Source organism: Paenibacillus rhizolycopersici (assembly GCF_014947195.2).
Lineage (GTDB): Bacteria > Bacillota > Bacilli > Paenibacillales > Paenibacillaceae > Fontibacillus > Fontibacillus rhizolycopersici.
In genome coordinates this window covers 1-115,343 of the sequence record NZ_JADCNN020000005.1, presented here as the reverse complement: position 1 = coordinate 115,343, position 115,343 = coordinate 1, and the positions used below count along the sequence as shown (strand labels likewise).

The 115,343-nt window shown below is 53.3% G+C and carries 113 protein-coding genes, 1 pseudogene and 3 riboswitches; of the genes and pseudogenes, 93 read left to right on the top strand and 21 right to left on the bottom strand.

Annotation, left to right across the window (positions count from 1 at the left end; genetic code table 11):
- The first annotated feature begins 10 nt into the window (after positions 1–10).
- From IM700_RS07575 to IM700_RS07505, 15 genes are all read left to right on the top strand, one after another.
- Positions 11–769 (top strand): DUF3939 domain-containing protein, encoded by a 759-nt coding sequence (locus IM700_RS07575; RefSeq protein ID WP_193415980.1) that lies wholly within the window; start codon positions 11–13, stop codon positions 767–769.
- 426 nt (positions 770–1,195) lie between these two features.
- Positions 1,196–2,674: a stage IV sporulation protein A gene (gene spoIVA, locus IM700_RS07570; RefSeq protein ID WP_059044785.1), complete on the top strand. Its 1,479-nt coding sequence runs from the start codon at positions 1,196–1,198 to the stop codon at positions 2,672–2,674.
- 366 nt (positions 2,675–3,040) lie between these two features.
- Complete coding sequence (locus tag IM700_RS07565; protein WP_059043418.1) at positions 3,041–3,313, top strand: HU family DNA-binding protein; 273 nt, start codon at positions 3,041–3,043, stop codon at positions 3,311–3,313.
- Between the two features lie 122 nt (positions 3,314–3,435).
- Positions 3,436–3,690, top strand: coding sequence for a trp RNA-binding attenuation protein MtrB (gene mtrB / locus IM700_RS07560; RefSeq protein ID WP_155605369.1), 255 nt, complete (start codon positions 3,436–3,438; stop codon positions 3,688–3,690).
- 111 nt (positions 3,691–3,801) lie between these two features.
- Complete coding sequence (locus IM700_RS07555; protein WP_239483693.1) at positions 3,802–4,341, top strand: hypothetical protein; 540 nt, start codon at positions 3,802–3,804, stop codon at positions 4,339–4,341.
- A gap of 125 nt (positions 4,342–4,466) precedes the next feature.
- A complete protein-coding gene (locus IM700_RS07550) occupies positions 4,467–5,339 on the top strand; it encodes a heptaprenyl diphosphate synthase component 1 (RefSeq protein WP_155605367.1) in 873 nt (290 codons plus the stop codon).
- Between the two features lie 12 nt (positions 5,340–5,351).
- On the top strand, positions 5,352–6,080 hold the full coding sequence (locus IM700_RS07545; protein ID WP_155605366.1) for a demethylmenaquinone methyltransferase: 729 nt from the start codon (positions 5,352–5,354) through the stop codon (positions 6,078–6,080).
- Entirely contained in the window at positions 6,073–6,945 is an 873-nt protein-coding gene (locus IM700_RS07540) for a UbiA-like polyprenyltransferase (protein ID WP_155605365.1), read from the top strand. Before IM700_RS07545 ends, IM700_RS07540 begins: the two co-directional genes overlap by 8 nt.
- The gene (locus tag IM700_RS07535) at positions 6,945–7,562 is read left to right on the top strand and encodes a UbiX family flavin prenyltransferase (RefSeq protein ID WP_193415981.1); all 618 of its coding nucleotides are present in this window, start codon (positions 6,945–6,947) and stop codon (positions 7,560–7,562) included. The genes IM700_RS07540 and IM700_RS07535 overlap by 1 nt, the downstream gene beginning before the upstream one ends.
- Positions 7,543–8,412, top strand: a complete 870-nt coding sequence (locus IM700_RS07530; protein ID WP_193415982.1) for a menaquinone biosynthesis protein — start codon at positions 7,543–7,545, stop codon at positions 8,410–8,412. The genes IM700_RS07535 and IM700_RS07530 overlap by 20 nt, the downstream gene beginning before the upstream one ends.
- Entirely contained in the window at positions 8,409–9,383 is a 975-nt protein-coding gene (locus IM700_RS07525) for a polyprenyl synthetase family protein (RefSeq protein WP_193415983.1), read from the top strand. Before IM700_RS07530 ends, IM700_RS07525 begins: the two co-directional genes overlap by 4 nt.
- Before the next feature lie 117 nt (positions 9,384–9,500).
- A complete protein-coding gene (gene ndk, locus IM700_RS07520) occupies positions 9,501–9,944 on the top strand; it encodes a nucleoside-diphosphate kinase (protein ID WP_193415984.1) in 444 nt (147 codons plus the stop codon).
- Positions 9,935–10,768: a CheR family methyltransferase gene (locus IM700_RS07515; protein ID WP_155605360.1), complete on the top strand. Its 834-nt coding sequence runs from the start codon at positions 9,935–9,937 to the stop codon at positions 10,766–10,768. The genes ndk and IM700_RS07515 overlap by 10 nt, the downstream gene beginning before the upstream one ends.
- A 413-nt stretch (positions 10,769–11,181) precedes the next feature.
- Entirely contained in the window at positions 11,182–11,355 is a 174-nt protein-coding gene (locus IM700_RS07510; protein WP_167521176.1) for a hypothetical protein, read from the top strand.
- 351 nt (positions 11,356–11,706) lie between these two features.
- Positions 11,707–13,038: a hemolysin family protein gene (locus IM700_RS07505; RefSeq protein ID WP_155605359.1), complete on the top strand. Its 1,332-nt coding sequence runs from the start codon at positions 11,707–11,709 to the stop codon at positions 13,036–13,038.
- Here IM700_RS07505 and IM700_RS07500 read toward each other — a convergent pair.
- The gene (locus IM700_RS07500; protein WP_193415985.1) at positions 13,035–13,757 is read right to left on the bottom strand and encodes a hypothetical protein; all 723 of its coding nucleotides are present in this window, start codon (positions 13,755–13,757) and stop codon (positions 13,035–13,037) included. The two genes, IM700_RS07505 and IM700_RS07500, sit on opposite strands and share 4 nt — an antisense overlap.
- 364 nt (positions 13,758–14,121) lie before the next feature.
- On the opposite strand from IM700_RS07500, the gene aroC reads away from it, so the two are divergent.
- From aroC to IM700_RS07445, 11 genes are all read left to right on the top strand, one after another.
- Positions 14,122–15,291 (top strand): chorismate synthase, encoded by a 1,170-nt coding sequence (aroC, locus tag IM700_RS07495; RefSeq protein ID WP_155605357.1) that lies wholly within the window; start codon positions 14,122–14,124, stop codon positions 15,289–15,291.
- A complete protein-coding gene (gene aroB / locus IM700_RS07490; RefSeq protein ID WP_193415986.1) occupies positions 15,291–16,394 on the top strand; it encodes a 3-dehydroquinate synthase in 1,104 nt (367 codons plus the stop codon). Before aroC ends, aroB begins: the two co-directional genes overlap by 1 nt.
- Positions 16,387–16,761 carry a chorismate mutase gene (aroH, locus tag IM700_RS07485; RefSeq protein ID WP_155605355.1) on the top strand — a complete coding sequence of 125 codons (375 nt, stop codon included), beginning with the start codon at positions 16,387–16,389 and terminating at the stop codon, positions 16,759–16,761. Before aroB ends, aroH begins: the two co-directional genes overlap by 8 nt.
- A 336-nt stretch (positions 16,762–17,097) precedes the next feature.
- Positions 17,098–18,660 carry an anthranilate synthase component I gene (gene trpE / locus IM700_RS07480; RefSeq protein ID WP_155605354.1) on the top strand — a complete coding sequence of 521 codons (1,563 nt, stop codon included), beginning with the start codon at positions 17,098–17,100 and terminating at the stop codon, positions 18,658–18,660.
- Between the two features lie 18 nt (positions 18,661–18,678).
- Positions 18,679–19,722, top strand: coding sequence for an anthranilate phosphoribosyltransferase (gene trpD / locus IM700_RS07475; RefSeq protein ID WP_193415987.1), 1,044 nt, complete (start codon positions 18,679–18,681; stop codon positions 19,720–19,722).
- Positions 19,712–20,542 carry an indole-3-glycerol phosphate synthase TrpC gene (gene trpC, locus IM700_RS07470; protein ID WP_193415988.1) on the top strand — a complete coding sequence of 277 codons (831 nt, stop codon included), beginning with the start codon at positions 19,712–19,714 and terminating at the stop codon, positions 20,540–20,542. The genes trpD and trpC overlap by 11 nt, the downstream gene beginning before the upstream one ends.
- 1 nt (position 20,543) lies before the next feature.
- Positions 20,544–21,209: a phosphoribosylanthranilate isomerase gene (locus IM700_RS07465; protein WP_155605351.1), complete on the top strand. Its 666-nt coding sequence runs from the start codon at positions 20,544–20,546 to the stop codon at positions 21,207–21,209.
- The gene (trpB, locus tag IM700_RS07460) at positions 21,209–22,408 is read left to right on the top strand and encodes a tryptophan synthase subunit beta (RefSeq protein WP_193416296.1); all 1,200 of its coding nucleotides are present in this window, start codon (positions 21,209–21,211) and stop codon (positions 22,406–22,408) included. Before IM700_RS07465 ends, trpB begins: the two co-directional genes overlap by 1 nt.
- The gene (gene trpA, locus IM700_RS07455) at positions 22,405–23,226 is read left to right on the top strand and encodes a tryptophan synthase subunit alpha (protein WP_155605350.1); all 822 of its coding nucleotides are present in this window, start codon (positions 22,405–22,407) and stop codon (positions 23,224–23,226) included. The genes trpB and trpA overlap by 4 nt, the downstream gene beginning before the upstream one ends.
- A gap of 48 nt (positions 23,227–23,274) precedes the next feature.
- Positions 23,275–24,372, top strand: a complete 1,098-nt coding sequence (hisC, locus tag IM700_RS07450; RefSeq protein WP_193415989.1) for a histidinol-phosphate transaminase — start codon at positions 23,275–23,277, stop codon at positions 24,370–24,372.
- Between the two features lie 36 nt (positions 24,373–24,408).
- Positions 24,409–25,503 (top strand): prephenate dehydrogenase, encoded by a 1,095-nt coding sequence (locus IM700_RS07445; protein WP_193415990.1) that lies wholly within the window; start codon positions 24,409–24,411, stop codon positions 25,501–25,503.
- A gap of 1,055 nt (positions 25,504–26,558) precedes the next feature.
- Here IM700_RS07445 and IM700_RS07440 read toward each other — a convergent pair.
- A complete protein-coding gene (locus IM700_RS07440) occupies positions 26,559–27,458 on the bottom strand; it encodes a helix-turn-helix transcriptional regulator (RefSeq protein ID WP_155605347.1) in 900 nt (299 codons plus the stop codon).
- Positions 27,459–27,600: 142 nt separating this feature from the next.
- Here IM700_RS07440 and IM700_RS07435 point away from each other — a divergent pair, with 142 nt between their 5' ends.
- Entirely contained in the window at positions 27,601–30,723 is a 3,123-nt protein-coding gene (locus tag IM700_RS07435; protein WP_193415991.1) for an alpha-mannosidase, read from the top strand.
- A gap of 227 nt (positions 30,724–30,950) precedes the next feature.
- On the opposite strand, the gene IM700_RS07430 is transcribed toward IM700_RS07435, so the two are convergent.
- Positions 30,951–31,253: a hypothetical protein gene (locus IM700_RS07430; protein WP_193415992.1), complete on the bottom strand. Its 303-nt coding sequence runs from the start codon at positions 31,251–31,253 to the stop codon at positions 30,951–30,953.
- A 197-nt stretch (positions 31,254–31,450) separates the two neighbouring features.
- Positions 31,451–31,554: riboswitch (TPP riboswitch) on the top strand.
- A gap of 152 nt (positions 31,555–31,706) precedes the next feature.
- Between IM700_RS07430 and tenA the strand changes: the two genes are divergently transcribed.
- The 10 genes from tenA (at position 31,707) to IM700_RS07380 (ending at position 39,022) form a co-directional block, all read left to right on the top strand.
- Positions 31,707–32,402, top strand: a complete 696-nt coding sequence (tenA, locus tag IM700_RS07425) for a thiaminase II (protein ID WP_193415993.1) — start codon at positions 31,707–31,709, stop codon at positions 32,400–32,402.
- 20 nt (positions 32,403–32,422) lie between these two features.
- Positions 32,423–33,271 (top strand): hydroxyethylthiazole kinase, encoded by an 849-nt coding sequence (gene thiM, locus IM700_RS07420; RefSeq protein WP_155605343.1) that lies wholly within the window; start codon positions 32,423–32,425, stop codon positions 33,269–33,271.
- Complete coding sequence (gene thiD, locus IM700_RS07415) at positions 33,268–34,086, top strand: bifunctional hydroxymethylpyrimidine kinase/phosphomethylpyrimidine kinase (protein ID WP_193415994.1); 819 nt, start codon at positions 33,268–33,270, stop codon at positions 34,084–34,086. The genes thiM and thiD overlap by 4 nt, the downstream gene beginning before the upstream one ends.
- Positions 34,083–34,763 (top strand): thiamine phosphate synthase, encoded by a 681-nt coding sequence (thiE, locus tag IM700_RS07410; RefSeq protein ID WP_193415995.1) that lies wholly within the window; start codon positions 34,083–34,085, stop codon positions 34,761–34,763. The genes thiD and thiE overlap by 4 nt, the downstream gene beginning before the upstream one ends.
- A gap of 321 nt (positions 34,764–35,084) precedes the next feature.
- On the top strand, positions 35,085–35,678 hold the full coding sequence (locus IM700_RS07405) for an RNA polymerase sigma factor (protein WP_155605341.1): 594 nt from the start codon (positions 35,085–35,087) through the stop codon (positions 35,676–35,678).
- A complete protein-coding gene (locus IM700_RS07400) occupies positions 35,675–36,277 on the top strand; it encodes an anti-sigma factor family protein (RefSeq protein WP_193415996.1) in 603 nt (200 codons plus the stop codon). Before IM700_RS07405 ends, IM700_RS07400 begins: the two co-directional genes overlap by 4 nt.
- A gap of 72 nt (positions 36,278–36,349) precedes the next feature.
- Entirely contained in the window at positions 36,350–36,949 is a 600-nt protein-coding gene (locus IM700_RS07395) for a histidine phosphatase family protein (RefSeq protein WP_155605339.1), read from the top strand.
- 115 nt (positions 36,950–37,064) lie between these two features.
- Positions 37,065–38,153 carry a hypothetical protein gene (locus IM700_RS07390; RefSeq protein ID WP_193415997.1) on the top strand — a complete coding sequence of 363 codons (1,089 nt, stop codon included), beginning with the start codon at positions 37,065–37,067 and terminating at the stop codon, positions 38,151–38,153.
- A gap of 154 nt (positions 38,154–38,307) precedes the next feature.
- Positions 38,308–38,814: a gamma carbonic anhydrase family protein gene (locus tag IM700_RS07385; RefSeq protein WP_155605570.1), complete on the top strand. Its 507-nt coding sequence runs from the start codon at positions 38,308–38,310 to the stop codon at positions 38,812–38,814.
- Between the two features lie 22 nt (positions 38,815–38,836).
- On the top strand, positions 38,837–39,022 hold the full coding sequence (locus tag IM700_RS07380; RefSeq protein WP_155605337.1) for an IDEAL domain-containing protein: 186 nt from the start codon (positions 38,837–38,839) through the stop codon (positions 39,020–39,022).
- Between the two features lie 76 nt (positions 39,023–39,098).
- Here IM700_RS07380 and IM700_RS07375 read toward each other — a convergent pair whose 3' ends face one another.
- Together IM700_RS07375 and IM700_RS07370 are read right to left on the bottom strand one after the other, a co-directional pair.
- Positions 39,099–40,403 (bottom strand): MFS transporter, encoded by a 1,305-nt coding sequence (locus IM700_RS07375; RefSeq protein ID WP_193415998.1) that lies wholly within the window; start codon positions 40,401–40,403, stop codon positions 39,099–39,101.
- A 21-nt stretch (positions 40,404–40,424) separates the two neighbouring features.
- The gene (locus IM700_RS07370) at positions 40,425–40,904 is read right to left on the bottom strand and encodes an ArsR/SmtB family transcription factor (RefSeq protein ID WP_193415999.1); all 480 of its coding nucleotides are present in this window, start codon (positions 40,902–40,904) and stop codon (positions 40,425–40,427) included.
- A 169-nt stretch (positions 40,905–41,073) separates the two neighbouring features.
- Here IM700_RS07370 and IM700_RS07365 point away from each other — a divergent pair, with 169 nt between their 5' ends.
- From IM700_RS07365 to IM700_RS07340, 6 genes are all read left to right on the top strand, one after another.
- Entirely contained in the window at positions 41,074–41,511 is a 438-nt protein-coding gene (locus IM700_RS07365) for a DUF2487 family protein (protein ID WP_193416000.1), read from the top strand.
- A gap of 171 nt (positions 41,512–41,682) precedes the next feature.
- Positions 41,683–42,225, top strand: coding sequence for a ubiquinol-cytochrome c reductase iron-sulfur subunit (locus IM700_RS07360; RefSeq protein WP_155605333.1), 543 nt, complete (start codon positions 41,683–41,685; stop codon positions 42,223–42,225).
- 16 nt (positions 42,226–42,241) lie between these two features.
- A complete protein-coding gene (gene qcrB / locus IM700_RS07355; protein WP_155605332.1) occupies positions 42,242–42,913 on the top strand; it encodes a menaquinol-cytochrome c reductase cytochrome b subunit in 672 nt (223 codons plus the stop codon).
- A gap of 66 nt (positions 42,914–42,979) precedes the next feature.
- Positions 42,980–43,855 (top strand): menaquinol-cytochrome c reductase cytochrome b/c subunit, encoded by an 876-nt coding sequence (locus tag IM700_RS07350; RefSeq protein WP_193416001.1) that lies wholly within the window; start codon positions 42,980–42,982, stop codon positions 43,853–43,855.
- Positions 43,856–43,962: 107 nt separating this feature from the next.
- Entirely contained in the window at positions 43,963–44,589 is a 627-nt protein-coding gene (locus IM700_RS07345) for a DUF1405 domain-containing protein (protein WP_155605330.1), read from the top strand.
- Between the two features lie 58 nt (positions 44,590–44,647).
- A complete protein-coding gene (locus tag IM700_RS07340) occupies positions 44,648–45,571 on the top strand; it encodes a sporulation protein YpjB (protein WP_336244885.1) in 924 nt (307 codons plus the stop codon).
- A gap of 234 nt (positions 45,572–45,805) precedes the next feature.
- Here the strand turns inward: IM700_RS07340 and IM700_RS07335 are convergent, their stop codons facing one another.
- Entirely contained in the window at positions 45,806–46,675 is an 870-nt protein-coding gene (locus tag IM700_RS07335) for a YitT family protein (RefSeq protein WP_193416002.1), read from the bottom strand.
- Between the two features lie 209 nt (positions 46,676–46,884).
- Here IM700_RS07335 and IM700_RS07330 point away from each other — a divergent pair, with 209 nt between their 5' ends.
- From IM700_RS07330 to IM700_RS07215, 24 genes are all read left to right on the top strand, one after another.
- The gene (locus IM700_RS07330) at positions 46,885–47,193 is read left to right on the top strand and encodes a nucleotide pyrophosphohydrolase (RefSeq protein WP_155605568.1); all 309 of its coding nucleotides are present in this window, start codon (positions 46,885–46,887) and stop codon (positions 47,191–47,193) included.
- Positions 47,194–47,249: 56 nt separating this feature from the next.
- Positions 47,250–47,780 (top strand): tetratricopeptide repeat protein, encoded by a 531-nt coding sequence (locus IM700_RS07325; RefSeq protein WP_193416003.1) that lies wholly within the window; start codon positions 47,250–47,252, stop codon positions 47,778–47,780.
- 22 nt (positions 47,781–47,802) lie between these two features.
- Entirely contained in the window at positions 47,803–48,609 is an 807-nt protein-coding gene (gene dapB / locus IM700_RS07320) for a 4-hydroxy-tetrahydrodipicolinate reductase (protein ID WP_193416004.1), read from the top strand.
- A 15-nt stretch (positions 48,610–48,624) separates the two neighbouring features.
- Positions 48,625–49,047 (top strand): methylglyoxal synthase, encoded by a 423-nt coding sequence (mgsA, locus tag IM700_RS07315; protein ID WP_155605326.1) that lies wholly within the window; start codon positions 48,625–48,627, stop codon positions 49,045–49,047.
- Positions 49,044–49,757, top strand: a complete 714-nt coding sequence (bshB1, locus tag IM700_RS07310; RefSeq protein WP_155605325.1) for a bacillithiol biosynthesis deacetylase BshB1 — start codon at positions 49,044–49,046, stop codon at positions 49,755–49,757. Before mgsA ends, bshB1 begins: the two co-directional genes overlap by 4 nt.
- Before the next feature lie 39 nt (positions 49,758–49,796).
- Positions 49,797–50,957 carry an N-acetyl-alpha-D-glucosaminyl L-malate synthase BshA gene (bshA, locus tag IM700_RS07305; protein WP_193416005.1) on the top strand — a complete coding sequence of 387 codons (1,161 nt, stop codon included), beginning with the start codon at positions 49,797–49,799 and terminating at the stop codon, positions 50,955–50,957.
- Between the two features lie 159 nt (positions 50,958–51,116).
- Positions 51,117–52,475, top strand: a complete 1,359-nt coding sequence (locus IM700_RS07300; protein WP_193416006.1) for a CCA tRNA nucleotidyltransferase — start codon at positions 51,117–51,119, stop codon at positions 52,473–52,475.
- Positions 52,453–53,433 (top strand): biotin--[acetyl-CoA-carboxylase] ligase, encoded by a 981-nt coding sequence (locus IM700_RS07295; protein WP_193416007.1) that lies wholly within the window; start codon positions 52,453–52,455, stop codon positions 53,431–53,433. The genes IM700_RS07300 and IM700_RS07295 overlap by 23 nt, the downstream gene beginning before the upstream one ends.
- A 302-nt stretch (positions 53,434–53,735) precedes the next feature.
- Positions 53,736–54,614, top strand: coding sequence for a 3-methyl-2-oxobutanoate hydroxymethyltransferase (gene panB, locus IM700_RS07290; protein WP_155605322.1), 879 nt, complete (start codon positions 53,736–53,738; stop codon positions 54,612–54,614).
- The gene (gene panC, locus IM700_RS07285) at positions 54,611–55,513 is read left to right on the top strand and encodes a pantoate--beta-alanine ligase (protein ID WP_193416008.1); all 903 of its coding nucleotides are present in this window, start codon (positions 54,611–54,613) and stop codon (positions 55,511–55,513) included. The genes panB and panC overlap by 4 nt, the downstream gene beginning before the upstream one ends.
- Positions 55,513–55,896: an aspartate 1-decarboxylase gene (gene panD, locus IM700_RS07280; RefSeq protein ID WP_155605320.1), complete on the top strand. Its 384-nt coding sequence runs from the start codon at positions 55,513–55,515 to the stop codon at positions 55,894–55,896. The genes panC and panD overlap by 1 nt, the downstream gene beginning before the upstream one ends.
- Before the next feature lie 705 nt (positions 55,897–56,601).
- Positions 56,602–57,234, top strand: a complete 633-nt coding sequence (locus IM700_RS07275) for a tetratricopeptide repeat protein (RefSeq protein ID WP_306433133.1) — start codon at positions 56,602–56,604, stop codon at positions 57,232–57,234.
- A gap of 187 nt (positions 57,235–57,421) precedes the next feature.
- On the top strand, positions 57,422–60,277 hold the full coding sequence (gene dinG / locus IM700_RS07270) for an ATP-dependent DNA helicase DinG (RefSeq protein WP_193416009.1): 2,856 nt from the start codon (positions 57,422–57,424) through the stop codon (positions 60,275–60,277).
- Positions 60,278–60,295: 18 nt separating this feature from the next.
- Positions 60,296–60,964 (top strand): redox-sensing transcriptional repressor Rex, encoded by a 669-nt coding sequence (locus IM700_RS07265; RefSeq protein ID WP_272491425.1) that lies wholly within the window; start codon positions 60,296–60,298, stop codon positions 60,962–60,964.
- Positions 60,961–62,259 carry an amidohydrolase gene (locus tag IM700_RS07260; protein ID WP_155605318.1) on the top strand — a complete coding sequence of 433 codons (1,299 nt, stop codon included), beginning with the start codon at positions 60,961–60,963 and terminating at the stop codon, positions 62,257–62,259. Before IM700_RS07265 ends, IM700_RS07260 begins: the two co-directional genes overlap by 4 nt.
- A gap of 28 nt (positions 62,260–62,287) precedes the next feature.
- Positions 62,288–62,773: a cell wall elongation regulator TseB-like domain-containing protein gene (locus IM700_RS07255; RefSeq protein WP_155605317.1), complete on the top strand. Its 486-nt coding sequence runs from the start codon at positions 62,288–62,290 to the stop codon at positions 62,771–62,773.
- A 97-nt stretch (positions 62,774–62,870) separates the two neighbouring features.
- Positions 62,871–63,872 (top strand): phosphotransferase, encoded by a 1,002-nt coding sequence (locus tag IM700_RS07250; protein WP_193416010.1) that lies wholly within the window; start codon positions 62,871–62,873, stop codon positions 63,870–63,872.
- A gap of 152 nt (positions 63,873–64,024) precedes the next feature.
- The gene (locus IM700_RS07245; protein ID WP_193416011.1) at positions 64,025–64,558 is read left to right on the top strand and encodes a hypothetical protein; all 534 of its coding nucleotides are present in this window, start codon (positions 64,025–64,027) and stop codon (positions 64,556–64,558) included.
- Complete coding sequence (locus IM700_RS07240; protein ID WP_193416012.1) at positions 64,551–66,056, top strand: AAA family ATPase; 1,506 nt, start codon at positions 64,551–64,553, stop codon at positions 66,054–66,056. Before IM700_RS07245 ends, IM700_RS07240 begins: the two co-directional genes overlap by 8 nt.
- 137 nt (positions 66,057–66,193) lie before the next feature.
- Complete coding sequence (locus IM700_RS07235) at positions 66,194–67,066, top strand: 3-hydroxyacyl-CoA dehydrogenase family protein (RefSeq protein WP_193416013.1); 873 nt, start codon at positions 66,194–66,196, stop codon at positions 67,064–67,066.
- The gene (locus tag IM700_RS07230; protein ID WP_193416014.1) at positions 67,063–68,268 is read left to right on the top strand and encodes an acetate/propionate family kinase; all 1,206 of its coding nucleotides are present in this window, start codon (positions 67,063–67,065) and stop codon (positions 68,266–68,268) included. Before IM700_RS07235 ends, IM700_RS07230 begins: the two co-directional genes overlap by 4 nt.
- A 62-nt stretch (positions 68,269–68,330) precedes the next feature.
- The gene (gene asnS, locus IM700_RS07225) at positions 68,331–69,626 is read left to right on the top strand and encodes an asparagine--tRNA ligase (RefSeq protein WP_193416015.1); all 1,296 of its coding nucleotides are present in this window, start codon (positions 68,331–68,333) and stop codon (positions 69,624–69,626) included.
- Between the two features lie 27 nt (positions 69,627–69,653).
- Positions 69,654–70,343 (top strand): DnaD domain-containing protein, encoded by a 690-nt coding sequence (locus IM700_RS07220; RefSeq protein ID WP_193416016.1) that lies wholly within the window; start codon positions 69,654–69,656, stop codon positions 70,341–70,343.
- Positions 70,344–70,502: 159 nt separating this feature from the next.
- Positions 70,503–71,411, top strand: coding sequence for an ATP-grasp domain-containing protein (locus IM700_RS07215; protein WP_193416017.1), 909 nt, complete (start codon positions 70,503–70,505; stop codon positions 71,409–71,411).
- 368 nt (positions 71,412–71,779) lie between these two features.
- On the opposite strand, the gene IM700_RS07210 is transcribed toward IM700_RS07215, so the two are convergent.
- From IM700_RS07210 to IM700_RS07200, 3 genes are all read right to left on the bottom strand, one after another.
- The gene (locus IM700_RS07210) at positions 71,780–72,322 is read right to left on the bottom strand and encodes an HAD family hydrolase (protein WP_193416018.1); all 543 of its coding nucleotides are present in this window, start codon (positions 72,320–72,322) and stop codon (positions 71,780–71,782) included.
- A gap of 50 nt (positions 72,323–72,372) precedes the next feature.
- Complete coding sequence (locus IM700_RS07205) at positions 72,373–72,744, bottom strand: DUF423 domain-containing protein (RefSeq protein WP_193416019.1); 372 nt, start codon at positions 72,742–72,744, stop codon at positions 72,373–72,375.
- A gap of 117 nt (positions 72,745–72,861) precedes the next feature.
- Positions 72,862–74,022, bottom strand: coding sequence for an asparaginase (locus tag IM700_RS07200; protein ID WP_193416020.1), 1,161 nt, complete (start codon positions 74,020–74,022; stop codon positions 72,862–72,864).
- A gap of 289 nt (positions 74,023–74,311) precedes the next feature.
- Here IM700_RS07200 and IM700_RS07195 point away from each other — a divergent pair, with 289 nt between their 5' ends.
- The 9 genes from IM700_RS07195 (at position 74,312) to IM700_RS07155 (ending at position 82,683) form a co-directional block, all read left to right on the top strand.
- Positions 74,312–74,914, top strand: coding sequence for an RNA polymerase sigma factor (locus IM700_RS07195; protein ID WP_193416021.1), 603 nt, complete (start codon positions 74,312–74,314; stop codon positions 74,912–74,914).
- On the top strand, positions 74,911–75,351 hold the full coding sequence (locus tag IM700_RS07190) for a hypothetical protein (protein WP_193416022.1): 441 nt from the start codon (positions 74,911–74,913) through the stop codon (positions 75,349–75,351). Before IM700_RS07195 ends, IM700_RS07190 begins: the two co-directional genes overlap by 4 nt.
- A gap of 43 nt (positions 75,352–75,394) precedes the next feature.
- Complete coding sequence (locus IM700_RS07185; protein WP_155605561.1) at positions 75,395–76,486, top strand: hypothetical protein; 1,092 nt, start codon at positions 75,395–75,397, stop codon at positions 76,484–76,486.
- Positions 76,487–76,603: 117 nt separating this feature from the next.
- On the top strand, positions 76,604–77,299 hold the full coding sequence (locus IM700_RS07180) for a response regulator transcription factor (protein ID WP_193416023.1): 696 nt from the start codon (positions 76,604–76,606) through the stop codon (positions 77,297–77,299).
- A gap of 4 nt (positions 77,300–77,303) precedes the next feature.
- Positions 77,304–78,287, top strand: coding sequence for a sensor histidine kinase (locus IM700_RS07175; RefSeq protein ID WP_193416024.1), 984 nt, complete (start codon positions 77,304–77,306; stop codon positions 78,285–78,287).
- Positions 78,288–78,419: 132 nt separating this feature from the next.
- Entirely contained in the window at positions 78,420–79,190 is a 771-nt protein-coding gene (locus IM700_RS07170; protein ID WP_193416025.1) for an ABC transporter ATP-binding protein, read from the top strand.
- Positions 79,165–81,138 carry an ABC transporter permease gene (locus tag IM700_RS07165; RefSeq protein ID WP_193416026.1) on the top strand — a complete coding sequence of 658 codons (1,974 nt, stop codon included), beginning with the start codon at positions 79,165–79,167 and terminating at the stop codon, positions 81,136–81,138. Before IM700_RS07170 ends, IM700_RS07165 begins: the two co-directional genes overlap by 26 nt.
- 18 nt (positions 81,139–81,156) lie before the next feature.
- Positions 81,157–81,783 (top strand): DedA family protein, encoded by a 627-nt coding sequence (locus IM700_RS07160; protein WP_193416027.1) that lies wholly within the window; start codon positions 81,157–81,159, stop codon positions 81,781–81,783.
- 42 nt (positions 81,784–81,825) lie between these two features.
- The gene (locus tag IM700_RS07155) at positions 81,826–82,683 is read left to right on the top strand and encodes an undecaprenyl-diphosphate phosphatase (RefSeq protein ID WP_193416028.1); all 858 of its coding nucleotides are present in this window, start codon (positions 81,826–81,828) and stop codon (positions 82,681–82,683) included.
- 88 nt (positions 82,684–82,771) lie between these two features.
- Here the strand turns inward: IM700_RS07155 and IM700_RS07150 are convergent.
- The 4 genes and pseudogenes from IM700_RS07150 to gcvT all read right to left on the bottom strand — a co-directional run bounded on the left by IM700_RS07150 (position 82,772) and on the right by gcvT (position 87,398).
- A pseudogene (locus IM700_RS07150) lies at positions 82,772–83,189 on the bottom strand (VOC family protein).
- A 178-nt stretch (positions 83,190–83,367) separates the two neighbouring features.
- Entirely contained in the window at positions 83,368–84,897 is a 1,530-nt protein-coding gene (gene gcvPB, locus IM700_RS07145) for an aminomethyl-transferring glycine dehydrogenase subunit GcvPB (protein ID WP_193416029.1), read from the bottom strand.
- The gene (gene gcvPA / locus IM700_RS07140) at positions 84,885–86,249 is read right to left on the bottom strand and encodes an aminomethyl-transferring glycine dehydrogenase subunit GcvPA (protein WP_193416030.1); all 1,365 of its coding nucleotides are present in this window, start codon (positions 86,247–86,249) and stop codon (positions 84,885–84,887) included. The genes gcvPB and gcvPA overlap by 13 nt, the downstream gene beginning before the upstream one ends.
- Positions 86,250–86,267: 18 nt before the next feature.
- Positions 86,268–87,398 carry a glycine cleavage system aminomethyltransferase GcvT gene (gene gcvT, locus IM700_RS07135; RefSeq protein ID WP_193416031.1) on the bottom strand — a complete coding sequence of 377 codons (1,131 nt, stop codon included), beginning with the start codon at positions 87,396–87,398 and terminating at the stop codon, positions 86,268–86,270.
- A 98-nt stretch (positions 87,399–87,496) separates the two neighbouring features.
- Positions 87,497–87,615: riboswitch (glycine riboswitch) on the bottom strand.
- Between the two features lie 3 nt (positions 87,616–87,618).
- Positions 87,619–87,718, bottom strand: a riboswitch (glycine riboswitch).
- Positions 87,719–87,966: 248 nt separating this feature from the next.
- Here gcvT and gcvH point away from each other — a divergent pair.
- Entirely contained in the window at positions 87,967–88,362 is a 396-nt protein-coding gene (gene gcvH, locus IM700_RS07130) for a glycine cleavage system protein GcvH (protein ID WP_239483690.1), read from the top strand.
- Positions 88,363–88,468: 106 nt separating this feature from the next.
- Here the strand turns inward: gcvH and mtnB are convergent, their stop codons facing one another.
- The 4 genes from mtnB to proB form a co-directional block, all read right to left on the bottom strand.
- Positions 88,469–89,143 (bottom strand): methylthioribulose 1-phosphate dehydratase, encoded by a 675-nt coding sequence (mtnB, locus tag IM700_RS07125; RefSeq protein WP_193416032.1) that lies wholly within the window; start codon positions 89,141–89,143, stop codon positions 88,469–88,471.
- 66 nt (positions 89,144–89,209) lie between these two features.
- Positions 89,210–90,070, bottom strand: coding sequence for a pyrroline-5-carboxylate reductase (proC, locus tag IM700_RS07120; RefSeq protein ID WP_193416033.1), 861 nt, complete (start codon positions 90,068–90,070; stop codon positions 89,210–89,212).
- A 48-nt stretch (positions 90,071–90,118) separates the two neighbouring features.
- The gene (locus IM700_RS07115) at positions 90,119–91,366 is read right to left on the bottom strand and encodes a glutamate-5-semialdehyde dehydrogenase (RefSeq protein WP_193416034.1); all 1,248 of its coding nucleotides are present in this window, start codon (positions 91,364–91,366) and stop codon (positions 90,119–90,121) included.
- 38 nt (positions 91,367–91,404) lie between these two features.
- Positions 91,405–92,511 (bottom strand): glutamate 5-kinase, encoded by a 1,107-nt coding sequence (gene proB, locus IM700_RS07110; protein ID WP_239483689.1) that lies wholly within the window; start codon positions 92,509–92,511, stop codon positions 91,405–91,407.
- A gap of 457 nt (positions 92,512–92,968) precedes the next feature.
- On the opposite strand from proB, the gene IM700_RS07105 reads away from it, so the two are divergent.
- Positions 92,969–93,796 (top strand): carbon-nitrogen family hydrolase, encoded by an 828-nt coding sequence (locus IM700_RS07105; protein WP_193416036.1) that lies wholly within the window; start codon positions 92,969–92,971, stop codon positions 93,794–93,796.
- Here the strand turns inward: IM700_RS07105 and IM700_RS07100 are convergent.
- Entirely contained in the window at positions 93,787–94,710 is a 924-nt protein-coding gene (locus IM700_RS07100; RefSeq protein WP_155605285.1) for a LysR family transcriptional regulator, read from the bottom strand. The genes IM700_RS07105 and IM700_RS07100 overlap by 10 nt on opposite strands.
- Positions 94,711–94,833: 123 nt before the next feature.
- Between IM700_RS07100 and lepB the strand changes: the two genes are divergently transcribed.
- Positions 94,834–95,394: a signal peptidase I gene (lepB, locus tag IM700_RS07095; protein ID WP_193416037.1), complete on the top strand. Its 561-nt coding sequence runs from the start codon at positions 94,834–94,836 to the stop codon at positions 95,392–95,394.
- Between the two features lie 188 nt (positions 95,395–95,582).
- Positions 95,583–96,515, top strand: coding sequence for an AEC family transporter (locus tag IM700_RS07090; protein ID WP_193416038.1), 933 nt, complete (start codon positions 95,583–95,585; stop codon positions 96,513–96,515).
- Here IM700_RS07090 and IM700_RS07085 read toward each other — a convergent pair.
- A complete protein-coding gene (locus tag IM700_RS07085) occupies positions 96,512–97,033 on the bottom strand; it encodes a CcdC protein domain-containing protein (protein ID WP_193416039.1) in 522 nt (173 codons plus the stop codon). The two genes, IM700_RS07090 and IM700_RS07085, sit on opposite strands and share 4 nt — an antisense overlap.
- Before the next feature lie 159 nt (positions 97,034–97,192).
- Here IM700_RS07085 and IM700_RS07080 point away from each other — a divergent pair, with 159 nt between their 5' ends.
- The 11 genes from IM700_RS07080 (at position 97,193) to IM700_RS07030 (ending at position 110,927) form a co-directional block, all read left to right on the top strand.
- Positions 97,193–98,410, top strand: a complete 1,218-nt coding sequence (locus tag IM700_RS07080) for a sensor histidine kinase (protein WP_193416040.1) — start codon at positions 97,193–97,195, stop codon at positions 98,408–98,410.
- Positions 98,411–98,414: 4 nt separating this feature from the next.
- The gene (locus tag IM700_RS07075; RefSeq protein WP_193416298.1) at positions 98,415–99,062 is read left to right on the top strand and encodes a response regulator; all 648 of its coding nucleotides are present in this window, start codon (positions 98,415–98,417) and stop codon (positions 99,060–99,062) included.
- A 183-nt stretch (positions 99,063–99,245) separates the two neighbouring features.
- Positions 99,246–100,670, top strand: coding sequence for a 3-isopropylmalate dehydratase large subunit (gene leuC, locus IM700_RS07070; RefSeq protein ID WP_155605282.1), 1,425 nt, complete (start codon positions 99,246–99,248; stop codon positions 100,668–100,670).
- 24 nt (positions 100,671–100,694) lie between these two features.
- Positions 100,695–101,294 carry a 3-isopropylmalate dehydratase small subunit gene (leuD, locus tag IM700_RS07065; RefSeq protein WP_193416041.1) on the top strand — a complete coding sequence of 200 codons (600 nt, stop codon included), beginning with the start codon at positions 100,695–100,697 and terminating at the stop codon, positions 101,292–101,294.
- Positions 101,295–101,529: 235 nt separating this feature from the next.
- Entirely contained in the window at positions 101,530–103,044 is a 1,515-nt protein-coding gene (locus tag IM700_RS07060; RefSeq protein WP_155605280.1) for an N-acetylmuramoyl-L-alanine amidase family protein, read from the top strand.
- 38 nt (positions 103,045–103,082) lie between these two features.
- A complete protein-coding gene (locus tag IM700_RS07055) occupies positions 103,083–103,691 on the top strand; it encodes a GerMN domain-containing protein (protein ID WP_193416042.1) in 609 nt (202 codons plus the stop codon).
- 1,264 nt (positions 103,692–104,955) lie between these two features.
- Complete coding sequence (locus IM700_RS07050) at positions 104,956–106,413, top strand: N-acetylmuramoyl-L-alanine amidase family protein (RefSeq protein ID WP_193416043.1); 1,458 nt, start codon at positions 104,956–104,958, stop codon at positions 106,411–106,413.
- A gap of 25 nt (positions 106,414–106,438) precedes the next feature.
- Positions 106,439–107,032, top strand: a complete 594-nt coding sequence (locus tag IM700_RS07045; RefSeq protein WP_193416044.1) for a GerMN domain-containing protein — start codon at positions 106,439–106,441, stop codon at positions 107,030–107,032.
- Between the two features lie 73 nt (positions 107,033–107,105).
- Complete coding sequence (locus tag IM700_RS07040; protein ID WP_239483688.1) at positions 107,106–109,832, top strand: S-layer homology domain-containing protein; 2,727 nt, start codon at positions 107,106–107,108, stop codon at positions 109,830–109,832.
- 111 nt (positions 109,833–109,943) lie between these two features.
- Positions 109,944–110,633 (top strand): endonuclease III, encoded by a 690-nt coding sequence (nth, locus tag IM700_RS07035; protein ID WP_155605275.1) that lies wholly within the window; start codon positions 109,944–109,946, stop codon positions 110,631–110,633.
- 18 nt (positions 110,634–110,651) lie between these two features.
- Positions 110,652–110,927 (top strand): NAD/NADP transhydrogenase alpha subunit, encoded by a 276-nt coding sequence (locus IM700_RS07030; RefSeq protein ID WP_155605274.1) that lies wholly within the window; start codon positions 110,652–110,654, stop codon positions 110,925–110,927.
- A gap of 122 nt (positions 110,928–111,049) precedes the next feature.
- On the opposite strand, the gene modB is transcribed toward IM700_RS07030, so the two are convergent.
- Both modB and modA read right to left on the bottom strand, forming a co-directional pair.
- Positions 111,050–111,724: a molybdate ABC transporter permease subunit gene (gene modB, locus IM700_RS07025; protein WP_193416046.1), complete on the bottom strand. Its 675-nt coding sequence runs from the start codon at positions 111,722–111,724 to the stop codon at positions 111,050–111,052.
- A 6-nt stretch (positions 111,725–111,730) separates the two neighbouring features.
- Positions 111,731–112,600 (bottom strand): molybdate ABC transporter substrate-binding protein, encoded by an 870-nt coding sequence (gene modA / locus IM700_RS07020; RefSeq protein ID WP_193416047.1) that lies wholly within the window; start codon positions 112,598–112,600, stop codon positions 111,731–111,733.
- 158 nt (positions 112,601–112,758) lie between these two features.
- Between modA and IM700_RS07015 the strand changes: the two genes are divergently transcribed.
- On the top strand, positions 112,759–113,748 hold the full coding sequence (locus tag IM700_RS07015; protein WP_193416048.1) for a helix-turn-helix transcriptional regulator: 990 nt from the start codon (positions 112,759–112,761) through the stop codon (positions 113,746–113,748).
- 171 nt (positions 113,749–113,919) lie between these two features.
- On the top strand, positions 113,920–115,343 hold a 1,424-nt coding region (locus tag IM700_RS07010; RefSeq protein ID WP_204801131.1), incomplete at its 3' end, for a dynamin family protein.

The window sequence follows — 115,343 nt, the reverse complement described above, 5'->3', positions numbered from 1 at the left end:
GGATAACAACATGTTGAAGTTATCAATTTTGAAACCGACCCGGTTGAGGTCGGCGGCATTGGTTGTCATCTTAACGACGATGATGACCTTCCTGTTGTCGGGATGTTTGTATCGCGGAGACAGGCAGCAGGGGGGCCCGGTTTCCTATACAGAGAGCGTGGACCGCGTACAACGGGCTTTGGAACGCTTTCAAGAGGAGAAAGGGATCTTGCCAATCGTTACAGCCGGGGAGGAGACTCCGCGGTATGAGAAGTATCGGATCGATTTGGAACAATTGAAGCGGGAGGGCTACTTGGAGGAACTCCCGTCAGCGGCTTTTGAGCAGGGCGGGAGCGTTTATTTTCTCGTGATCGATGAGGAAGTTAACCCAACGGTCAAAGTCATGGATTTAAACACGATGCAAAAGGTGAACGATATCCAGCGGAAAGTGTTAAGCTATCAATCAAGTCACGGAGGCGCTCTGCCGAGTAAGGCTGACGGGGAGGCCTATCCGGGCTTGTATACCGTTGATCTACCTTTGCTGCATGCCGAGAGCTTGGCTTTACCAAGCGTCTACTCCGGGGAGACCCTCCCCTTCCTTATGGATGCGGAGGGTAACGTGTATGTGGATTATGCCTTCGATATCATGCAGGCCATCGATCAGTCCGGCAAAACCCCGCAGGGTGATGAGGACCTGCGAGCTTGGCTTACGGACCGTTCGGCGTTCGTTCCAGTGAAGTCGCTCCCTTATCGTTGGACCGGGAGTGAACCGGTGCCGTACGTCGGCTAATGATGAAGTCTTTCGGACTCTTTCCGAAAGGCTTCTTTTTGCTATTGTTCCGAATTTGTCCCTTTTGTTCTTCCTTTCTCCGGGAGCGTCATACTTTTTCCGATAGACTCATACAAATGGGAGTATGGCGGTTAAGTGCCCGCCTTGTTCGGGTTGAATGAGCGGCCTCGCAAAAAAAACGGGCTTGGACGGTTTTATCCGTCATATTCTCGCATCTGGTACATAAGATGTTACTAGTCCAAATGCATGTACGAGTTTACGCCGCTTCGTTCAGGTTCCTTCCACAGGTTTGCGGCGGCGGACACGGGCAAGAGGGGCTGCCGCTCCTGCCGCAGCAGCGAAGCCCAAAATCATGGTGAATCACGAAGCGGATGCTCACGGGGCATTTTTCCTTCGGCGAAATTTGAGGAGGGGATATCATTGGTATTGGAGAAAGTGGACATTTTTAAGGACATTGCCGAACGAACCGGAGGCGACATTTATTTGGGAGTCGTCGGTGCGGTCCGCACCGGGAAATCGACCTTTATTAAGCGTTTTATGGAAACGGTCGTTCTCCCGAACATCGCAAACGAAGCCGATCGGGTCCGCGCGGTAGATGAACTTCCGCAAAGCGCCGCCGGCAAAACCATCATGACGACCGAACCGAAGTTCGTCCCGAACAATGCGGTGCAAATCAAGGTGGCTGAAGGGCTCGAGGTCAACGTAAGACTTGTAGATTGCGTCGGATACGCCGTGGAAGGCGCAAAAGGCTACGAGGACGAAAACGGACCACGGATGATTTCCACGCCATGGTTTGAAGAACCGATTCCGTTCCAAGAAGCGGCGGAAATCGGGACGCGCAAAGTGATCCAGGAGCACTCCACCCTAGGTGTCGTTGTGACAACCGATGGAACGATCGCCGATATTCCGCGTTACTCTTACGTTGAGTCAGAGGAGCGGGTCATCGCCGAATTGAAGGAGGTTGGCAAGCCGTTTGTGCTGGTGATCAACTCGACCCGGCCGAATAGTGAGGAAGCGCAACAGCTTCGCGGCGAGTTGGCCGCAAAGTATGACATTCCGGTCATTACGCTTAGTGCGGCGACGATGACGGAAGAAGACGTGACCGGCGTTCTCCGCGAAGTCCTCTATGAATTCCCGGTACACGAAGTCAACGTCAATCTGCCTAGCTGGGTCATGGTGCTGAATGAGAATCACTGGCTGCGCAGCAATTATGAGAACTCTGTCCGCGACACGGTCAAAGACATTCGCCGTTTGCGCGATGTGGATCGGGTCGTCGGAAATTTCATGGAATACGATTTCATCGATCGGGCCGGACTCAGCGGGCTCAATATGGGTCAAGGCGTGGCTGAGATCGATTTGTACGCGCCGGACGATTTATATGACCGCATCCTGATGGAAGTGGTTGGTGTGGAAATCCGCGGCAAGGACCATTTGCTGCAACTGATGCAGGAGTTTACTCATGCCAAACGGGAATACGACCGTTTCGCTGAAGCGCTTGAAATGGTCAAAACGACCGGTTATGGCATCGCAGCACCTACGCTGGCGGAAATGGCGCTGGATGAACCGGAACTCATTCGCCAGGGTTCTCGCTTCGGCGTAAGGCTGAAGGCGACAGCTCCTTCGATTCATATGATTCGCGTCGACGTCGAGTCGGAGTTCGCGCCGATCATTGGGACCGAAAAGCAAAGCGAAGAACTCGTCCGTTATCTGATGCAGGATTTCGAGAACGATCCGATCAAGATTTGGGAGTCCGACATCTTCGGTCGTTCCCTGCACTCCATCGTGCGCGAAGGCATTCAGGGCAAAATTGCCATGATGCCGGACAACGCCCGCTATAAGCTGCAGGAAACGCTGGGGCGGATTATTAACGAAGGCTCCGGCGGCCTCATCGCCATCATTTTATAGACCTTCTCGGTGCTGAAAAGCCGACTTATTAACCTGATTGAAACTCTTAATTCTTGGCAATTCCTCCTCAATGACCGCGCGCATGCTGATCCTAGCTGCGTGCGGTTGTTTTGTTGTTTGAGGGGCAGATTCTCCACTTTTATAGTGCGAAATGAGGAAAAATCGCCGAGAAGCCTTGAAATAGCTTGAAATTATGCATGGGCTGTATTACTATAAATTTGTTCCGCGCCCCCGGAAAGCGCGATTTCATCGCGTTTTTGGGGAATTTGTACGTATTGAATTGCTTAAATCACGTATATTCTGCGGTAAAACGGAAACACAAATAGCAAGTGGTATTATTTTCCGTAGTGGGGAGGTGAATCACACATGAACAAATCCGATTTGATTTCTCAAGTAGCCGAAAGCACTGAGCTTTCCAAGAAGGACGCAACTAAAGCGGTTGACGCCGTTTTCGAAGCCATTTCCGAAGCGCTGCAAAACGGAGACAAAGTTCAACTGGTCGGCTTCGGCAACTTTGAAGTCCGCGAGCGTTCCGCCCGCAAAGGCCGCAACCCGCAAACCGGAGAGGAAATCGAAATCCCTGCGAGCAAAATCCCTGCTTTCAAACCAGGTAAAGCGCTCAAAGACGGAATTAAATAAAGATTTCTACATATCTTTCCGTGCAAAAGACCGTGGGCTTCTCGTTCACGGCTTTTTCTTTTCGCGGGAGGCGTAGATGGAGAGCAGTCTGTCAAATTGACGAAGGGAGAGGCGCAACCATCATGGATAACCAGCACAGCGGCGGAAACGATCAAGCGACGACCACCAGCGGAGACTATTTCGTGGTTAAAGCCAAGGAACAAGGGGTTACGGTCATCGGGCTGACCCGCGGGAAGGATACGCGGTTTCATCATACTGAGAAATTGGACAAGGGCGAGGTGCTCATCGCCCAATTTACCGACCACACGTCGGCAGTCAAGGTTCGCGGCAAAGCGCTCGTTTATACGAAGCACGGGATGATTGACACGGAAGAATGATTTTCTATTCTGCAGGCATAGCCTGCTTTTTTTCTATGTAGAATGGGGTATATGAAACTCTTGGACAGGAGGGACTCCGTTGTCCGAGTGTACCTGAAGGGGGAGTGCCCCATGAAACGAAAATTAGCCCTACGGGCCATACTGCTTACGTTCGGTTGTGCGCTGGCCATGGCGGGCGTAGCTTGGTTCAGTGAACACCCCACCCAGCCGCGGCAGGCGACCACGGTGTTTGCCGGACCGTCTCCGGCCGAGTTGACCGACGATAACCTCGTTGACGCATTAGTCCCGCTTCAGCTTCCAATGCCTATCGCTAAGGTCGAGCTGAACCGGAACATCTTGTCCATCGATCTGAAGGTCGAAGGCGATCAGGTTGGTGTCGATGACGTTTACCGGGGAATGGCCGAAATGGTTTCGTTTGCGTTCGAGCACACGAGTAATATCGATCAATTGCTGCTGCGCTTGATGGCGGAGGACCGCTGGCTCGGCACCAAATATTTGCTCTTGGCTGCCGATGTCAGACGCAGCGAATTCTCGGCGGAGGAGCTGAACGCGCTTCGGCATGCCGGGAGTGGCGAACTGCCAGAAGCCCTGCGGCTGCGCATGCGGGTGACGGAAACCTGTTTATGGAAGTCGCGTTTTCTGCAGGAGTAGCTGACTCGAATGACGGATGTGTCGAATTCGCGTCTAGCCTCTGTGCGCAGTGAAATAACATATGCTATAATAGACAAGATTGTGACAGCTTTATTACTGAAAGATCAGCGGCACGGAGGCAAAGGATGAAACCTTATCGCATAACAGAATTGGCTAATAAGTATGTCAGTTATGACATGATTACCGCATACACGGCGCTTCCGGAGTTTCCGGTGCCCCGTGTTCGTTTGCTTTATACGTTTTTAAACGAGCGGGAGGGCCGTCCGCCCGAGTCGGCGGAAACATGCGCTTTAGCGGCCTTCCTTGTACAGCTCGGCATGGATACGCATGATCGTATCGACCTGGCATCCGGACTTGGCGAAGCGACGCGGGCAATGCGTTCGCGTCAACTCAAGGTGCTGGCCGGCGACTATTTCAGCGGCGTATTTTATCATCTGCTCGCGGGTGCCGGAGAGACGAATATGGTTCCACGAATGAGCTCGGCGATCTGCGAGGTGAACCGCTTGAAAGTCCAGCTCTACAGCAAATTGAAGCGGGTCGTATTGCCTGCTGAGGAGTACCTAAAGGAATGCGTCCATGTCAAAATGGGGCTTTTTCTTTCTTTTACGGAGCTGTTGGACAAGTCGGTGCAGCAGGTTTGGCGGAAACTTCTTGCTGAATTAAGCCGCTGTGAAGTCATGCTGGATGAAATCCAGGCTTCCTCTGAACTGCCGCACGACCGCAAAGGATATGCGTATTTGCGGATTATGGAAACCGGGTCCTCGGAGGACAAGGATACGTTATCCGCACGTAAAGTTGGCGAACGCGACTGGACGCTGATGCTCGTGAAATACAATATCAAGGAACAGTTGATGTCCATGCTGCACCAATCGGTGGATCATGTTCAATCGCTGCTCCATGAATGCAAGAAGGAAACGGTACGAACTGAGCTCAAATCCATTCTTGAGCCTTTCATCAACGTGCTGTCACCAGCACGCCGATCCGTGCAAGAAGGGTAGGGAGATAAGCAGATGAGTCAATCGTCTTCATCCGAGACAAAAGAACAGTTCGTCCACTCCGTATTCGAAAGCATTGCTCCGAAATACGATATGATGAACGACCTGCTCAGCTTTAGGCGCCACAAAGCGTGGCGGAAATTCACGATGGCCAAAATGAACATGTCCCCTGGGGATAGGGCACTTGATTTGTGTTGCGGTACCTGCGATTGGACGATCAGTATGGCCGAGGCGAGCGGGGGACCGATCGTTGGCTTGGATTTTAGCGAGCAGATGCTGGAATACGGCCGCCGCAAGGTGAAAGAACGCCATCTTGATTCGTCGATCACCCTGATACAAGGGAACGCGATGGAACTGCCTTTTGAAGACAATAAGTTCGACTACGCCACAATTGGCTTCGGTCTGCGAAACGTCCCCGATTTACGTCAGGTACTGAGGGAAATGCAGCGCGTCGTGAAACCCGGAGGCAAGGTCGTTTGCCTGGAGTTGTCCAAGCCGACCTGGCAGCCATTCAAAGGACTTTATTATTTTTACTTTCAGAAAATGCTTCCGATGCTTGGCAAGTTAGTCGCAAAACGGTATGAGCAATACAAATGGCTGCCCGATTCCCTCGTTCAATTTCCCGGCCGCCTGGAACTGGCGGAAATCTTCCGGGAGACGGGACTAGCCCGGGTCGAAGCGTATCCTTTAACCGGCGGGATTGCCGCTTTGCACATCGGAACGAAGGAGACGCACCATGTTTAAGAAAATCGTAATTTTTCTGCAGATGATCAAATTCGAGCATACCGTATTCGCTTTACCTTTCGCCTTTATGGCTGCCTTACTGGGATCCGTAGCGATTCATCAAGAGCTGCCTTCCTGGGCACAAATCGGCTGGGTACTATTAGCGATGATCGGGGCGCGCAGTGCCGCTATGGGGCTCAATCGCCTGATCGACCGTGTCAGCGACGCAAAGAACCCTCGAACCGCAAATCGCGCGATTCCTAAGGGCCTCTTGAAGATCGGGGAGGTTGTAGTGTTCGTCATTGCCTCCTTTGCTCTGCTGTTCTGGGCTGCTGCCGAGTTGGACCCGCTGGCGCTGAAGCTTCTACCCATTGCCGTTATTATGCTCGTATTCTATTCTTATACCAAACGTTTCACCTGGCTCTGCCACGTCGTTCTTGGCTTGACGATCGCTCTAGCTCCGCTTGGCGGATGGGCGGCCGTTACTGGACAAGTTGACTGGACCGCGATGGTATTCTTCGCAACCATTACGTTCTGGATTGCTGGTTTTGATATCATCTACGCGTGTCAGGATGTGGAATTTGATACCAAAGAAGGCCTTCATTCCATTCCCGTACGGTTTGGTGTTGCCAAATCGCTTAAAATCGCTCAAGCGTTTCATATGATCACCGCGCTGGGCTTCATCGCTTTGCTGTTGATGACGGATCTGGGATGGTGGTATGTCGCAGGAATGGTGATCGCCTATATCATTTTATTTTACGAACACCATATCGTTTCCCCGAGCGATCTCAGCCGGCTGCAAACGGCTTTCTTTACCATGAACGGCGTGCTTAGTATCGTGGTATTTTCCTTTACATTGATTGATTTGGTGGTGCGTCATAACTAATGGATAAAGCGAAAACGATCGTCGTCGGCATCACGGGAGCCAGCGGTTCAATCTATGGCGTGAAGCTGGTAGAAACGCTGTTAGGCATGAACTTCCTCGTCCATCTCGTCGTATCGAATGCGGGATGGAGAGTGATCAAGGAGGAGCTCGGCTGGAACACGAGCGACCGAGAGGCTGCGCTGCAAGAGCATTTCGGCACGCTCCCCGGGAAGCTGGTGTATCATCCGATCGCCGACATTGGCGCTTCAATTGCTAGCGGTTCATTTCTAACCCATGGCATGATCGTGATGCCCTGCTCCATGGGGACCCTGTCTTCGATCGCAAACGGAACATCGGACAATCTGATTGCTCGGGCGGCAGACGTCATGCTGAAAGAGGGCCGACCGCTAGTGCTGGTGCCCCGTGAAACGCCACTTCATGCCATCCACCTGGAGAATATGTTGAAACTGGCAAAACTCGGCGTACGTATGATTCCAGCGATGCCGGCGTTTTATTTCGGGCCGCGGACGATCGATGATCTGGTCGCATTTCTAGTCGGCAAAGTGCTCGACAGTCTGGGGATTGAGCACGCGTTATTCAGAAGATGGGGGGATCAAGATGAACAACAGGGAGAATAAAGACATCCTCATCGGTAAAATCAGATATAGCAACGTTTGGCCCGTATTTCACTATTTCGACGTCACGCGCCTGCCACAAGCAAGCCAATTGGTCACCGAGGTGCCTTCGAAGCTGAACCGCCGTATGCTCGGCGGCACGCTCGATATTTCCCCGGTGTCTTCTTTTGCTTACGGGTACGGATCGGATCGCTTTCTGCTGTTGCCGGATCTTTCGGTCAGCTCGGACGGGCCGGTGAATTCGATTCTGCTGTTCTCGCGGAAGCCGCCGGAGCAAATCGCGAACGGGCGGATCGCGCTCACGAATACTTCGGCTACTTCGGTGAACCTGCTTAAGATCATTATGGAGAAGGCGTTTGGCGGCAAGCCGGATTACTGGGATAGCGAACCCGATCTGGAAGCGATGATGGCTGAAAGCGACGGAGCTCTACTGATCGGTGATCATGCAATTCAGGCTTCCTGGCGGGATCATGGTTATATCGTCACCGATTTGGGGGAAGTTTGGAAATCATGGACAGGTTATGGTATGACATTTGCGGTTTGGGCCGTTCAGAGAGAGTTTGCCGAAGCCAATGGTGACTATTTGGCCGAAGTGGCCGAAGCCTTTGTGGATAGCAAACGTAAGAGCTTAAGCGACGTATCCCCGCTTGTAGCCAAAGCCTGCACGGAAATCGGCGGCACGCCGGACTATTGGCAGCATTATTTTAAGCAAAACATTCGTTATGATTTTAACGAATCGCACCGCCAAGGACTTTCCTTGTATTTTGATTATGCCTATGAAATGGGATTGTTAGATCATCGAGTAGAAATGGGTATTTGGAGTCACAATTCGCTGACACGGGTGAAAGAATGAAACTACTGGATATTTTCGGTGCACTAAAAAAAGATATGGATTATATCGAACGGCAGCTGTACCGGAGCATCGACGGCGATGATGAGCTGCTGAGCGAAACGTCCCTGCACCTGCTGAAGGCGGGAGGCAAACGGCTGCGGCCGATCTTCGTGCTGCTTGGCGGGAAGTTCGGAAATTACGATCTGCAAAAGCTGCAATATATTGCCGTGCCGCTGGAGCTCATCCACTCGGCGTCCCTTGTCCACGATGACGTCATTGATGATGCGGATACGCGGCGGGGCAAAGCGACGGTCAAGTCTAAATGGGATAACCGAATTGCCATGTATACCGGCGACTATATTTACGCCAAGGCGCTGATGCAGGTATCCGAGCTGGGAAATCCATACATACACCGCATTCTGGCTAAGGCGATGGTGCAGATGTCGATCGGTGAAATGGAGCAGATCCGCGATTTTTTCAACACCGAGCAAAGTGTGCGTAATTATTTGTTGCGCATTCGCCGTAAAACCGCGTTGCTCATCGCCATCAGCTGCCAGCTTGGGGCGATGGCGGCGGATGCCCCGGATAAGGTGAACTCGCTGTTGTACCGTTACGGTTACAACGTCGGGATGGCCTTTCAGATTCGTGACGACCTGCTCGATTTGTTCGGAACCGAGAAGTCGATTGGAAAACCTCCGGGCAGCGATATGCGTCAGGGCAACATCACGCTTCCCGTCCTTTTTGCCCTGCAGGAGCCGGGGCTAAGAGAGCCGCTGCTGCGGGAAATTCGCGGCATTCAAGCCGGGGATGGAAGCGGAGAGGTATCCAGGGCCATCGAAATGATCCGAACCAGTCCCGGAATTGGTAAAGCAGAGGCGCTGGCGGACCGTTTTATTGCCAAGGCACTCGAGGCGCTGCAGCAACTGCCAGTGACGGCGGCACGCACCCATTTGGAGGACATTGCGGAGTTTGTCAATAAACGCTCCTATTAAATCTTGATACTTTACCGACTTCGCAAGAATCTGGTAAAATGCAGGTGAAACCGCCTTCTTGGGAGGGTCGGAATCATCGTATCTCAAATGATGCTGTTTAATTTCGGGAGGGGAACCATGGAAAGAACGTTTTTAATGGTTAAGCCGGACGGCGTACAGCGTGGGCTGGTCGGCAGAATCATCGGCCGGTTCGAGGATAAAGGGTTTGGGCTCATCGCAGGCAAGCTGGTTCAGGTGACGGAAGCCCAGGCGAAGAGGCACTACGCAGAGCATGAGGGCAAACCTTTCTTTGATGAGCTCGTTGGCTTCATAACTTCTGGACCGGTATTTGCCATGGTTTGGGAAGGGGACGATATCATCACCTTGTCCCGCATGGTCATCGGCAAAACGAAAGTGACAGAGGCGCTCCCTGGCACGATTCGCGGCGACTTTGCCGCCCATACGCCTTTTAATCTGATTCATGGTTCCGACGGAGTGGAAAGTGCGGAGCGGGAAATCGCCAATTTCTTTGCACCGCAGGAACTTGTGCCGTACACAAGAAGCGTGAGCTCATGGATCTGAACCGGATGATCCCCGACTTACCTCGGGCAGACAACGCAGAGACGACACTGGACCCCGATTACCTCGGCTTTATCCAAAGCATCAAGAAAAGCACGGGAATCGATTTGGCGCAATACAAGGAAGCGCAGATGAAACGGCGTCTGACGACGTTGCGCAACAAGAATGGCTATGCAACATTTGCGGATTTTTATACGGCAATGATGAGTAATAAGCCGTTATTTTATGAATTTTTGGACAAGATGACAATCAACGTGTCCGAGTTCTGGCGCAATCCCAACCGTTGGGAAGTGCTGAGGGATTCGGTGCTGCCGGAGCTGGCGGCCGGACGGCCGAAGCTGAGAGTGTGGAGTGCGGCTTGCTCGACGGGAGAAGAGCCGTATACCCTGTCGATGATCCTCGCAGATCTGGGGCTTCTGCCGAACACCTATCTGCTGGCGACGGACATCGATGATGGGGCGCTAGGCAAAGCCCAAGAAGGGTTGTACCTGGAGCGCTCGCTGAAGGATGTGCCCAAAGCGGTAGCCGAGCGTTATTTTTCGCCGGAAGGTCATATGTTCCGGTTTGATCCAAAGCTAAAGAAAGCAGTGACGTTCAAGAAGCAAAACCTGCTGCTGGATACGTTCGAAGAGGGCTTCGACCTGATCGTTTGCCGCAACGTCATGATTTATTTTACGGAAGAAGCAAAACAAGGGCTTTATCATAAATTTTCGCGTGCGCTTCGTCCCGGCGGCGTCTTGTTCGTAGGCAGCACGGAGCAGATCTTCTCCCCCGGCCAATATGACCTGGAGGCGGCGGAGACGTTCTTTTACCGCAAGAAGGGGTAAGGGGCGGATTCGAAGCTGATTTCGCTTCACCCGAGCTACTTCGCGATCAAGAGTTTTGGCTTCTTAGCATCAAGAAGGTTGGATGAAGTTGGGAGCGAGTAGCGGAGCGTAGGGAAGCCTACGTGATTAACGGAACGAGCAACTGAATTCAAGATTCGAAGTCGAATGAGCTTCATCGATCTGCTTCGTGATCAAAAGTTTTGGCTTCTTAGCGTCGAGAAGGTTGGATGAAGTTGGGAGTGAGTAGCGGAGCGTAGGGAGGCCTACGTGAGCAACGGAGCGAGCAACTGAATTCAAGATTCGAAGCCGATTTCGCTTCACCTGAGCTACTTCGCGATAAGAAGCCAAAGAGATGGTATAGAATGGTTTGATGTATCCTATACTGGGACCATACAGTCAATGGAGGTCAGGTCATGGACAAGCGAAAGGTGATCGAAGCGTACCGGCGGGGATTCTTGACGCCGCAGGAATGTGCGCAGGTGCTGGGCATCGAGGGTCCGCATCTGAAAAGAATGCTGGAGGATTTTCCGTTAGATCCTCGGCGCGCTGCTTCCCTGGAAAATCAACCCGCTTCGGGACTTAGATAGGCTGACAGTAGGCCCAAACGAATTGAAGATCGTTAACAGCGTCGAGGTTTCGCCATGCAGGGCGGGATACGGCGCTTTTTTTGCGTTTCACCGTTGGAAGCGTTCTTGACAGCAGCAGGGGGGCTTTCTATAATAATTAATAAATTCAGGTCAGGAGAGGTTTCATCGATGAGCGATTCGGACGACCCGGAGAGTAGCAACACAGCACAAATAAAGCATAACTTATTCGTCATCGACGGAGTTCAGGCATAACCTGCGTCAATTTTTTGGCGGCGGGTTATGCCTTTTTGCGTATATCCGCGGGGCGACAACCTCAAACTAAAACGGGGAAATTTTTGGAGGTGGAATGAATTGTTGGAACTCTTGGTCATTTTGATCTTAATTTTGATTAATGCTTTTTTTGCCGCATCCGAAATCGCCTTGATCTCCCTAAACGATAACAAAATCAAAGCGATGGCGGGACAGGGCCACCGGAAAGCGAAGGTCATCGTCGGTTTGCTCGGCGAGCCCAGTAAGTTCCTGGCTACGATTCAAATCGGGATTACCTTGGCGGGCTTTTTTGCCAGTGCCTTTGCCGGGGAGAGCTTTGCCGGTGACCTGGCTGCTTATCTGATCCGCTTCGGGTTGCCGATTCCCGAAAACGTGCTGAGTACGATCTCACTGATCGTCATTACGCTACTGCTCTCCTACTTCCAGCTGGTACTTGGCGAATTGGTGCCGAAGCGGGTCGCGATGAAAAAAGCCGAAGCTATGGCGATGTTCGCGGCCACGACGTTGTCGGTGTTATCCAAAGCAACCGCGCCGTTCGTGAAGTTGCTGACAACCTCCACCAACCTGCTTGTGCGTCTATTTGGTATCGATCCGAATGCCAATGATGAAGAGGTCTCCGAAGAAGAGATCCGCATGATGCTGGATACCGGGGAGGAAATGGGGACGATTCAACCTAGCGAACGGCTGATGATCAACAATATTTTTGATTTCGATAACCTGACCGTATCGGATATCATGACGCACCGTATCGACGTCGTGGCGATTCCTGTGGATGCCGATCAACAAACCGTGGCCGAAATCGCTGACAAGGAGCAGTATACTCGGTTCCCGGTGTACGAGGAGACGGTTGATAACCTGATCGGAATTCTGCACAGCAAGGATTTAATCCGATTTTTGCGCACCGGGGAGAAGGAAAACTGGAATTTGCAGGAGCTGGTGACGCCGCCGTATTTTATCCCGATATCGAAAAAAACAAATGAGTTGTTCGAGGAAATGCAGCAAAACCGCATCCATATGGCGATTGTCGTGGACGAATATGGCGGCACCGCCGGAATCGTGACGATGGAGGATTTGTTGGAGGAAATCGTCGGGAATATCTATGACGAGCACGATGAGGAAGAGCGGGAATACGAGCAGATTGGTGAGGGCAGTTATCTGTTCAGCGGCACGATTTCCCTCGATGATGCCCAGGACATCCTGGGTATCAAGTTGCCTATCGAACACTACGATACCCTGAGCGGGTTTATGATTGGGCAGCTCAAACGTATTCCGACGATCAATGAAAAGCCGGAATTCGAGTACGGCGGCTATGTGTTCGTCGTGCGCGAAGTCGGGCAGCACCGGATCCGCAAGCTGGCGGCAGTCAAGAGAAACGATGCGCCCGTTTTGGAGGGGGCGTTGCGGGAGGATTAATACGACGGTTCGCTTTCGATTTTCTGAAGAAAAATCCACCACTGAGAATCAAAACCGTCGAGTGTAATTTCACGGCAGCCTTTAAGCTCGCGCAGCCACTCGCGCGTCATCGGGATCATGTGCTCGAATACATCGGGGGGATAACCCCAATCCAGATCGAGCTGGAACAGGTAGTGATTCATCGCAACGTAGCCGCCGGACCGAAGGGTTCCCAGCAATGCGCGCATCAATTCCAGGAAGGGTTCCTTGACTTGAGCGGCCAAAGTATTCCGCGACGACTCCTGCTTGACGAGTTCGATCATGCGCGGCAGAAGTTCCATCCATTCGGCGTGTACGGTATCTATGCCCGCTTTGTCGCAAAGGATGGACTGAATAACATCGTTGACGGCATGCTGGAAAGCGATGACGTCAACGGTGCCTTTGCCGGTGTAATCGGCAATACGCACGGCATCATCCTCGATGATGTTCATCTTCAAGGCTAGCGATTCGGTTTTGCGGGACAAACTGTCGTTCAGCGCTTTGTTCATGTTGGCCGTGATGTAGAGGCCTTTGGGATGCGTGCGGGCCATCGCTTGCGGAATCATGTCTGCGTCGCCCGAAGCGATCTTTAGCAGAACCAGGTCTTCGCCGGGATGGAGGAGACGAAGCAATTCCGCCCAACGCGCCCGAAAATACGCCTCGTTGACGCTAGTAAACTCAGCGAGCGGCTTTTCAAGCAAATTTTTAAGCTGCCGCGCGACTTCCTTGCCGGAGAAGGATTGGAAATTCTTGAGCATCCGGGTTTAAGTATGTGTGCGCGTGATCTTCCAAGAGAGGGAAGCAGGTTTCGAAGTGGTCAAGTGGCTTCATAACAAGGTCCTTTCCAACTCAGAGTGATGGATTACGCCATTAATGTAATACCGGTGTCGGGGGTGCGCTATGATTTTTTTCGGTTCTTCCGCAAAGCGGTTCGGAAATGAAGGAAATTCTCGCAAAAGCGAATCACCACGTGACAGAATGCAGCAATCAATATTATAATGAGCAAAGATATCATCGGGTTTTAGCTCTTTACAGTTTAACAGTTTAAAGGGGGAACGCAACAACATGAGTTTACGATACTTAACAGCGGGGGAGACGCATGGACCCCAGTTGACTGCGATTATTGAAGGTTTGCCAAGCCATCTGGAACTGGATTTTGAAGCCTTGAATTTTGAATTGGCCCGTCGTCAAAAAGGGTATGGCCGGGGACGGCGGATGCAAATCGAGAAGGATACGGCGCAAATCGCCGGCGGCGTCCGTCACGGGTATACGACGGGAGCGCCGGTGGCGTTGGTCGTGGAGAATAACGACTGGAAGCACTGGCAGAAAATCATGAATATTGAACCGATTGAAGGCACGGATGAAGAGAAGCGCAGAGTTCACCGTCCTCGACCGGGGCATGCCGATTTAAACGGTGGCTTGAAGTATAACCATAAGGACCTGCGCAACGTGCTTGAACGTTCGAGCGCACGCGAAACCGCGGTTCGTGTCGCCGTAGGAGCGGTGGCCAAGCAACTCCTGGAGCACTTTGGGATTCGCATCGCCGGTCAGGTCATCCGTATTGGTGAAATCGAAGCGCCGCCTCATAACTTGCCGTTAGACGAGTTGGCACGGGTAACGGAGGCTTCCTCAGTACGGGTTGCCGACGCCGAGACGGAGAAGAAGATGGAGGCTTATATCGATAAAATCAAGGAAGAAGGCGACTCCATCGGCGGGATCGTCGAATGTATCGTCGAAGGCGTGCCGGTCGGGCTGGGCAGTCATGTGCAGTATGACCGCAAGTTGGACGGACGCATCGCGCAAGCGGTGATGTCGATTAACGCGTTCAAAGGTGTGGAAATCGGCATCGGTTTCGAAGCCGGGACACTTCCGGGCTCCAAGGTTCATGACGAAATCCTGTACAGCGAGGAGCGGGGCTACTATCGGGCCACGAACCGGCTCGGAGGCTTCGAGGGCGGGATGACCAACGGCATGCCAATCGTCGTTCGCGGCGTAATGAAGCCGATTCCGACGCTGTACAAACCGCTGCAAAGCGTCGATATCGACACCCGTGAGGCGTTTGCCGCCCAAGTGGAGCGTTCGGACGCCTGTGCCGTTCCGGCGGCTAGCGTCGTGCTGGAGCATGTGGTTGCTTGGGAAGTCGCCAAAGCGTTCCTGGAGAAATTCGGCGGCGATTCGATCGGGGAGATCGAGCGTAATTACCAGGGCTACCTGGCTCAGCTGGAGGAGTATTGATGAGAACGTTGCAGGTTGACTTAGGCGAACGTTCTTATCCGATTTATATCGGCGGCGGTTTGCTGGGGAAAGCCGGGGATTTCTTCGAACAGCATCAGCTGTCGACGAAAAGCCCCATCCTGATCGTCACCGATGACCATGTCGCACCAAAGTATTTGCCGGTTGTCGAAGCCTCACTGCAGGCCAAAGGATACCGGACAGTCAGCAAAGTGGTCAAATCCGGAGAAAAGTCAAAATCGCTGGATGTTTACGAGGATGTCATGACCACGGCCATTGAAGGCGGTTTGGACCGCCGCTCAGCCGTGGTAGCGCTCGGCGGCGGCGTCGTTGGCGACTTGGCCGGCTTTGTGGCGGCGACGTATATGCGCGGCGTAACCTTCGTGCAGATGCCGACAACGATCCTGGCCCACGACAGCAGTGTCGGAGGAAAGGTCGCGGTGAATCATCGGTTGGCTAAGAACATGATCGGCGCTTTTCATCAACCTGAGATGGTGCTTTATGACGTGGACAGCCTGCAAAGCTTGCCGCCGCGCGACGTCCGCGCCGGCCTGTCCGAAATGATCAAGCACGGATTGATTTGGGATACGGCTTTTGCGGACTGGTGCCGCGAGCATACGGCCGATTTGTTAGCTCTTGATCCCGAAGCGCTAGGTTACGGCTTAACGCAAGGCTGCTCTATCAAGACCCAAGTCGTATCTGTTGATGAACGGGAGAACGGACTCCGCGCGATCTTGAACCTCGGGCATACGTTAGGCCATGCGATCGAAGCGATCGGCGGATACGGCGAATTCTTACATGGTGAAGCGATTTCGATCGGAATGGCCGCCGCAGCGAAGCTGGCGGTGAATCGGGGCAGGGATCCGCAAATTTATACGGATACGGTGTCCATCCTGCGAGGCTTTGGTCTGCCGACGGCCATGCCGGCTCATTTAAACGAGCAGGATTTAATCGGAGCGATGATGCACGACAAGAAATTTAAGGAACAGACGATGGTATTTATTTTACCTGTGGCGATCGGGCAAGTGGAAATTGTCTCTGATGTGACTTTGGATGAAGTTCGCCAAGTGATCGCTGAATTGAAAGAGGAGGGACAATATGTATAACCGAGGCATTCGCGGAGCAACAACGGTAGCCCGCAACGAGGAACAGGAGATTCTGGACGCGACGGCGGCCTTGTTGAAAGAAATCGTAGCGCGGAACGAAATCGAACCCGAGGATATTTGCAGTGTCTGGATCACGGTGACACCAGACCTGGATGCCACCTTTCCTGCCCGTGCCATTCGGGTCTTAAGCGGCTGGGATATGGTTCCGCTGATGTGCTCGACGGAGATCCCGGTTCAAGGTGCCCTGCCGAAATGTATACGCCTATTGATTCAGGTGAACACAAGCAAAGGACAACGGGACATGAAGCATGTTTATTTGAACGAAGCTCGCAGTTTGCGGCCGGACTTAAGTGTTTCCGGATCTTGAGCAGGTTTGGGTTGCCAAACGGGTTGTCGATAAGGTATAGTTATTTTAGATTTTAGATGAGTGTAAGTTAGATGAGAGCAAGTTAGTTGAGATTTTTGAGCGTTTTGAATTGAGACATTTTAGAGCTGAGTAGAGATAAGTTGAGATGAGCTGAGTTTAGCTGAGCGAATAGCCTGTTTCCGGGCGCGATTCTTGTCCTTTCCTTTTGTGGGGAATGAGAGGGAATACGCGTGATGCGGAGCAGTGCTTTCCCATAAACCGCAAATCCCAGAACCTCTACTTCGGTAGAGGTTTTTTTATTTGGCTCTGAACCAAACCGAAAAGGAAGTGAGAGACATGGCAACCCCGCAAGTAGAACAGGTCATTGCTTTGGCGAACGAATACAATCTGATCCCGATTGCCCGTACGCTGCTCGCCGACATGGAAACCCCGATTCGAATCTTCCGTCGTATCGCCCAGCGGGAGCGGGCATTTTTGCTGGAGAGCGTAGAAGGTGGCAGTCAGTGGGCACGGTATTCTTTTATCGGCACCGATCCGTTCCTGACCATCTCGGCCAAGAAAGGCGAAATTACGGTCGGTCGTGAAGGCGGCGAAGAGCGGCTGCGCTCGTCCCGGCCCGTTGATGAGCTGAAGGCGATCCTGCGGGGCTACCGCAGTCCGAAGCTTCCGGAAATGCCGCCGTTTACAGGCGGGGCGATCGGGTTTTTCGGTTATGATTTGCTGCAATATTATGAGAAACTCCCTGCGCATCAGGTCGATGACCTGAATCTGCAAGATATGCAGTTTATGTTCTGCGACCAAGTGATTGTGTTCGACCACGTAAAACAACGCATCTTGCTGGTGGCCAACGTGCACGTCAAGCCGGGTGACCGCGATGAGGATATTCGCCGGGCTTATGCGGAGGCGGAGACGAAGCTGGATCTGGCGGCCGATCTGCTGCAGCAGGAAGGGCCGGGCGAGAGCTTTAACCGCAGGCCGCTGCCGGCGGTGACCGACCTCGGTGACGTAAAGTCCAACCTGACGAAGGAGCAATTCATCGCAAATGTAGATAAGGCGAAGGAATATATCCGCGCGGGCGATATTTTTCAAGTGGTGCTCTCGCAGCGATTCCATATCGAAACCGAAGTCGATCCGCTTCACGTTTACCGCGTCTTGCGGACGCTGAATCCGTCGCCGTATATGTATTATCTCAAGCTGGACGAGGAAATTATCGTTGGGACGTCGCCCGAGGCGTTGGTCAAGGTAGAGAATGACCGTGTGGAGACCCGCCCGATTGCCGGAACGAGACCACGGGGGGCCACAGAAGCGGAAGACTTGGCGCTGGAAGCCGAGCTGCTGCAGGATGAAAAGGAACGGGCGGAGCACCTGATGCTGGTCGACCTCGGCCGTAACGATTTGGGCCGCGTCTCCGATTTCGGCAGTGTCACATGCGAATCCTATATGGATATCGAGCGTTACTCTCACGTCATGCACATGGTATCCAAAGTGTCCGGCAGGCTGCGGGATGACAAGGATTTTTTCGATGCCTTTCTGTCCTGCCTGCCGGCTGGGACGGTATCGGGTGCGCCGAAGCTGCGGGCTATGGAGATCATTGCCGAGCTCGAGCGTGAAGCACGAGGTACGTACGCCGGAGCCATCGGCTATCTCGGGTTCTCGGGGAACATGGATTCCTGCATTACGATCCGCACGATCGTGTTCAAGCAAGGGAAGGCTTACGTGCAAGCGGGCGGGGGCATCGTGTGGGATTCGATCCCGGAGAACGAATATCAAGAGTCGGTAAATAAAGCCAAGGCGCTCTTGACGGCAATCCGCACCGCGGAGCAGATGTTTCCGCCTCCGGCACGAAACGACGATATCATTAACCAGGATTACTTATACGAATATACTCCGGGGAACTAAAGAGAGGAGCGAATCGATATGACGACAGGACAGCAAACCGTTCAAGCGGGCATCAGCCGCTTAATCGAAGGACAACATTTGGCACGGGAAGAAGCGCGCCGCATGATGCAGGCCATCATGAACGGCGAATCAACGCCGGCCCAAATCGGCAGCCTGTTGACGGCACTGCGAATCAAAGGGGAAACGGTTGAGGAGATCACCGGTTTCGCGGAAGCGATGCGTGGTGCCTCCAGCCGGATTGATACGGAAACACAGAAGTTACTAGACACGTGTGGCACGGGCGGTTCCGGCATCCATAAAATCAATGTGTCGACGACGGCAGCCATCGTTGCGGCATCGGTATCGGTCCGCGTGGCGAAACACGGCAACCGATCGGCATCCGGCCGTTCAGGCAGCGCCGATGTGCTTGAGGCATTAGGCGTCAATATTCAACTGGACGCCGGACAGGCAAAACGCTGCCTTGACAATATCGGCATTTGTTTCATGTTCTCACAGCTGTATCATCCATCGATGAAACATGCGGCTGGACCTCGCAAGGAGCTGGGCATCCGTACGGTCTTCAACATGCTGGGCCCGTTGACGAATCCGGCAGGGGCGGATCGCCAGGTACTGGGTATCTACGATGGAGGTAAAACATCAACGATCGCCGAAGTGCTGCGTGAGTTGGGGTCCAAACGTGCGCTAGTCGTCAGCAGTCGAGAAGGGTTGGATGAGATTAGCATTTCGTCCCCAACACGGGTATCTGAACTGAAAAACGGCGAGATTAGAACCTATGATCTTCAACCGGAAGATCTAGGGCTTCGCACGTATCCTCTGGAGGCGATGATCGGCGGCGATCCGCTGACGAACGCGGAGATCGTTCGTCGTGTACTGCAAGGGGCACCGGGAGCCCACCGGGACGTAGTCTTGGCCAACGCAGGCGCTTGCGTGTATGTGGCCGGTCTGGCGGACAACATTCGTGAAGGGGTCGCCATCGCTGCGGAAGCGATTGATTCGGGGAAAGCCCTTAACAAGCTAGAGCAGCTTATTCAGACAACGGAGGAATTAAGTTATGTATCTTGATCGGATTGTGGAGACGAAAAAAACGGAGGTTGCGCGTTTGGCAGAAACCTTCTCCATCGCAGAAGCGGAACGCCACATCGCGGCGATGGCGCCGACACGCGGCTTCCACTCCGTCCTTACGGCGGGCCGGAAACGGGACATGGGATTAATCGCCGAAGTGAAAAAGGCGTCTCCTTCCAAAGGATTGATCCGTCCGGACTTCCATCCGGTTCAACTGGCCGCGGCGTATGAAGCGGCAGGAACCGACTGTATCTCCGTACTGACGGATGAAACGTATTTTCAGGGCAGCGGGGCTTACTTGAGTGCGATTCGCGAGGCGGTAAACGTGCCGCTGCTGCGCAAGGATTTCGTGATCGACGAGCGACAGATCTATGAGGCTCGGCTGCTAGGTGCCGACGCGGTGCTGCTGATCGCGGCGATTCTGAGCGATGTCCAGTTGCGTGACTACTTGACTCTCGCCACGGCACTGGGGCTCGACGCATTGATTGAGGTCCACGACCGCGAGGAGCTGGATCGGGTCCTGGCACTGCCTGCAGCGAAGCTGATCGGTATTAACAACCGGAATCTGCGGACCTTTGAGGTGTCCCTGGAGACAACGGCCGCGCTGGCCGCACTGGTGCCGCCGCATGCGACACTGATCAGTGAGAGCGGGATTCAGACGCGGGAAGATGTGGAATTCTTGCAGCGAAACGGCGCAAAAGGCGTGCTGATCGGGGAAACTTTTATGCGGAGGGCTAACGTTGGGGACGCAGTACATGATTTGATGGGACCGATACTTCAAGCTGCAGAACCGAACAACAATGCGAAAGGGACGACGTAACATGGGGGAAGCCGCCGTAAAAATTTGTGGACTTCAAAGCGTTGAAGTGCTAAAATCTATGGTGAACTTACCCGTAGATTATGTCGGATTCGTGTTTGCCAGAAGCAAGCGTCAAATCAGCGGAAGCCGTGCGGCGGAGCTGCTTCCCGTGCTTCGAGAGTGGAGCGTGGAGGCGGTTCCCCAGAGCGTTGGGGTTTTCGTCAATCCGACCTTGGAGGAGCTGGACGAGGTTTTGCGGCAGGCGCCGCTGGACATCCTGCAGCTCCACGGGACGGAAAGCCCGGAGTTTTGCCGGAAGGTCAAAGATGCGTATGGCGTCAAGATTTTCAAAGCTTTTTCGGTGAAAACGGACGGAACGGTCCATGCCGGTGCAACCTTGGCGGAATATGACGGCGTGCTGGACGGGCTGCTGCTCGATACGTACGACCCGAATTACGGCGGAGGCTCCGGCATCACGTTTGATTGGGCTGCTGCTGAACCCTATAGACAATGGGCCAAGGAGCACGGAATTCCGTTCTTGGCGGCCGGCGGACTACATCCCGATAATGTTAGGGTGTTGATCGAGACCTTGCAGCCGGACGGTGTTGACGTCTCAAGCGGGGTTGAAACGGACGGCGTGAAGGATATCGCGAAAATGACAGCATTCGTAGAGAGGGTGAAGGGATGATGAAGCAGGTACCGGATGAGCATGGACGTTTTGGCCCTTTTGGAGGCCGTTACGTGCCGGAAACGCTGATGAACGCATTAATCGAATTGGAAGAATCCTATTTGAAATATAAAGATGATCCCGATTTTCAAGCGGAGATTGCTTATTTGCTGAAGCAGTATTCAGGGCGGGAGACCCCGTTGTATTATGCGGAACGCCTGACGCAGCACTTGGGCGGGGCCAAAATTTACCTGAAACGCGAGGATTTGAACCATACCGGCGCTCACAAGATCAACAATGCGATCGGGCAGGGGATCCTGGCTAAGCGAATGGGGAAGCAGAAAGTCATCGCCGAAACCGGCGCGGGCCAACACGGGGTGGCAACCGCTACTGTAGCCGCTTTGTTAGGTCTTGAATGCAAAGTGTTCATGGGCGAAGAGGATACGAAGCGACAGCAGTTAAACGTGTTTCGGATGAAACTCCTTGGTGCAGAGGTCGTTCCGGTGATGTCGGGTACTCGGACTTTGAAGGATGCCTGCAACGAGGCGCTGCGCTATTGGGTCAGCAACGTGCATGACACGTTTTATATTCTGGGGTCGGCCACCGGGCCGCATCCGTATCCGATGATGGTGCGGAATTTCCAACGCATTATCGGCGATGAAACACGGGAGCAGATTTTGCGGGCGGAAGGTCGGTTGCCGGAGATGCTCGTCGCTGCGGTTGGCGGCGGGAGCAATGCGATCGGGATGTTTTATCCGTTTGTCGAGGATCAGGAGGTTCGTCTCGTAGGTGTGGAAGCCGCCGGCAAAGGTGTCGATACTGAATTCCACGCTGCTACGATGACCAAAGGGACGAAAGGCGTCTTCCAAGGCTCTATGAGTTATTTGCTGCAGGACGCATTTGGTCAGGTGCTGCCGGCTCATTCGATTTCCGCCGGTCTGGATTACCCGGGGATTGGTCCGGAGCATTCCTATCTGAAGGATATCGAACGCGCGAAGTATTACCCGATAACCGACCGCGAAGCGCTGGATGCGCTCCAACTGCTGAGCCGGACCGAGGGGATCATCCCGGCCCTGGAATCGGCGCACGCGGTGGCGCAAGTCGTGAAGATGGCCCCGGCCATGAGTCGTGACGAGATCGTTGTCATCTGCTTGTCCGGCCGCGGAGATAAAGATGTGGAGTCAATTATGGCGTATACGGAAGGCGGGGGAACGATATGAGTCAACCTACGGACCACTTGCTCGACGACACATTTGCGAAGCTGAAGACGGCGGGGAAAACCGCGCTGATTCCGTTTGTGACTGTCGGAGACCCGGACCCGGAAACGACCCTCGATATTTTAGCGGTGTTGGAGGAGGCCGGAGCCGATGTGGTGGAGTTAGGTGTGCCATACTCCGACCCCTTGGCGGACGGTCCGGTCATTCAACGGGCGTCAGAGCGTGCTCTGGTCCATGGGATCACGGTCGCTTCCTGCATCGAGACAGCCGCCAAAGCCCGAGAACGGGGAATCCGTCTTCCATTCGTCTTGTTTACTTATTACAATCCCGTGTTGCAAATGGGATCGGATCGTTTCTTTGCTGCCGTGAAGGAAGCGGGGATCAGCGGTTTAATCATACCAGACCTTCCCTATGAAGAGGCGGAGGAGGTTCTGGGGTTAGCGGATGCAGCGGGCGTTAGGCTGATTCCGCTCGTAGCTCCAACGTCCAGTGGCCGGATCGCGCAGATACTGGAACGTGCCCGCGGATTTGTTTACTGCGTTTCCTCGCTCGGCGTGACCGGTGAGCGGGCTACGTTTAACGCCAGCGTTGACGAATTTATTGCGTCCGTTAAAGCGCAAACGGATTTGCCTGTCGCCGTTGGCTTCGGGATATCCAGCCGGGAACAGGTTGAGCGTTTTGCGGCCATCTGTGACGGCGCGGTGGTCGGCAGCGCGATCGTGCGAAAGATCGAAGAAAGCTTGCCGTTGTTGGCGCAGGCGTCCACCCGGGACCAAGGGTTGTTGCAAATTCGCGACTTTGTGGCAAAATTGAGATTATAGATTTTTTAGAGAATAGCACAACAAGTCATTTGAGGGAGGAACCTATCCATGTTGCCGAAACCCCAGATCGTCAATTTGCCAGTGTATCAACCCGGTAAACCGATTGAAGAAGTAAAGAAGGAGCTCGGGCTTAAGGAAGTCATCAAGCTGGCTTCCAATGAAAATCCATATGGCAGTTCGCCGCGTGTCCGTGCCGCTATCGAGCAGGAACTGGCTAACTTAAGCTTGTACCCCGATGGCAGCGCTGCAGAGTTGACCGAAGCGTTAGCCAGCCAGCTTGGCGTTGGGAAGGAACAAATTATTTTCGGCTGCGGTTCGGATGAAATTATCGCCTTGATTGCTCGCGCGTTTTTCCTGCCTGGCGACGAGACGGTGATGGCGGATCAAACGTTCAGCGTGTATAAGAGCAATGCCGATATCGAAGGGGCCGTCAGCATCGAAGTGCCGCTGAAGGATGGTACCCACGATTTGGAGGGAATGCTCACCCGCATTGGGAATAAAACGAAGGCGGTCTGGATCTGCAATCCAAACAATCCAACCGGGACGATCGTGCCTCATTCCGAACTCGTATCTTTTCTTGACCGGGTTCCGGGACATGTGCTGGTCGTATTGGATGAAGCGTACGCCGAGTATGTTACCGATTCGGCTTACGCGAACGGGATTGCCTTGCTGAACCAATATCCAAATCTGGTTGTGCTTCGTACGTTCTCCAAGATCTACGGTCTCGCCTCGCTGCGCATCGGTTATGGCGTGGGTCAACCGAGTGTTATCAAACTGATTAACCAGGTTCGCGAGCCGTTTAATACATCTCGGATCGGTCAAGCGGCGGCCAAAGCGGCCTTGGCTGATCAAGAATTCGTGGCCGATTGCCGCACCAAGAACCGTGAAGGCATTGCTTATCTGTATGGCGAGTTCGAACGGCTGGGTCTTACGTATTTTCCGGCACACGGCAATTTCATTATGGTTGATGTTCAGCGTCCGGCCGGTGAAATGTTTGGGTCGCTGCTGCAGTTAGGCATTATCGTGCGGGCGGGCTTTTCGAAATATCCGAATTTCGTGCGGGTCACCGTAGGATCAGCGGAACAAAACGCCAAATTCGTGACCGCCTTGGAGCAGGTGCTTGGTAAATCGGCAACCCGGGTTTAATCTCCTAATTTATTCGCAGAAAATGAGTGAGAAACGATGACAACGAAAATTGCCATTTTTGGCGTTGGTTTGATCGGAGGTTCGCTGGCGTTGTGCCTGAAAGGCAAGCCGGGAATCGCGGTCGTCGGCCATGCCCACCGTCCGGAATCCCTGAAACGCATCGAGGAGCGCGGCGTCGTTGACGCCGCGACTCTGTCCATGGAAGAGGCGGCGGCGGATGCCGACTTTATTTTTTTGTGCGTGCCGGTAGGGCTCCTGGAGGATTACCTACAGAAGTTGACTGAACTTCCGCTGAAGCCTGGCTGCATAGTGACGGACGTCGGAAGCACGAAGGCGGCCGTCGCCGCTTGCGCGGCGAGAATTTCTCGCCCGGGCGTGCATTTTATCGGCGGCCATCCGATGGCCGGCTCGGAGCGTTCCGGCGTTGAGGCCGCTTCATCGTTCTTATTCGAGAACGCCTATTACGTGTTGACGCCGTCTCCTGACGTACCGGAAGAGGCTTACCAGCGCTTAGAACAGTTGCTGTCACACACTAAAGCGCAAATCGTCCGCGTCGACCCGGTCATGCATGACGAAATCGTTGGAGCGATCAGTCATCTGCCGCATATCATTGCGGTTGCACTGGTAAACCAGGTACGCGATTACAACGACGGCAACGGGCTGTACCGCATGCTGGCGGCCGGCGGTTTCCGCGACATCACGCGGATCGCTTCGAGCGACCCGGTGGTTTGGCGGGACATTCTGCTCAGCAACCGCGAAGTGTTGCTTGGCTTGTTGAAGGATTGGAACGACGAGATCGAAGGTTTCATCTCCTTGCTCGAGGAACAGAACGGAGAAGGGATCGAAGCCGCGTTCCAAAAAGCAAACCGGTTCCGCAGCGAGTTGCCGGAGCGGCGCAAAGGGGCGATCACCTCTTTGTTCGACATCTACATCGACGTGCCCGACACGCCGGGGATCATCGGGCAAATCGCGACTGAGCTGGGTCTTCGGCACATCAACCTGAGCAACATGCAGATTATCGAAAGTCGCGAGGACGTTCCGGGTGTGCTGCGCTTATCTTTCCGTCAGGAAGGGGAGATGGAGAGGGCGAAGGCGCATCTCCAATCCCTAGGCCACACCGTCTACCTTTAAGAGGTTGTTTTAAATTCGGCTTTTGATCACGAAGGGGAATCGAAGGGGAGGGCTCGGCGTCGAATCTTGAATTCAGCCGGGCCTTCCGCTGCTCACGTAGGATTTACCTACGCTGCGCTGCTCAGTCCCTAGCTTCATTCAACCTTCTCGGTGCTGAAAAGCCGAATTTAAAACCTGAATTGGAAGAGGTTGTTTTAAATTCGGCTTTTGATCACGAAGGGGAATCGAAGGGGAGGCTCGGCGTCGAATCTTGAATTCAGCCGGGCCTGATGTGTGATTTCAGCTAACGGAACTCAGAGACGCTATTTGTCCGCTTTAGGTTCAATTTTGTTGCTAACGGACCCAGAAGACCTTATTTCGGACAAAAGCGTCTCTTTAGGTACCATTCAAGCCCAATAAGGTCACTAGAGTCCGTTAGAACGGGAAATGACTGGGAAATGGGCAAATAAGAGCCTTGGGTTCCGTTACACACTCTTAGCGAACGCGAACTTCGTGCCCCTATGCTTCTATTTCCGCTTTCAAACCGAGGGACACTGGGATGTTTTCGATGTCAAACTAAGAGTTGAATGGGATATGGCAACCCCTTGTGGATTGCGAAATGAAAGCGCTCAAAAAAAGTGTTGACAGAATGAAAACGTATACATATAATAAAAGTACAGTATGGTTTCTCTCCACTCCTATCCAATAACTTCTTGCTCGTGAGTGAGCAAGGACCGCTTCGAAGGAAGCGGTCTTTTTTTTGTCTTTTTACACAGCAGGCGAGAAATCTATACGATAAATTGTATAGATATCGTCCATTTTCCTGAATTCAGCCGATTATATATGAATTATCATGCTTATTTTGGCCGCGGGAGTGCGGTAGACATGTTTCTGTATGAATTTTCGAATAGATCTCGTACATTTGGGTGTTCATGACAAGTTATATATGAAAAATCGAATACAATGGGACAACACTTGAACGGTGATTACAGATACGACACCCACAGGGGGCATCGGCACAAGTGGCACAAGACATCCGTTGGCCCTGATTAACGAACATGCCTTATGAAAAAGCGCTACTTCGCCAAGCACGCCTGTTGCTTGCGGTAAGTGAGCGGGCTGATGCCGTATTTCTTCTTGAACGCCTTGCTGAAGTAGTAGATGTCAGGAAAACCGGCTTGTTCGGCGACTTCCTTAATGAGCAAGGAAGGCTGCAACAGCAACTCGCAGGCTTTGGCCAGACGGATTCGGTTCATTTCCTCGATCAGAGTCCGGCCGGTTTTTTGTTTGTACAAGCGGGATAGATGGCCGTAGCTCATATGCAGCGAGGCTGCCAACGCTTCAACATTCAGCCGGTCCCCGCGAAAATCCTCCAAATAAACCTCCACTTTGCGGAGTAACGCGTCACGGGCTTGCACTGGCTCTGTTGCCACTGACGCATGGCGTACGGTCACTCCGGACAAAACCTCCAGCAATTGCACCAACAGCAGCCGCAGATAAAAAGGGGACCGCCCGCTCTCCGCTTCGGCAAAGAACTGGAGCAACAGCGACCGGATGCCGTCATTATCGCGGTAAGCGCCGGGGGGCCAATCCTTCAGACGACCAAGCCGTCCAAGAAAGCTATCGTCAGCGGTATCTACTTCGCCTGGTGAAGGCCGAAACCGCCATCGCAGGCAGATGCCTTCATGCGGATCTTCGCGGGAATAGTCGTGAGCATGGGTCATCCCCGGCGGGATCAGAAAAAATTCGCCCGCGTGCACCATCACGTCCTGATCAATGAAGCGAGTTTGCATCCGACCTGACAGGACGTAGTTGAATTCGTACCACGTATGCGCGTGGGGAGGGCATTTTCCAGAACCGCCGGTTTGTTCTATCACGATATCGACCCAATCGACCACGGCATCCCCCACCGCGATTTCACCACAGATTCCGTTCAGTACAGAAGCCAGTTCGTTCCGCCATTTTTTCAAATCCATAGGCAGGCGCTCCTTTGTTCAAATTATCTTCATCATATCATAATAGGACAAAAATTGATGAGGATAAGTAATTTACTTCGCAGGGACAGAACCGGAAAATGAGGGGGTAGGCACACTCATATTCAGGGAGGTACCCGATACGATGTTTTGGACGGAAGAGAAATTGAATGCACGGATACGCGAGCTGGAAGCATACCGATACCGCGATGCCCAGCCGATCGAGGCGTTTCAAGCGCAAGTGGACGAGGAAGGGCACATCGGCGCCAGACCGCCTAAGGAGGGGCCATGGTCCACGATGCAGGCGGGAGAACGCTGGGAAGGCCGAGATCTTTACCTATGGCTGGAGACGAACATTGAAATCCCGGCCGCATGGAGAGGACGCCAGATCGTCGGCGTGTTCGATTTCGGCAAAACGGGCGGAGGGAACAACTCCGGGTTCGAATCGCTCCTGTATGTCAACGGCGAACCGTTCCAAGGCGTGGATATGAATCACCAAGAGGTGTTTTTCCCGGAAGAAGCCTCCGGTACCAAGGTCAAGTTGCAGTTTCGTTTATGGTCCGGGCTTGAGGGCGGCGGGAAGCCGCAGGTGCAGGAACACCGGATCAAGCGGGCGGAAATCGCTTGGTTGGACGGGACCGTAGATCGCTTGTATTATACGTCCCGTGCGGTCATGCAGACAGTGGAGGTGCTGCCGGCGAATGCGCCGGAGCGGACCGACCTATTGACGGCACTGGATCGTGCTTTTCTGAGGATCGATTGGTCTTATCCAGGATCGGAAGGATTTTATGCTTCGCTGACGGAAGCCGAGGAGCAATTGACCCAAGCGGTGGCGGGAATGAAGAAGACGTCGCCGGTCACGGTCCAATGCATCGGACACACGCATATCGACGTCGCCTGGTTGTGGCGGCTTAAGCATACGCGGGAAAAAGCAGCCCGCAGCTTCAGCACCGTGCTGCGCTTAATGGAGATGTTCCCGGAGTACGTGTTCCTGCAGACGCAGCCGCAACTGTACGAATATATCAAGCAGGATTATCCGGAGCTTTATGAACAGATCAAGGAACGCGTCAAGGAAGGGCGCTGGGAAGCGGCCGGCGGCATGTGGCTGGAGGCAGACTGCAATTTGACGAGCGGGGAATCGCTGGTGCGGCAGTTGCTGTACGGGACGCGCTTTTTACGTGAGGAGTTTGGCCAGGAATGTACCTACTTATGGCTCCCGGACGTGTTCGGATACAGCTGGGCCCTGCCGCAGATTTTGCGCAAGTCGGGCATCGATACGTTTATGACAACGAAAATCAGCTGGAACCAGTACAACCGCATGCCGCATGATACGTTTCACTGGCGCGGTATCGACGGCAGCGAGGTGCTGACGCACTTCATCACTACGCCGCAGGACGGCAGTTTCTGGTGGTATACCTATAACGGGAATATTGAGGCGTCCAGCGTGCAAGGCATTTGGGAGACGTATCGCGACAAAGAGGTTAACAAAGAGCTTCTGCTTTCTTACGGTTATGGGGATGGAGGCGGCGGTGTCAATCGCGAGCATCTGGAGCTGCGGCGGCGGCTCGACGAAATGCCGGGCCTTCCGAGGGTAACGACCGGCCGGGCGGACGAATTTTTCGCCAAGCTGCAAGAGACCGTTGGGGCGGCGGATCGCTATGTTCATACCTGGGACGGTGAGCTGTACCTGGAATACCATAGAGGAACCTACACCAGCCAAGCGTACAACAAAAAGATGAACCGCAAACTGGAGTTGTTGTCCCGGGACACCGAATGGTTGCTCAGCCTGCAGGCGCTGCTCGCGGAAGGAGACTGGGAGGCTTATCCGAAAGCGAAGTTGGACGAAAGCTGGAAAACGATCCTGCGCAACCAATTCCACGACATCATTCCAGGCTCGTCCATTCCAGAGGTGTACCGCGATTCCAAGCTGGAGTACGCGCTGGCCGAATCGCTGTTGGAATCCTGCCGCGAGCAAGCCATTCAAGCCTTGACGAACGACGCGGGGGATTCGTACACCGTATGGAATCCGTCCTCCTGGCCTTTTACCGGCTTGGTTGCTTTGGAGGGGCAAGCTGAGGGAGCAAAGTGGGTTCAAGCAGGCGGGGTAGAGCTGAAATCCGAATTCGACGGAAAGACGGTGTGGGTGCAAGTAGAGAACGTGCCGCCGCTTGGCTTTGTGACGATTGAACGCAGCAAGGACGAACAGGTTGATCTCACACCAGATGAACCTTTTAAAACACGGCCAAACGGAATCGAAACCCCGATTTATAACATCGAGTGGAATGATGGCGGGCAGCTAATCTCGATCTTTGATCGGGAAGCCGGCCGCGAAGTGCTGGCGCCGGGCGAACGGGGGAACGTACTTCAGGTGTTCGAAGATAAGCCGAAAATGTTTGAGGCTTGGGACATCGATGTGTTCTACCAGGAGAAACAACGCGAGGTCGAACAGCTACAGGACTGTAAAGTCTTGACGGGTTCGCTGCGCGCCGTCGTTAGCTTTACTTGGACTTATATGAACTCGACGATCCGCCAAGAGATGATTCTGTATGGCAACAACCGGCGGATTGACTTCCAGACTCAAGTTGATTGGCAGGAGCGTCAGCAACTGCTGAAGGTCGCTTTTCCAGTTGACGTACGGGCTACGGAAGCTACTTACGATATCCAATTCGGAAACGTCAAGCGACCGACGCATTGGAACACCTCTTGGGACCTTGCTCGTTTTGAAACGGTCGGTCATCAATGGGTCGATTTGTCAGAGCACGGGTACGGGGTCAGCCTGCTGAATGATTGCAAATACGGCCACGACATTAAGGACCATGTGATTCGGCTGTCGCTGCTGAAATCGGCGACTTATCCGGATCCGCAAGCGGATCGCGGCGAGCATGAGTTTACGTACACGCTGTATCCTCACGAGGGGCATTGGTCCGAAGGTGGTACCGTACAGGCAGCAACGCTGCTAAATCAGCCGGTTTACGCCACGATGGGCCAGGCGCGCTCGTCTTCATTCTCACTGCTCCAAACGAGTGGAAGTGCGGACGTCGTCATTGATGCCGTGAAAAAAGCGGAAGACGGCGACGGCTTGATCGTTCGTTTGCATGAATACAAGGGAGGCCGAGGCCGCGTTCGCTTCCATTTCGGGATGCCGGTGATTTCCTGGCAAGAAACCGACATGATGGAACGGCCTTTAGGAGAATCCTCCTCAGCTGCGGAGCTTGAGTTGTCGATGTCACCGTATGAAATCAAAACGATTCGTTTGCAGTTGAAATAACGAGAGAACGCTGTGGGTCGCCTTCGACGTTAATCGGAAGTCGGGGCGCCCGTCAGCGTTTCGATATCGTTGGAACCGTAGAAGAACAGAACGACCAGAATGATGATTACGATGAGTTCCGAGAAGCCTTCGCCGTCAAATTCACTCATTGTAGTAAACCCCCGCATCTAGGTTATGATGTAAAGCGAGCGATCCTCCCACCCGAATCTTTCAAATGAAGAGCGGGTTCAGGAGGAATTGTCCGCTTTTTTCTTCATGGCATTGATGATGTCATTGATGGTCATATCTCCATTCTCGTTGAGAAAGTTCAGCAATTTGTCGGCGTTTACATCGCTGCTGATCGTTTTGTATTCGCCAACAAGGGAGACATACATGGTTGCGTTACGGTATAACTGGACGGAATCCACGCGAAGTTTACCGGAAAGAAGCAGCGCAGCTACGGTATATTCCGGGGTTTTTGGCCGGAAACCGCCCTTTTTGCCATTTTTCTTGTTGGAGGACGAGGATTTGCTTTTTCCGGCTGAATTCATGGCCTAACCTTCCTTAGCTGGATGGGATCCGGTTACTTATCCTGAGGAACCGGTTTACAAGACAGTTCCCTGATAGTTATGCTATGCAGCATTCCGGGGATGGTGTAGACGAGAGAAGCAAGTGATCCAACGATCTTTCGCTGGACGGGATTGACAATCCAGGCAGGGATCGGTAGAGTAATAGGTGAATTGCATAGGAAATCCACTAGGGGCGCCGTAAACGGCTGAGACAAGAGACCATCTTGGACCCTTTGAACCTGATCTAGTTCATACTAGCGTAGGAAAGTGGAGTCGGCCCCCATGTGAATAGTGCTCAGGTTGTCGTATCTCAGCCTAGGACTTGATCGAGCCGCTCCCTCTACGGAGCGGCTTTTTTGCGCGCTCTGTTAACAGGTCGTTTGTCGTCGTCTTCTCAGGGGATTTCCTAGTTCAATATATTGGGAGGTGGAGACGATGGGGTTTACGCAGGAGCTGCGACGTCAGGCGGACGGGATCTATCAAGCCATATTCGATCATCCGTTCGTCAGAGGCATCGCAAGGGGACAACTGGAGAAAGAGCAGCTCATTCATTACGTTAAGCAGGATTACGAATATTTAAACGCCTATATGCGGATTTACGGTATCGCGATTTCCAAAAGCCGGACCCGAGAGGAGATCGCGATGTTCAACGAACAGATCGCGTATATTTTAAACCGTGAAGTTCAACCCCATCAGATTTTTTGCCAGGCCGCCGGAGTGAATTTTGAAGAGTTGCAGGGGTACCCGCTTGCACCCTCGGCGCATCATTATATCCGTCATATGTTGACGGTGGCCCACGAAGGGAGTTTGGGCGAGATCTATGCCGTGTTATTGCCCTGCCCTTGGACCTATCTGGAGATCGGCCAAAAGCTGCTGGCAGAAGTGCAGCCGACATCGGACCATCCGTTTTATGAGTGGATTGATTTTTACGGGCGTCTTTCGGGGGATGTGACGGAGAAGTTTATCCATGCGTTAGACCGATGGGCGGATACAGCCAGGGAGGAAGAGCGGCAAAGGATGGCCGATCATTTTCTGCAAAGCTGCCAGTTGGAATATCTCTTTTGGGATATGGCTTACCGGCAGGAAGACTGGCCGGTTGCGATGCCGATGATTTCGCATTCATCCAAATGATCGAAAGAGAGGTTGAAAACATGAGCTTAATGGAAAAAGATTTGTCCGATGTGCTGGAAAAGGTGCAAAAAACGAAACCCCTCGTGCATAACATGACCAATGTTGTCGTCACGAATTTTACCGCAAACGGCTTGTACGCCCTTGGCGCTTCGCCGGTCATGGCTTATGCACCCGAGGAGGTGGCTGATATGGCCAAGATCGCCGGGGCCCTCGTCTTGAACATCGGCACGTTGTCGACGCAGCAGGTCGAAGCGATGATCCTCGCCGGCCGGTCGGCGAACGCTCATGGCGTGCCGGTGTTGCTTGACCCGGTCGGTGCGGGGGCGACCGCCTTCCGCACCGAATCGGCTCTGCGTATCCTGCGCGAGGTAAAGGTGTCGCTCCTGCGCGGCAATGCGGCGGAGATCGCCCATCTCGTCGGGGAAACCCGCGAGATCAAGGGGGTTGATGCCGGCGACACCGCGGGGGACGAGGCGGCCGAACTCGCGGTACGGGCCGCGCGGGCGTTGAACACGGTCGTGGCGATTACCGGCCGTGAAGACGTCATCACCGACGGGCTGCAGTGCCGGTTTGTCAGCGGCGGAGACGCGCTGCTGACCCAGGTGACCGGCACGGGCTGCTTGCTCACGTCGGTGCTGGGAGCCTTCGCCGCGGTGGAGCGCGATCTGCTGCTGGCCGGTACCGCCGGGCTAGCGTTCTATGGCGCCGCCGCGTCCCGCGCCGCCGAGCGGACGGCTGCCGCCGGACCGGGCAGCTTCCAGATCGCGTTCCTTGACGAGCTGGCGAAGCTTCATCCGCATTCGCTCAAGGGCCACGCGGCAGTGCGTGAAATGCAGGCGACAGGCGCCGGCGGATGGTGGGTCGGATGAGCCGGATCTCCAAGGTGCTGACGGTTGCCGGGTCGGACAGCGGCGGCGGGGCCGGCATCCAGGCCGACCTCAAAACGTTCCAGGAGCTGGACGTTTACGGCATGTCGGCTATCACTGCCGTGACGGTTCAGAACACGCTGGGCGTGACGAACGTCTACCCGCTGCCCCCGGAAGCGGCGGCGGAGCAAATCGAAGCGGTTGGTTCCGACCTCGGGGTGGATGCGCTGAAGACCGGCATGCTGTTCAGCGCGGAAATCATTGAGGCGGTTGCCGCCCAGATTCGTGCCTTTGGCTGGACTCAAGTGGTGGTCGACCCGGTAATGGTTGCCAAGGGTGGCGCTTCTCTGCTCCAGCCGGAAGCGGTGCGAGCGCTGCGCGAGCAATTGCTGCCGCTGGCTTTCATCGTTACGCCTAACCTCCCGGAGGCGGAGGTGTTGTCCGGCCTGTCGATCCGCACCATGGAGGATCGCCGCGAAGCGGCCAAACGTATTTGCGCGTACGGGTCGCGGCAGATCGTAATCAAGGGCGGCCACGACACCGAGAACGGCGATCGGGTTGTTGATTTGTACTATGACGGGTCGACCTTCACGGAGTTGGTCGGACGGCGAATTCCCACGCCACATACACATGGCACGGGATGCACCTTCTCGGCTGCGCTGACAGCGGGGTTAGCCAAAGGCTTACCGGCTCTAGACGCGGTACGGACCGCCCGGGCCTTTATTCAAGCGGCGATCGAGCACGGGCTTGAGCTGGGGCATGGGCATGGGCCGACGAACCATTTTGCTTACCGTCGCTTACAAGGAGTATCCCGATGAACGACGGTGGCGGAAGCGGTCGCATCGAGGCAGCCCGCATGCGCCAACTGCTGCGGACTTATCTGGTCATCGGCAGCACGAACTGCTGTATAGAGCCGCTGCGGGTGCTGGAAGAGGCGCTTGCCGGCGGCGTCACGCTCGTGCAATTCCGCGAGAAAGGGCCGGGCGCGCTCACCGGGGCTCCGCTGCGGGAACTCGCCGTCCAGCTGCAAGGCGCATGCCGCCAGCGTGGTGTGCCGTTCCTCGTCAATGACGACGTGGAACTGGCCCTTGCGATCGGAGCCGACGGCGTTCACGTCGGCCAGGAGGACGAAGCGGCCGTGCGGGTCCGCGCCCGGATCGGCGACCGCATCCTCGGCGTCTCCGCGCACACGCTCGCCGAAGCGGAGGCCGCCGTTCGGCACGGTGCCGATTACCTTGGCATCGGGCCGATCTATCCCACGGCCTCGAAAGCGGACGCCAAAGCACCGCAAGGGCCGGGAATTCTCCGCGAGCTACGCGCTTGCGGGATCGCCTTGCCCCTGGTCGGCATCGGCGGCATTACGATCGAGTCAGCCGGCGAAATCATTCGCGCTGGGGCGGACGGCATTGCTGTGATTTCCGCCATCACGCAGGCAGCCGACGTTCGAGAGGCGGCCACGCGTTTCGTTGCAGGGTCAATTGCTGAATCATCCTGAGGCCACTAGCATATTGTATTGAACAGACCTTTGCTGAAATGGGCAAAGGTCTGCCAATTTATGGGGCTTATGGCAACGAGAAATCGCGTTTCGTCGTCGATTGACATGAATAATGCAGGAATGGATGTTTTTTTAAATCCAACTCCTGTGGTATAATATCCTCAAAGTTTGGCTACGCTGTTAATTTTGCTTTCATGTCGAATAGATTTTTTATCGAAGTTACATAGATAACCGCAACTTTTTCAAACCTGTTCGGTAATAATTGATGTAAGAATCGAACGGGAAGATGGCCCATGGAAGCGCGAGGAGGATCGCACCTAAATGACGGATTCCCAAATGATTCGCGAAATTAAGGAAGGCAATACGGAACTGTACTCGGAGCTCATGCGAAGGTATCAGCGGAAGATATTGGCCTTCGTTTATCACATGTTAAAGAGCGCTCATATGGAGCTGCTTGCCGAAGATCTATGCTCGGAAACGTTCTATAAAGCATTTCGCAGCTTGCATTCCTTCAGAGAGGTAGATGCTTCTTTCTCCACCTGGTTGTATACGATTGCCCGTAACACGGTGCTCAGCGAACTTCGCAAACAAAGAAACGGCAATGTCCCCTTGGATGAAAGCGGGATCGTTCCCGTAGCTTCAAACGATGTCGTCCCCGAGCAAGCGGTATTACGGAGCGAGAAAGTGGGCATGGTGAGAGAAGCCATCAACAATCTGCCGGAGAAGCAAAGATCGGCTTTGATCTTGCGCGAATACGATCAATTGGATTATCAAGAGATCGCGAATATTCTGGGACAAAGTGTTAGCGCCGTGAAGTCGCTGTTGTTCCGGGCGCGCAGCAGTGTAAAAAGTCAGCTTGAACCCTACTTTTATGAACCCATCTACGAGCATTACGAAGGGATGAAAAGCAGATGAATTGTAGAGAGGCCCAAGAATTGTTCGGATTGTTAAGGGACCTGCCCGAACAACACCCTCAGCGGATTTTGCTGGCGCGGCATCTTTTGGGCTGCGAGTCTTGCGCAGACGAATATCAACAATGGGAAGAAAGCCTGGACATGCTGCAGTACATACCGATGGAAGTGACGGAGGAGCAGGCAGAAACGGTAAATCGGCGAGTGATGGATCGGATTTATGCCGAATCCCCTTGGCTGGCCCCTGACGTCAAGCGCGGTGTTACCCGCCGTTTCCGGCGTAGGGTCGTATTTTGGGCCGCCAGTTTCCTGGCTATCTTCCTTTGCAGCTTTGTTTTCCTATTGATGGATCATACCCCGTCGAACCAGAAAGCTGCCGAGCCGATGACCGGGATTCTGCCGACAGCTGTCGCGGCGGCCGGCTCGGAGACAGATGCATACGCGGATTTTTCGTTCGCCATGCCTAGCGCTTCGCGTGGAATTGTAGAGCCTTTTGCCGTGCAAATGGGCCCGGCTTATCCGCAATACTGGATGGTACTGTCTATGGCAGGCATGTTGCTGGCGCTCTTTTCCTGGAAAGGACTCCGCCGTACCAGAAGATAAACTTGGGTTAACAAACGCTTCTTCCGCTATTGGAGCGGGCGGGGCGTTTTTTACATCTAAAGGGGGATGGTTATGCTCGTTGGTTTGATTCGCCATGGACTAACTGATTGGAATGCGATAGGTAGAATTCAAGGGCAGAGCGATATCCCCTTGAACGACGAGGGACGGCGACAAGCCAGACTGCTCGGCCAGAGATTGAAAGAGGAAGGCGAATACCGCTGGGACTTCGTCCTGACGAGTAACTTGTCACGGGCGCGCGAGACCGGTGAAATCTTGGCCGAGACGCTGGGGATTCCGCTGTACGATCCTGATTCGCGGTTGATGGAACGTTCCTTTGGTCAGGTCGAGGGCATGACGTTGGTGGAAAGAGAAACGTTATGGGGCAAGGATTGGGACCAGCATGAGCTGGGGCAGGAGAAAGACGAGGAAATCCGCCAGCGGGCTTTGTCCTTTATGGCTGATTTGGCGGAGCGTTACCCAAGCAACAATGTGTTGGTTGTTTCGCATGGAGGTCTGCTGGCGCAGCTTTATATCGCCTTGTACCAGGAGAAATGCCAGGAGCGGATTGGCAATTTGTCTTTAACGATTCTGGAGAAAATGGAGAATTCTTGGGATTTGCGATTATATAATTGCACACGTCACTTGCAAGAAGGTGTCAAGGAACCGAAGTAAACCGGCTTAGGCCGGCTTATTTTTTTTGCTATTTTTTCGGGATAATTTCGGATTTCGGGAATAAACGCCGGAAAACCTTCCCATAATGGGATTAAAACGGCGAGGCGGTAAAACTATGAATCTGGCGGATATGCTCACTTTTGCCGATATCGGACAACTCAGCAGAATAGCGGATCATTACGACTGCGAATGCAGCGGGCATTCGAAGCATGAATTGATTCAATCCATCCTGCAGACGGTAGGCAGTCGCGATTTTATCGAGCGGCATATTGGCGGCATGAGTATGGAGGATTTTCGCTTCCTGAACACCCTGCTGTTCGACGGACGTCGTCAGTTCAGCTTGGAGGAGCTGATCGCTTGCGCGCAGGGCTCGCGGTTTACCGAGGATGCCAAGGAGCGGGAAAGTCCACGGGAGATGATCACCCGCTTTCGCCAGCAGGGTTGGCTATTTAATGGAACGACCCAGCAGACCCGTTATCTGTTCGAGGTTCCTGAGGATTTGAAGCGACGGTTCCGAGAAACCCTCGAACGCCGGTTTCTTGCCGAAGTGAAGGTGGCTGCCGCCGAACCGCCGATGTACCGGGAGGAGCCGGATATGCTGTCCACCGACCTGCTGCTATTCCTGCAATACGTGTCCCGGCACGATATTCCGTTAAACAGCGAAGGGGTCATGTACCGGAGAAATCAGTTGCAGATCCTTGAATCGCTTCACGTGTCCGAGGGATTAGTTGGCAAAGGTTGGCGTTTCGGGTATGGCCGCCGTTTTAAGGATTATCCGAACCGATTAGCGCTGCTTTACGATTATGCCTATCATTCCCGCCTCATTCAGGAGAACAACCATCGACTAGAATTGACGGATGGGGGAGCGTCCTACCTAGCGGAGGAACGCAAGGAGCCTATGATACAGTTCGTCCGCTTTTGGTTAAGATTATATAAAGGGCCCATTCCTAACTTGCTGTCTCTAGTCTACTGGATGATTTGCTGTTCGAAAGATTGGGTGACGGTACCCTCGCTGTTTGAAAGGGTTGAAATGCTGATTAAGCCGTTTTTTTATGACTCTCCCGCTTCGATTTTTGAAGAGCGAATCTTGCAAATGATGCTCCATTTAGGCATGGTTCGATTTGGCGAAGACGAGAGGCATGAACGGTATGTACAGGCTTCCCCGTTTGGAAAACAAGCAGTTCAGCTCATTCATAAGGCCTAAGCGTTGAGGAAAGCGATCAACGCACTTACATAACTTCTAATGCAGATGCTTTGGCCTTGTTGAATGCAGGGGAATAAACGACTTCGAACCCGTTGACAAAGAGCAGTTCGAATGGGTACAATCACTCGCAAATCAAGAGGGAGAGTGAGTGGCGATGTTGATCCCATACCAAGGAAAATTACCTCAGGTCGACGGCAGCGTATTTATCGCGGAAGGAGTCAAGCTGATTGGAGACGTCCGGATAGGAAGCGAGTCCAGCATATGGTATAATGCGGTGCTTCGGGGCGATTTAGCGGAAATCGTCGTTGGTAAACGTACCAATCTTCAGGACGGCGTGATTGGACATGTCAATGCTTCTCAGCCCTTGATCGTTGGCGATCACGTATCCGTGGGACATGCCGCTATCATTCACGGATGCCGCATAGGCACAGGCACATTAATCGGTATGGGGGCGATCGTCCTAAACGGCGCAGATATCGGTGAATATGCTTTAGTAGGAGCAGGTTCTTTAGTGACGGAAAACGCAAAAATTCCACCTTATACTCTTTCTCTGGGTTCACCAGCCCGAGTCGTTCGGGAGCTAACCGAAGACGATTTAGAGCGAATGCGGCGGACGACGGAAAGCTATGTGGTGAAAGGAAAAGAATATAGGATCATTTAACGATGGTTTGGAGGTGCATCCTATGGATCAGATGAAGGTTACTTATGAAGCAATGCTTGGATTGGCGGCGGAAATGATATGGGACGAAGCGCTCCGGAAGCATCGCTCGGAACAGATCTACAGCGAGATCGACACCGCCTTGGCGAATGGCGATGAGGATGCCTTCCGGCTCCTGACGGATGAACTGAAAACTTTGGAAGAGCGCTAAAGGCAAACCGCCCCGTCTGTTCACATGAAGGATGAACGGATGGGACGGTTTTTTTTTTTTTTTGTAAACAGTAGGGTTAATCATAATTCCGGACGGCCGGGGTGAGCATGACGGCCAGAAGGGCTAAGGAACCGATCGCTGCAAACAGCGCGATCGTTTGCAGGCCGCCGATAGAGTCAGCTAGCCAGCCGACGATGATATAACCGACCGGAAGCAGGGCGAACGACCCCAGCATATCCAGGCTGGCCACGCGGCCGAACGTCTCCTGCGGAACCATCTCCTGCATACTGGTTTCCCAGATCAGGCCAAACATCATCATTCCGAATCCTTCTACGGCAAAGAGAGCGCAGAGTACGGCCGGAGCTGGCGCTGCGGCCATCAGCAGAAGGGCAATACCGCTAATCAAAGCTCCACCGTAAGCGATTAGGCCGCGGTGTCTTAAACGTTTCTTCGTGCCAAAGAGCAAGCCGGCTCCAATGGCGCCCACTCCTGAACAGGTCACGGCGATGCCGTATACATAGGGTTGCAAATCCAGGTGGATTTTGAATAGCCAAGGGATAACCACAGTGACGATGGCGCCAAAACAGATGTTGACTAAGGAGAAGGCTAGGATGGTGATCCAGAGCCAAGGTTTGCTTTTCAACACCGCCAAACCTTCCTTGAAGTCAGCGCCCATGCCCGCGCTATGGCCTGCAGCCTTCGGTTGATAGGGAACGAGCCTCCGAAGCGCATATAAACAAAGAAACGAAACGACATAGGACATGGCATCAAGCGCAACTCCCCAGCCTGCTGAGAAGAATGTGACCAGTACGCCGCCCAGAGACGGGCCGATCAAGCGAACCGCTTGATTGCTGATCTGCGTTAGCGCATTGGCGGAGTTGCGGATGTCGGCGGTAAACACGGTGGCACGAGTTGCCGCATAAGCGGGTTGAAACAAGCCGTCCATTAAGCCGTACGAGGTGACCAGGATAAACAGCATTTGAATCGTTAAAGCGTTCGCAAACAGTAAAGCTGAGAGGATGACCATGACCGCAAAGCGAAGCAAATCCGTCAGTAACATTAAATTCGTGCGATTATAACGGTCAACCAACGTGCCGGAAATAGGCAACATGACGATGTTTGGAAGCATATACGCAGCCATAAGCAGGCCCATCGTGGTCGTCGAGCCGGTCAAGGAATAGACGATGATCGGCAGGATGACCAAGGTAATGGAACTGCCGAGGAAAGAAACGAGCTGTCCAAGCCACAAATAAGGGAATGCTTTGGATTTACGGAACGGCTCCGCGAATCCTGAGAAGGGGTTCTTGGCTGCGGGCTCGTCTGCAGGTCGGATCGCCTGTCTGGCTGCGCCCTCTTCCGGTTGTGAAGTTTCAAGATTCATAGATGCGGATCCTCCTTCTAGTTAATCGGAACCCGAGTCGCTGTCCTGCACGCGACCCAAGGTGAATAATACGCCGTATTCGGCTCCATCGGTGTCCTTGGCTTCCCATTTGCGGATCAGGGCATCGAGCTCGTCGATGAAATCCTGATATTGAGCCGGGGATAGAAGTAACCGGGTCGCAGCCCGGTATGGCGGCTCATCTTCGAGATAATTGAATTCAGTGAACTGTTCCGGTTTAAAGAACGTTGTCTTAGAACGGTAATACTTCTCGACAACGCCGCCAACCGTCTGGGTGTTGACTAAATCCAACAGCCCGCCGTCGTACAGCTTCTGGATGTGATAATGCACGTTGCCGGGGGTCTTGCCCAACAGATTCGCAACCTGTTTGGAGGTGTGAGCTTCATTGGCCAACACGTTCAGGATTTTGATCCGTAAGGCGCTTTCGAGGAGCTTGCTTTGCTCGGCGCTGATAGGCATAGGAGCCTTCTTGTTGCTGCTCATTTTTCCTCCTCCTTGTTTAGCAAGGTGTTAAAAATTCTTACTGGATATGGAAATCAATCTGAATTGCAGTTCGATCTGGATTCCAGATCGATAGTAAAACAAGAAGGATGGATTTGTCAAGGATCCCTGTTTATAATGGGGAGACATGAATCGAAAAAGGGGTTATCACATGAAATTCAGTGAAATTGAAGCTTCCGCTTGGGAGGAGCTGCGCCCATATTTGGACACTTGCGTGATTCCAGTAACGGGATTAACCGGCTTGGAACGTCCGTATGAAGTAACGGAAAAGTTGGAAAGACTGAGAGATATCCTCGATTGGGTAGAAATTCCTTTCAAAGGGAGAGTGGTCACGTACCCGTCTTTCCAATATCGAACACAGGATATGCCACAGGCAATTAATGACGTATGCCGAAATGTCAAGTCTAGCGGGTTTGCTCATGTCCTTGTCGTCTCCGCTGAATTTGAATGGTCCGATGTGGAACTGCCGGATGCCGATTTAATCGTGACATTACGCCGTTTTTCGCCGGATTCCAGGGAGGGCGCCGCAGGACAAGTGAAGGTGGCCGTACAAGAATTGTGGCAAGCAAAGAAGGGTTTGGGATTGTGACAAAATATCGACAATTTCAAGAACGACAAGCTTTTATGTGCCCAAAAAAATGTGTCAAATTCTTGACGCTCTTAAAACGCTAATATATTATTAATATGTCTTACGCGATATTGTGATATTTATCATTGAAACGTACGGAAACAATTGCTTGACAAAGGGGGTTGAAGACATATGAGCAATCAGCATGACCAGCAGGAAACCTCGCATAAACCGCCTATTCGCAAAGAGATGTCCCGTCGGCAATTTCTTACATACACGCTTGGGGGCGCCACTGCATTCATGGTGGGTGGGGTGACGCTTCCTATGGTTCGTTTCGCGGTTGATCCGATTCTGCATAAGAAGGGCGAAGGTGCTTTCGTCAAAGTTGTGGAAGTTAGTAAAATCACCAGCGAACCGCAGGAATTTTCGTTCGAGCTCAAGCAGCAAGACGGCTGGTACCTAAGTACGGCTTCCCTTACGGCTTGGATTCGCAAGGACGAGAGCGGAAATATTTATGCGCTTTCACCGATTTGTAAGCATTTGGGATGTACGATCGGATGGAATAACGATACTAATTTTCCGGATGAATACCACTGCCCTTGCCATGGTGCGCATTACACCAAGGAAGGCAAGCAGTTGGCGGTCGCATCGAAGCCGCTTGACGAGTACAAGGTTATGATTAAGGACGATTGGGTTTACCTGGGGGATATCATCCCGAACACCATCGTGAAATAAGGAGGCGTAGATTCGGATGTTTAAAAATGTGTACAACTGGATTGACGAACGTCTTGATATCACGCCGATCTGGCGCGATGTGGCCGATCACGAGGTTCCGGAGCACGTCAACCCGGCGCATCACTTCTCCGCGTTTGTGTATTGCTTCGGCGGCTTGACGTTTTTTATCACGGTCATCCAGATCTTGTCGGGGATGTTTCTGACCATGTATTACGTTCCTGATATTATTAACGCTTATGCCAGTGTGGAGTACTTGCAGACACAGGTCGCCTTTGGCCAAATCGTCCGCGGGATGCACCACTGGGGGGCAAGCTTGGTTATCGTCATGATGTTCCTACATACGCTTCGCGTTTTCTTTACCGGTTCCTATAAAGCGCCGCGTGAAATGAACTGGATTGTCGGGATGTTGATTTTCTTCGTCATGATCGGTCTTGGTTTGACGGGATATCTGCTGCCATGGGACAACAAAGCCTATTTCGCCACGAAGGTAACCTTGGAAATCGCCAACTCCGTACCGGTGCTAGGCCCGGTCATTAAGGAGCTGCTGCAGGGTGGTTCTATCGTAGGCGCGGAAACGTTAACCCGGTTCTTTGCCATTCACGTGTTCTTCCTTCCGGCGGTATTGTTGATCCTCCTGGTTGGTCACTTTATCATGATCCGCAGACAAGGGATTTCCGGTCCGCTGTAAGAAGTGCTTCGTGATCCAAAGATGAATATTGAACTACTTCTATAAGAGAAGGGGGGCAAAAGGGACATGGCTCATCATGACAATTCAAAGGAAAAAGTCGTATTCGTCGGCGATTCCCGCGTCCGCAAGGGCAAAGGCTTTATCACGCCGCCGGATTATACGGCTTATCCCGGCAAGTCGGAAGCGTTCATTCCTAACTTTTTGCTGAAGGAATGGATGGTCGGCGTCGTCGTGCTCGTCGGCTTCCTGGTGCTGACCATTTCCGAACCGGCTCCGCTTGGCTTCCCGGCCAATCCGACCGCTTCGGTTATTCCGATGCCGGACTGGTACTTCCTGTTTCTGTATCAATATTTGAAATATCCGTATGCTTCCGGCGATTACGTCGTATTGGGTACGATGGGCATTCCAGGCGTGATGTTTGGTGGACTGCTGCTAGCACCTTTCCTGGATCGGGGCAAGGAGCGTCGCTTCTATCAACGTCCGATCGCTTCATCGCTCATGTTGCTGTCGATTGCCGCAGTTGTATATTTGACGAACTTCGCCTGGACGCATTACCAGCATGAGCTGGAAGCGACTGGACAGGTGCCGGAACATATTCAGCGGGAAGAGAAAGCTCGGGAAAATCGGGAAAAAGGGTTGCCGACGTCCAATGCAAAATCACAGGAAGAGGTCGCCATCGTGGACAAAGAAGATCCGGCGATGGAGCTTTATAAGAAAGCCACTTGCGTATCGTGTCACGCTGCGGACCTAAAAGGAGCGGGCGGACCTTCACTGCGTGGAGTTGGCGACAAGCATGACAAGGAAGCGATTCTTACCATTATTAAAGAAGGTTTAAATGGCAAGATGCCTCCAATGTACGATACGGCAATTAGTGCCGGACTGACGGATCAGGACATCGACCACTTGGCCGAATGGCTTGCGAAACAAAAAGCGGAACAGTAAAATAAGAAGTATGTGAAAACCTGATCGTGATGCGGTCAGGTTTTTTTAAGCTTGCGCGCCGATTTCATGAGACCGGTGCCATTTTCATATAAAAGAGGGATATCACGTTGAAACTATCGGATCTTTGGAGTACGTCTTTTCTATCTTCCCGCTTCATTCTCTGGGCCTTGTTTGTATGTAACCTGCTAGGAACGGTCTATGGGTACATTTGGTATGATGCCCAACTGGCGGATACTTGGCAAAACCATCCGCATTGGCAGATCATTTTTGTTCCCGATAGCCCGACGGCGAGCTTATTCTTTACTCTAAGCTTGTTGTTTCTGCTGTTTCCGGGACCATTGAAGAAATACTTTCGCATACGCACCTTAATTGAGGGATTGGCCGTTGTGACGAGCGTGAAATACGGCGTTTGGGCCGTGTCGATGATTTTTGCCGGTGCGTATCAGGGCGGGGATCTCGTTTGGCAGGACTGGATGCTGGTTGCCTCCCACTTGGCGATGGCGGTGGAATCGCTGCTGTTTGTCCGATTGTACAAGTTTGGGCCCTTAATGCTGCTGGGAGCGGGTGCCTGGACGCTGCTCAACGATACGGTGGACTACACGTATGAGGTTTATCCTTGGTTGCCGGAGACCTTATGGGATCATGTATCCGAGGTTGCCGTCTTTACTGTGGTTTTAACGTTAGCCAGTATTGCAGCCGGTTGGCTTGCGTTGAAACAGGCTAAACGCGCCTAAGAGCAAGGTTCTAACGGTGGACAGCCTGCCATACCATGAAGGTAGGGAGGGGATGTCCGTGAGAAGATCTTGGGTGAAAGGAACTGCAGCCGCACTGGCTTTACTTGCCGCGATGCTGCTCTGGAACACGGTGGTGTTAGCTCAACCGGTAGGGAACGGAACCGGGAGTAAGGCAGGAACGTCATCGACCGCCGCGCCATCCTTGTCGGAGCAGGAGCGCAGTGAGCGTTTGAAGCAGCTCGAAGCGGCGTCAGAGCGTTTGTATGAACATATGCAGCAAGGAAATGCCCCAGAGGCGCTGGCCGACATGGACACGTTGATCGGCGCGCTGGAAGGCGTGTCTTTTAAGGGATTGACGTCGGTGGAGGGAATCCATGCCTTGGCCGAAACGATTATGGACACCAAGGAGACGCTGGTCAAGGCGGAGGTCCAGCCAGAAGAGTGGGCGTTATCCTCGGCTCGCTTGCGGCTGGCGGTAAACAGTCTGCTACATCCGGACAAGGCCTTATGGCAGCAGTATTATAAGGTCATGGCCGATAATTTGCAGCAGATGAACCGCGCGCGTGCGGGCGGGAAACCGGCGGAGGTACGCAAGGCGTTCCAGGCCTTGCAAGGGCATTATGAAGTGATTCGGCCAGCTGCGATCATTCGGCGTCCGGAATCCGATATCAATAGGTTTGAATCGTGGCTGTCATATGCCGGCAGGTTGAGCGATGAACGAACCTGGGATGAGGCAGCCTTGAAGGAGGCCATCTCTCAAGGGGGAGGCGTGCTAAAAGGGTTGTTCGGACGACGGGGAGACGAGCCTGTATTCCTGCCGGTTACCGGCTTTGACAGCCCGTGGTATTGGAGCGGGTTGATCGGGCTTTGGATCGTACTTGCCCTGACCTACACGGGAATTCGCAAGTATCGCGCCTCGCAAACGGTTACCGCAGTGCGGGAGCAACGCAGGGAAGAGGACACGCGTAGGTACAGGCTGTAAGTGATGGCGAACGATAAAGGGCGATAGCGGACGATAGCGGTAAAGGATCCCCTTTTTGTTGCAGGAAACTCGGATTTGGCTGGATAAGGGTAAAAAATGGCATTATCGAGATAAGTGACTTCGAGGCGAAATAAGGACATATTTTAACGCTAAATTTATGTTCGGGTTGGATTAATAAGCAGAGAGGCAAAGGATTCCCTTAGCCTCTCTGCTTTTGTGATGTCTGCTTCGCGTTTAATCTTCCTTGAACCCTTCCCCATGCACGTCATGCACGTCGCTGATGATAATGAACGCTCGCGGATCAACTGACTTTGCTATCGACTGGAGTCGCCGGATTTCTTGACGCGCCACGACGCAATAGGCCATATGCTTCGCTTGTTTGGAGTATGCGCCAATCGCCGGAATCAACGTCACGCCGCGATCCATCTCCTTCGTGATGATGTCGGCAATCGCCGGCGCATGATCGCTGATGATCGTAAACGCTTTGGCGGAATACGCGCCTTCCTGGATAAAATCGATGACTTTGGAGGCGATAAACACAGCCACAAGCGTATACAAAATATTTTCCTTCCTAATATAGAAGAGCGACAATCCGATAATGACGATGTCCAGTGTTAATATGACCTGTCCCATGCTGAACCCGTATTTGCGCCCTAGTATCCGGGCCACGATATCAGAGCCTCCCGTCGTCCCTCCAAAACGGAATACGATTCCAAGACCTGCCCCCAGCGTTACCCCCGCATATAACGAAACGAGGATATAATCCGTTTGTGTCTCGAACGGCAGGATCCAGCCGCCACGGATCATCCGCTCGAACAGCCATAGGAAGAAGGTCAGCGAGCCGATCCCGATCCCGGTCCAGATGATTTGTCGTCCGCCAAGGATCTTCCATCCGATGAGAAACAAAGGGATATTCAGCAGCAGGTTCGAAAGCGAAGGTGAGATGCCAAACGCATAGTTCAGCAGCAGCGTGATGCCGGTGACCCCGCCTTCCATCAGTTGGTTGGGCAAGATAAAATAAAGGAGTCCAAACGCATAGATGGCCGTACCCAATAAGATCGGCAGCAGCGTTTTGAGAATTCCGGAAAATTTGCTTGATTCCATGAAAAAAATTCACCTGTCCCTAAAGTAGTTGTTGTCATTCCAACGATAAATGGCATTTGGTTAGATCTGCCTCTCCTAGTATACCTTTTTCCATGCAGATTAAAAAATGATTTGTTTTCGTCACCTACTTACGATAACATAGGGGAAAACGGGACAAACGGCGGAGGGATCGGCGCTTGGATACGAACACAGAGAAATCTCTCGCGGATATGCAACGCGAAGTAGACCGTTACATATCGCAGTTTAAAGAAGGATATTTCAGCCCGCTAACCATGCTGGCTCGAATGTCTGAGGAAGTAGGAGAGCTGGCCCGTGAGGTCAACCATGCCTTCGGCGAAAAGCCGAAGAAGAAGGACGAGCCGGATAATTCCATCGAGCTGGAGTTAGGCGATATTCTGTTCATTACGATCTGCTTTGCTAATTCGCTTGGCATTAATTTGACCGAGGCCCATGATCGGGTCATGCATAAATTCGCGACCCGCGATGCGGATCGATGGACGAAAAAGGACACCGAATAGGGTCATCCTTCATATGCTGTTAGTATGATCATCCCTACAGTAAAGGGGGATAGCACATGAAGGCGGAGGATTATTTGCAAAGAGCTTACCGAAGCATCTATGAAAACGACTTTGCTCAGGCCATGCACTGGTTCGAGCGAGCGTTGGACGATCAACCCGATCACGCGGATATCCATTATCGGTACTCGATTACCTGCGCCCGGAGCGGGCAACTGGATAAGGCGCTTCAACATGCACGCCTGGCTGCAGCTCTGGAGCCCGCGCAGGACGAATATAAACTGCATTACGATCGTTTGCAGTCCATGGAATTAACCCAAATGGCCAGACGGCAGCTGGAGAAGGCGGGCAACAAGCGGAAATCCGCAGCCGAACCGGCAGCCCGCATGCTAAAGCGCGCCGTGGAGCTCGATCCGTTGTCGTTGGATGCACAGGTATGGCTGGCCATCGCCTATGGCGAGCTGGAATGCTACGAACTGGCGCTCCAGGCCGTACGCGAAGCGTCGGCCCTTCCTTTGGATGCCGGTGCGGCCGGACAGCTGAAAGAGATGGAACAGCGCTTGAAGCATCAAATCAAGCAATCATCATAGTAGAGAATGCGAGGAGATCAAGATGTCGGAACCAATCAAAGTAGCCGTGGCGGGAGCCGCTGGCAGAATGGGTAGAGAAGTGGTGAAGATGGTGCTCCAGGATCCGGAGCTGAAACTGGTTGCCGCCGTGAATTTGTCGGATGCCGGCCTCGATGCCGGAACGATGGTCGGCCTTCCGGCCTGCGGCGTAGCGTTGACGGGCGATTTGGAGATGGCGCTCAGCGAGACGCAGCCGCGGGTGCTGGTCGACTTCACAACGCCGCAGTCCGCCTACGCCAACACTGAGTTGGCGATCCGGCTCGGCGTTTCGCCGGTTGTGGGTACGACCGGGTTTACGCCGGAGCAAATCGAGAATCTGGACAAGCTCTGCCAAGCCCGAGATATCGGCGGGTTGATAGCGCCGAACTTCTCCATCGGGGCTATTTTGATGATGCGTCTTGCAGCACAGGCGGCGAAGTATTTCCCGCACCTGGAAATCATCGAATACCATGGCGACCAGAAGCTGGATGCCCCTTCGGGGACGGCGGTGAAGACGGCTGAGTTGATCGCTCAGAGCCGGGAGGAGTTGCGCCAAGGGAACCCGAACGAGGAAGAGACGATTGAGGGGGCAAGGGGCGGTTATTATAACGGTTTCCGGATACATAGCGTTCGTTTGCCGGGCGTATTTGCCCAGCAAGAGGTCATTTTCGGCGGCTTCGGCCAGACGCTTAAAATACGTCATGATTCCTATGATCGTGCCGGCTACATGCCGGGGGTCAATTTGGCGATCAAGAAAGTGATTGAATGCAAGGGCATGATTTACGGTTTCGACCATTTTATGGAAGATTAAAGGGGACAATAGCATATGTTGAACATCGCATTTATTGCTCATGACCGCAAGAAAGAGGATATCGTCAATTTCGCCATCGCTTACGAGCATGTATTTAAAGATAAAAGGCTGTATTCCACCGGAACGACCGGACAGCAGATTATGGATAATACATCGTTAAAAATCCATCGGTTTCTGTCGGGGCCGCTGGGCGGGGACCAGCAGATCGGCGCGTTAATTGCTCAGAACGAGATGGACCTGGTCATTTTCCTGCGCGATCCGCTGATGGCGCAGCCGCATGAACCCGATATCACCGCACTGCTGCGTTTGTGCGACGTGCATGGAATTCCGGTAGCGACCAACATGGCGACGGCGGAAATTCTGGTGCGTGCCTTGGACCGCGGCGACTTCGGCTGGCGCGAGTTGGTAGAGATGCACAAACCGGGGTTAACGAAATGAGCGAACAGCTGGATATTCTGATCTTCGGGGCGCATGCAGACGATGCCGAGATCGGTATGGCCGGCACAATCGCCAAGCATACCGCCGCGGGCTACCGTGTCGGCATCTGCGACTTGACCGAAGCTGAGCTGTCCTCCAACGGCAATCCCGTCCTACGCAAGGAGGAAGCCGAAGCGGCTGCCAAAGTGCTGGGCTTGGCGACCCGTGTCAATCTGGGACTACCTGATCGCGGGTTGACCGGATCGGCGGAACAACTGGCTGCAGTCACCGAGGTCATTCGCCGGTTCGCACCACGACTCGTGTTCGCCCCGTACTGGGAGGATCGTCATCCCGACCATATCGATGGCAGCAAGCTGGTGGAGGCTGCGGTATTTAACGCCAAACTGCGCCGGTTTATGCCGGACAAGCCGGCGGTGCCTGCGCCCGAGCTTTATTTTTATTTCATCAATGATTGGAAAACGCCGGATTTGGTCGTCGACGTGAGCGCAATCTACGAGCAAAAAGAGCGGGCTCTGCGGTGCTACCGTTCTCAGTTCGAGGCGGGTTCGCCGGGCGAAGACGTCGCCTTGACCCCGCTTAACCAGGGCTATGTGGAACGCGTGAAAGCTCGGGACTCGCTGATTGGACAGCGTTCACTGATCCCGTTTGCGGAAGGGTTCATGACGAAAACGGCTTATCCGGTAAATCTATTCGGCTCCCTACGCACATAAGCTGGAAGAGGGAACAACAACAAAGGAGGCCCCCACCATATGGAACCATTTTTGAAAATCGGCATCACCTGTTATCCATCCTTGGGCGGTTCGGGGGTTGTGGCCACCGAGCTGGGAAAATTGCTGGCGGAAAAGGGCCACGAAGTCCATTTTATCTCGCATAGCGTTCCTTTTCGTTTAGGGAGTTACCATAAGAACATTTTTTACCATGAAGTTGAGGTTAGCGATTACTACGTTTTCCGTTATCCGCCCTATGATTTGTCCCTAGCGACCAAAATGGCCACGGTAGCCAAAACGCAAGGCCTGGACATTCTCCACGTGCACTATGCGGTGCCGCACGCCGTTTGCGCATTCCTCGCCAAACAGATGGTAGGCGACTCGTTAAAGGTCGTAACGACGCTGCATGGGACAGACATTACGGTATTGGCGCAAGACGAATCGCTGAAGGATTTGATTCGGCTGGCAATTAATGAAAGCGACGCTGTGACTTCGGTCTCGCGCGATTTGATGCGGGAAACCCGGGAAGTGCTGGACATCACCCGGGATATTGACTTGACGTACAACTTCGTTGACGAAAGGGTATATTATCCAAGGGACGCGAAGAGCTGCCGGATGGATTTTGCCGCGCCAGGCGAGAAAGTGCTGATGCACGTCTCGAATTTCCGACCGGTGAAACGGGTCAGCGATGTCGTCGATATTTTTCATCAAGTGAACGAGCAGGTTCCGTCCCAACTGCTGTTTGTCGGTGAAGGGCCGGAGTTGCCCAAGATCCAATGCAAAATCAAGGATCTTGGCCTCGCCGACCGGGTGCATTTCCTCGGCAAACAGGATGATATCGCCCATGTCATTTCAATGGCTGACGTCTTGCTGCTTCCGTCGGAGAAGGAAAGCTTCGGCCTGGTCGCCCTGGAAGCGATGGCTTGCGGCGTGCCGACGGTCGGCTCGATCGCCGGCGGGATTCCGGAACTGGTGACCCACGGAGAAACGGGGTTCCTCGCCCCGATCGGCGATACGAAGCAGATGGCGGAGCACTGCATCGCGCTGCTGCAGGACCCTGATCTAGCTGCACGGATACGCGAAGCTTGCTTGAACCGGGCGAAAACGCAATTTAGCAGCGAGATGACGACGGCGGCTTATGAAGAGATTTATTACCGTGTGCTCAATCGTCAGCTGCCAACTTTGAATCCGGCTTGCAGCTAGAGTTGAATTGGCGAGAGGGCTAGGGAACCTAAAGACAGAATCGGCGCAGGGCTAGGTGCCCTGCGCTTGTTGTGCCGTATGGATTACGATAGATTATAGTTTATTGGAAGGGAGGTGTCCGCAATCGAGACGATTCGTTGGAGTCAGGTTGACCCCCTCATGCTGGTGCAAGGGGAGAACGTGCTGCGCGTCTTGCGGGATGGCGGGCACCAGGCCTTTTTCGTCGGGGGCTGTGTTCGCGATGAATGGATGGGGCGTCCGGTCCACGATATGGATATCGCCACCTCGGCCAAACCGGACGAGGTGGTTCGCCTGTTTGAACGCACGGTTCCGACGGGAATTCAACATGGCACGGTGACAGTGTTGATGGAAGGTCAGGCGTTTGAGGTGACGACGTTCCGCAAGGAGTCGGATTACGCGGATCACCGTCGTCCGGCTTCGGTGGAGTTTGTGGATGCGGTTGCCGAGGATTTGCGGCGGCGCGATTTTACGATGAACGCCATCGCCCGTGGGCTGGATGGGGAGCTGATTGATCCGTTTGACGGCCGATCTGATATTGAGCGTGGGCTGATCCGCTGTGTTGGCGTTGCCGAAGAACGGTTTGAGGAGGATGCCCTGCGGATGATGCGAGCCGTCCGGTTTGCTTCGACGTTTGGCTTCCGCCCAGTCAAGAGCTTGTGGAAGGCGCTCCTTGATGGCAGGGACAAGCTTGGTTATATCGCGACGGAACGCGTGCGTATGGAGCTGGAGAAGATCTTGCAGGGCCCGGACCCGCTCCGCGGGCTGGCCCTGCTTGAACGCAGCGGGCTGCTGCGGCATGCGAAAGCGGCGCAGGGACCGGCCGAGCCGGAGGCGGTGGCGGACGCGGGCGGCGAGGCTCTCGGCGCAGAAGCGGCGCTGGCGCAGCGCCTGCTGCATCGCGAGCCGCCACGCCGCGCGTTGCTGGGCGCGCTGCCGCTGTTGGAGCCCGCGCCGCCGGCGCTGCGCTGGTCGCTGCTGCTGCAAGCCCTAGGCGCCCCGGGCGAGGCGGCTTCCCTGCTGCTCAAAAGCTGGACGTTCCCGAACCAGACCGCCCAGGAGGCGGCTGGGATCGTCCGCTTTGACGAGGCGTGGGAAGCCATCCAGACCGGGGCGCCGGGCGAGCGCGAGCAGCGGCGCGGCTGGATCGGCCTGCAGGTCGCGTTCGGCCGCGAGACCGCCGGGCTGTGGCTGCGCCGCCAGCAGGCGGTGCTGCAAGCGGCCTCGGGCGACGACGCATGGCGGCAGGCCGGCCAGGCCGTGTTGACCAACGCGGCCCGTTGGCACCGCGAGGTGCGCGTGCACACGCTGAAGGAGCTCGCCGTCAGCGGCGGCGAAGTGCTGCAAGCCGCCGGCCGCAAAGGCGGCCCTTGGCTTAGCGAGCTGTTGCGGGAACTGCTGCTTGCGGTTGCCGCAGGTGAGCTGCCCAATGATCGGCAGACCCTTCTTCAACATGTCGAAACGGGGGGGAAGGAAAATGGAAGCAACTCGATTGATTGACATGCTCCTGGAGCATCCGGGGCAATATATATCCGGCGAGGAGCTCAGTCGCCGACTATCGATCAGCCGGACGGCAGTGTGGAAACAAATTGCCAAGCTGCGCGAGGAAGGTTATGAATTCGAGTCGGCGCCGCGGCGAGGATATCGGCTGATTCGCCAGCCGGACAAGTTGAGCCAAACCGGCTTGCTGCATGCGCTGCAAGGAAACCGCATGTTCGGGCGGAGACTGAAGCTGCTGGAATCAACTCCCTCCACGCAGGAGGAGGTTCGTAAGCTGGCGGAAGAAGGGGCACCGCATGGCACGCTGGTACTTGCCGAAGAGCAGACAGCCGGGCGCGGGCGTCAAGGCCGGCGTTGGTATTCGCCTCCCGGCAAGGGAATTTGGATGAGCCTGCTGCTGCGACCGGAACGGCAGCCTTTATCGATCGCACCGCAATTGACCTTACTTGCGGCGGTGGCGGTGTGCCGCGCCGTGCGCAAAGTTGGCGGCGTAGATGCCGGAATCAAATGGCCCAACGATATCTTGGTGGGCGGGCGAAAGCTGTGCGGCATCATCGTTGAATCGGTCGCCGAAGACGAGTTGATCCGTTTTGCTGTTGCCGGCATCGGTATTGACGTAAATTTGGAGGCGAAGGATATTCCACAGGAGCTAACGGCAATCGCCACCTCCTTGTCGCTGGAGAGCGGACGCCGAATCGATCGGACCGCACTTATTGGCGCAGTCCTGACTGAAATGGAGCAGCTTTACGAGCTGTATACGCAGGAAGGGTTTGCGCCAGTGGGGCATTTGTGGGAGGCGCTGTCGGTAACACTCGGCCGCGAGATTGCCGTTCATACCCCGAATGGGGTGCTAAAAGGTACGACAACCGGCTTGGATCCTAGCGGTGCCTTATTGCTGTTGGATCAAGATGGCAAACATTTCACGATTTTCTCTGGAGAAGTACAACTTGGCGGATGAAAAATAAAACGTAATTTGTTATACTGAGCACAGGAGGCGGTATCGGTAAAGATCCGAACTGCACTCCGGGCGCTCGTCGGAGGTATGTAAAGTGAATGTTCAACTGTCGGATGACGACATGAACAGCCACGATCAAGTTGCGTTGGATTCTGCTCTGAGCCGTAAGAAGGACCGAGACAGAAGAACGAGGAATGAACTCTTCTTTGGACTTCGGACCTTTTTAGTGCCAAACTAAAAGGTTTTTTTGTTGTGCGCGTTTTTTCAAGGTTCGCACACCCCCTAAACCGAAGGAGATGGATCAAATGGCAGGTAAACAGGCTTTAAATATCGTAAAAATGAAAAAGATGAAGCAGGACGGCATCCCGCTGGCCATGATCACCGCATACGACTATCCGTCGGCCCAGTTGGCCGAGGAGGCGGGGGCGGATCTGCTGCTAGTTGGGGACTCGTTGGGCAACGTGGTTTTCGGGTATGACTCGACGATTCCCGTAACGCTGGACGACATGGTTTACCATTCCCGTTCGGTTGCACGCGGAGCGCAGCATACGTTCATTGTCACCGACATGCCGTTTATGACCTATCACGGAAGCATCGACGAAACGCTGCGGAACGTCCGCCGTTTGATGCAGGAGGGCCATGCTCACGCTGTCAAAATGGAAGGTGGCGCAGAGATTGCCGGGGCCGTTCAGGCTATCGTGCAAGCAGGTGTTCCGGTACTGGGGCACATCGGTTTGACGCCGCAATCGGTCAATCAGATCGGTGGTTACCGGGTGCAGGGCAAGGACGCTGCGGATGCCAAGCGGCTAATGGACGATGCCAAAGCGCTGGAACGCGCCGGCGCCTTTGGCGTTGTGCTGGAGCTGGTTACTGAAGAGGTGGCAACGGCGATTTCCCGGGAGTTGTCCATTCCGACGATCGGTATTGGGGCAGGGCGCGGCTGTGACGGCCAAGTGTTGGTCTACCATGACGTCTTGAAATATACCGCAGACTACCGGGACAAACGGTTCGTCAAAACATATGCCGACCTCGGAGCACAGGTGCGTCGCGGCATATCGGAATACGTGGCCGATGTCAAGAATCGTTCGTTCCCGGCGGAAGAGCATGTCTTCCGTGCGGATCAAAGCGTGCAGGAATCCCTGGGTACGCTGTACGGTAAAGGAAAGGTGGAAGTCCGGTCATGATGACCTTTACAAATATACGACCGCTTCGTGAACAGTTGAAGGAAGCGCGGTTCACAGCGGCAAGGAATGGAAAACCAATCAAGATCGCGCTCGTGCCGACGATGGGATTTTTGCACGAGGGGCATGCCAGCTTGCTGCGCAAAGCGCGGGCGGAGAACGACTTGGTGGTTCTAAGCATTTTCGTTAACCCGATCCAATTCGGCCCTAATGAGGATTTTGAGCGGTATCCCCGAGATCCCGAGAAAGATCTGGCCTTGGCCGAGCGGGAGGGCGTAGATTTTGTCTTTCTACCCAGCGTTGAAGAGATGTATCCCCAACCGACGCGAACGAATATTAAGGTTGCCGATTTAACGGACGTCTTGTGCGGGGCGTCGCGTCCGGGTCATTTTGACGGCGTTACGACCGTCGTTGGCAAGCTGCTGCATATCGTGCAGCCAGACCGGGCTTATTTCGGGCAAAAAGATGCCCAACAGGTGGCGGTCATCGCGCAGATGGTGTTGGACTTGAATTTTGATGTTGAGATCGTTCCTTGTCCGATTGTGCGTGAGTCCGATGGCCTTGCCCTTAGCTCCCGAAACGTATACCTGAGTGCGGAAGAGCGGCAGGCCGCACTTGTCCTGTCTCGCAGCCTGCTGGCCGTTCAGGCTAAGGCAAATGCGGAAGCCAACGTGACCGCAGGAGAGGTGCTCGCCGAACTGCGCGATTCGATTGGAGCTGAACCGCTGGCCGTGATTGATTATGTGGAGATTGCCGATTTTCCGGGACTGTCCCCGCTGGCGGGCGGAGACCGGCTTGATGTTGCCGGACGACAGAGCGACGTGTTGATTGCGGTTGCCGTGAAATTTGGCAAGACTCGGCTGATCGATAACGTTATCTTAACGAAGAAGGTGAACGACTGATGTATAGAACGATGATGAAATCGAAAATTCACCGCGCGACGGTGACGGAAGCAAATCTGAATTACGTCGGCAGTATCACGATTGATGAGGAATTGATGGAGGCTTCTGATCTGCTGGAGAATGAGAAAGTGCAAATCGTAAACAATAACAATGGTGCCCGCCTGGAGACTTATGTGATTCCGGGGCCTCGCGGAAGCGGCGTCATTTGTTTGAACGGCGCGGCAGCACGTCTTGTGCAGCCGGGCGATAGTGTCATCATCATTTCTTACGCCCAACTATCGGCGGAAGAGGTACGCAGCCATAAACCAACGGTTGTGTTCGTTGACGAGAACAATAAGCCGGTGGAGAAGGCGCACCAAGAACTTCACGCCATGATCCGCTAAAATAAGGTAGTTCATAAAGTCATCTTCGGATCACGAAGTGGACTTAGGGGAGGGCTCGGCGTCGAATCTTGAATTCAGCCGGGCCCTCCGTGTGCTCACATAGCCTCCAGCTACGCTACGCACCTGGTCAACGTCGCTCGCTGATTGTATTCGATTTTTCATATGCAAATTGTCGCGAATGACCCAAAAACCGTGATGTATTCGGTTTTTCATACAGATTGCGGGTCATTGCCTTCCCAACACGCAATTATGTATGATATTTCGAATACATTCCGTCAGAATCATCGAAAACGCCAAATTGTATTCGATTTTTCATATGCAAATTGTCGCGAATGAACCAAAAACCGTAATGTATTCGGTTTTTCATACAGATCCCAGGACATCGCCCTTCCAACGTACAGTTATGCATGATATTTCGAATACATTCTGTCAGAATCACCGAAGACGCCGAAATGTACTCGATTTTTCGCATACAATTCGCGTCTTAGCTCTTGCGGTATCGCACACCTTGGGGAACAAAGGAACATACGCCTCCAACCCCCGACCCGCTGAGGACCCCAACTTGCGGCATCCGCCACAGTTACCAAAGTCAGAATAAAGCCTTCAAAAAAGTGTAATTCCTCCCTGCGGGAATGAAAACGGTCCTCGAAACAAAAAATGAACGTAAGGCTCGGACTGATTTCATTTTCGTTTGGGGGGATGCGAATGATGTTTCAGCATGTGTTTGCGGAAATGAATGAGATGTTGGACGAAATCACACGGAAATATCCCTTGGCCGGTAACGCTCAAAAGCTGGAGTTGGCTAAGAAATGGAGCCTGCTTCAGCATATGAGCGACGGGATCATCGAGGAGTGGTTATGCTTCGAGGAGAAAATGGGATATTTGCGCCATGCGTTTGGGAGCCTGGCATCCAGGGAGACGCCCGATCTTCCTGAATTGGATGACCCCGTTTTTATCAAAGGGCAAGGGTATTACAAACTGCTGATGTTTCCTCAGGCATTGTCCCAATTTGAGCAGGTCATGCAGCAGTTTCCTGACAGTGTGCTCGCCCAGACCTACATGGGAATGTGCCATCTGCACCTGGAGCAAATCGACAAAGCCGCGAAGCATTTCTGGCTGGTATTGGAGAAGGCGACGAACAAACGGCTTCGTTCCATCATTTACAACGCACTCGGATGCATTGAGGCGCAAAAAGGTGTGTTTACCAAAGCAAAAGAGTACTTCAAGTTGGCTCATCACAGCGATCCGTCCTTGCCCGAGCCACTGGCCAATTTGGAGGCCTGCACGCACAGCACGGGGAAATTGCATTACAGTCCGGAACTGACTTCCTTATTGTAGGTCTCATTCCGATTGAACGCACTTATTTACGGCTTGAATCATGTAGCGATGCGAAATTCCGCTTAAAGCGGCGCATCGCTTGTTTTGTTTTGTGATTTTTATTACAGATCCCGTTTGTATTAATTTTCAAATCGGTTATCTTCTGTTATGCTGTAAAGAGACTGGAATGAAGGGACAATTAATAGCAATGAAATACGCAGTGCTTGATTTTGAAACGACGGGTAACCAGTCCTCCGATGAAATTATTCAAGTGGGACTTGCCATTATAGAACCGGATAAGACGATATCGCAGGTGTATCGTTCCTTCGTGAAACCAGGTGTTCCGATCCCTCCTTTTATTACGGGATTGACGGGAATTACAGAGGAAGATGTCAAGGATGCGCCGGAGCTAGACGAAGTGATGGTGGAGATGGTTCCGCTTCTAAACGACGTCGTCTTGGTCGGGCACAATGTTGCATTCGATTTTAATTTCTTGCAGAGCGCTTTGGACAAAACAGGCTATTTGCCGTTTACCGGCCGCATTCTGGATACGATGGATTTCTTGAAAATCCTGTTTCCTTCGCTTACTTCCTATCAGCTCGGGCTGGTGGCGGCGGAGTTTGGAGTGGAGCATGATCGGCCGCATCAGGCGGACAGCGATGCGCTGGCGACGGCACTCATTTTCCTGAAATGTGTGGAGGAATGCGCGCAGCTGCCGCTGTTGACTTTGCAGCGTCTGGCCGATCTGTTTGCAGGCGAGGACAGCGATTTGGGCTGGTTTTTCGATGCGATGACGCAGGAGAAGGAACGCGAGGCGATGCCAAGCGAAGATGGTTTCGTGTACTATCGTCAATTCGCCCTGCAGGTGGAGGATTGGCTGGACATTCAAGCGCCAAGGGACAGTTCGGATCGAAATCCGCTGGCGGATGTGACGTTCGAGCAGTTCATGGAACAGGTTCGGGAACGGCTGCGAGAGCGTTTGCCGCAGTATGAGGAGCGAGAAGCCCAGAACATGATGCTGAATGAGGTCATGAGGGCTTTCGAGGAAGACAAGCATCTGCTGGTCGAAGCCGGAACGGGGACCGGTAAATCCTTGGGATATCTCCTGCCGGCCATTTACCACAGTGTAAAGAATGAAGAGAAGGTAATGGTCAGCACTCATACCATCAACCTGCAGGAGCAGCTGCGGGAGCGCGACGTGCCGCTATTGACGGAAGTCGTGCCTTTTCCTTTCCGCGCAGCCGTATTTAAAGGAAGGCAGCATTATTTGTGCTTGCGCAAATTTGAACATAAAATGAATAGAAAAGACTTCGCAACACCTAAAGAAGAGGTGATGACGGCCGCGCAAATGGTTGTGTGGCTGACACAAACGGAAAACGGCGACGATGAAGAGTTGAATCTCGGAAACCGCGGCGGCGACTTCTGGGAGACGGTAGCCAGTGAATCGGAATCCTGCTTAGGCCGATCCTGCCCCTGGTTCCGCAAATGCTTCTATCATCGTGCCAAACACGAAGCCGGAGTAGCGGACGTGGTCATCACGAACCACTCTAAATTGTTTACGGACATTCAGGCCGGGCACCAGCTGCTACCAGGCTATGAGCGGCTGGTCATCGATGAGGCGCATCATTTGGAAGATGTGGCCGGCAAGCATCTTGGCATTCATATGAAATACTTTACGGTGGTCCATACGCTGACCCGGTTGTTTAAAGACAGCAAGACAGGGCAGTTGGCTAATCTTCGGAGCTCGATAGATGCGTCGTCCGCGGAGAAAGCTGCGGAATGGTGCGCAGTGATCGATGGCATCTACCCAACGTTGGTGGATGTGAAAGAGAGCTGGGACAAGCTCAGCGAGCTGCTGTTCAGCTTGATGCCGGATCGCAGCGATGCGGCCCCCGGCGATCCGGGGCAATTCGTATATCGGCTGCTGCCGACCCGAAAGCCGAAGGATTGGGAGACACTGACCGCGCTCGAAAACCAGATTTACGTGGGTCTGGGCGACGTGCTTCGCAAAGGGGATCGTCTCCTGTCCGAGATTCGGGAGGAGCAGGATGATTATGCTGCGGAAAGCCTGCTTACCGATATCAGCGGCTTGTTTAAGGATTTAGCTGGAGAACGGGAATCACTGCGGTTTTTCATGAAGCTGGAAAGCGAAGACACGGTTTATTGGATGGAAGCCAACGGGAATTACCGCAGCCGCTCGCTGCAAATGTACGCGGTGCCGATTGACGTTAGCGCCCAGTTGAAGGAATTTTTCTTCGATCGGAAAAAAAGCGTAGTTATGACTTCCGCGACATTGTCAGTCGATAAGTCGTTTCAATATATGATCGAGCAGTTGGGTCTGACGGAGGCGGCGGAAGAGGAACGGTTGATTACGTCGATGTTGCCATCTCCGTTTAATTACCGGGACCAGGCACTCTTAGTCATTCCGCGTGATTTTCCGAGCGTAAAGGGCAGCGTGGGAGATGATCACTTCATTAACACGTTGGTGCAGTCGTTGGCAGATTCCGCGGTGGCTACGCAAGGCCGCATGCTGGTGCTGTTTACGTCCTACCGGATGCTGAGACAGGTGTATGACCCGCTGAAAGAGTTGCTCTCGGCGCAGGGGATCACCGTCATCGGGCAAGGGATGGACAGCGGTAGCCGTTCCAAGCTGACTCGGCGCTTCCAGGGTCAAAATGCATCGGTGCTGCTGGGGACGAGCAGTTTCTGGGAAGGGGTAGATATCCCCGGCGAGGCGCTGACAAGTTTAGCGATCGTGCGGCTGCCTTTTCAACCGCCGAACCATCCGCTGGTGGAAGCCAAGAGTGAGCGGCTGCAGCGGGAGAAGAAAAACCCATTTATGAAGTTATCCGTCCCGCAGGCGGTTATCCGCTTCAAGCAAGGATTCGGGCGACTCGTCCGTTCCTCGCAGGATCGTGGCATCGTAATCGTTTATGATACCCGTATCCTGGAGTCTTACTATGGGAAGTATTTTTTATACTCTTTGCCCGGACCGAAGATGGAGCATATGCCGATGAATCAAATGGTACCTCGCATCTCGGAATGGTTGAATCCCGAAGCCTAAACCGCTTTATTGATCGCATTGAAGAATAGGGGGAAACGAAGCATGAAGTCAGAAAAAATTTCGGACGCCGTCGTCCGCAGACTGCCGGTTTACCTGCGTTTCTTGAACGAACTCAGCCGCAGGGAGGTCCCCACGGTCTCCTCGCAGGAGCTGGGCCAGAAGTTGGATCTGAATCCCGCGCAAATCCGCAAGGATTTAGCGTATTTCGGCGATTTCGGTCGGAAGGGGATCGGCTATGACGTGGCTTACCTAATCGAGAAGATTCAACAGATTCTCAACCTGGACCAGCAAATTAACGTGGCGTTAGTCGGTGCCGGTAATCTAGGGCAAGCCCTTTCGAATTATAATGCTTATTTGAAGGATAATATGAAAATCGTCGCCGTGTTCGACGCATCGCCAGCAAAGATCGGTACCCAAATCAACAACATCACGATTCAACCGATTGAGGAGCTGGTAGCTACGGTACGAGCGAATAATATCCGTATTGGGATCATTACGGTACCTGACACAGAAGCCCAGCGCGTGGCAGACGAGCTGGTTGCGGCCGGGATCGGAGCCATCCTGAACTTCGCGCCAACGATTCTCAAGGTGCCGTCGGAAGTGCGGATTCATGCGGCCGATTTCACTACAGACCTGCTTAGCTTGGCATATTATCTGGAGGATGGAAAGGAACAAGCCAACGTATGAGTCGTAAATGGTTAATTAAGAACGGGACGTTTGCCGTACTGGAGACCAATCGCCCCGTGATTCATGGATATATGCTTGTTGAAGGCGATTCGATCACCTATATCGGAGAAGAGCGCCCGGAAGGCGTGGAAGGCGCCGAAACGTTTGACGGCAAAGGCTTGTTATTTTTGCCAGGACTGATTAACACCCATGGTCATGCGGCGATGTCGCTGTTGCGCGGTTATGGGGATGACATGGTACTGCAAACCTGGCTGCAGGAGAAAATGTGGCCGATGGAAGCCAAGTTTACCGCTGCTGACGTTTATGCTGGAACGGCGCTGTCCGTACTGGAAATGCTTAAAGGCGGTACGACCACGTTCTTGGATATGTACGATCAGATGGACGAAGTCGCCAAGGTTGTCGAGGAATCCGGCATTCGCGCCGTACTGATGCGCGGAGCGATCGGGCTATGCTCGCCGGAAGAGCAGGATCAGAAGCTTAAAGAAGCGATCGCGTTTGCCCAGAATTGGCACGGTAAAGCGGAAGGACGCATCACGACGATGATGTCGCCTCATGCGCCATATACCTGTCCGCCGGCTTTCATCGAGAAGTTCGTACAAGCCGCCCACGATCTCGATCTACCGATGCATACGCATATGTCGGAGACACGCGCCGAGGTGGAGCAGAACGTGAACGATTACGGCGTTCGCCCGGTAGAGCACCTGCGGAAGCTGGGCATGTTCTCCCGCCCGACGCTGCTCGCCCATGCCGTACATTTGACGGACGAGGAAATCGAGGTCTTGGCTTCTCATGGCGTTACCGTCTCTCATAATCCGGGTAGCAACTTAAAGTTGGCCAGCGGCGTTGCCAGAGTACCGGAGCTCCTGAAGAAGGGAGTGGTGGTATCGCTGGGTACTGACGGTGCAGCCAGCAACAATAACCTGGACATGCTGGAGGAGATTCGTTTGGCCGCGCTGATTCATAAAGGCGTATCCGGGGATCCGACGGCGATTCCGGCTCTAGAAGCACTCAAGATGGGGACGGAGTACGGCGCGAAGTCGGTCTTCTTGCCGAACACCGGGAAGCTTGCGGCTGGCATGAAGGCGGATTTCATCGCCTTGAACACGGAGCAGGCTCATTTTCTGCCGCGAACGGATTTCATCTCGCACACCGTGTATTCTGCTGGACCAAAAGACGTGGAGCACGTTTGGGTGAATGGCAAACAGGTCGTCAAACACGGGGCTTGCCTGACGCTTGATGAGGAGCGTATTCGGCACGACGCTCAAGCTGCGTTCGAGGGACTGCTGGCACGGTAATACGCTAGGATAGGAAAGGAAGAGAAGGTTGAGGAAGCGAACCCAATGGATTCTGCTGTCCATCGTGATCCTGTTGATCGTGCTCCTTGGTCTCCACCGGTTTTATCTATACATTCATGAGGATACGTGGAGAGCCGAAAGAGAGGCCGTTCAACAGGCGAAGCAGGAGACGGACCTGGTCCAGGGAGACGAGGTGTGGAAGTCGGTATGGGATGAAGTCACCTGGGTCGTGCAGGGGGAAGACGAATCCGGACGTAAAATGATGGTTTGGCTCCGAGAAGGACAGGACCCTGAGGTGCGATTGCTATCGGAAGGGAAGTCCGAGAATCAGGTTCGAGCCATCATCAAACAGACGTTGCCGGGTATTCAGGTTGTCCGTCTGCTGCCGGGCATTTACAATAACCAACTGGTCTGGCAGCTGTTCTACAAACAGAAGGACCACCACTATTATCGGTTCTTCAGTTTTACAACGGGCGAACCGCTACCGGAAGTGTTCACCCTGCCGAATCGCTGACGGGTCGTCGTAAATAGAAATATTCCTAATAAACGGTTTCGAGGTTTAGGCGAAAAGCCTGAATGGCGAGACCGTTTTTTTGTAAGGAGGGAAAGGCATGGAGTTGCTCGATCCAGCAGGGCAAGAGAATAAGGTGTGGGAAGACTTGAAACAAGCGTTTACCCATCATTTTTCTAGTCCAATCCGGCAGGCTATTCCTATTAAAAGAGGTTGGTTAAATTATAAATGGAAAATTACCACGGATTTCGGTGAATTTGTGCTTAAGCAATATAATAGGGAGCGGTTTAAGTCCTATCGGCCCGAAACGTTGCAATTGGCCTTATCGCAACAAATGCGATTAAGTGAACTTGGTTTTCCGTGCCCTTCGCTTCTTAGCTCGAACGGGAATAGGATGCTTGAGTCGGACAGTGGTGAAAAGTTCATTGTAATGGGGTATTGTCAGGGACTACTGGTTCCGCCGGGACAAGCCAACATCCATCAAGTCTATGATTTAGGACGGGGCACAGGCCAAATGCATCGGTTTTTTAATGACGGGACGTTGGGACGGAAGGAATCCGCCTTGTTTTGCCCTCCCGCTCGCGAGGAGCGATTGGAGCATTGGATTACGCTTCAGGAGCAAGCTCTTCGCAGCGGCAACCTCTTATTGTCGAGTGAGATTGAAACGCAACGCATTGCAACGGAAAACGTTGACCTGGGACGATTTGAACAGATTGCATCGGGGTGGGCGCATCGGGATCTTTGGATGGACAATTTGCTGTTTAATGAGAGTTCTGTGGCTGCGGTCCTGGATTTCGATCGCTTCAATTATGATTATCCCCGGCTCGATGTTGCTCGAGCTGTGATGTCATGTGCGTTTAGCGATCACTTGGACCTGACTCTGGCTACTGCATTTATGGAAGGGTATCGACAGGAGGTAGAAGCCCCATTTGAGACGGGGTACTTAACGACATCCCTGCAAATGCTGTGGTACATGGAATGTGTCTGGTGGATTCATGGGCAGATGGATCCACATAGCGCGCCTCCCGCGCGCTTCGCCAGGGAGATGAAGTGGCTGGCGGAAAATATCAACCGCTTGCCAGTGATGCTTGAGAATTTGTAGCATTTCGGGGTAGAACTGCTAGCTTCAAATTTTAAATATCTTCACACTTTCCTTCGATATTTGATATACGATGTGATATACTCATATTTGTAGTTTTGATAGACGGGTTGATATACTACAGAGATGATTATTATAGATAAGGGGGACATCACGTGAAACTGCGTATTGGACCAATTGCTGCAAGCATCGCTATTTCCGTCCTTGTGTTGTTTGGTGGATGGTTCCTGTATCGGCAATGGGCGATTGAACGTCCGCTGGAGAATATCGTAAAAAGTGTGGATGGTGTAAATCAAGTCGAAATGGATATCAAACCTGATGAGTTGGCGCTGAAGCTGAGTTTAAAGCCGGGGACCGATCTTGGCGCGCTAGTTCGGCAGATTGAACAGAACGGGAAAGACCAAATCGGCAACCGTACGTTGAAGCTAGACGTGGAGGATCATTCTTCTCCGACATTGGACCTGTTGTGGGAGAACGCGTTGTTCACCGTCGCGCAAGCGATGGAAAACAAGCAATATACGCAAATTACCGCGGCTCTAAAGCAAATGGAACAGGAAAACGACAAACTGACGGCTACAGCGGAAATGGACGAGAAAAACGTCTATATTACTTTGACGGATGGTCAATACAGTAAATTTGTTATTTTGCCGCGTACACCGGAACGAATGGGGGCATGGCCGAATGCGTAAATGGATGATCGAAGCAGCCATCGGATTTATTCCGGTCCTTATCGTATTCTTGGCAGTGACCGGTGTTAATGTTGTTCCGCTTGTCGTAGCTATGGTGCTGTTTGGCGCGTTGTTTACGGCGATCAAAATGCGCAGCGGCGGGATTACGATCGGAGCAGCCGGGGAACGGAAGCGCAAAAAGCGCGGCCTGGCAAAGCTAACCTTCGAGCAGATCGGCGGACAGGAAAGTGCAAAGCAGGAGCTTCGGGAAGCGCTGGATTTTATGGTGCGACAAGATGAAATCAGCAAGTTCGGCATTCGCCCGATCAAAGGGATTTTGCTGACGGGACCTCCGGGAACCGGGAAAACTTTGCTCGCGAAAGCAGCGGCACAATACACTAATGCCGTGTTTGTCGCGGCTTCGGGCAGTGAATTCGTTGAAATGTATGTCGGCGTTGGGGCGAGTCGGATTCGTGATTTGTTTAAGGAAGCGAGAACCCGCGCGGCGAAGGAAAACAAGGAAAATGCGGTTATTTTCATTGACGAAATCGAAGTGATCGGCGGAAAAAGAGAAGGCGGGCAGCAACGCGAGTACGACCAAACGTTAAACCAGCTGTTGACGGAAATGGATGGCATTTATTCCTCCGATACGCCGCGGATTCTACTGATTGCCGCGACGAACCGTAAGGAAATGCTGGACAGCGCTTTGCTTCGTCCAGGGCGGTTTGACCGGCATATTCAAGTCGATCTGCCGGATAAGAAGGGCCGCCGTCATATCCTCGAACTGCACGCGGCCAACAAACCGCTGCAAGAGGGCGTCAATTTGGACAAAATCGCGGAGGAATCGTATGGCTTCTCCGGCGCGCAGTTGGAAAGCGTGATGAATGAAGCGGCAATTTACGCGATGCGGGATGAGGTCGATCAAATTACCCAAGGTCATTTATCGATGGCTATCGATAAAGTGCTGATGGGCGAGAAGACAGACCGACAGGCCGCCGAGGAAGAGAAACGTCGCGTCGCGATTCATGAGCTGGGCCATGCCATTGCCGCTGAGGTTGTTGCGCCGGGCAGCGTTAGTCAAGTCGCGTTAAGTCCGCGCGGGAGAGCGCTTGGATATGTTCGCCATAACCCGCAGGATGAGAAGTATTTGTATACGAAATCGTATTTGGAAGGCCAAATTATGATTGCCTTGGCTGGGGCGGCCGCGGAGGAAATCTATTACGGTGGCCGCAGTACGGGGTCGAGCAATGACTTCGAGCAGGCTTTGAAGATCGTGCACACGATGATGACGTCTGGCCTGACATCGTTAGGAATCGTCAACATGGACATGGTGACCACCGAGGTGTTGATGAACGAAAATACACGAATTTTGGACGATCTTGCAGCAAAAACAAAAGAAATGCTGCAGCAACATTCTGCAGTCTTCGACAAATCGCTTGATCTCTTATTCAAGGAAGAGCGCCTTTCCGGCGAGCAATTCCGTTGTCAATTTCGTGACAGCGTCGATTTACCGGCATAATTCATGATGCCGGTTATTTTTTTTTACTTTTTCTTCGTGCTAAGATATTATTATATGTTGGATGTTAGAAGATGTATGATTCGACATCTGGGGAACCATATTATGTACAGATAATGAAAGGATGGAGCGAGAGGACCATGAACTACAAACGAATTGGTGTCATCGGCGGCGGCACAATGGGTCAGGGCGTAAGCGAAATGCTAGCGGCTAAAGGACTTGACGTGCTGCTCGTGGAGGAGACAGCCGATAAATTGGAGCATGCCTACAGCATGATCGAAACGAGTCTGGATAAACAGCTCGAGAAATGGGCAATCACGAAAGCGGAGAAGAAACTGATCTTATCCCGTATCCATAAAGTTACGCATTTTGCCGAACTCGGAACCTGCGATATGGTGATCGAGACCATTTCGGAGGATTTGAATGCCAAAAAAGAGGTATTCACTCAGCTGGATCAAGTTTGTCCAAGCAACATCATTTTGGCGAGCAACACATCAACGCTCAGTTTAACCGAGATCGCCGGCGGAACGAAATATCCGGAGCGCGTCATCGGCATGCACTTTATTTATCCTGTTGCCAAAATCAATCTGGTTGAAATTATCCGCGGTCTGAAAACATCGGATGCCACGTTTGAAGAAACGAAACGCTTCGTGGAAGAGGTCGTGGAGAAACGCGGCATCATGGTTTACGAATCCCCGGGCTTTGTTACTTCCCGGATTATTTGCGTTATGATCAATGAAGCGCTGCATGTACTAGGTGAAGGTGTCGCATCTGCAGAAGAGATCGACGAGGCGATGCGCATGGGCTACCAGTTCCAATACGGGCCGCTGGAAATGGCCGATCGCTTTGGCCTGGATTCAGTACTGGCCGCATTGGAACGCATGTTCCGCGAATTCGGCGAATTGAAATACCGTCCTTCCTTCGTGCTCAAGAAAATGGTACGCGCCGGCAGTTTGGGCGTAAAAACGGGCGAAGGTTTCTTTAAATACGATAAGGACGGTGACCGGCTGTGAAACTGTTAGTTATTAATGCGGGAAGCTCCTCCCTAAAATACCAGCTCTACGATATGACCGATGAATCGGTTTTGGCTAAAGGACTGGTTGAGCGGATCGGTATGGATTCCTCGATTTTGACACATAAACCGACTGGCAAAGAGGAAGTGACGGAAGTCAGCGAAATTCTGGAGCATACGACGGCGATTCGCAAAGTGCTTGAGAAATTAACGGACAAGGAACATGGCGTTCTAGCGTCGGTTAACGAGATTCAAGCGGTGGGTCACCGCGTCGTGCACGGTGGCGAGGCGTTTAAAGGCTCCGCCCTTGTCACACCGGAAGTCAAAGCCGAAATCCGCCGCCTGTTCGACTTGGCGCCGCTCCATAACCCTCCGGCAATCATGGGGATTAATGCTTCCGAAGCCAATATGCCGGGCGTTCCGAACGTGGTGGCCTTTGATACGGCTTTCCATCAAACCATGGATGAGAAAGTGTATTTATACCCGATTCCGAGAGTTCTGTACAAGAAACACCGCGTCCGTCGTTATGGCGCACACGGTACCTCACATCAATATGTCAGCCGAGTGGCGGCGGAATATTTGAACCGTCCGATCGAAGATCTGAAGATCATCACTTGCCATATCGGTAATGGCGCAAGCTTGACCGCGGTCAAAGGCGGTGTATCGGTGGATACTTCGATGGGTCTGACGCCTTTGGAAGGCTTGATGATGGGGACGCGCAGCGGCGACCTCGATCCGACGGTTGTCACCTTCGTCATGAATAAGGAAGAGCTGTCCATCAGTGAAGTGAACTCGATGTTGAACAAGCACAGCGGTCTGCTTGCCATCTCCGGCAGCAGCAGTGACATGCGGGATATTACCGACGGGTGGGAAGCGGGTAAACCGAATGAGACACTGGCCTTCGAGATGTACGAATACCGTCTGCGGAAATATATTGGATCGTATGCTGCAGCAATGAACGGCGTGGACGTGATCGTCTTTACGGCAGGTGTTGGCGAAAACTCGGCAATCGTCCGCGAGAAAACGTGTGAGAACTTGAGCTACTTGGGCGTCGAGCTGGACAAAGAGCTGAACAAAATCCGTTCCGGGGAACCGCGTCGGATTTCGACTCCGAATTCCAAGGTCGAAGTTCTGGTCATCCCTACGAATGAAGAACTGATGATTGCCCGCGATACGCTGCACATCGTGCAGGAATCGAAGTAAAGCACGGCGAATTTAAACCTTTGTGTTATTAATATCGTTATCGTTAGAGGAGAGATAAAGGCATGGCGGTCAAAACTGTGATTCGTCAAGTGAATGAGCATGTCGGGGAAACCGTAGTCATCGGCAGCTGGCTCAACAATAAACGTTCCAGCGGCAAAATTCAATTTTTGCAGCTTCGCGACGGGACCGGCTATATTCAAGCGGTAGTCGTCAAGAGCGAAGTGTCCGAGGAGACTTGGAACAACGCCAAGAGCTTAACTCAGGAATCGTCCATGTACGTTACGGGCGTGATTCGCGAAGAACCGCGAAGCCAATCCGGTTATGAGATGACGGTAACCGAAGTCGAAATCCTTCATTTGACCGAAAACTATCCGATTACGCCAAAAGAACACGGTGTCGATTTCCTGATGGACCATCGTCATCTGTGGCTTCGTTCCTCGAAGCAGCGGGCCATTATGGTCATCCGGGCCGAAATTATTCGGGCCATTCAGGATTTCTTCGACCAAAACGGGTTTACCTTGGTTGATCCGCCGATCTTGACGCCAACATCTGCGGAAGGGACCACGAACCTGTTCCATACGAAATATTTCGAGGAAGACGCTTATCTGACGCAAAGCGGGCAGCTTTACATGGAAGCGGCCGCGATGGCCTTGGGCAAGGTTTATTCCTTCGGTCCAACGTTCCGCGCTGAGAAATCCAAGACACGTCGCCATCTGATCGAGTTCTGGATGATCGAGCCGGAAATGGCGTTTACCGATCATGAGGAGAGCCTCAAGGTACAGGAGAACTTCATCGCGCATGTGGTGCAATCGGTGTTGAAGAACTGCCGGACCGAGCTTGAAGCGGTGGGCCGCGATGTATCCAAGCTAGAAGGGATACAAGCCCCGTTCCCGCGCATCAGTTACGATGAAGCGATCGAATATCTGCATACGCAAGGGTTTGATATTCCTTGGGGCGAGGATTTCGGGGCGCCGCACGAAACGGCGATTGCGGAACGTTACGAGAAGCCGGTATTCATTACGAATTATCCAGCGGGGATCAAGGCGTTTTACATGAAGCCGGATCCGAACCGTCCTGAAGTCGTCCTGTGCGCCGATATGATTGCGCCGGAAGGCTACGGAGAAATTATCGGCGGTTCGCAGCGGATCGACGACCCGGCTTTGATGGAAGAACGTTTCAAGGAGCATAACCTGTCGGAGGAAACGTACCAATGGTACCTGGACCTCCGCAAATACGGCTCGGTGCCGCATTCCGGTTTTGGCCTTGGATTGGAACGAACGGTCGCCTGGATTTGCGGTCTAGATCACGTTCGCGAGACGATTCCGTTCCCACGGACCCTGTACCGGTTATATCCTTAATTGGCGCTGAAAGGTGAGCTTTAATTTATGGCCATGAATGAGGGCAACAATGCTTGGGCGAAGGGAATGGCTTTCGGAATGGAGACAGGGACGGTGAACGTGCCTTTCGCACTGTTGGCCCACTACCGTAAGCTCCGTTTAAGCGATACGGAAGCGATGCTTCTGATCCAGCTGCTTGCCTTCAAACAAGTCGAGCGTAACGATTTCCCATCGTTGGGGCAGCTGGAATCGCGGATGGACACGGCGCCCGGAATGCTGGCCCCGGTCATTCGCGGTTTATTGAAGGAAGGCTGGATCAGTATCGACGAAGCAGTCGACGAAACAACCGGTATCCGTTCAGAACAATATAATTTGAGCGGTATGTATGACCGGTTGGGGAGGTGGCTGGCGGCACAGCAACCGGCTGCCGCCAGCCGCAAAACGGCTGACGCGGCTCCGGAAGCGCGGGAAGAACAGGAACGGAACCTGTTCGTGATTTTTGAGAAGGAATTCGCCCGTCCGCTTTCACCGATGGAATGCGAGACAATATCCGGTTGGGTGGACCAGGACCGGTACCCGGAAGAGCTGATTCTACTGGCGCTGAAGGAAGCGGTATTCGCCGGTAAAGTACATTTCCGGTATATCGACCGGATTTTGCTGGAATGGAGCCGCAACCGCGTACGTACGGCGGAGGACGTCAAAGCCTATGCGCAGCGGTTCCGCGGAGGAATGCGATAATTGATCGAACGAAGAGAGTGCTTGCTTTCATGGGGCGCTCTCTTTTTGTTGTGCGCGCGAATTTTACAGTAATCTCGATTTGAAATCATACTCGAAACAAAATGGTTTCGTACACTGTGGGAAGAGTCACTTTGATCTTCTCCTGGGAGGACGATACCGATGCAAGGTTGGATTATTTATAAGAACTCCGCAACTGATGTAAAGCCGGAAACCTATGAAATCAAACGGTTGATGGAAGAAGCGAATAAGCAGGGGATCGATGTGAGGGTATTCGCCCCAGAACAGTTTGAGCTGATCGTCACACGCGATGATCGAAAGAGCGTGATGGTCGGCGGCGAAGTGCTGCCGCTCCCCGATTTTGTGCTTCCGCGCATGGGTGCGGGGACGAATTACTTCGGTTTAGCCCTGATTCGCCATTTAGAGCGGTTGGGCGTACTTACTCTGAATACGGCGCAAAGCATTGACACTGTCAAGGACAAGTTATTCACGCTGCAGATTTTGGCTCAATACAATCTGCCTGTCCCCAAAACGATGTTGATTCGTTCCAAAGTGGATGTCGAACTGGTGGACAAGCATCTGGGGTTTCCAGTTGTCGTCAAAACGATCTCCGGCTCCCAGGGCAGCGGGGTCTTCTTGGCGGAAAATCGTTCAAATTTCATCGATTTGCTGGAGATGATCAACGCCTATAAGGAGAATGCCACCATGATCCTGCAGGAATTCGTAGCCTCCAGTCGTGGCGTGGATTTACGGGTACTGACCATCGGCGGCCGCGCCATTGCAGCGATGAAGCGAAGCTCCGGTAATGACAGCTTTAAAGCGAACTATTCTCGTGGCGGCTACGTGGAGCCGTACGAAATGACTCCGGAGATCGAATGGCTCGCACTAGAGGCTGCCCGATTGTTAAACTTAGATATTGCCGGTATCGACCTGTTATTCGACGGGGAGCATTTTAAAATTTGTGAAGCTAACTCCTCTCCTGGTTTTGAGGGGCTAGAGTCCTGCTGCCAGGCGAACATTGCGGAGGAAATCTATCATTTTTTGCGGGTGAGGTTGAACGCGTTTGAGTAGAGAGCGCTGTCGGGGTACGCGAATCCGTCCGCGGAAGCAATTATTCCGTGATCCATGATTGAACGTGCCTCGATTCATTCCATCGTAAGAAAAATTTGCGGTAAAGCCGAGGCCTTCCTGCGCGACGAAGCGATCCCGGCAAAACCTGCAAAAGTGCAGGTATTTGCCCAGGAACGGCTAAATTCTCATGAATACCTGCAAAAATGCAGTTATTTAGGAGAGAAAGCGCGATTATCGCGAGTATTAAGAAAAATACCTGCATTTTTGCATCTATTTCGCCGAAATCATAAAAATCGACCGAAATAACTGCACTTTTGCAGGTATTTTTTACATTTGGCACGTCATGAAATGGGTTCGGAACTAGTTGCCTAGTTCTTTACCGCAGATAACCGGGCATTCAACGTTTCCGCCAGCTCCAGCAGCTCCAGCGGTTCGCTGATGATGTAGTCGGGCTCTTCTTCGGGGCTGGCTGGCGTATGCGGATAACGCGAGGTCCATTTCAGGAACACGCTCGTGATCCCCAAAGCATTTGCTCCTTTAATATCCCGGCCCAGGTTATTGCCAACCATGGCAATCCGCGGGATATCGGCTTCGCTTAAATCCAACGCACCGATCGCCGCTTTGAACATTCGGGGGCTGGGTTTTTCCGCTTTGATCGTTTCTGAATAGATCATGGTCGCAAAAATATCGTAGAGTCCGTGCTGACGGTATATATTTTTGAACGATTGAGCGTTTCCGTCAGCGACCAGTGCAACGGTGAAGCCCCGTTTAACCAGTTGCCGAAGCATGTCCTCCGCACCGGGGATCAGATCCGCCTTTAACACGATCCCTTCGTCATCGCGGACTTCCGTCGCTTCGTCAACGAGCGTATCGCCGCTATCCAAAAAGAGAATCAACCTTTTCTCCGCCATAGAGTTTCTTCCTCTCCCTCTCGTTGAATCCTTCGCTAATTCTTGGTCGATCATGAGCCTTGAACCGCTGCGATGACGAAGAGCACCCATCCTGTCAGAAAGCAAACGCCGCCAAGCGGTGTAATCGCCCCAAGCTTTCGGATTCCCGTTAAGCTTAAGGCATACAGACTACCGGAGAACAGGACTATCCCGGCAAACAGGAACCAGCCAGCGAGTACGACTAGCCCTTTGCTCGTTAGCTGCGTTGCGGCTAGACCCAGTAGAATCAACCCTAATCCGTGGGCGATATGGTACTGAACCCCGGTTTGATAGGTTTTTTGCCGGTCTTCGGTCAACCGGTTCTTGAGTGCATGCGCGCCGAAGGCGCCAAGAGCGACAGCGAGGAACATCATGATCCCGCCTAAAGTAAGCAGTAACGTCATCGTTGGATAACACCTCCCCCCAAATCTTACCGATTCCCGCTAGGCACGTCAATCGGACAAACCACAAAGCAGCGCGTTCGCTATGAACGCGCTGCATTGCATGTGGAGTCATGCTCCTTATTTGGCTGGAAGCTCGATTTGGCCGTAGCCAACCGTAGTAAACCAATTTTGAACCGTATCGAAGTCTTTAGAGAAGGACAAGCACAGCAGCAAGAGAATTCGGGCATGCGCCGCATTTAGGTTGTCGCCGGCGATAATACCGTCGCCGCTGGAGTAGTTGCTGCCCGAGCCGGTCCGAGTGGTCGTGACGAACACGACGCCTTTCTCGATTGCGGCTTTGCGCTCTTCACTCATCGCTTTGGAAATACCGCCCGCTCCAGTGCCGGCAGTAACGATCCCTTTGGCTCCATTTGCGACGAATCCGCTGATCGCTCCTGCGCCTGCCTCTTGATAGGAATAGGCGATTTCGACCTTAACCAAATCCTTCTTGGTGATTTTGTTCAAGTCGAACGGGGTAGCCCAGGTCGCGGCCGATTTCAAAGCGCGGAATGGGGCGCGGTATACGCGGATCGTTTTTTCGTCGATATAACCCAAAGCGCCGATTTCTGGAGTGATAAACGTATCGGTCCGGTAAGAGTTGGTTTTGGTGACTTCGCGTGCGGCATGGAATTCATCATTTAACATCAGCACGGTACCGAAATATTTCGTTTTCCCACTGGCCGCCAGTTTAATCGCGTTATACAGGTTAGCTGGAGCGTCCGTACCGATGACCGTCCAAGGCCGCATCGAACCTGTAATGACAACCGGTTTCGGACTGCGTACGGTCAGATCGAGGAAATACGCGATTTCCTCCATGGTATCCGTACCGGTGGTCACCACGACCCCATCCTGGGTTTTGAGCGCTTCATCTACCTTCAAGGAAAGATCATATAATTGCTCGATCGTATAGGCGCTGGAACCGGAGTTGCCGAATTGAACCGTGGAGACCTCGGCGATTTGATCTTTATTCGGGAGGGAAGCCACGAGATCAGCGATCGGCAGCGAACCGGCCCGATAAGTTTGGAAACTCGTTTCATCCGTGGATTGCCCAGCCAGGGTACCGCCGGTAGCGATAACCTGCACTTTCGGCAACTTCTTTACGGCTTCAGTCGAGTTCACGGTACCCGTAACGGTTTCGGCTGCGGAAGCCGGAGAGAGATATAGATTGGGGAGCAGCGCGGTCACGGCGAGGCCGGTGACCAATAAGGCTTTCAAACTTCGAGATGTCCACTTCTTCATTCCATCAACCTCCAAGATGTTATTTTAGTTAACGATATGTAATCTAACTTAACGTGAAATTCGTTAACTTGAGTGAAATTATAGTTTGATGTCATGTATATTGACAAACGCATTAATGACTTGATAAAGCGCTTAAATCCAGTGGAATCAAAGGAATGCAACTTTATCGTCGAAAATGGGGGCAGTTTCAAAACCATTAAATATTCAAATTTGATGTTATGTTAGGTGACATATAATGATTTTTCGAGAGATTGTAGAACTTTTGTCGATTCAAACGTTTTAAGAAATAGTGCAGGGGTTGGACGGACAACCGACGTCTATATCTTGGGAGGAGGGGAGAGTCATTGATGAAACGACGTTTATTCAAAGATTTCAGCGGGGAGACCGCAGCGTCTTTCCTTGGTTAGTCCGGGAATATGGGACCTATGTGTACCGGGTAGCCCATTCGGTGCTGCATGACGCCAAGGAAGCAGAGGACGCCGCACAAGAAACCTTTCTGCAAATCTTTAAATCTCTCCCGGAGTATCGCTCCCAAGGGCTAAAGACCTGGATTACCCGGATCGCCGTCAATAAGTCGATCGACATCAAGCGGAAGCGGGATCGGCGCAAGGAAGAGCAATGGGATCCCGTAGATTTGGACTTGCAGCTATCCGATTCGGAAGAGGACCATTTGTTTGGGCTAATCGATGCGGAACGGAGTACGGAAGTACGCCGACGTATCGCCGGGCTTCCAGCGGGACATCGTCAGATCGTTACGGAATTTTACCTGGAGGGCAAAAGTCATGAGCAAATTGCCGCAGAGCTTAGCGTGGCGGTGAAAACGGTCGAATCGAGGTTGTACCGGGCAAGAGCCTATATTCGCGAGCATTGGTCAAGGGAGGAATGGGGATGAGTCATCAACCGCAAGATGAACTGGAGCTATGGCGGAGCTATATCCGCGGCAGCCTGGATTCCATCACAGAGGCGCGATTAGATGCGCTGCTGCAAGGGGATGAGGCAGCCTTTGCGGCTTATACCGCAGCACTATCCTCTTTGGAAAGCGAGCTTCCTGGTTTGGAGGATGAAGCCGCCTATATGCTGGCGATCATGGAGATACTTCCGCAAGCGAAGCTGAGCAAGGAGCGCGGCGGCAGCCGTAAGTCTTGGACCAGGCATCCGCTGCTGCATTATGCGATCGCGGCAACCTTAACGGCATTGCTGTTGGGTAGCGGATTATTCGATTTGATTGCCGCGGAGACCGATCATTTGATGAATCAGGCGGATGCGTCGTCCTTGAGCGAACGAATGATGGAGGCGACGGCCGGTTGGCTGGATAGTTGGAAACGATAAGGGGTCATTTTGATAGAAAAAGTTGGAGGAAAGGAAGATGGATATGCCGTTTGAGCGCAACCGACTGCTCGCTTTACTGTTGAATTTCATTCCCGGAGTGGGGCATCTGTACTGGGGCAAAAAAGGGAGGGGGATTACCTACCCGATTCTGTTCTTTGGCGGTCTTCTGTTTGGCATTGTTGTTGCGATGGCCGCAGATAGCGGGGAGCTCGCGATGGTGACCTTGATTGCAGCCATTATCTTATGGTTGATTTCGATGTTCGACCTGCTCATTACGATGCTTCGCGAATCGCCGGAGGAACGGGCTTACCGGGAGCATGTCCGGCAGATGTCCGGCGAAGGGAGAGAATCGGAAAAATTCTTTACGATCCTGCTGTCGTTCGTTCCTGGCTTGGGCCATTTTCAACTGGGCTTGATGCAGCGGGGATTATCCTTTTTGATCGCCTTTTTTGGCTTGATCACGATGATGTTCTTCGTCACAGGCATTACGCATGAATCGGTATTTTTGCTGTTCCTCGGTTTGCTGCCGATCATTTGGCTGTACAGTATGTTTGATGCGGTGCAGCTCGTACACCGGAAGTTGGCGGGGGAACCGCTGGTGGATCGGACCCCGTTTGACGATTGGGAGGCCGGTAGAATCGAAGGTCGGCGCAGCAAAGTACTGGCGACGCTCCTGTCTGCCTTTCCCGGGGCGGGTCAAATGTATCTGGGCCTCCAAAAGCGGGGCCTGCAAATGATGGCTTTGTTCCTGGGCAGCTTCTATGTGATCGACGTGCTGCGGCTTTCCGTGTTTCTGTTTGTCATCCCGATCATCTGGTTTTATTGCTTCTTTGACGGTCTGCAGCAGACGAGCCGTTACGGGATCCTACCGATGGAGGATCATCCGCTGATTCAAACTCGCGGCGAATACCAGCACTGGCTGGGTATCGTGCTTATTGTGTTAGGGGTGTATTTCGTCGGGATGGAATTGATCGTTCCGGTGCTGGATGCGAACTTCCCCGATCTGCGCTTGCACCTTCGGATTGAGAAATACCTTCGGCCGACGATTGTGGCCGTGCTGCTGATCGGCGGGGGCATTAAGCTGCTCGCCCGGCCGAAGCGGCGGGATGTGTTCTGGAGCGACGGGGATATTTAATATTTACAAGATGACTAGAGGGGTATCAGCTTCGCGGCTGAAGCCTCTCTATTTTATTTCCACGGTCAGAGTTTGTTACAATGCTAGGAGTAGGATGGGTGAAAAGGAGAAACGGACATGTTCAAAATCTTTATCGTCGAAGACGACAAGCTGCTCGTTGAGCTGCTGGAACAATACTTGCACCGGTTTGGTTACGATACACTGGCGGTCGCCGATTTTGGCGAGGTCAAAGCCGAGTTTGAGCGATACGCTCCACATCTCGTACTGCTGGACGTGAACCTGCCTAAATACGACGGATATTATTGGTGCCGCCAGATCCGCAACTTGTCGACCTGTCCAATCGTATTCTTGTCGGCGCGCGAAGGGAAAATGGACCAGGTGATGGCGCTGGAAAACGGGGCGGACGACTATATCACCAAACCGTTCGATTACGATATCGTGATTGCCAAAATCAAAAGTCAGCTGCGCCGGGCTTACGGGACCTATGCCGGGAGCGGGGACGACCGCACGGTTACGGTCGCAGGGCTGCGTTTGGATCGGGATCGGCTGTCCCTTAGCCTTCGGGATGAACGGATCGAATTGAGCTTAACCGAGGTTAAAATTCTGGATGAATTATTGGGCAAAATCGAGCAAGTGGTCAGCCGGGATCGGTTGCTGGAGAAAATTTGGGACGATCAGGTCTTTGTAGACGACAACACCCTGAACGTCTATGTAACTCGTGTTCGGAAAAAGTTGTCCGCCCTCGGGATCGACGATGCGCTGCAAACCGTCCGAGGCCAGGGTTATCGGCTCGTCCCGCATTGGGGGGAGTGAGCCTATGCGTTTGTTCTGGAAAGATCAACTGCCGTTCATTTTCGCTTATTTGCTGCAGCTGGCATTGAACACTCTGGTGTATTGGCTGGATGGTTACCGTCACGCGGCGATCAGTATCTATGCCGCATTGCTCAGCAGCTGCATTTTGGCGGTGTTTCTGCTGATCCGCTATTGGACGAATCGGTCATTTTACCGCCGATTAGAGGAAATCCCGGATTCGCTGCGCGCTTTTGCCGACGTTAAACCAGGCTCGCCGTTGGCCGACTCCCTGCAGCGGCTGTTGAAAGCGCAGTACCGCCTTTATTTGCAGGAAATCGGCGAGCAGCAGAGCAAGATCGACGGTCATCGCCATTTCATGAATCAATGGGTACATCAAATGAAGACGCCTTTGTCCGTGATTCATCTGATGGTGCAGCATGAAGACGATCCTCGATCCGTGGCGATCGGCGACGAACTGGAACGGCTGCGCAAGGGGCTGGAAATGGTGTTGTATGCGGCTCGTTTAGATACGTTCGAGCATGACTTCGTGGTCGAGTCGCTGGATTTGGAAAACTTGGTACGTTCGGTGACTTCGTCGCAAAAACGGTTATTCATTCGGCGCAAAGTGTATCCGGTGATCGAGATACCGGAAGGGCTGGCGATTGCCACGGATGAGAAGTGGCTGTCCTTTGTATTGACTCAGTTGATCACCAATGCCGTGAAGTATACCGTGAAGGAACGGGCCAATCTTCGTTTCCGCGGCTTCACACGAGGTCGGGAGACTGTGCTGGAAATAGAGGATGAAGGCGTAGGCATTCCCGCCAGCGATCTGCCCCGGGTGTTCGACGCTTATTTTACCGGGGATAACGGTCGCAGCTTTCAGGAGTCTACCGGCATGGGGTTGTATTTGGCGAAGGAAATCTGCGCGAAGTTGGGACACCGGATTGAATTGGATTCACAAGAAGGGGTAGGCGCGACCGCACGGATCGTATTTCAACCGGGGCGCTAAAGCTTACAACGGAGTAAGGTAACTGTAAGATTGAGCCATGGAGCGCAAGCTGGCGGCTTTACTATAATCAGAAGTGTTCAGGCAGCATGCCGGGACGTAGACGGACTGAATAGAAGGAGCGACACGGACGGCATGGCGATATTGGAAGTGAAGGCATTAACGAAGATCTATGAAGGGAAAATCGCCACCAAAGCCTTGGATGGGGTAAGCTTCACGATCGCTGAAGGGGAGTTCGTCGGTATTATGGGACCGTCGGGTAGCGGTAAAACAACGCTGCTTAACGTCATCGCCACGATCGACGAGCCGACTTCGGGGGCGGTTACCCTGAGCGGGCAGGATCCGCATCGAATGACCCGGGAACAGACGGCGTTGTTCCGGCGGCGGGAATTGGGGTTCATTTTTCAACATTTCAACCTGCTGGATACGCTGACGGCGGAGGAAAACATCGTACTCCCGTTAACGCTCGACGGTGTTTCGGTCCCGGTGATGAAAGCCCGGGCGCTGGAAATGGCGCGGCGGCTTGGGATCGAGGGAGTCTTGTCCAAGTATGCTTATGAGTTGTCGGGCGGACAAATGCAGCGGACCGCGATCGCTCGCGCGATGATCCACGAACCTTCGCTCATCTTAGCCGATGAGCCGACGGGGAATCTGGATTCCAAAGCGTCCCGGGACGTGATGGAGGCGTTCGCCGCAATGAATGAGTCCCATCAGGCGACGATTATGATGGTGACCCACGATGCGCTCGCCGCGAGCTTTTGCCATCGGGTGATTTTTATCAAGGACGGCAAGCTGTATAACGAAATCTATCGCGGGGACAACCGACAGACCTTTTTCCAGAAAATCATCGACATGATGTCGCTGCTGGGAGGGGACAGCCATGACCTTTCGTCAATTCGCCTCTAACAACGTCCTGCGGAACAAACGAACCTATGCCGCCTATTTTCTCAGCAGCTCGTTTTCGGTCATGATTTTTTTCGTTTGCGCGCTATTTTTGTTTCATCCCGGCCTGCAGGCTGAGGTCGTGTATCGTTCGGCGGTGCTGGTGCTGTGGGCGGCCGAAACGATCATGTATGTGTTTGCTTTCTTCTTTGTGATTTACTCAGTAGGCTCCTTTCTGCGCTCGCGAAAACGCGAGTTTGGGATATTGCTGCTGCACGGGATGACCGAACAACAACTGCGTAAGCTGGTTTTCCTGGAAAATGTGCTGATCGGCGTGGGATCACTGGTTTGCGGCATCGGTGGAGGGTTATTGCTGGCGAAGCTGTTTCTGATGGCAGGCTCCAATCTGCTGGGTGTACCGCAGCTTGCGTTTCATGTGCCTTGGCAAGGTCTGCTGCTGACGGTGGGGGCGTTCTCGCTGCTGTTTCTGTTGATTTCGCTTTGCACGTCGCTTCTGCTGGGTTCACACCGACTGATCGAGCTGTTTCAGGCCGAGATGAAACCCGCCCGGCCGCCGCAGGCTTCCTTGGCTTTATCGCTGTTGGCGGCGGTCCTGCTAGTTGCAAGCTACTTGTTGGCGGCCACGGCCACGGCTTCGAACGTGTTGCTTCGTATGCTGCCAGTCACGGCGATGACGATAGGGGGGACCTATTTCTTCTACACACAGCTCAGTGTTTTTCTGATTCAACGGGCCAAGCGGCACTTGACTTATTATTGGAAAAAAACCAATTTGGTCACCGTATCGAATCTCGCTTCCCGGATGAAAGAGAATGCGCGGATGTTTTTCCTCGTGACGATCATCTCGACGGTCACGTTCTGCGCGGTAGGGGCTTTTGCGTCGGTGAATCGTCTGGCGGGCGAATTTGATCTAGACTATCCGGTGGAGATTGCTTATGTGGCCAAAGGGGACGGTGCAACCGCGGACGTTCATTTGCGCGCGATTCGCGCCGAGCTCGCCTCGCATGGAATCGCATATCGCACGGTGAGCGTGCCGATTTCTCTTGTGGAGGTGGCCTCTTCCCGGCCTTTCTCGGCACTGGAACGCTTGCCGCTGATCTCGTTCACGGACTACAAGCGGCTTCTGACGGCGGCGGGAATCGAGGTTACCGAGATTGCGCCTGAGGACGGTGAGGCGCTGCTGCTGCTCGGCTCGGAGCGGGAGAAACCGCTGCTCGTACATCGGAGGCCGGTAACTTATACCTTTAGGGGGGCGCCGGAGCTGTCCGTCCGTGAGATTGGCGTTACTCAGCATGTGGCTATCCCCGAGAACCTGACGCTAACCGCTGGCGACGATCGGGAGGGTTCGTTCTCCGGCCTCGTCGTCAGCGATTCCTTCCTGGAACGATTAATGACGGCCTCGGAGAAGGAGATCGACCGGGTCTATATGGATCGATTCACCGGATTTTATGTAGAGGATCCAAAGCTTACCCTCGGTTTGGCAGCGGAGCTGACCGATAACGGGCGAATGAGCTATGAGATGGACCAACCCTACGCCATGACCGTTAGCGGTACTTTGTATGAGGTGCAGCGGACAACGTACCGGGCATTGCTGTTTTTCGCTTTGCTGGTAGGTACCGTCTTCTTTATCGCGGCGGGAAGCTTTCTCTATTTCCGGCTGTACAGCGACTTGGCCTATGACCGGCGCCAGTACGGGGCATTGGCGAAGCTGGGCCTCACGGAACGTGAACTGGCCAAGGTCGTCACTCGTCAGGTTGGCCTGCTGTTCTTCGTACCGATCGCGTTGGCGATCGTGCATAGTTTGTTCGCATTCAAGGCGATGCAAAGCTTATTTAACTTCTCCGTCGCTTGGCAGACGGTGATGATACTAACCAGCTTCCTGCTGGCGCAAGTGGCCTATTTCTTCTTTATCCGGGCTCGTTACTTGCGTAACATAAAGAAAGCGATTCGCTAAAAATACTGGAGGTACAACGTGGAGAACTGGATTACGGACTTTATGGAACAGTTCGGCTATTTTGGCGTCTTTCTGCTCATTGCTTTAGAAAACGTGTTTCCTCCGATTCCGTCGGAAGTGATCTTAACGTTTGGCGGATTCATGACCACCTACACGAGCATGACGCCGGTAGGGGTGATCGTGTTCTCGACACTGGGTTCGGTGCTAGGCGCCGTGATTCTGTATGGGATCGGATATTTGGTTAACGTCGACCGATTGGAAGGGTGGATCGAGCGTTACGGACGGTTCCTGCGTCTGAAAAAAGAAGACATCCGCCGCGCAGATGCCTGGTTCGATCGGTACGGTTATTGGACGGTGTTGTTCTGCCGGATGATTCCGTTAATCCGCAGCCTGATATCCATCCCGGCCGGCATGTCCAAAATGAAATTCGGCCTGTTCCTGCTGTTCACAACCATAGGGACGCTGATTTGGAACGTGGCACTCGTCTTGCTTGGCGCGGCAGTAGGGGGATCTTGGGAAGAAATCGTAGCCTTTATGGACGTCTATTCGAACATCGCTTATGCCGTGATTGCTTTAGGTATACTGTTCGTGGGCGTACTTTGGCTGCGTCGAAGAAAAAGCGGAGCGCGGGAACATCAAAACTGAGGAATAAAATACGGAACAACCTTTTAAAGGAGCAAGCATATAATGAATTTGTTGGAACTGATAAAAGCAATTATACTTGGCCTGGTGGAGGGACTCACGGAGTTTGCTCCGGTGTCTTCCACGGGGCATATGATCATTGTTGACGATATGTGGCTGAAAACCGGGGAATTGCTCGGTTCAAAATACGTGGCGAATACGTTTAAAGTCGTGATTCAACTCGGTTCGATCCTGGCCGTCCTGGTCGTATTCCGGAATCGATTTATCGATTTGCTGGGGCTGTCCCGATGGATGCCGGGGAAGGCTGGGCGAGCATCGGCAGCTGGTGGACAAGCGGGGCCGCGGCTTAAGTTGATGCAGGTGATCGTTGGCTTAATTCCAGCCGGAATTCTGGGGGTATTGTTCGAGGATTATATCGATGAGTATCTATTCTCAACGGCGACTGTACTGATCGGTTTGGTTGTGGGGGCGTTGCTGATGATTGCCGCCGATCGGTTCGCGCCGAAGCGGGCGAGTGTGGAGACTGTCGATCAGATTTCGTACAAGCAGGCGTTTAGCATCGGCTTGTTCCAATGCCTGTCGATCTGGCCGGGTTTCTCGCGTTCAGGCTCGACGATTTCCGGCGGGGTACTGCTAGGCTTAAGTCACCGCGCGGCGGCTGACTTCACCTTTATCATGGCCGTTCCGATCATGGCCGGGGCTAGCTTGATTTCGCTGGTGAAGAATTTGGAGTATTTCACGATCGATGCGCTGCCGTTCTTCGTGGTTGGCTTTATCAGCGCCTTCGTGTTTGCGCTGTTGTCGATCCGTTTTTTCCTGAAGCTGATCGATCGCATTAAGCTGGTTCCGTTTGCGGTGTACCGAATCGTGCTGGCAATCGTGATTTGGGTGGTTTATTTCTAAGTCGACGAATCGTCGCGAAGAAGACGCCGGGCAAGATGCCCGGCGTCTTGCTTTTTGAACCCTAGTACGAGCGTGCTCTCCGTTAGCCTTAGTCTTGTGCCTCATCCATGTTCATACAGTTAATGGCCCACAGATGGCCGTCCAAGTCCACGAAACCCCAATGATACATGGACCCATGATATTCTGGATCGGCATGCAATTTCCCGCCTAAGGAGAGCGCAGTGTTCACGATTTCATCGACTTTTTCCCCGGCTCTCAAAGGCTAAGGCGATCGTCATCTGTGCATACTTGCTCGTATCGACGGACTCCTTCTCCGTGAGCGTATTAAAGAATGATTGATGGATCAGCATGATCTGCAGGTTGTCGCCGATCACGATGGCTGCCGAACTCTCGTTCTCGGGGAATTGCGGGTTGAGCTCGAATCCGAGTCCGATGAAGAACGCTTTCGATTGTTCTACATTTTTTACGGGCAGGTTAAAGCTCGTGAATGCGGAAGTTAATGCCATTTTCAAAACACCTCTTCATCAAATTAGTTTGTGTTCATTTATGCCTTCGTGTATATAGACGAGAGCCGATCCGGGAAATTATCGGTCTCATGGATGTGGAATTCGGATATCCACCATTTTATCCAACACAAAAGAGATGCTGCGAAATTACAGCATCTCTTTTGTGTGTTATTTGGGTTCACCCGCAGGCGCAATTCAATACCGGCTTCCGGGCAGCGCCGGTTTCGTCCAGACGCGTAACCGACGTCGTGTGAGGAGCGTTCCGCAGCAGATCCGGATTCGTCTCGGCCTCCTGAGCGATAGCGATCATCGTATCAATAAAACCGTCCAACGTTTCCTTGCTTTCCGTTTCCGTCGGTTCGATCATGATGCATTCCTCCACATTTAACGGGAAGTAAATGGTTGGCGGATGATAACCAAAGTCCAGCAGTCGCTTGGCGACGTCCAGCGTGCGGATACCGTATTTCGCCAGCCCGCTGCCGGACATGACGAATTCGTGTTTGCAGGGTTGATCCGGGTACGGCAAGTCGTAATAAGGAGCCAAGCGTCTCATCATATAGTTGGCGTTCAATACGGCGTTTTCCGAGACCTGACGGAGTCCTTCCGGGCCGAGACTGCGGATATAGGCATATGCGCGGACCAGGATGCCGAAGTTGCCGTAAAAAGCTTTCACCCGACCGATCGAGCTGGCCGATCCGGAGGTTCCACCATCAGCTAAATCATTCGCAGCCCCTTCAGTACGCGCGCCGCGGATGGCGTACCGCCCAGATTCGTCTTGGACGATCCGTGGCTCGGGAAGAAACGGAACCAGCCGCTTCTTGACGCCGACGGGACCGGCGCCGGGGCCTCCGCCGCCATGCGGGGTGCTCATCGTTTTGTGCAGATTAAGGTGCACAACGTCAAAGCCCATGTCGCCGGGGCGGGCGATGCCCATGATCGCGTTGGAGTTGGCGCCGTCATAATACAACAGACCGCCGGCTTCATGCACAATCTCGGCGATCTCTACGATTTGTTCCTCGAACAAGCCTAGCGTGTTCGGGTTGGTGAGCATCAGCGCAGCCGTGTCTTCGCCGACAGCCGCTCGCAGCGCGTCCAGGTCCACCATGCCGCGCGCGGTGGACGGGATGGTCACCGTCTCGAACCCGGCGACCGAGGCGCTGGCGGGGTTCGTGCCGTGCGAGGAGTCCGGCACGATCACCTTGGTGCGTTTCTCGCCGCGGCTTTCGTGGTAGGCGCGGATCATCATCAGGCCGGTCCATTCGCCATGGGCCCCGGCCGCGGGCTGCAGCGTCACCTCGTCCATGCCGGTGAGTCCGGCCAGGTCCAACTGCAGGCGATACATCAGCTCTAGCGCCCCTTGCACGCTTTCCTCCGGCTGATACGGATGGATTTTGGCTAAGCCGGGGTAACGAGCCACATCCTCATTAACCTTCGGATTGTATTTCATCGTACAGGAGCCAAGCGGATAAAATCCGTTATCTACCCCGAAATTACGGCGGGATAATGCGGTATAATGGCGAATCACGTCCACCTCGTACACTTCGGGAAAAGCCAATCGCTCGCTCCGCAGCATGCCTTGCGGCACCAACTCTTCCTTCGGGACGGCCGGAACGTCGCATTCCGGCAAGGAATAGCCGATCCGGCCGGGACGGCTGCGCTCAAATATCAATAATTCATCGGATTGTGCCGTCTCTTTTACTTCGAGCATATCGATTCCTCCAGTACGCGGGCGAATTGGTCGATTTCGGCTTTGCTGCGCTTTTCCGTTACGGCGATCAACAGGTGGCCGCTCAGCTCGGGGTAGCTGCGGCCCAGGTCATAGCCGCCAATAAAGCCGGCGGTGAGAAAATCCTTCTGCAGCCGAACTGGATCGGCCTCCTTCGGCAGTCGAAGAACAAACTCGTTGAAGAACGGCGATTCAAAAGCTGCGCTGATACCGGGGATAGCGGTCAATTCTTTTTTTGCATAATGGCTTTTCTGCAAATTCAGCTCCGCAACCTCGGCCATTCCTTGCTTGCCCAATATAGACAGATAGACGGAGGCGGCCAGGGCGAGCAGCGCCTGATTGGAGCAAATGTTCGAGGTTGCTTTCTCGCGACGGATATGCTGCTCGCGGGCTTGCAGCGTTAGCACGAACCCGCGTTTACCGTTCCGGTCGGTCGTCTGCCCGACGATTCGGCCGGGCATCCGGCGCATGTGCGCCTCCGATACGGCGAAGAAGCCGCAGGTCGGGCCGCCGAAGGAGGGGGCCAGCCCCAGCGGCTGGGCATCGCCAACGACGATGTCGGCACCGAGCTTCCCCGGCGCTTCCAACAAGCCAAGCGCGAGCGGATTGCTGCTGACGATCAACAGGCTCCCATGCGCATGAGCCATTTCGCCGATGGCGCGGAGGTCCTCCAGGGAACCGAAGAAATTCGGGTTCTGAATCAGCACGGCGGCGGTGTCTTTCGTGATGGCCGCGGCGAGCGCTTCGCGATCGGTAACGCCTTGCGTCCAGCCGACCTCGACGATCTCAAGGTTTAAGCCATGGGCGTAGGTAGCGAGCACTTCACGGGCCTCCGGATGGACGGCGCGGGAGACGAGAAGCTGCTTACGCTTGGTAGCGGCAGTGGCCAGGTTGCCGGCCTCGGCCAAGGCGGTAGCTCCGTCGTACATGCTGGCGTTGGCGACCTTTAGACCGGTTAACTCGCAGATGTAGGATTGGAACTCAAAAATCGCCTGCAGCTCGCCTTGGCTGATTTCCGGCTGGTACGGGGTATAGGCCGTATAAAATTCCGAACGGGAAATGACATGCTGAATGACGGAAGGGATGTGGTGGTCATAAAGGCCGGCACCGAGAAAGCTGGCGAAACGATCGGTATCGGCATTTCGTCCGGCCAGTTCGGAGAAGTGCCGGGTCAATGCGTATTCGTCCAAACGCGGGGATACCGGGAGCTCGCCGTGAAAACGAATGCCCTCCGGAATGTCGCTGAACAGCTCCTGTACGGAGCTTGCGCCGATGGTCGCCAACATTTCCGATTCGTCTTGTTCAGTTAATGGCAGGTAACGGTGTTTTAACATCTGATTGCTACTCTCCTTTCACCGCTTAGCGGATAGGTTTCGGCGATAGAACGGCAACGGGATGACCTTGGCCTTCAGCCGCTTGCCACGGATGTCGATCTCGAGGATCGTGTCCGATTCGGCGTAACGGCTTGCGAGGATCGCCATCCCGAGGTTCTTTTTCAAAGTCGGCGATTGCGTACCGGTAGTTACCTCTCCAATCGGTTCTTCCGAGCCTTCGGCGAACACCGGATAATGCGTACGGGGGATGCCGCGATCGATCATTTCGAGGCCGACCAAGCGGCGAGGGATGCCGTCTCCCCGCTGATTGACCAGCGCATCGCGACCGATAAAATCACCTTGTTCCAGCTTCACGAACCGATTCAGGCCTGCTTCAAGCGGGGAGATATCCGGTCCTATCTCCTGCCCGTAGAGTGGCAGGCAAGCTTCGAAGCGTAACGTATCTCTGGCGCCAAGCCCGGCAGGGAGAAGGCCGTGCGCTTCTCCGGTTTCCATCAGCACATCCCAAAGTGCTTCCGCATGTTCAGCAGCCACGTACAACTCGAAACCGTCTTCACCGGTATATCCGGTGCGCGACAGCAGCACGGGAATACCGGCAATCCGCGCGTCCCGAATAAAGGTGAACGGACGCAAGGCTGAGGGGTCCATCCCTTCGCAAAGCGGGGATAGCAGAGCGGAGGAGAAGGGCCCTTGTACGGCGAGTAAAGCCGTCTCGTCGGACGCATTGCGCATCGTTACGCCTTCAGCGGGAAGGTGTCGCTGCAGCCAATCCCAGTCTTTTTCGATATTGGAGGCGTTAACCACCAACATGTATTTTGTCTGCTCTAGCTTGTAGATCAACAAATCGTCCACCACACCGCCATCAGGATAGCAGAGCAGGGTGTACTGAGCTTTTTCCGGCACGAGTAGGTCCACGTCGTTGGTCGTCATGCCTTGCAAAAAGCGTTCCGCCCCAGGCCCCTCCACGTAAAATTCGCCCATATGCGATACGTCGAATAACCCGGCGCGCTCGCGCACGGCTTCGTGTTCTTTCTGGATGCCGCTGAACTGCACCGGTAGCTCCCAGCCGCCAAAATCGATGCAGCGAACTCCTTCATATTTCGCATACCTGGAGTAGAGCGGCGTACGCCGCAAAGCGGATTCGGACATTACCATCACCTCGAAAGGGCCGGATCGGCCAATTTTGGGAAACCAAAAAAGGACAGGCCAAAGAAAATACCGTCAGTTTACCTAACGGATCTTCCTGGCTCTGTCCCTTGTACCTGAGAGTTACCCTGCTAAGGCTCTAAGACTTGCGCAGGTTTCCCCTTGGGTGATTCGCATGAGAGTTGTAAATGAACTACCTCTTAGCGAATGCTCTCCAGAGTTGCGTCCGGCAGAAGTCCTTTTGCCTGAGAGATTCACCGCATGGCGGCTTGCTCCTTCGGCGTTACAATATGGCCTATTGTAATCTCTCCCCCTGCCATCAATCGCAGCTTACACATCTCATTAATACTCAAAACCAGCCTCTATGTCAATAAAGTTATCATAATAATTTTAATATATTTCGTTTGTTGGAAAAGGTTACGCTTACATTTTGATAGACTCTATCATTTGTGTTAATAATATTGACATGAGAGCTAGGTTTGGAATAATCTGAACGAAGAAACATCAAGATCGAGAATCGGCAAGTTCAGATGTGGGACGATAGATCATCCGGAAAGAGGAGGAGCTAGTCTTGGCCAATGAGATCAGGGGAAACATGTGGTACAGCGATGAACATGAATGGGTGCTTGATTTGGGGGACGGTACGGTAAAAATCGGCATTTCCGATGTAGCTCAACATCGATTGGGGGATATTGTGTTCGTGGAGCTACCCGACCCCGGGCAGGAGATCGAAGCGCAGGACGGTATCGGTACCATTGAATCCGTCAAGACGGTCGCCGATTTGTTTACGCCGGTCAGCGGTACCGTGGTGGCAGTGAACGGAGAGCTGGATACCGCACCCGAACTAGTGAATGAAGAGCCGTACGACGGGGGGTGGATGGTACACATTCGTCTGAAGGAGGATCCGAACCTCGCGCTAGCAAACTTGATGGATGCCAAGGCGTACGCGGAATTTATCGAGAGATAAGTTGATTATTCATTCGCACGAATCAAAACTCGCGGCCAGCAATAAAGCGGAAGAACCGGATTTTCGATCGGCTTCGCCGCTTATCGCATGCCGCGAGTTGTTGTCATCAAATATGGCGCCCTTTGGAGGGTAAGAGCAGAGAACGGTACAGCACTTCAAACATAAACTCCAATGCTTCCAAATGACGTTTTGCCTCCCTGAGGCCGGAGCCCCAGGCATAAATCCCGTGGTTTTGCAGCAAAAACGCGGGAACGCGGGAATCCAGTCCGCCCGCAATTCGCTTCAGAATTGTTGAGAGTTCAGCGGCGTTCGGCAGGATCGGCACTCGAATCTCCGTGCTCGTCTCCCAGATTCCTATTCTTTTTAACAGCTCATTGCCCTTGAGTGGTACTCCGCCATCGGCGTTGAAATATTCACTAAGCAAATTGTTATATGCCGTATGTACGTGAACAATCGCGCCGCAGCCGGTCAACCGGTAAATTCTCGCGTGAACTGGCGTATCGGGGCTTGGTTTCAAACGGGTCGGCTCGCAGGGCTCACCCGCGGCATCCACGAACAGGACGCCTGCCCGTAGGGAAGACTCCTCTAACAGCTCCGGCCGTTCCGTCTCGTCGACCGTGACCGCAAACGTATACCGGTCCGGCGCCCAGCCGCCAATCCGCACCGACAAGCTTCCGCTGGAAGCGGGGAACCAGCCGCGGGCCAAGAATTCCTCCCGCAAGCGATTTACCGCGTCCAGTGCCGTTACTTTTTCTTCCCATGGGATGTCGCCGTTACTCATGCTGCCGTCCCCCTTTCGAACAAACCTTAAGCGAGACTCCGGCCTTCGGCTATCGTGATGCCTTTCCTATAGCAATGCCCGCTTCACGGCTTCGCCCATTTCCTTTGAACGTTCGGCAGCCCGGTGGACCGCAGCTCGTACGTTCGGCTGGAAACTGCCGGATTCCAGCACGCCAATCGCTGCTTGCGTCGAGCCGTTCGGCGAGGTGATGTCCGCACGCAACTTGGTGGGCGCTTCGCCGGTTTCCGCCATCATCAAGGCGGCGCCCAACACCGTTTGCACCGTCAGCTCGCGAGCTTGTTCGGCCGTTAAGCCGCCCTCGATACCGGCTTCAATCATCGCTTCCATCAGGTAATATACATATGCGGGTCCGCTCCCGGATACGCCCGTCAAAATTTCCATTTGTTCTTCGGGGATAACACTTACCATTCCGACCGCCTCGAACATCGACAACACCTGGGCGCGGTGCTCCTCGGTCGCTTCCGGTGAGAAGGAGATCCCGGTCGCTCCATGCCCAATGGAGGAGGAGGTGTTTGGCATCGTGCGAGCTACAGCAGCCTTCGTGCCGAGCAGGGCTTGAATCGTGGCGATGGACAAGCCGGCGATCAGGGAGACAATCAACTGACCCTCTCGTAAAAGCGGCCCAAGACCAGCCAGAGCTTCGCCGGCGTCTTTAGGTTTCATCGCCAGGACGATAATCGATGCATCCCGCAGATATACCCGCTTGGCGTCTTCTTCGATCGCCGTTTGGACTTGATAGGTTTGCGATAAGTAATCGAGCCGTTCTCGGTTCGAGCGGTTCAGCATGACAATTTGGCCCGCGCTGGCAACTTGCTTATGGAGCAAGCCGCGCACGATGGCTTCGGCCATCGATCCCGCTCCATAAAAACAGATGGTGGAGGCGGCTAAAGTAGGATTTGTTTTCATAGGGAATGACCTCCTAAAGAATATTGGGATAAAGGGGAGTATAGCTTGTTATTGCCGAATTTGCCCGTTCCCCTGAACGATATATTTGCTCGACGTGAGCGCGGTTAAACCCATGGGCCCCCGAGCATGCAACTTCTGGGTGCTAATCCCGATCTCTGCGCCGAACCCAAATTCAAAGCCGTCGGTGAAGCGGGTGGAGGCGTTATGATAGACCGCGGCCGCATCCACTTCCTGTTGAAACCGCTCGGCATTGGCGGGGTCTTGGGTGACGATGCATTCGGAGTGTTTCGTACCGTAGCGGGCGATATGCGCCATCGCTTCGTCGAGGCTGCGAACGATTTTGACGTTAAGAATATAGTCGTTGTATTCCGTAGCGAAATCCTCATCTGTGGCAGGTACAGCCCATGAGATCAGTCCTCTGGCTGCCTCACTGCCTCGTAGCTCAACGCCGGCTTCCTTGAAACGTTCCGCCAGCTCCGCCAAGTGGCGTTTGGCAAAATCTTCATGAACCAGCAGCGTTTCCATCGAGTTGCAGACCGAAGGGCGCTGGACTTTGGCATTCAACGCGATATCCTTTGCCATTACGGGATCGGCTGAGGCATCTACATACGTATGGCAGATGCCCGCACCCGTCTCGATCACCGGCACCGTGGCGTTTTGCACGACCGTTTGAATCAGCGAGCTGCCGCCGCGTGGGATCACGACGTCAAGGAGCCCGTTCAGCTTGAGCATTTCGTCGACGGAGGATCGACTCGGATCTTCGATCAGCTGTACAGCTTCAACCGGAACTCGGGTGCCCGCGAGCGCGACATGGATGACCTCCACGATTTTGCGGTTGGAAGACAATGCGGAGGAACCCCCGCGCAGCACTACGGCGTTCCCAGTCTTCAGGCATAATCCCATCGCGTCAACCGTGACGTTTGGCCGGGCTTCATAGACGATCCCGATGACGCCAAGCGGGACGCGGCGTTTAACGATATGCAGACCGTTCGGGCGGTCGAGGGTCTCCAGCACGTCTCCAACCGGATCCGGGAGTTCGGCAATTTGCCGCAGCCCCTCGGCGATGCCTTCAATACGTTCCGGCGTTAAAGCCAGGCGGTCCAGCATCGAGGAAGACGTTCCGTTGTCGCGTCCCCGTTGCAGATCTTCCTCATTTGCTGCGAGAATGGCATCGGTACCGCGCACCAGGGCTTCGGCCGCCGCCAATAGGGCTTCGTTTTTTTGTGCCGTCGTTAATCGGTTCAGTACGGCCGCAGCCTTGCCAGCTTGTTCGGTTTTTTGTCTCACTTCACTCATGGGTATACCTCCTTGATATCAGCTGGGGATGAGAATATTTAGGCTTTAAGCGAAATCCATTCGTCCCGGTGGATGACCTCCAGGCGATGGACGGTGTCCATCTTTTTAACGACCTCGGTGCTGGGAAGCCCGAGAATGCCGTGGAGCTGTTCCACGTCATAGTTGACAATGCCGCGTCCCAGTACCTCACCATCGGTACTAACGACCTCCACAACATCGCCGGTATGAAAATGTCCACTCGCGGCTTTAACACCGACCGGAAGCAGGCTGCGCCCGCCACGGATCAACGCCTCTTCAGCGCCAGCGTCTACCGTCAGCGTCCCGATCGGGGTGGAGAAGAAGCCCAGCCACTGTTTCTTCCGCGGCAGCGCCGCGCCATGGGCCTCAAAGTAGGTGCCGCGGCCGTCACCGCGCAAGGCGGTCAGTAGATCTCCGGGATCGGCAACCTTGCCGACAAAGACGGGAACACCGCCAATTGAAGCGATTTTGGCAGCGTCGATTTTCGAACGCATGCCGCCAGTGCCTACGGCCGAACCGGCACCCCCGGCGATTGCATAGATCTCGCCGGTAATTTCCGTTACGCGACTGAGCCGTGTCGCTGCGGGATCCAGGCGCGGATCTTTGGTATACAGACCGTCCATATCGGTCAGGATCAGCAGGTGATCGGCCCGAATGAGGTTAGCAACGAGGGCAGACAACGTATCGTTGTCACCGAATTTCAACTCGTCCAGCGATACGGTGTCGTTCTCATTAATGATCGGCAGCACGTTATGCTTAAGCAACTCTTCGATCGCCATGCTGGCGTTGCCCGTCCGCTTGCGGTTCTGAAAATCAGATCGGGTCAGCAGCACCTGCGCGGCGGAAACCCCGTGCCGTGCCAGTTCTTCACGATAGGTTTGCATCAGCAGGGCCTGACCGACGGCGGCTGAGGCCTGCTTCTCATGCAGCAGCTTCGGCCGTTCGGGATATCCGATCTCGCGGAATCCGGCGGCAACCGCGCCGGAGGTGACGAGCAGCGGCTGGTATCCAGCCTGAATCAACCCAGCCAGTTCGGTCGCGAAATAGGCGACTGCCTCCCGGTTTAATCCTCCTTCCGACGATGTCAGCGAACTGCTGCCGATTTTGACGACGATGCGTCGCAGCATAGGGATCACTCCTCGAACTTTAGATAAAATAAAAAAAACTTCCGCCTTTGCACGCAAAGGACGAAAGTTTTGACTTCCGCGGTACCACCTTTATTGATGAGGGATCTCATCCAACTTATATGCCCGGTAACAGGGGCGCTGTCCGGCTTTGGCGGCCGGCCGCTCAGGGATAGGATTCGGAAAGGGCTAGCCTGTAAATTCTTTCAGCCGGTGGAATTTACTCTCTTTAGCGCCGCGTTCTTTCGTACTGGTCCCGTCTACGCGTTTCGATCATGTCCGTCATGGATCTCATTTACGATAGCATAACACGCGTTTCGCGCTAATGCAAAGGAAACACGCCTCGAAGTCGCAGATACCTGCATACGCCCATCGAGCCAGTTCGTCTTGCGTAACCGCAGGGCCGCCGTTATGATGGGACACAAGAAGCTAACGTCAAACGAAAGGCGGTGTCCAAGGGATGAATCAAGTGTCGACTCAAACGCTTCACCTTCAGGACTGTTGGCGAATCGCCTTGATCCAGTGCGATATCGTTTTAGGGAAACCCAAGGTCAATCGAGCTAACCTGGAACTAGCTATGGAACAGGCGGCCACGGCTGCGGAGAAGCCGGACATCATCCTGCTCCCGGAGCTATGGAATACGGGGTATGCCTTGACGGAAATCGGTGCACTGGCTGATCCGGAGGGGCGAGATAGCCGGAAATGGCTGTCCTCTTTTGCCCGCCGCCATGCCATTCATGTGGTGGGCGGCTCGATTGCCGAAATCCGCGAAGGTCAGGTATATAACACGATGCCGGTCATTAACCGCAGCGGCGAGGAAGTCGCCTCTTACTCCAAAATTCATCTATTTCGCCTGATGGAGGAGGAGAAGTATTTGCAGCCCGGGGAGCGGAGTGTGACGTTCGAACTGGATGGTCTGCAAGCTGGAGCGGCGATTTGTTACGACATCCGTTTCCCGGAGCTGGCCCGCCGTTTGGCTCTGCAGGGTGCGAAGCTGCTGTTCGTGGCGGCGGAATGGCCGCATCCGAGGCTCAACCACTGGCGCATGCTGCTCGCTGCACGAGCTATTGAGAATCAGATGTACGTTGTCGCCTGCAACCGGACGGGGAAGAGTGGAAGCGATGCCTTTTTCGGCCATTCTCTGATCATTGATCCTTGGGGCGAAATCGTAGCCGAAGGCGGTGAAGGGGAGGAAATCGTCACCGGCAGCATCGACTTGTCGCTGGTGGATCAAGTCCGCCGCCAAATTCCCGTTTTCGCCGACCGACGACCGCGGTGTTATGAATGATAAAGCGTTTGACGATGCTCCATCGTCGCTTTAAACGTTTCAATGAATGCCTCAGCCGCCTTGGACAAATAACGGCCTTTGCGATATGCGATAACCAGCGTCCGGCTTGGGGCCGGAGCGGCGAGAGGTAAATAAACCGGGATCAATTCGCTGCGCTTGGCCCTGGCAATAAACCGCGGTACGAGCGTGATTCCCATACCGGCAGCAACTAGCGACTGCACGGTCTCAATGTTGTTGCTCTCAAATACGACGTTAGGCTCGAATCCGGCGCCGCGGCACAGATCGACGGTCAGTTTACGGAAGCCTTGGCCTTTTTTGAGGACGATAAACGGTTCGTCTTGAAGCTGCGTCAGCTCGACGCCCTGCTCCTGCACCCCGGGTATTCTCGTCAACGGATGGTCCGGGGGAACCGCCAAATCGATGATCTCCTCGCCGATCGGTACGTAGGAGAGGGTGGGCTCCTGCAGCGGCAGGGAGAGCAGGCTAAGATCGGTACCGCCGCCGGCCGTGAGCTTCTCCAGGTTTAAGGATGTGTCTTCCCGCAAGGTGATTTGAATGTTTGGATAATTTTCCTTAAACGCTGGAAGCACGTAGGGCAACAGGTGGGAGCCGGTAATCGGCATACTGCCGACCACGACGCGACCGGCCCTTAGCTGGGAGATGTCGTCCATTTCTTGCCGGAGCTCGGCGACGGCGTCCATAATCTTCTGCGCATGCGTGATAAAGCTGGCTCCGGCGTAGGTCAACTCGACTGTACTCGTATTCCGTTGAAACAGCTTCACCCCCAGCTCCTGCTCCAGCTTGGACAACTGCTGGCTTAGCGACGGTTGGGCAATGTGGAGCTTGTCGGCGGCGCGGGAGAAGTTTTTTTCCTCAGCAATTTGCAAGGTGTATTGAAGTTGGCGAAGTTCCATGCGATTACCCCTTTGTATCTTATAAGTAGAACCTATAAGTTCACTATATCATATAGATGTTTGTCATGGCATATCCGTTGCCTTTATAATAGAGACAAACATCAAGTGGGTGGAGGTTTTCGCTTGAAACGAAAGAGATGGTGGAAGGAACTCGGCGGATGGGGCTTCTCGATCGCCCTTGGGTTTGTGCTTAGCATGATCATCGGCATTTTTATCATTCAGCCCTATAAAGTGGATGGGCATTCGATGGAACCTACATTGAACGACAACCAACGGATTTACGCCTGGAAGTTTACGCATGTGTTGGAGAAGCTGCCGGCTTACGGCGACATCGTCATTATCGACAGCCGCGTGGACCGTAGCCGCACGTTCTGGGATGATGTGAAGGAGCATCCGATCATCACCTGGTTGTCCGGTGGAGAAGAGGATGATGTATTCTATGTGAAACGCGTCATCGGCTTGCCCGGGGATACGATCGAAGTGAAAGACGGGCATGTGTTCCGCAACGGACAGCAGCTGCAGGAGTCTTACATCAAAGAACAGATGGATGCCGGTGCAGCACAGGTATGGGAAGTGCCGGAAAACCACGTGTTCGTGATGGGAGATAACCGGAATAACAGCAATGACAGCCGCAGTATCGGACCTGTACCGCTGGATCATGTGATGGGAATCGATTCGTTTTAAATCAGATTACGATAGGGAGCAATCCGAATTCCGAGATGTAACTCGGCCGGATTGCTCTTTTTTATTGCGGAATCCATTTGGGGATGGGGTATAGGCGTTAACTATTAACGATATTGGTTTCTAGTCTTGGACGATGGCTTCATCCGGACGTTAAAATAGGTGGCAATTCAAAGTGGGGGGGTGCCGTCATGCTCCAAACGGTTGGTTCGACGCTGCTTGGCGTTATCGTGCCGCTGTCGGTTCCGGTTGCCTTCGGGGCGCTGCTGGCCCGGTTCCGCGCCTGGGACACGAAACATTTGTTAACGTTATATTTGTACGTGCTTAGTCCGGCTATCATCTTCGACACGCTGCGGAACGCCCGAATATCGATGGATGAACTGTACAACACAATTGGCTTCGCCCTCGTAAATCTGCTGCTGATGTGGGGGGTAGCTAAAGTTGCGGGGATGATCACCCGAATGGATTCGGCGGAGACGGCCGGTTTGACTTTGATCTCCACTCTCACGAATAGCGCGAACTATGGGTTGCCGCTCGTGCTTCTGGCATTCGGTCAATTGGGCCTGGATAAGGCCTCGGTGTATGTGATCACGCAAATGATCATTGTGAATACAGTTGGGGTCTATTTCGCGGCACGATCCCAGTTTTCCGTCAAAAGTGCGGTGAAATCCGTGTTTGCTCTCCCGGCGGTCTATGCGGCGGCTCTGGCTGTATTTCTGAAAATATTCGGGTTTCACCTCTCCACCGGTTTGGAGCAGGGGATCTCGATGGTAGCTGACGCGTACTCGCCTGTGGTGCTAACGATATTGGGTGCACAAATGGTGAAGGTAGGGCGACCGGAGGCGACGCGGGTGAGGCCAGCCGCATTTTGGACAGGTACGGTAATCCGCCTGCTTCTGGCTCCGTTGTTGGCCTTCACGGCTTTGAAGCTGCTTGGGATCTCCGGCGTCCTGTTCTCGGTCCTGTTTATTCAAGCCTCGATGCCGGTCGCGGTAAATGCCGTTGTGCTGGCTGAACGGTTTGACGCCGCCCTCGGGCTGGTGTCGAAGTGCATCGTATGGACAACGCTCGCTTCCTTTCTGACGCTTCCGGTGCTGATCGTTATCGTTCAGGCAATGAACTAAACGGTGTTCAGCTCGACGTGTTTGTGTTTTCTAGTCAGCAGAGAGATATTATAAACGATATAATACACGAACATAATTAACATGAGGCCTGACATCCACGGGGATGGCGAGCTGCCGATCGAAGTCAGTGCCTCCATGCTTTTCACGTGGTCGCCGTTAACAAAGAAGAGCATGTAGAATCGATAGGCTAATCTACCGAAAAATAAAGCCATAACCGTAAAACTGATCCAAAGACTGCTATTGTAATAGAGGGTTCCATCACGCTGTTGAAACCGAGTTGTGGCCGAGCTATAATACGCGAGCAAGCCGCCGATGCATGCGCCTGCGAGATCCGAAAGCACACTCGCGACGCTGAGGCCGCCTGCAAACAAGAATAAGAACCCGATAATTGTAAGAAATACGGTGGAGTACAAGAGCTTTCGGGGCTTCAACTGCTGCCAGCCGATACTGCGGCGGACGCGAAGATAGATGCGGTAAACGATAAACAAAGCGATCAATGTAGTGACGATTTGTCCCAAGATGAAGAACCTCCTTCGTTGTGATGGACTTATCGTACCGCGTATCGCCCTCATCAGACGACTGCCTCGAGGTTGAATTATCGCCGTCGAATCTCTATCCCGAGATAGAGAGGGGTTATGCTAAAGTTGAGGCAGCCAACGTTTGGAGGTCATGCATTTATGTCCATGGGAAAATACGCTTCGAATCTCCGTCCTGCCGTCATTGGAATAGTAATCCTGTATTCCATGTATTCGGTGGGTCTGTTTGCAGGCTCCACATCTCAAGTTGCATTAAATGGGCTCATTTGGCTCCTTTATATCTGCATTCTGTTCATTCCAAAATCAAAGTGGGACCCCAAGCATGCATGGGTGGCTTTCGGTCTGCTCCTGGGCATAACCGGTGTCAATCTTTATTGGTATCATGACCGAGAGCTTGTTTATTTCTTCATCTTCATCGCTTTTTATGCGCTGCTGCGTTTGATTTTGCCAAAACCATTATGGCCGGCACTCTTGACGCTGCTGATTACGGCTGTCCTTTTCATTCGCTTCGGTGCCTTGAACCTTACCGGTATCGTCACCTACATTTCGTTAGCGATCGTGCTGTACTCCGTCATTCGCAGGCGCATGATGCGTAAAGAGATGCATGAGCAAAACCTCCGCCATTTGGCAGAGTTGCGGAAGGCCTACGATGAACTTCAGGAGGCGTCCGCGATGTCCATGCGTTTTGCGGTTCTGGAGGAACGCACGCGCATTGCGAGGGATATTCATGATTCTGTAGGACATAGCCTCACGTCCTTGATCGTCCAACTCCAGGCGCTGCGGTACATGGTCCGGCAAGATCCCGGCCTGACGGAGCATACCATTGATGAGATGTTGGCCGTAGCGAGGCAGGGCCTTCAGGACATCCGTAACTCTGTGCACGAGTTGGCGGACGATCCCTCGATATCGGGCAAAGCCGCTTTGAATGCCCTGCTATCTCGAATGGAAGCATCGACGGGCATTCGTTACGTCGTGCATGACGAGTTGCCGGACGGGGAACTGGGGGACGGCATATACGGAATACTGTTTAAAATATTGCAGGAGGCCATTACCAACGTCGTGCGCCATGCGCAAGCAACCGAGGTGGAGGTAAACCTGCGGCGGGATAACCGCAATATCGTGATGAACATTCGGGATAACGGCAAGTTGCAAGCCGGCCAGGCCATCTCCGAAGGATTTGGGCTCAAAACGATGAGGACTCGCGTGGAAGAGAAGGGCGGAAGTTTACAGTTCATGGCGCGGGAATTAAACGGCTTGGAGATTGTCACCAAGCTCCCGGAGTCTCTTGGACAATTAGACAGGAGCATTAGCAAAACGGAAGATAAGGAGGGTTCCCGTGCCAGAGTCGAACCGAATTAAAGTAATGCTCGTAGACGATCAGAACCTGATTCGTCAGGGCTTCGGCTATATTCTTGGTTTACAGTCCGATATGCAGTTGGTAGGTGAAGCCGGAAACGGAGGGGATGCGGTTAAGCTGGCAGAGGAGCTGCATCCGGACGTCATTCTGATGGACGTGCAGATGCCTTTCATGAACGGTATCGAAGCAACGAGGCGTATTATGGAGCGGCAAACGGGAGTTAAAATCGTCATTTTGACGACTTTTGACGATCAGGACTACGTATTGGAAGGAATTCGTGCTGGCGCTGTCGGCTATCTATTGAAGGATGCGGAAGCAAACGACATGATCGAAGCGATTCGTTCCGCTCATCGCGGAGAAGCTATCTACAGAACGAAATTGGCCTCCGGGGCCCTGCAGGAAGCTATTACTTCCGCACCGCCGCTAGCTCCTGCCAACGCACAGACTCTAAAGTTGCTGGAACCGCTGACCGAACGCGAGCAAGAGATTCTGCAGGAGTTGGCTTACGGCCTTCGCAACGAGCAAATTGCGGCGAAGTTGTTTATTACTGAAGGAACGGTGAAATCCCATGTTCATCGGATCTTGCAGAAGTTCGGGTGCGAGGATCGAACGAAGGTCGTCGTGATGGCCCTGCGGGGAGGATTGGTAAAATGACTGGTCCCCCTTGTTTTTTGCACTGCTTATAAGTTAAACCTATTACATTTATAGATATTATATCTTGGAACAATTAACGCGATCATGTTATATTGATTTCAACATTCAAGGCGACAGGGGCGGTCAACGCGACGTGCTTACGTCTTGATCATTGGTACGAATCCTTGTGTGGGGTGAATGAACATGAGCAGCAAAAAGACAATGTATGAGAAAATTTGGGATAACCACGTAATTCATCAAGAGGAAGGCAAACCTAGCATTCTTTATATCGACTTGCACCTCGTACACGAGGTAACTTCTCCGCAGGCATTTGAAGGACTTCGTCTCAGCGGCCGCAAGGTACGCCGTCCGGAATTGACTTTCGCTACGATGGACCATAACGTTCCAACCAAAGATCGCTTTAACATTTCCGATCCGATTTCCAAACAGCAAATTGACACGCTGTCCCAGAACTGTCGTGATTTCGGCGTTACTTTGTATGATCTTGACACGATCGATCAAGGCGTTGTCCACGTCATGGGTCCGGAGTTAGGGCTGACACATCCCGGCAAAACAATCGTTTGCGGTGACAGCCATACGTCCACGCACGGCGCATTCGGCGCGCTTGCTTTCGGGATTGGTACGAGTGAAGTGGAGCACGTATTGGCCACGCAATGTCTCCAACAAGCCAAAGCGAAAACGCTGGAAGTTCGTTTTGTCGGCAAACGCAAACCGGGCGTGACCGCGAAGGATATGATTCTCGGCGTAATTGCGAAATATGGCACGGACTTCGCTACGGGTTATGTCATCGAGTATACGGGTGAAGCAATCCGCGAATTGTCGATGGAAGAGCGGATGACGGTTTGTAACATGTCGATTGAAGCTGGGGCAAGAGCAGGCTTGATCGCACCGGACGATACAACGTTTAACTATTTGCGCGGCCGCGAGCACGTTCCTCAAGGCGCGGCGTTCGAACAGGCGGTAGCCGAATGGAAGAACCTTGCTACCGATGAAGGAGCGGTTTATGACCGCGTCGCAGAATTTGACGTCGATTCGCTGATTCCGCAAGTCACTTGGGGAACGAGCCCGGGGATGGGGACGGGGATTAACGGTACAGTGCCGAACCCGGCCGACTTCGCGACAGACAATGAACGGAAGGCCGCTGAGAAAGCGGTAGAATATATGGGCTTGACGCCAGGTACGCCGATGACGGATATCGCCATTGACTATGTCTTTATCGGTTCCTGTACGAACGGCCGGATCGAAGACCTGCGTGCGGCGGCGGAAGTCGCTAAAGGCTACAAGGTCTCGGATAAGGTAACGGCGATTGTCGTTCCAGGTTCGGGCCGCGTGAAGCTGCAAGCCGAACAAGAAGGCCTCGACAAGGTGTTCGTAGAAGCGGGCTTCGAATGGCGTGATGCAGGCTGCAGCATGTGCCTCGCGATGAATCCCGACGTCCTGCAGCCGGGACAACGGTGCGCCTCCACCTCCAACCGTAACTTTGAAGGACGGCAAGGGCGCGGCGGCAGAACGCATCTGGTTTCTCCAGCCATGGCGGCAGCGGCGGCGATCAAAGGTCATTTCGTTGACGTACGTGACTGGGAAATCAAAAGCGAAGTCCTGAGCTAATCAAGGAAAAGGGGAGAATCGACGATGGAAGCATTTGTGAAACATACCGGTGTCGTAGGTCCGGTGGATCGCGTGAACGTGGATACCGATGCAATTATACCGAAGCAATTTTTGAAACGGATTGAACGGTCTGGATTTGGCCAATTTCTCTTCTACGAATGGCGTTTCGACACGGAAGGAAACGTTAATCCCGAGTTCGAATTGAACAAACCGCGTTACGAAGGCGCATCCGTGCTCATCTCGCGTGTCAACTTCGGGTGCGGCTCCTCGCGGGAGCATGCCCCGTGGGCGATCCTGGACTATGGGTTCCGCTGTGTGATCGCGCCGTCCTTTGCGGATATTTTCTACAACAACTGCTTTAAGAACGGCATTTTGCCCATCAAGTTGTCGGAAGAACAGGTTGAGGAATTGTTTCAGCGCACGGCAACTCATGAAGGCTACAAGTTAACGGTCGATCTGGAGCAAAAAACGATCCTCGACGAGTACGGCTTGAAATTGAGTTTTGATCTGGATGAGCATCGCCGCCAATTTTTGCTGCAAGGTTTGGATGACATCGGTTTAACGCTCCAGCATGAGGATTTGATTGCGGCATACGAGAAGAAAAAGTTTGCGAACATGGCTTAAACCGTCTGAGTTTGGCGAGAAGTCCCGGCTGCGATGAGCAGTTGGGGCTTTTTTTTGTCAATCTATGAAAATATGAGTCTATCAGGGCCGCGGTTTTTCTGATATTATGGAAGTAATTAGCAACGTTCTGGGAATGTTGGCGTTTACATAAGAGTCGCTGGACTGCTATGAGGGACGCATCCGCCAATGAAGTTCTAGATTCGGCAAAATACGAGGGTGGGGTAGGGATTAACGAATGAAGAAACTCGGCTTGATCATGTTTATGTTGGTTGGCTTACTGGTTTTCCCGGGTTTGGCGAAAGACGCCTACGCGGCCTCATCGGGAACCTCCGAGACGCATATTGTATTGGACGGCCAAGAATTGCAGCAGCCTGCAGGCGCTCAGGCCGGCATCGTGGGAGGCAATGTGATGGTGCCGCTGCGAGTGGTTGCTGAGGGGTTGGGTTACCAAGTCGCCTGGGAGAAGAAGAGCGGGACGATTACCATCTCGCAGGAGGGGACGGAACTCAAGCTCACATTAGGCAAAAATGCGGCTTCCGTCGACGGCCAGACGGTTAAGCTGAATAGTGCCCCCTATCTGCAGGGGGACTCTACGCTCGTACCGCTGCGCTTTGTCGGAGAGCAGATGGGCATGCAGGTCAGTTGGGACAATGCAACCAAGTCCGCTTACTTAACCAGTCCGGCAGGAGGTTCTGCTGGTGGTGTTGTTCCTGGCACGGGAAGTCAGTCACCTGATCAGGAAACCCCAGTCTCCGTTCCGTCAGGGCAGCCGGTGGCAGGGGATGACGATACATACGTTCCGGGGAATCCAACCGGGAACCAGGCTGAGGTCCCAAATGCGTTGATCCAGGGCATCAGCTTTAGCGAAAACCGCTTGATGTTTGCCGTATCCGGCAGCGTAACTCCTAACGTATTTAAAATGAGCGGTCCTGATCGGATCGTTGTCGACATTCCAAACGCTGATTTTGCTCCTACTTTTGGGGAAGTTCAACCGCTCGACGTCAGTCGGAAAGGTCAAATTGCGGTTAGCGATTATCCGGACGTATCTCAAATCCGTTACTCTCTGTTCAGTACGGCACCGTCTACGATACGGATCGTAATTGACTTGAACCGGAACGTAGAGTTCAAGGTAACCAATCTGGACGATGGTCTTGTAACCGTTGACTTGACGTCAGGGGTCACTGTTCCAGGCATCGGGATAGGCGGGACCGGCAAACCGGTTGTCGTGATCGACGCGGGTCATGGCGGGAGCCAGCCTGGAGCCATCAGCGTGACCAAGAAACAGGAGAAGGAATTCACCCTTGGCGTAGCGTTAAAAGTCGAGGCACTGCTTCGGCAGGAAGCGAATCTGGATGTGGTGATGACTCGTACGACGGATGTTACGATGTCGCTGCAGGATCGAGTAAAGGTCGCCAATGACATCGGGGCCTCGGTGTTCGTCTCTATCCATGGAAACAGCATTGATCCCCCAAGTAACCCGAGCGGTTCGGAAACGTATTATACCCGGGACGAGAGCATTCCGCTTGCCAACGTTATGCATCGGCATTTGGTTAACGCGACGGGCCTATCCGACCGGGGCGTCAGAAAGAGCAGTCTGCATGTCACCCGAGAAACAAAAATGCCGGCGGTCCTGCTTGAGGTTGGATATCTTAGCAACAAGACCGACGCAGGCCTGATGTATACCGAGGAATTCCAACAACGCGTTGCAGAGGGCGTCGTCGCGGGTATTAAAGAATATCTGGGCCTATGACAGACGAAAGAGGCCGAATCGACAAGGGGGCAAGCGGCATGAGAAAAATAGCGATTTTACTGGCGATGGTCGCCATGTTGGGGGTTGCCGCAGGATGCGGGAACAAGCCGGTGGCTTCGCCTCCGGATAACGGGAATGAAGTGGACGCTGCAATGAGCAGCGGTGCGCAGGGAACCGAGCTACAGGAGGTTCAACAGAGTGGAAGCGGTACTGATGAGACGAGTGCTGCAAACGCCGATGCGCCAGAGGCGGAGGTGGAGAAGTTGACCATACAAGTTTATTATACCGACGATGACCTAATGGACTTGAAGCCAAAATCTCGCGAGATCGAATTTACAGCGGATCGGAGCAAATACGAAAGCGCCTTTGAGGCGCTGCAAACGGCGGATGATGGTCTTCTGTCTCTCTGGGAGATGGTGGTCCTGAACACGGTGAAGTTTGATGAGACGAGCGGACAATTAAATCTCGATATCAGCCTGCCGGACGAAGCTCGCCTCGGCGCAGGCGGGGAATCTCTGGCCCTCGAGGCGCTGAAGAATACGATGTTCCAATTTGACGAAGTCAAGCAAATCGAGTTGACTTTGGACGGGGCGCAGGTCGACTCGTTGATGGGCCACGTCGATCTGGAGCATCCGATGAGCCGGTAGAAAGCTGTGTTGCTGCCGAGTAACTGAATAGAAGAGCGCGGGAAGGCCGCCATGTGAAATGTTCTTACGATCGCTGTTGCTCGCGGATTTCTTGATTCTGTAGATTCAGGAGTTGTAGAAATCCGTTCGCAAAGGCGACCACTATCGTTTCTTCAGAATCATTTCACCCTCTGGCCTTTAGCGCTCTTCTTTTGCGTTGGGGCACTCCCGCCGGCTGCTCCGTTCGCCGTGGGGGAGGAGGAATGTTTGGCAAATCTGTTGGACTCGATTTGCCGAGTAACTGAATAGAAGGGCGCGGGAAGGCCGCCGTGTGAAATGTTCTTACGATCGCTGTTGCTCGCGGATTTCTTGATTCTGTTGATTCAGGAGTTGTAGAAATCCGTTCGCAAAGGCGACCACTATCGTTTCTTCAGAATCATTTCACCCTCTGGCCTTTAGCGCTCTTCTTTTGCGTAGGGGCACTCCCGCCGGCTGCTCCGTTCGCCGTGGGGGAGGAGGGATGTTTGGCAAATCTGTTGGACTCGATTTGCCGAGTAACTGAATAGAAGAGCGCGGGAAGGCCGCCGTGTGAAATGTTCTTACGATCGCTGTTGCTCGCGGATTTCTTGATTCTGTAGATTCAGGAGTTGTAGAAATCCGTTCGCAAAGGCGACCACTATCGTTTCTTCAGAATCATTTCACCCTCTGGCCTTAAGCGCTCTTTTTTTTGCGTTGGGGCACTCTATCTGACTGCTACAGGCGGTATGGAGGGAAGGAGCCCGTCAACTCGGTTGAACCTGAGTTAACGGGATAATGATCAAAGAGCGCGCAGCGGGAGTTTGTAACGGACCGGAGGGCCGTTATTCCGCCATTTCCCGAGGTTTTCCCAACGTAACGGACTCCAACGGCGCTATTTTGACCTTTTTGTACCTATCCGGTTTAGAATCCGGCTAATAAGGTCATCTCAGTCCGTTACATAATGAGTTAACCGAATTCATCGCAAATAACGGCCCTGAAGTCCGTTAGCCGACGAAATTAGCCCGATCGATCGAGAGTCAAGGATCTGTCGGGTTCTTTTGTGCGTGTGATCGAGGCCCACTTCCGCTTTTAGGAAAGTCAGGATTTTCGTAGGAAGCTCTGGCAAATGTTAAGCAGAAAAATGCCATTTTTTCGCAACTTTCCATGGCTTTTGGCGTCTAATATGTCGTCTGGTGATGTCGAAGCGCAATAAAGAAAACTCATCGGTCATCATGAGGCAAAAATTCTAGGATGGTAGGGGTGACGGATGAAGAAAAAAGGTTTGGCGGCGCTCGTGTTCGCCTGGATGCTGCTGATGGTGATGGCGCAGACAGGACAAGCAGCGCCTGGCAGTACGAGTATTTATCTGGATGGGAAAGCGCTCGCTTTACCCGAAAACGGACAAGTCCAAAATGTGAATGGAAATGTGATGATTCCAATTCGTGTCGTCGCGGAGGAGCTGGGTTTTGACGTCAACTATGAGAAAAAGACGAGCACGGTAACCATAAAGCAATCGGGTACAACGCTTATTCTCAACGTCAATAAAACAACCGCTTCCGTCAATGGAAGTGAAGTTAAGCTGCCTATCGCACCTAAGCTTGCCGAGGACACGACGCTCGTTCCGATGCGTTTTGTCGGAGAGCAGATGGGGCTGAAGGTGTCTTGGGACAACGCAGCTAAATCTGCTTACTTAACATCGTCAAGTTCCGGGAGCGGAAGCGGAAATGCCGGAAATGCTGGATCTGGCACCGACAGCGGTACAGGAACGGACGGACAGCAACCGGGCACGGTTGTGCCTCCGGTCGATCCCGCCGAGTTAGCGAAGGTTACGGGGATCGGGTTCAGCAACAATAGCCTGATGATTGCGGTTGATAAGAACGTGACGCCGAGCATTTTTACAATGAGCGGTCCGGAACGGTTAGTGATCGATCTTCCGCAAACGCAATTTGCTGAAACATTGGCTAATGGAGCGCCTCTTGACGTTAACAAAAGTGGAGCCATTGAAGTAACGGATTATCCCGATGTTTCCAAAGTCAGATACGCGCTGTTTAGCAGTAATCCATCGACCGTACGAATCGTACTGGATTTGAACCATAAGGTAAATTATGAATTGGTTAACGATAACGACGGATTGATCTTCGTTAACTTGAATATGGATCCTAGCCAAGGAGGAAACTCCGGCGGCGATGGGAAGAAGACGGTTGTGCTGGACGCCGGTCATGGAGGAAGCGATCCAGGGGCGATCAGCGTCACGAAGAAGAAGGAGAAGGACTTTAACCTTGCCGTGGTTCTGAAAGTGCAGAAGCTGCTGCAGAACGATCCTAACATCAACTTAGTGCTGACGCGCGAAAGCGATACTTATCCGACCTTGCCGGACCGGGTAAAAATTGCCGAAAACGTAGGTGCGGACATTTTTATATCCGTACACGCAAATTCGGGTTCCGCCTCGGCCAGCGGCGTAGAGACCTATTATACTCGGGCTGCAAGCCAGGATTTGGCTAAGGTTATGCATAAGCATCTGGTCCAAGCCTCCGGTTTGGCCGATCGCAAGGTCCGTACGCAAAGCTTGCATGTGACCCGGGAAACCACCATGCCGGCCGTGCTGCTCGAATGCGGGTACTTAAGTAACAAAAACGATGATGCGTTGCTAGCAACGGACGAATACCGCAGCAAAGTCGCCCAAGGCATCGCGGACGGCATCAAAGAATATCTCGGCCTTCAGTGATCGCCGGGCGAAGGAGGAAGTAACCATGATCAGAAAAAGTTACCTCATGGGAGTTTTGGTTCTTCTGCTCGCCTTGAGCAGCGGCTGTGGGCAAAAACCGCAATCGGCTCCTAACGCGGGAGCGGGAAACGCTGAGACAAACCAGGAGAACGTACAGGCTCCGAACACGGCTTCGCCGCAGAATACAGATTCGTCGCAAGGAGCAGGTGGGGCGAACCAGCCACAGCAGATCACGAAAAAGATCGAAACGTATTTTACCGATGATCAGATGCTGGAGTTAACCCAAGATAGCCGTGAAATCACCTATCAGGCAGAAGCTGATAAATATTTGGCGGCCCTCAAGGCGTTGCAAATCCCGAGCGATACCAAACAGTTCTCGCTGTGGGGAAAAGTCGAGTTTCATTCCGCCGTTTTCAAAGACGGAACCGTAACCGTCGACTTGGCGCTGCCCGATGAAGCGCGCCTTGGTGCGGGCGGGGAGGCGCTGGCTCTCGATGCGTTAAAAAACACCTTGTTCCAATTCGATGAGGTTCAGGCGATCGATGTCCTGGTGGATGGAACTCCCGTCGATACGTTGATGGGACATGTCGAACTGACGCATCCGTTGTCAAGAAATTAAGGATTCGGGGAGGAACTCACCTGTCCGCCGTCGAATGGGTAGAGAGATCTTTTTTGTAGAAAGGAAGAATTTGATGGCATCCTATAAACGCACGTTTACACGCAGTACCCAAAGAGCAGTTTCCGCCATGCTGGTTACGGCCATGTGTTTGGGCGGAACTACGGCGGCATTTGCCGAAGAAACGACAACGGTCAACACCTCGCAAAACGTCGCTGCTGTATCTTTGTTCAGTGACGTACAGAACGGATTCTGGGCGGAGAAACATATATACAAACTGGCGTCTGAGGGCATTCTTCTCGGCGATGCCGGCAAATTCCGGCCAGGCGATAGCGTAACTCAACAGGAAGCCATTACGATGGCTGTCCGGTTTATGAACCTGGATTCTCAGTTAGGCAGCGGGTCTACCGCTCCGGCAGATCTTAAGGTCGGCAATTATTTTAAACCTTATTTGGAGCTGGCACTATCCAAGAAATTGATTGACAAAAATGAAGAGGTTGCTGTCACAAAAGAAGGCGAATCCTGGGGCGAGAAGAAAGCCTCGCGGGAATGGATTGCCAAAATTCTAGTACGTTCTCTGGGCAAAGATGCGGAAGCCAAAGCATCGGCTGCGATGTCAACCGGCTTCGCCGATCAATCGAGCATCTCCGCGAACGCGCGCGGCTATGTCAATGTTGCGGTTCAGTTGAATCTGACCAAAGGGGTGGAAGGCAACCGTTTTGATCCGCTCGGCAAAGTCACCCGCGCTCAGCTCGCTACCTTCTTCAGCCGTGGCGGCGAATACGTGAACCCGGGTTACGCTAACGTCTATGAGGGGATCGTAACCCAACTGACCGACAGCAAGCTGACTTTGTATACGAACGGTCAAATGAGAAGCTTTTCGCTGGACAATCGTTCTGTCTATTTTACGAAGGATTCCGAAGTGAGAACGACCCAAAGTGCTTTGAAGCTGTACACCAAATTGCTAGTAGTAGATAAAGTGGGCTCGGCTGCTTATGTGGAAGTGACGGATGCGAACCAGCAGTTGGAGAGTGTCGAAGGAACTCTGCTTCGGGTGCTAACAAATAACCGTTTGCTTCTGTTGGTGAATAATGATTCGGTGACTTATACCTATGACGCAAATACCAGTTTCCTTGACCAAAACGGCAATGCCATCAAAGCAAGCGACCTGACGTCTGAGAGCACCGTAGTTGTACAGCGTGAAACGTTCACGGCAGAGAAGAAGCCGGTGATCGTTCAGGTGAAATCGGCGTTGGTGGATAAGACAAGCAGCGGTACGGTGTCGAAGGTGGATCTGACCGCGAAAACCGTAACGATCAAAGCCGCCAATGGGGCGGAAGAGACGTATAAATTTGATAACAATACGATTTTGCTGTACCAAAACCAAAGACTCAATACGATGGGCGAAGTGAATACAGGGGCATCCGTGACCTATACGGTGAAGGATAGTGTCTTGACATCCCTTGAAGTCACCCAGGCAACGGAACGTACGGTAACCGGTACCTTGCTGGATCTCGTAGGCGATACGCTGCTCAGCTATACGAATGCGGGAGGACGCGACGAAATTAAACGGCTAGCGAAGAACGTTACCGTGCAAATTAACGGGATCGTGGATGCGGGCCTGGACGATCTCATTACCGACACAAAAGGCGGGGACAAAGTCGAAATGACCCTGAACCCGGATGACGAAGTCACGAAGATCGTTGTCACCGGACGGCAGTCCGAACAGCTGGCGAACGCTTCCGTCATCAACTATGATGCGAAAACGAAGGCGCTCACTGTGATGGATGCCGCGGAAAAACCGTATGTATTCGTAATCGATGACAAAACGAAATACACCTATAACACGACAACGCCAACCTTGTCCGGTCTGGAAGCATTGCTGTCCAAAGGTCGTAGAGTTGATCTGACGGTCGTTGGTTCGCGTGTGGTGAACGTGGAAGTGACGTACAAATACGAGGGCACTTACGTTTCGGCCAATACTTCGACGAAGAAGATCACGATCTTGCTGGGCAACGGAAAAACCGTGGAAATCCCTTATCAAGGAACAACGCCGTCGATCAGCATTTATGGCAAAGCAAGTGCAACGTTGGCCGATATCAAGGCTGGGGACCCAGTAACCGCGATGTTGACGGCAAACCAGGATGCCTTGCAAACCTTAGCAGTGAAGAGCTCTATTCAATTCGAAGTCGCTTCGATAAATACGGCGAACAGCCGCATTCGGGCAACGGCGAACGGGGTGACTAGCGAGTTCTATGTCGATCAGGCTGTATTGCTCGGCGAAAACGGCGGAGCGATCAAAGTCAGCGATCTGAAGGTAGGACAAACGATCAACGTTACGTTTAATGGACAAACGGCTGTCTCGCTGCAAGTCGTGAAGCTGACCTTAGGTAAGGTTCAAAGCGTCGATGGTTCGTCGTTAACGGTGAAGTCTTTTGCCGGCAACGTGGAGACCTACTCCCTGGCAAGCGGCGTGAAAGTTCAACGGGGTACCGAGATCAGCACGAGCACAACTTCGCTCACGACCAGCGATCATGTTGAAGTACGTAAGGACACGAATGGCGCGGTCGTGATCAAAGTATTAACCCCGCAGGAACGCAAGTTTTCCCGTTATGATGGGGTTGCCAAAGAAATTATCGTCTTGCGATCCAGTACGTCGGACAACAATTATCGTTTTGCCGTAACGGCAGACACCTATATTCACCAAGGCGACACGACAATATCCGTGCAATCCCTCCAGAATAATGATAAAATTGTTTTGTATTTCAACGGAGACAAGCTGGTTGAAATCGAAAAACAATAATCATTTTTCGTGAGATCAACCGTCTTGATGCGGGATGTTTCCCGGATCAAGGCGGTTTTTTCGCGGATTAATCCGAGCTGCCAGCCGGGCCTCCAGGAAAGGAGTGGAGACATGAACGCGGCTGACGTCCGCCATATTTTAGACACCATCGGTGCCATGTTTCCGGATGCGCGTTGCGAGTTGAACCACGAGAATGCCTTTGAACTTACGATTGCTGTGCTCCTGTCCGCGCAATGCACCGACGCAACCGTGAATAAAGTCACGGCCGATTTGTTTCAAAAGTATAAAACGCCCGAGGATTATGTTTCGGTTCCGTTAGAAGAGTTGGAACAGGATATCCGGAAAATCGGCTTGTTCCGCAGTAAAGCCAAGCATATTCAAAACCTGTGTCATATTTTGCTGGAGCGTTACGGCGGTGAGGTTCCGCGGGAACATGAACAATTGGTTGAGCTTCCTGGTGTGGGGCGAAAAACGGCAAACGTCGTCGTATCGAACGCCTTTGACGTTCCGGCCATTGCCGTAGATACGCATGTGGAGCGTGTCAGTAAACGACTAGGTTTGGCTGGATGGAACGACTCCGTTCTTGAAGTGGAGAAGAAACTGATGAAGCGGGTCCCGAGGGATGAATGGACATTAACCCACCATCGCTTGATCTTCTTCGGTAGGTACCACTGCAAGGCGCAGAACCCGAAATGTGAAGTCTGCCCGCTGCTTGACGTATGCCGGGAGGGCAAGAAACGTATGAAAACGCCGCAAAACAGAAAAAATAAGAAAAATGCGGCAAAAAAAGATAACCCATAGGTGAGGATGAGAGACCCCATGAGATGCATTTCTGTGTATACCGATAACTTTGAACAGTTCTCGGACGTGTTTGAGCAAGTGATCGATTTGAAGCTAGGCGAAAACGACGAGCGTGAGGTTGAAGGCTTGGTTGTCAGCGATTCCGGCGAGGTACCTGAGCATTATTTGGAACGGATGTCCGTTAAACCGGAAGTCGTTGTGATGAAGGATAAGACCAGAGGCATCACGATATTACAGCACGGCAAAGTCTTTGAAATCTTGCTTCCAACAGAAACGGCGGATGTCGTTAGTTAAATCGAGCGATGAAGTTGCTCGAAACGAAGAATAGATAAGAAATCCCCTCGGGAGGACGTGTTATGAACACGCCAGACCGCAGGGGATTTTTGTCGTTCTGCAACCAAGGAGCCTTGGCTCGTCTATTCGGTTTTAAGGCGGGAGGAGATCCATAGCAGGCCGAAGGACAACAGGATGGTGCAGCCCGTCAGGGCCCAAGCCAGCGACAGGTTTCCGCCGTCTACGGCAAAAAAGATCGCCGTTGGGATCGTTTGGGTCCGGCCGGGGATGTTGCCGGCGATCATCATCGTCGCTCCAAATTCGCCGAGCGCGCGGGCGAACCCGAGTATAAACGCCGATTGCAGTGAACGGGAGGCGAGGGGCAGCACAATATAGGCAAGCACTTGCCATTCCCGGGCTCCCTGCGAACGAGCGGCGTCTTTCAGTTCTTGATCCACCGCTTGAAAGCCGGACTTCAGCGACTGATAAATTAGCGGAAAGCTGACGACGGCTGCAGCGATCACTGCACCGAGCGGCTGGAACACGAAGCTCAAGTGCAACAGAGATTCCGCGGCTTGCCCGATCCAGCTGTTCTTGCCCAGCATCACGAGCAATATAAAACCGACAACGCTAGGCGGCAGGACGAGCGGAAGAAGAAAGATGGTTTCCACCAGCGTTTTCCCGTAGAAGGCGGCGGTGGACATGCGCCATGCCATTAAAAGGCCAGTCAAAAAGGCGATGACCGTGGCAGCTATAGACACTTGCAATGATAATCCAACCGGCTCCAGGAAGGTTTCCGGAATCCCTATTGCGTTCATAGGCGATTACTCCGCTGGGGTAAACCCGTATGTGCTAAACACTTGCCGGGCGGGGTCGCTTAATAAGAAGTCGTAAAGTGCTTTGGCTTCATCCGGATGACCACTGTCCTTGAGGACACCGATCGGATATTCAATCGGTTCATGGCTTTCGGCTTCTGCGCTTAGCGCCACCTTCACCTTATCCGAAAGGGCAGCGTCGGTTTTGTAAACGAATCCGGCGTCGACGTTGCCGGTTTCCACATAGGATAAGACTTGTTTGACGTCCTTGGTCAACACAAGCTTGGATTGCAATGAATCCCAAAGTTTATGGTAATTAAGAGTCTGTTGCGCGTATTTCCCGGCCGGAACGGATTCAGGGGTGCCGATGGCGATATCGCCGAGTTTTGCTAGATCTTCCATTTTTTCAATTTGTACGGAGCCATCCTGAGGAACAACCAGCACAAGTTCATTGGTCAATAGGTTGGTTGTTAGACGGTCATCCATTAGGCCTTTTTCGATCAAAGCATTCATCTGCTTGGTCCCGGCGGACAGGAACAGATCAGCCGGGGCTCCTTGTTCGATTTGCTGTTGAAGCGTTCCGGAGGCGGCGTAGTTAAAAGTAAGCTTCACATGGCTGTGCTCGGCTTCGTATACACTCTTGATTTGATCAAGGCTTTCGGTTAAGCTGGCAGCGGCAGAGACGAGCAGTTCGACCTGCTCAGCCGGTTTGGACTTGTCCTCAACCGATGTTGGTGAGTTGTTGGCCACGTTGCTACCTTCGGCACTGACGGAAGGAGCCTTGTTGGGCGAAGCCGAATTGCTGCCGCATCCGGCGGATAGGAGCAGGATAAGGACGGTGAGTACCGCCAAAAAGGGCAGCTTCATCCATTTGTGCATAGGTATTCCCTCCTTGGTTATATCTAATTATAACTAGATTATACGAAACATAACGATCTGCATAGATCCATGGGGGAGTTTTCATTGAAAAAAAGGGGAATCCCCGGTAAGATGAGTCTAGTTGCAAGAACGATGGTGGAACAGATGAGGAGTAAGTTATGACTGAACCGATCTCGTATACAGCCGAAGAAATCGCCAAGCTGTTAAAGGTGTCTAAGTTAACCGTATATGATTTGATCAAAAAAGGGGAGCTTCCCGCATACCGGGTCGGCAAACAGATGAGAGTGGACTCCACTGACTTGGAGGCGTATAAGCACAAAGCCAGAAGCGGGGCCGGGTCGTCCGCTGCCACCGCCATGCCGGTATTTCAGGTTCCCTATACCGTACCGACCCGACCGGATGCCGACGGCGGAGAAGTGCGGGATGGGGCAAGGACGTTGGTCATTACCGGGCAGGATCCGGGGCTCGACCTGCTGGCCAAAGCGTTGGAATCTAAAGTTCGCGCATACCGTCCGCTGCGTTCCTTTGCCAGCAGTATGGACAGCTTAGTGGCCATGTATAACGGTGCGGCGGATATCGTCAGCACGCATCTGTACGATGGAGACACCGGGGAGTACAATTTGCCGTATATCCGCAAGCTGTTCATATCCCTCCCTTATTTGGTATTGAATTTTGCGACGCGCCGGGCAGGTTTTTACGTCAAGCAAGGTAATCCGCTTAGGATCCAATCCTGGGAGGATTTAACGCGGCCCGGGATTAAGCTGATTAACCGGGAGAAGGGTTCGGGAGCCCGGGTATTGCTGGATGAACAGCTGCGCAAGCATGGAATCGCTCCTGCGACCGTCACCGGCTACGCCCAGGAGGAATCTTCGCATATGGGGCTTGGCGGGCGGATTGCCCTTGGCCAGGCGGACGTTGGCGTCGGCAGCGAACGGCCGGCTCGGATCGCCGGACTTGATTTCATTCCGCTGACCCTTGAACGCGTCGACCTTGTTGTGCTGAATAAGCCGGAGAACCGCGAGTGGATCGCCAAGCTCCGCGAAGCGCTGGGTTCGACCGAGCTGCACGAGGTACTGTCGTCATTAGGGGATTACGATTTGTCGCTCACCGGACAGGTGCTGGCGGATCGAGAGGCTGGCTTATATTAGTTAATGCTGTAGTATAGACGGAACCGCCTCCTTGGGAGGCGGTTTTTTGGTATGAAGCGTTACGCGGACGAACATCCGCAAGCGAGCGTTTCCAAGCGAACAGGGAAATGTTAAAATATGAATAATTAAAATGAAACTTGATTTCGCAGCGTGGAAAACGGAGGAACTAGGATGGATGGAACGATGACGGATACGGAGCTATCATTGCGCGAGCGGCTGCATCGATTGCGAGACTTGGTGGACGGGGAAGGTGACCTAACCGCGGCGGCTGAACTGCGAGAGGTTGGCGACAAGCTGGGCCGGAGGGAGCTGGTCACGGCGTTTTGCGGCCATTTCTCGGCGGGGAAGTCGAGTTTAATTAACGCTTTATGCGGAAAAGTGGTTATGCCGGCTAGCCCGCTTCCCACCAGCGCCAATGTGGTACTCATTCGGGAAGGGGAGCCGCGTGCACTATTGACGCCGGCCGATTTGGCCAAAGCTAAGGTAGAAGTGCCGGTGGAGGAGGTAGCGGCGTATTGCCGCAACGGCGAAGAATACTCTCGCGTAGAGCTCTGGGACCAGATTGAGCTACCACCTCACGGCGGTGTGTTGCTAGATACGCCTGGAGTCGACTCCAATGACGCCGGCCATGCGATGGCCACGCATTCTGCTCTGCACCTAGCGGATGTAGTGTTCTATGTGATGGATTATAACCACGTTTCTTCGGAGACCAATTTAAGCTTTGCCAAATCGCTAAGCGATTACGGTAAACCGGTATACATGGTCGTGAATCAAATCGATAAGCATCGGGAAGAGGAGCTCCCCTTCGAGGAGTATCAACAATCGGTCAGCCAGGCGTTCCGGGCATGGAATATCGCGGCGAAGGGAATTTTCTATATTTCATTAAAGAGGGAAGATGCTCTCGGGAATATGCTGCCGCAGTTGAAGGAAGCGATCCGCGCCTTGTTTGAGCGGGGAGGCGGTTTGCTGGAATACGGGGCTTACGCTTCGGCGGCTCAGTCGGTTGAAGGTTATTTAGCGCGCGTGGCTGAGTCGGAGCAATCTCGGCGTGAGCAGCTAGAAGAAGAGGCTGGCGGCGAAACGGACGTAACGGCAATGGGGGAAGAACTGCGTAGACTCGAGATCGTTGATCCTTCTGGGGAGAAAGCTTGGGAGCCGCGGAAACAGGAGTGGCTGCAACGTATCGGCAGCCTGCTGGATACCGCACAGTTGATGACACCGCAGTTGCGGGAGCTTGCGGGTCGCTATTTGGAAGGCCAGGCGCCGGGCTTTAAAGCGAAGGGCTGGTTCGCTGGCGGAAAGACGGAAGCGGAGAAGTTGAAGCGCCAAAGCGAATTTCTGCAGGCGCTTGGGGAGCAAGTCGAAGCACAGCTCGATTGGCATGTGCGCCAGGAACTGCGGGGGATCGGCCAGCAGCTGGAGCTCTGGGGCGAAGCCTGGGAGCAGCAGCTGGACGAGCGGATGCCGAAACCGGCAGAGGCGTGGATCACGGAGCCGCTTCCGGGCGGAGCGATGTTGTCCGGCGAGTCGACGCTGATCTACGCCGCGGCGGTTGGCGCCAGCATCGCCGCGCGCTACCGCCGCGCGGCCGTGGA

Excerpts from the sequence above, each read along its gene's own strand:
- IM700_RS07575 (WP_193415980.1), top strand. The coding sequence starts at position 11 with ATGTTGAAGTTATCAATTTTGAAACCGACCCGGTTGAGGTCGGCGGCA.
- IM700_RS07565 (WP_059043418.1), top strand. The coding sequence starts at position 3,041 with ATGAACAAATCCGATTTGATTTCTCAAGTAGCCGAAAGCACTGAGCTT.
- mtrB (WP_155605369.1), top strand. The coding sequence starts at position 3,436 with ATGGATAACCAGCACAGCGGCGGAAACGATCAAGCGACGACCACCAGC.
- IM700_RS07555 (WP_239483693.1), top strand. The coding sequence starts at position 3,802 with ATGAAACGAAAATTAGCCCTACGGGCCATACTGCTTACGTTCGGTTGT.
- IM700_RS07550 (WP_155605367.1), top strand. The coding sequence starts at position 4,467 with ATGAAACCTTATCGCATAACAGAATTGGCTAATAAGTATGTCAGTTAT.
- IM700_RS07545 (WP_155605366.1), top strand. The coding sequence starts at position 5,352 with ATGAGTCAATCGTCTTCATCCGAGACAAAAGAACAGTTCGTCCACTCC.
- IM700_RS07540 (WP_155605365.1), top strand. The coding sequence starts at position 6,073 with ATGTTTAAGAAAATCGTAATTTTTCTGCAGATGATCAAATTCGAGCAT.
- IM700_RS07535 (WP_193415981.1), top strand. The coding sequence starts at position 6,945 with ATGGATAAAGCGAAAACGATCGTCGTCGGCATCACGGGAGCCAGCGGT.
- IM700_RS07530 (WP_193415982.1), top strand. The coding sequence starts at position 7,543 with ATGAACAACAGGGAGAATAAAGACATCCTCATCGGTAAAATCAGATAT.
- IM700_RS07525 (WP_193415983.1), top strand. The coding sequence starts at position 8,409 with ATGAAACTACTGGATATTTTCGGTGCACTAAAAAAAGATATGGATTAT.
- ndk (WP_193415984.1), top strand. The coding sequence starts at position 9,501 with ATGGAAAGAACGTTTTTAATGGTTAAGCCGGACGGCGTACAGCGTGGG.
- IM700_RS07515 (WP_155605360.1), top strand. The coding sequence starts at position 9,935 with ATGGATCTGAACCGGATGATCCCCGACTTACCTCGGGCAGACAACGCA.
- IM700_RS07510 (WP_167521176.1), top strand. The coding sequence starts at position 11,182 with ATGGACAAGCGAAAGGTGATCGAAGCGTACCGGCGGGGATTCTTGACG.
- aroC (WP_155605357.1), top strand. The coding sequence starts at position 14,122 with ATGAGTTTACGATACTTAACAGCGGGGGAGACGCATGGACCCCAGTTG.
- aroB (WP_193415986.1), top strand. The coding sequence starts at position 15,291 with ATGAGAACGTTGCAGGTTGACTTAGGCGAACGTTCTTATCCGATTTAT.
- aroH (WP_155605355.1), top strand. The coding sequence starts at position 16,387 with ATGTATAACCGAGGCATTCGCGGAGCAACAACGGTAGCCCGCAACGAG.
- trpE (WP_155605354.1), top strand. The coding sequence starts at position 17,098 with ATGGCAACCCCGCAAGTAGAACAGGTCATTGCTTTGGCGAACGAATAC.
- trpD (WP_193415987.1), top strand. The coding sequence starts at position 18,679 with ATGACGACAGGACAGCAAACCGTTCAAGCGGGCATCAGCCGCTTAATC.
- trpC (WP_193415988.1), top strand. The coding sequence starts at position 19,712 with ATGTATCTTGATCGGATTGTGGAGACGAAAAAAACGGAGGTTGCGCGT.
- IM700_RS07465 (WP_155605351.1), top strand. The coding sequence starts at position 20,544 with ATGGGGGAAGCCGCCGTAAAAATTTGTGGACTTCAAAGCGTTGAAGTG.
- trpB (WP_193416296.1), top strand. The coding sequence starts at position 21,209 with ATGAAGCAGGTACCGGATGAGCATGGACGTTTTGGCCCTTTTGGAGGC.
- trpA (WP_155605350.1), top strand. The coding sequence starts at position 22,405 with ATGAGTCAACCTACGGACCACTTGCTCGACGACACATTTGCGAAGCTG.
- hisC (WP_193415989.1), top strand. The coding sequence starts at position 23,275 with ATGTTGCCGAAACCCCAGATCGTCAATTTGCCAGTGTATCAACCCGGT.
- IM700_RS07445 (WP_193415990.1), top strand. The coding sequence starts at position 24,409 with ATGACAACGAAAATTGCCATTTTTGGCGTTGGTTTGATCGGAGGTTCG.
- IM700_RS07440 (WP_155605347.1), bottom strand. The coding sequence starts at position 27,458 with ATGGATTTGAAAAAATGGCGGAACGAACTGGCTTCTGTACTGAACGGA.
- IM700_RS07435 (WP_193415991.1), top strand. The coding sequence starts at position 27,601 with ATGTTTTGGACGGAAGAGAAATTGAATGCACGGATACGCGAGCTGGAA.
- IM700_RS07430 (WP_193415992.1), bottom strand. The coding sequence starts at position 31,253 with ATGAATTCAGCCGGAAAAAGCAAATCCTCGTCCTCCAACAAGAAAAAT.
- tenA (WP_193415993.1), top strand. The coding sequence starts at position 31,707 with ATGGGGTTTACGCAGGAGCTGCGACGTCAGGCGGACGGGATCTATCAA.
- thiM (WP_155605343.1), top strand. The coding sequence starts at position 32,423 with ATGAGCTTAATGGAAAAAGATTTGTCCGATGTGCTGGAAAAGGTGCAA.
- thiD (WP_193415994.1), top strand. The coding sequence starts at position 33,268 with ATGAGCCGGATCTCCAAGGTGCTGACGGTTGCCGGGTCGGACAGCGGC.
- thiE (WP_193415995.1), top strand. The coding sequence starts at position 34,083 with ATGAACGACGGTGGCGGAAGCGGTCGCATCGAGGCAGCCCGCATGCGC.
- IM700_RS07405 (WP_155605341.1), top strand. The coding sequence starts at position 35,085 with ATGACGGATTCCCAAATGATTCGCGAAATTAAGGAAGGCAATACGGAA.
- IM700_RS07400 (WP_193415996.1), top strand. The coding sequence starts at position 35,675 with ATGAATTGTAGAGAGGCCCAAGAATTGTTCGGATTGTTAAGGGACCTG.
- IM700_RS07395 (WP_155605339.1), top strand. The coding sequence starts at position 36,350 with ATGCTCGTTGGTTTGATTCGCCATGGACTAACTGATTGGAATGCGATA.
- IM700_RS07390 (WP_193415997.1), top strand. The coding sequence starts at position 37,065 with ATGAATCTGGCGGATATGCTCACTTTTGCCGATATCGGACAACTCAGC.
- IM700_RS07385 (WP_155605570.1), top strand. The coding sequence starts at position 38,308 with ATGTTGATCCCATACCAAGGAAAATTACCTCAGGTCGACGGCAGCGTA.
- IM700_RS07380 (WP_155605337.1), top strand. The coding sequence starts at position 38,837 with ATGGATCAGATGAAGGTTACTTATGAAGCAATGCTTGGATTGGCGGCG.
- IM700_RS07375 (WP_193415998.1), bottom strand. The coding sequence starts at position 40,403 with ATGAATCTTGAAACTTCACAACCGGAAGAGGGCGCAGCCAGACAGGCG.
- IM700_RS07370 (WP_193415999.1), bottom strand. The coding sequence starts at position 40,904 with ATGAGCAGCAACAAGAAGGCTCCTATGCCTATCAGCGCCGAGCAAAGC.
- IM700_RS07365 (WP_193416000.1), top strand. The coding sequence starts at position 41,074 with ATGAAATTCAGTGAAATTGAAGCTTCCGCTTGGGAGGAGCTGCGCCCA.
- IM700_RS07360 (WP_155605333.1), top strand. The coding sequence starts at position 41,683 with ATGAGCAATCAGCATGACCAGCAGGAAACCTCGCATAAACCGCCTATT.
- qcrB (WP_155605332.1), top strand. The coding sequence starts at position 42,242 with ATGTTTAAAAATGTGTACAACTGGATTGACGAACGTCTTGATATCACG.
- IM700_RS07350 (WP_193416001.1), top strand. The coding sequence starts at position 42,980 with ATGGCTCATCATGACAATTCAAAGGAAAAAGTCGTATTCGTCGGCGAT.
- IM700_RS07335 (WP_193416002.1), bottom strand. The coding sequence starts at position 46,675 with ATGGAATCAAGCAAATTTTCCGGAATTCTCAAAACGCTGCTGCCGATC.
- IM700_RS07330 (WP_155605568.1), top strand. The coding sequence starts at position 46,885 with ATGCAACGCGAAGTAGACCGTTACATATCGCAGTTTAAAGAAGGATAT.
- IM700_RS07325 (WP_193416003.1), top strand. The coding sequence starts at position 47,250 with ATGAAGGCGGAGGATTATTTGCAAAGAGCTTACCGAAGCATCTATGAA.
- dapB (WP_193416004.1), top strand. The coding sequence starts at position 47,803 with ATGTCGGAACCAATCAAAGTAGCCGTGGCGGGAGCCGCTGGCAGAATG.
- mgsA (WP_155605326.1), top strand. The coding sequence starts at position 48,625 with ATGTTGAACATCGCATTTATTGCTCATGACCGCAAGAAAGAGGATATC.
- bshB1 (WP_155605325.1), top strand. The coding sequence starts at position 49,044 with ATGAGCGAACAGCTGGATATTCTGATCTTCGGGGCGCATGCAGACGAT.
- bshA (WP_193416005.1), top strand. The coding sequence starts at position 49,797 with ATGGAACCATTTTTGAAAATCGGCATCACCTGTTATCCATCCTTGGGC.
- IM700_RS07300 (WP_193416006.1), top strand. The coding sequence starts at position 51,117 with ATGCTGGTGCAAGGGGAGAACGTGCTGCGCGTCTTGCGGGATGGCGGG.
- IM700_RS07295 (WP_193416007.1), top strand. The coding sequence starts at position 52,453 with ATGGAAGCAACTCGATTGATTGACATGCTCCTGGAGCATCCGGGGCAA.
- panB (WP_155605322.1), top strand. The coding sequence starts at position 53,736 with ATGGCAGGTAAACAGGCTTTAAATATCGTAAAAATGAAAAAGATGAAG.
- panC (WP_193416008.1), top strand. The coding sequence starts at position 54,611 with ATGATGACCTTTACAAATATACGACCGCTTCGTGAACAGTTGAAGGAA.
- panD (WP_155605320.1), top strand. The coding sequence starts at position 55,513 with ATGTATAGAACGATGATGAAATCGAAAATTCACCGCGCGACGGTGACG.
- IM700_RS07275 (WP_306433133.1), top strand. The coding sequence starts at position 56,602 with ATGATGTTTCAGCATGTGTTTGCGGAAATGAATGAGATGTTGGACGAA.
- dinG (WP_193416009.1), top strand. The coding sequence starts at position 57,422 with ATGAAATACGCAGTGCTTGATTTTGAAACGACGGGTAACCAGTCCTCC.
- IM700_RS07260 (WP_155605318.1), top strand. The coding sequence starts at position 60,961 with ATGAGTCGTAAATGGTTAATTAAGAACGGGACGTTTGCCGTACTGGAG.
- IM700_RS07250 (WP_193416010.1), top strand. The coding sequence starts at position 62,871 with ATGGAGTTGCTCGATCCAGCAGGGCAAGAGAATAAGGTGTGGGAAGAC.
- IM700_RS07240 (WP_193416012.1), top strand. The coding sequence starts at position 64,551 with ATGCGTAAATGGATGATCGAAGCAGCCATCGGATTTATTCCGGTCCTT.
- IM700_RS07235 (WP_193416013.1), top strand. The coding sequence starts at position 66,194 with ATGAACTACAAACGAATTGGTGTCATCGGCGGCGGCACAATGGGTCAG.
- asnS (WP_193416015.1), top strand. The coding sequence starts at position 68,331 with ATGGCGGTCAAAACTGTGATTCGTCAAGTGAATGAGCATGTCGGGGAA.
- IM700_RS07220 (WP_193416016.1), top strand. The coding sequence starts at position 69,654 with ATGGCCATGAATGAGGGCAACAATGCTTGGGCGAAGGGAATGGCTTTC.
- IM700_RS07215 (WP_193416017.1), top strand. The coding sequence starts at position 70,503 with ATGCAAGGTTGGATTATTTATAAGAACTCCGCAACTGATGTAAAGCCG.
- IM700_RS07210 (WP_193416018.1), bottom strand. The coding sequence starts at position 72,322 with ATGGCGGAGAAAAGGTTGATTCTCTTTTTGGATAGCGGCGATACGCTC.
- IM700_RS07205 (WP_193416019.1), bottom strand. The coding sequence starts at position 72,744 with ATGACGTTACTGCTTACTTTAGGCGGGATCATGATGTTCCTCGCTGTC.
- IM700_RS07200 (WP_193416020.1), bottom strand. The coding sequence starts at position 74,022 with ATGAAGAAGTGGACATCTCGAAGTTTGAAAGCCTTATTGGTCACCGGC.
- IM700_RS07190 (WP_193416022.1), top strand. The coding sequence starts at position 74,911 with ATGAGTCATCAACCGCAAGATGAACTGGAGCTATGGCGGAGCTATATC.
- IM700_RS07185 (WP_155605561.1), top strand. The coding sequence starts at position 75,395 with ATGCCGTTTGAGCGCAACCGACTGCTCGCTTTACTGTTGAATTTCATT.
- IM700_RS07180 (WP_193416023.1), top strand. The coding sequence starts at position 76,604 with ATGTTCAAAATCTTTATCGTCGAAGACGACAAGCTGCTCGTTGAGCTG.
- IM700_RS07175 (WP_193416024.1), top strand. The coding sequence starts at position 77,304 with ATGCGTTTGTTCTGGAAAGATCAACTGCCGTTCATTTTCGCTTATTTG.
- IM700_RS07170 (WP_193416025.1), top strand. The coding sequence starts at position 78,420 with ATGGCGATATTGGAAGTGAAGGCATTAACGAAGATCTATGAAGGGAAA.
- IM700_RS07165 (WP_193416026.1), top strand. The coding sequence starts at position 79,165 with ATGACCTTTCGTCAATTCGCCTCTAACAACGTCCTGCGGAACAAACGA.
- IM700_RS07155 (WP_193416028.1), top strand. The coding sequence starts at position 81,826 with ATGAATTTGTTGGAACTGATAAAAGCAATTATACTTGGCCTGGTGGAG.
- gcvPB (WP_193416029.1), bottom strand. The coding sequence starts at position 84,897 with ATGCTCGAAGTAAAAGAGACGGCACAATCCGATGAATTATTGATATTT.
- gcvPA (WP_193416030.1), bottom strand. The coding sequence starts at position 86,249 with ATGTTAAAACACCGTTACCTGCCATTAACTGAACAAGACGAATCGGAA.
- gcvT (WP_193416031.1), bottom strand. The coding sequence starts at position 87,398 with ATGTCCGAATCCGCTTTGCGGCGTACGCCGCTCTACTCCAGGTATGCG.
- mtnB (WP_193416032.1), bottom strand. The coding sequence starts at position 89,143 with ATGAGTAACGGCGACATCCCATGGGAAGAAAAAGTAACGGCACTGGAC.
- proC (WP_193416033.1), bottom strand. The coding sequence starts at position 90,070 with ATGAAAACAAATCCTACTTTAGCCGCCTCCACCATCTGTTTTTATGGA.
- IM700_RS07115 (WP_193416034.1), bottom strand. The coding sequence starts at position 91,366 with ATGAGTGAAGTGAGACAAAAAACCGAACAAGCTGGCAAGGCTGCGGCC.
- proB (WP_239483689.1), bottom strand. The coding sequence starts at position 92,511 with ATGCTGCGACGCATCGTCGTCAAAATCGGCAGCAGTTCGCTGACATCG.
- IM700_RS07105 (WP_193416036.1), top strand. The coding sequence starts at position 92,969 with ATGAATCAAGTGTCGACTCAAACGCTTCACCTTCAGGACTGTTGGCGA.
- IM700_RS07100 (WP_155605285.1), bottom strand. The coding sequence starts at position 94,710 with ATGGAACTTCGCCAACTTCAATACACCTTGCAAATTGCTGAGGAAAAA.
- IM700_RS07090 (WP_193416038.1), top strand. The coding sequence starts at position 95,583 with ATGCTCCAAACGGTTGGTTCGACGCTGCTTGGCGTTATCGTGCCGCTG.
- IM700_RS07080 (WP_193416040.1), top strand. The coding sequence starts at position 97,193 with ATGTCCATGGGAAAATACGCTTCGAATCTCCGTCCTGCCGTCATTGGA.
- IM700_RS07075 (WP_193416298.1), top strand. The coding sequence starts at position 98,415 with ATGCTCGTAGACGATCAGAACCTGATTCGTCAGGGCTTCGGCTATATT.
- leuC (WP_155605282.1), top strand. The coding sequence starts at position 99,246 with ATGAGCAGCAAAAAGACAATGTATGAGAAAATTTGGGATAACCACGTA.
- leuD (WP_193416041.1), top strand. The coding sequence starts at position 100,695 with ATGGAAGCATTTGTGAAACATACCGGTGTCGTAGGTCCGGTGGATCGC.
- IM700_RS07060 (WP_155605280.1), top strand. The coding sequence starts at position 101,530 with ATGAAGAAACTCGGCTTGATCATGTTTATGTTGGTTGGCTTACTGGTT.
- IM700_RS07055 (WP_193416042.1), top strand. The coding sequence starts at position 103,083 with ATGAGAAAAATAGCGATTTTACTGGCGATGGTCGCCATGTTGGGGGTT.
- IM700_RS07050 (WP_193416043.1), top strand. The coding sequence starts at position 104,956 with ATGAAGAAAAAAGGTTTGGCGGCGCTCGTGTTCGCCTGGATGCTGCTG.
- IM700_RS07045 (WP_193416044.1), top strand. The coding sequence starts at position 106,439 with ATGATCAGAAAAAGTTACCTCATGGGAGTTTTGGTTCTTCTGCTCGCC.
- IM700_RS07040 (WP_239483688.1), top strand. The coding sequence starts at position 107,106 with ATGGCATCCTATAAACGCACGTTTACACGCAGTACCCAAAGAGCAGTT.
- nth (WP_155605275.1), top strand. The coding sequence starts at position 109,944 with ATGAACGCGGCTGACGTCCGCCATATTTTAGACACCATCGGTGCCATG.
- IM700_RS07030 (WP_155605274.1), top strand. The coding sequence starts at position 110,652 with ATGAGATGCATTTCTGTGTATACCGATAACTTTGAACAGTTCTCGGAC.
- modB (WP_193416046.1), bottom strand. The coding sequence starts at position 111,724 with ATGAACGCAATAGGGATTCCGGAAACCTTCCTGGAGCCGGTTGGATTA.
- modA (WP_193416047.1), bottom strand. The coding sequence starts at position 112,600 with ATGCACAAATGGATGAAGCTGCCCTTTTTGGCGGTACTCACCGTCCTT.
- IM700_RS07015 (WP_193416048.1), top strand. The coding sequence starts at position 112,759 with ATGACTGAACCGATCTCGTATACAGCCGAAGAAATCGCCAAGCTGTTA.